At 32.3% G+C, this 115,343-nt stretch carries 105 protein-coding genes and 5 tRNA genes (1 of these 110 cut by a window edge); 50 read left to right on the top strand and 60 right to left on the bottom strand.

The genetic code is table 11. From position 1 onward, the window contains the following. On the bottom strand, nt 1-528 hold the beginning of the coding sequence (locus tag B4A23_RS06745; protein WP_291118324.1) for a lysophospholipid acyltransferase family protein. The gene continues 1,338 nt to the left of window position 1, outside the view; 528 of the gene's 1,866 nt are visible here — the first part of the coding sequence; it begins with the start codon at nt 526-528; the stop codon falls past the left edge of the window. Further along, nucleotides 529-1,770: an aspartate kinase gene (locus B4A23_RS06740; protein ID WP_180905681.1), complete on the bottom strand. Its 1,242-nt coding sequence runs from the start codon at nt 1,768-1,770 to the stop codon at nt 529-531. Between the two features lie 193 nt (nt 1,771-1,963). On the opposite strand from B4A23_RS06740, the gene fbp reads away from it, so the two are divergent. Further along, nucleotides 1,964-2,980 carry a class 1 fructose-bisphosphatase gene (fbp, locus tag B4A23_RS06735; protein WP_125349922.1) on the top strand — a complete coding sequence of 339 codons (1,017 nt, stop codon included), beginning with the start codon at nt 1,964-1,966 and terminating at the stop codon, nt 2,978-2,980. Between the two features lie 71 nt (nt 2,981-3,051). Here fbp and B4A23_RS06730 read toward each other — a convergent pair whose 3' ends face one another. From B4A23_RS06730 to B4A23_RS06710, 5 genes are all read right to left on the bottom strand, one after another. Continuing rightward, on the bottom strand, nt 3,052-4,623 hold the full coding sequence (locus B4A23_RS06730) for a G-D-S-L family lipolytic protein (protein ID WP_291118321.1): 1,572 nt from the start codon (nt 4,621-4,623) through the stop codon (nt 3,052-3,054). A 7-nt stretch (nt 4,624-4,630) separates the two neighbouring features. After that, nucleotides 4,631-5,863, bottom strand: coding sequence for an OmpP1/FadL family transporter (locus B4A23_RS06725; RefSeq protein ID WP_038334921.1), 1,233 nt, complete (start codon nt 5,861-5,863; stop codon nt 4,631-4,633). 138 nt (nt 5,864-6,001) lie between these two features. Then, complete coding sequence (locus B4A23_RS06720; RefSeq protein WP_291118319.1) at nt 6,002-7,213, bottom strand: NAD(P)/FAD-dependent oxidoreductase; 1,212 nt, start codon at nt 7,211-7,213, stop codon at nt 6,002-6,004. 69 nt (nt 7,214-7,282) lie between these two features. Continuing rightward, a complete protein-coding gene (locus B4A23_RS06715; protein WP_291118317.1) occupies nt 7,283-8,119 on the bottom strand; it encodes a universal stress protein in 837 nt (278 codons plus the stop codon). A 105-nt stretch (nt 8,120-8,224) separates the two neighbouring features. After that, nucleotides 8,225-9,052: a universal stress protein gene (locus tag B4A23_RS06710; RefSeq protein ID WP_286501691.1), complete on the bottom strand. Its 828-nt coding sequence runs from the start codon at nt 9,050-9,052 to the stop codon at nt 8,225-8,227. 165 nt (nt 9,053-9,217) lie between these two features. Between B4A23_RS06710 and B4A23_RS06705 the strand changes: the two genes are divergently transcribed. Together B4A23_RS06705 and thiL are read left to right on the top strand one after the other, a co-directional pair. Then, nucleotides 9,218-9,724 carry an acyl-CoA thioesterase gene (locus B4A23_RS06705; protein ID WP_038334897.1) on the top strand — a complete coding sequence of 169 codons (507 nt, stop codon included), beginning with the start codon at nt 9,218-9,220 and terminating at the stop codon, nt 9,722-9,724. Nucleotides 9,725-9,728: 4 nt separating this feature from the next. Beyond that, a complete protein-coding gene (gene thiL / locus B4A23_RS06700) occupies nt 9,729-10,787 on the top strand; it encodes a thiamine-phosphate kinase (protein WP_286473867.1) in 1,059 nt (352 codons plus the stop codon). A 405-nt stretch (nt 10,788-11,192) separates the two neighbouring features. Here thiL and rpmA read toward each other — a convergent pair whose 3' ends face one another. Both rpmA and rplU read right to left on the bottom strand, forming a co-directional pair. Next, nucleotides 11,193-11,450 carry a 50S ribosomal protein L27 gene (gene rpmA, locus B4A23_RS06695; protein ID WP_038334883.1) on the bottom strand — a complete coding sequence of 86 codons (258 nt, stop codon included), beginning with the start codon at nt 11,448-11,450 and terminating at the stop codon, nt 11,193-11,195. A gap of 43 nt (nt 11,451-11,493) precedes the next feature. Continuing rightward, nucleotides 11,494-11,799, bottom strand: coding sequence for a 50S ribosomal protein L21 (rplU, locus tag B4A23_RS06690; protein ID WP_019975660.1), 306 nt, complete (start codon nt 11,797-11,799; stop codon nt 11,494-11,496). Nucleotides 11,800-11,975: 176 nt separating this feature from the next. Here rplU and B4A23_RS06685 point away from each other — a divergent pair, with 176 nt between their 5' ends. The 4 genes from B4A23_RS06685 to meaB all read left to right on the top strand — a co-directional run bounded on the left by B4A23_RS06685 (nt 11,976) and on the right by meaB (nt 16,368). Then, complete coding sequence (locus B4A23_RS06685; RefSeq protein ID WP_038334874.1) at nt 11,976-12,215, top strand: FeoA family protein; 240 nt, start codon at nt 11,976-11,978, stop codon at nt 12,213-12,215. After that, a complete protein-coding gene (feoB, locus tag B4A23_RS06680; RefSeq protein WP_291118311.1) occupies nt 12,215-14,314 on the top strand; it encodes a ferrous iron transport protein B in 2,100 nt (699 codons plus the stop codon). The genes B4A23_RS06685 and feoB overlap by 1 nt, the downstream gene beginning before the upstream one ends. A 301-nt stretch (nt 14,315-14,615) precedes the next feature. Continuing rightward, the gene (locus tag B4A23_RS06675) at nt 14,616-15,230 is read left to right on the top strand and encodes a helix-turn-helix domain-containing protein (RefSeq protein WP_180905670.1); all 615 of its coding nucleotides are present in this window, start codon (nt 14,616-14,618) and stop codon (nt 15,228-15,230) included. A gap of 169 nt (nt 15,231-15,399) precedes the next feature. Further along, entirely contained in the window at nt 15,400-16,368 is a 969-nt protein-coding gene (gene meaB, locus B4A23_RS06670; RefSeq protein WP_180905669.1) for a methylmalonyl Co-A mutase-associated GTPase MeaB, read from the top strand. A gap of 31 nt (nt 16,369-16,399) precedes the next feature. Here meaB and B4A23_RS06665 read toward each other — a convergent pair. From B4A23_RS06665 to B4A23_RS06650, 4 genes are all read right to left on the bottom strand, one after another. Continuing rightward, nucleotides 16,400-16,473 (bottom strand) — tRNA-Asn (locus tag B4A23_RS06665). 136 nt (nt 16,474-16,609) lie between these two features. Further along, on the bottom strand, nt 16,610-17,284 hold the full coding sequence (locus tag B4A23_RS06660) for a TIGR02117 family protein (protein ID WP_291118308.1): 675 nt from the start codon (nt 17,282-17,284) through the stop codon (nt 16,610-16,612). A 57-nt stretch (nt 17,285-17,341) separates the two neighbouring features. Next, the gene (locus B4A23_RS06655) at nt 17,342-18,913 is read right to left on the bottom strand and encodes an Rne/Rng family ribonuclease (RefSeq protein ID WP_038334846.1); all 1,572 of its coding nucleotides are present in this window, start codon (nt 18,911-18,913) and stop codon (nt 17,342-17,344) included. A gap of 213 nt (nt 18,914-19,126) precedes the next feature. Beyond that, a complete protein-coding gene (locus tag B4A23_RS06650) occupies nt 19,127-19,423 on the bottom strand; it encodes an HU family DNA-binding protein (RefSeq protein ID WP_019975652.1) in 297 nt (98 codons plus the stop codon). An 83-nt stretch (nt 19,424-19,506) separates the two neighbouring features. Here B4A23_RS06650 and mutY point away from each other — a divergent pair, with 83 nt between their 5' ends. The 7 genes from mutY (at nt 19,507) to B4A23_RS06615 (ending at nt 23,910) form a co-directional block, all read left to right on the top strand. Further along, nucleotides 19,507-20,547, top strand: coding sequence for an A/G-specific adenine glycosylase (gene mutY / locus B4A23_RS06645; protein WP_291118305.1), 1,041 nt, complete (start codon nt 19,507-19,509; stop codon nt 20,545-20,547). Between the two features lie 38 nt (nt 20,548-20,585). After that, nucleotides 20,586-21,038 (top strand): single-stranded DNA-binding protein, encoded by a 453-nt coding sequence (locus tag B4A23_RS06640; protein ID WP_038334855.1) that lies wholly within the window; start codon nt 20,586-20,588, stop codon nt 21,036-21,038. 15 nt (nt 21,039-21,053) lie between these two features. Continuing rightward, complete coding sequence (locus tag B4A23_RS06635) at nt 21,054-21,662, top strand: gliding motility lipoprotein GldD (RefSeq protein WP_286478316.1); 609 nt, start codon at nt 21,054-21,056, stop codon at nt 21,660-21,662. A gap of 75 nt (nt 21,663-21,737) precedes the next feature. Beyond that, the gene (gene rseP, locus B4A23_RS06630; RefSeq protein ID WP_038334862.1) at nt 21,738-23,048 is read left to right on the top strand and encodes an RIP metalloprotease RseP; all 1,311 of its coding nucleotides are present in this window, start codon (nt 21,738-21,740) and stop codon (nt 23,046-23,048) included. A gap of 65 nt (nt 23,049-23,113) precedes the next feature. Continuing rightward, nucleotides 23,114-23,187: transfer RNA gene (locus B4A23_RS06625), tRNA-Asn, on the top strand. Nucleotides 23,188-23,245: 58 nt separating this feature from the next. Further along, nucleotides 23,246-23,319: transfer RNA gene (locus B4A23_RS06620), tRNA-Asn, on the top strand. A gap of 120 nt (nt 23,320-23,439) precedes the next feature. Further along, complete coding sequence (locus tag B4A23_RS06615; RefSeq protein ID WP_180905666.1) at nt 23,440-23,910, top strand: ecotin family protein; 471 nt, start codon at nt 23,440-23,442, stop codon at nt 23,908-23,910. Between the two features lie 52 nt (nt 23,911-23,962). Here the strand turns inward: B4A23_RS06615 and B4A23_RS06610 are convergent, their stop codons facing one another. From B4A23_RS06610 to era, 3 genes are all read right to left on the bottom strand, one after another. Further along, nucleotides 23,963-25,207 carry a DUF445 domain-containing protein gene (locus B4A23_RS06610; protein ID WP_291118300.1) on the bottom strand — a complete coding sequence of 415 codons (1,245 nt, stop codon included), beginning with the start codon at nt 25,205-25,207 and terminating at the stop codon, nt 23,963-23,965. Nucleotides 25,208-25,291: 84 nt separating this feature from the next. Beyond that, nucleotides 25,292-26,080: a universal stress protein gene (locus B4A23_RS06605; RefSeq protein ID WP_180905665.1), complete on the bottom strand. Its 789-nt coding sequence runs from the start codon at nt 26,078-26,080 to the stop codon at nt 25,292-25,294. Between the two features lie 110 nt (nt 26,081-26,190). Further along, nucleotides 26,191-27,078 (bottom strand): GTPase Era, encoded by an 888-nt coding sequence (gene era / locus B4A23_RS06600; protein WP_038334822.1) that lies wholly within the window; start codon nt 27,076-27,078, stop codon nt 26,191-26,193. Between the two features lie 222 nt (nt 27,079-27,300). Here era and B4A23_RS06595 point away from each other — a divergent pair, with 222 nt between their 5' ends. Continuing rightward, the gene (locus B4A23_RS06595) at nt 27,301-27,570 is read left to right on the top strand and encodes a hypothetical protein (RefSeq protein ID WP_291118297.1); all 270 of its coding nucleotides are present in this window, start codon (nt 27,301-27,303) and stop codon (nt 27,568-27,570) included. Between the two features lie 58 nt (nt 27,571-27,628). Here B4A23_RS06595 and B4A23_RS06590 read toward each other — a convergent pair whose 3' ends face one another. Next, entirely contained in the window at nt 27,629-28,672 is a 1,044-nt protein-coding gene (locus tag B4A23_RS06590; protein ID WP_291118294.1) for a hypothetical protein, read from the bottom strand. 173 nt (nt 28,673-28,845) lie between these two features. Between B4A23_RS06590 and scpA the strand changes: the two genes are divergently transcribed. From scpA to B4A23_RS06575, 3 genes are all read left to right on the top strand, one after another. Next, nucleotides 28,846-30,978, top strand: coding sequence for a methylmalonyl-CoA mutase (gene scpA / locus B4A23_RS06585; protein ID WP_291118291.1), 2,133 nt, complete (start codon nt 28,846-28,848; stop codon nt 30,976-30,978). 76 nt (nt 30,979-31,054) lie between these two features. After that, a complete protein-coding gene (locus B4A23_RS06580; RefSeq protein WP_038334805.1) occupies nt 31,055-31,564 on the top strand; it encodes a hypothetical protein in 510 nt (169 codons plus the stop codon). A gap of 59 nt (nt 31,565-31,623) precedes the next feature. After that, nucleotides 31,624-34,374, top strand: coding sequence for an outer membrane beta-barrel protein (locus tag B4A23_RS06575; protein ID WP_291118288.1), 2,751 nt, complete (start codon nt 31,624-31,626; stop codon nt 34,372-34,374). Nucleotides 34,375-34,421: 47 nt separating this feature from the next. Here the strand turns inward: B4A23_RS06575 and B4A23_RS06570 are convergent, their stop codons facing one another. Then, the gene (locus tag B4A23_RS06570) at nt 34,422-35,144 is read right to left on the bottom strand and encodes a GLPGLI family protein (protein ID WP_291118285.1); all 723 of its coding nucleotides are present in this window, start codon (nt 35,142-35,144) and stop codon (nt 34,422-34,424) included. A gap of 83 nt (nt 35,145-35,227) precedes the next feature. Continuing rightward, nucleotides 35,228-36,070, bottom strand: a complete 843-nt coding sequence (locus tag B4A23_RS06565; RefSeq protein WP_291118282.1) for a siderophore-interacting protein — start codon at nt 36,068-36,070, stop codon at nt 35,228-35,230. A 176-nt stretch (nt 36,071-36,246) separates the two neighbouring features. On the opposite strand from B4A23_RS06565, the gene B4A23_RS06560 reads away from it, so the two are divergent. Continuing rightward, nucleotides 36,247-37,002 (top strand): tyrosine-protein phosphatase, encoded by a 756-nt coding sequence (locus tag B4A23_RS06560; RefSeq protein ID WP_291118278.1) that lies wholly within the window; start codon nt 36,247-36,249, stop codon nt 37,000-37,002. Nucleotides 37,003-37,030: 28 nt separating this feature from the next. On the opposite strand, the gene B4A23_RS06555 is transcribed toward B4A23_RS06560, so the two are convergent. From B4A23_RS06555 to B4A23_RS06540, 4 genes are read right to left on the bottom strand one after another with little or no spacing between them, the layout of a single operon-like run. Further along, the gene (locus B4A23_RS06555; protein WP_291118275.1) at nt 37,031-38,965 is read right to left on the bottom strand and encodes a heavy metal translocating P-type ATPase; all 1,935 of its coding nucleotides are present in this window, start codon (nt 38,963-38,965) and stop codon (nt 37,031-37,033) included. A gap of 58 nt (nt 38,966-39,023) precedes the next feature. Further along, the gene (locus B4A23_RS06550; RefSeq protein ID WP_291118272.1) at nt 39,024-39,440 is read right to left on the bottom strand and encodes a Fur family transcriptional regulator; all 417 of its coding nucleotides are present in this window, start codon (nt 39,438-39,440) and stop codon (nt 39,024-39,026) included. A 49-nt stretch (nt 39,441-39,489) separates the two neighbouring features. Next, nucleotides 39,490-40,083, bottom strand: a complete 594-nt coding sequence (locus tag B4A23_RS06545; protein WP_291118269.1) for a hypothetical protein — start codon at nt 40,081-40,083, stop codon at nt 39,490-39,492. Then, nucleotides 40,083-42,881 carry a GH92 family glycosyl hydrolase gene (locus B4A23_RS06540; protein ID WP_291118266.1) on the bottom strand — a complete coding sequence of 933 codons (2,799 nt, stop codon included), beginning with the start codon at nt 42,879-42,881 and terminating at the stop codon, nt 40,083-40,085. The genes B4A23_RS06545 and B4A23_RS06540 overlap by 1 nt, the downstream gene beginning before the upstream one ends. Nucleotides 42,882-42,970: 89 nt before the next feature. Here B4A23_RS06540 and B4A23_RS06535 point away from each other — a divergent pair, with 89 nt between their 5' ends. The 5 genes from B4A23_RS06535 to serS all read left to right on the top strand — a co-directional run bounded on the left by B4A23_RS06535 (nt 42,971) and on the right by serS (nt 47,697). Continuing rightward, a complete protein-coding gene (locus B4A23_RS06535) occupies nt 42,971-43,972 on the top strand; it encodes an isoaspartyl peptidase/L-asparaginase family protein (RefSeq protein ID WP_291118263.1) in 1,002 nt (333 codons plus the stop codon). After that, nucleotides 43,969-44,646, top strand: coding sequence for a copper homeostasis protein CutC (locus B4A23_RS06530; protein WP_291118259.1), 678 nt, complete (start codon nt 43,969-43,971; stop codon nt 44,644-44,646). The genes B4A23_RS06535 and B4A23_RS06530 overlap by 4 nt, the downstream gene beginning before the upstream one ends. Before the next feature lie 18 nt (nt 44,647-44,664). Beyond that, nucleotides 44,665-45,789 carry an ATP-binding protein gene (locus tag B4A23_RS06525; RefSeq protein WP_286486728.1) on the top strand — a complete coding sequence of 375 codons (1,125 nt, stop codon included), beginning with the start codon at nt 44,665-44,667 and terminating at the stop codon, nt 45,787-45,789. A 21-nt stretch (nt 45,790-45,810) separates the two neighbouring features. Continuing rightward, complete coding sequence (locus B4A23_RS06520) at nt 45,811-46,113, top strand: hypothetical protein (protein ID WP_180905654.1); 303 nt, start codon at nt 45,811-45,813, stop codon at nt 46,111-46,113. A 315-nt stretch (nt 46,114-46,428) separates the two neighbouring features. Then, on the top strand, nt 46,429-47,697 hold the full coding sequence (gene serS / locus B4A23_RS06515) for a serine--tRNA ligase (RefSeq protein ID WP_291118255.1): 1,269 nt from the start codon (nt 46,429-46,431) through the stop codon (nt 47,695-47,697). Between the two features lie 69 nt (nt 47,698-47,766). On the opposite strand, the gene rfbD is transcribed toward serS, so the two are convergent. The 8 genes from rfbD to B4A23_RS06475 all read right to left on the bottom strand — a co-directional run bounded on the left by rfbD (nt 47,767) and on the right by B4A23_RS06475 (nt 55,596). Then, on the bottom strand, nt 47,767-48,621 hold the full coding sequence (gene rfbD, locus B4A23_RS06510) for a dTDP-4-dehydrorhamnose reductase (protein WP_291118252.1): 855 nt from the start codon (nt 48,619-48,621) through the stop codon (nt 47,767-47,769). Between the two features lie 53 nt (nt 48,622-48,674). Next, on the bottom strand, nt 48,675-49,190 hold the full coding sequence (locus B4A23_RS06505) for an OmpH family outer membrane protein (protein ID WP_114998374.1): 516 nt from the start codon (nt 49,188-49,190) through the stop codon (nt 48,675-48,677). Between the two features lie 26 nt (nt 49,191-49,216). Next, a complete protein-coding gene (locus B4A23_RS06500) occupies nt 49,217-49,804 on the bottom strand; it encodes an OmpH family outer membrane protein (RefSeq protein ID WP_286486724.1) in 588 nt (195 codons plus the stop codon). Nucleotides 49,805-49,865: 61 nt separating this feature from the next. Continuing rightward, nucleotides 49,866-52,388: an outer membrane protein assembly factor BamA gene (gene bamA, locus B4A23_RS06495; protein ID WP_286501671.1), complete on the bottom strand. Its 2,523-nt coding sequence runs from the start codon at nt 52,386-52,388 to the stop codon at nt 49,866-49,868. Nucleotides 52,389-52,408: 20 nt separating this feature from the next. Next, nucleotides 52,409-53,152 (bottom strand): isoprenyl transferase, encoded by a 744-nt coding sequence (locus B4A23_RS06490; RefSeq protein WP_291118395.1) that lies wholly within the window; start codon nt 53,150-53,152, stop codon nt 52,409-52,411. Nucleotides 53,153-53,163: 11 nt separating this feature from the next. After that, nucleotides 53,164-53,937 carry a DUF6089 family protein gene (locus B4A23_RS06485; RefSeq protein ID WP_291118246.1) on the bottom strand — a complete coding sequence of 258 codons (774 nt, stop codon included), beginning with the start codon at nt 53,935-53,937 and terminating at the stop codon, nt 53,164-53,166. Nucleotides 53,938-54,055: 118 nt separating this feature from the next. Then, complete coding sequence (locus tag B4A23_RS06480) at nt 54,056-54,940, bottom strand: NAD kinase (RefSeq protein WP_180905648.1); 885 nt, start codon at nt 54,938-54,940, stop codon at nt 54,056-54,058. After that, the gene (locus B4A23_RS06475; RefSeq protein WP_114998381.1) at nt 54,940-55,596 is read right to left on the bottom strand and encodes an HPP family protein; all 657 of its coding nucleotides are present in this window, start codon (nt 55,594-55,596) and stop codon (nt 54,940-54,942) included. The genes B4A23_RS06480 and B4A23_RS06475 overlap by 1 nt, the downstream gene beginning before the upstream one ends. Before the next feature lie 243 nt (nt 55,597-55,839). On the opposite strand from B4A23_RS06475, the gene B4A23_RS06470 reads away from it, so the two are divergent. Genes B4A23_RS06470 through B4A23_RS06460 form a run of 3 tightly spaced genes read left to right on the top strand, consistent with a single transcriptional unit; the run spans nt 55,840 to nt 58,662 of the window. After that, the gene (locus B4A23_RS06470) at nt 55,840-56,757 is read left to right on the top strand and encodes a mevalonate kinase family protein (protein WP_180905646.1); all 918 of its coding nucleotides are present in this window, start codon (nt 55,840-55,842) and stop codon (nt 56,755-56,757) included. A gap of 26 nt (nt 56,758-56,783) precedes the next feature. Next, the gene (locus B4A23_RS06465) at nt 56,784-57,707 is read left to right on the top strand and encodes a UbiA family prenyltransferase (protein ID WP_291118240.1); all 924 of its coding nucleotides are present in this window, start codon (nt 56,784-56,786) and stop codon (nt 57,705-57,707) included. Nucleotides 57,708-57,717: 10 nt separating this feature from the next. Next, on the top strand, nt 57,718-58,662 hold the full coding sequence (locus tag B4A23_RS06460; RefSeq protein WP_291118237.1) for a pseudouridine synthase: 945 nt from the start codon (nt 57,718-57,720) through the stop codon (nt 58,660-58,662). A gap of 57 nt (nt 58,663-58,719) precedes the next feature. On the opposite strand, the gene B4A23_RS06455 is transcribed toward B4A23_RS06460, so the two are convergent. Then, nucleotides 58,720-61,164: an alpha/beta hydrolase family protein gene (locus tag B4A23_RS06455; protein WP_291118233.1), complete on the bottom strand. Its 2,445-nt coding sequence runs from the start codon at nt 61,162-61,164 to the stop codon at nt 58,720-58,722. Nucleotides 61,165-61,279: 115 nt separating this feature from the next. Then, the gene (rluF, locus tag B4A23_RS06450; RefSeq protein ID WP_291118230.1) at nt 61,280-62,194 is read right to left on the bottom strand and encodes a 23S rRNA pseudouridine(2604) synthase RluF; all 915 of its coding nucleotides are present in this window, start codon (nt 62,192-62,194) and stop codon (nt 61,280-61,282) included. Between the two features lie 110 nt (nt 62,195-62,304). On the opposite strand from rluF, the gene B4A23_RS06445 reads away from it, so the two are divergent. Further along, nucleotides 62,305-62,652 (top strand): arsenate reductase family protein, encoded by a 348-nt coding sequence (locus B4A23_RS06445; protein WP_286486715.1) that lies wholly within the window; start codon nt 62,305-62,307, stop codon nt 62,650-62,652. 9 nt (nt 62,653-62,661) lie between these two features. Next, nucleotides 62,662-64,800, top strand: a complete 2,139-nt coding sequence (locus B4A23_RS06440) for a S9 family peptidase (protein ID WP_291118225.1) — start codon at nt 62,662-62,664, stop codon at nt 64,798-64,800. A 91-nt stretch (nt 64,801-64,891) separates the two neighbouring features. On the opposite strand, the gene B4A23_RS06435 is transcribed toward B4A23_RS06440, so the two are convergent. The 9 genes from B4A23_RS06435 to B4A23_RS06395 form a co-directional block, all read right to left on the bottom strand. After that, nucleotides 64,892-67,093 (bottom strand): M1 family metallopeptidase, encoded by a 2,202-nt coding sequence (locus tag B4A23_RS06435; RefSeq protein WP_291118222.1) that lies wholly within the window; start codon nt 67,091-67,093, stop codon nt 64,892-64,894. 69 nt (nt 67,094-67,162) lie between these two features. Next, nucleotides 67,163-69,310 carry an alpha-N-acetylglucosaminidase gene (locus B4A23_RS06430; protein ID WP_291118219.1) on the bottom strand — a complete coding sequence of 716 codons (2,148 nt, stop codon included), beginning with the start codon at nt 69,308-69,310 and terminating at the stop codon, nt 67,163-67,165. Nucleotides 69,311-69,409: 99 nt separating this feature from the next. Then, nucleotides 69,410-70,021, bottom strand: coding sequence for a DUF4254 domain-containing protein (locus tag B4A23_RS06425; protein ID WP_125349200.1), 612 nt, complete (start codon nt 70,019-70,021; stop codon nt 69,410-69,412). A gap of 81 nt (nt 70,022-70,102) precedes the next feature. Next, nucleotides 70,103-70,285, bottom strand: coding sequence for a twin-arginine translocase TatA/TatE family subunit (tatA, locus tag B4A23_RS06420; RefSeq protein WP_038336575.1), 183 nt, complete (start codon nt 70,283-70,285; stop codon nt 70,103-70,105). Nucleotides 70,286-70,322: 37 nt separating this feature from the next. Next, the gene (locus B4A23_RS06415; protein WP_052217921.1) at nt 70,323-71,990 is read right to left on the bottom strand and encodes a murein hydrolase activator EnvC family protein; all 1,668 of its coding nucleotides are present in this window, start codon (nt 71,988-71,990) and stop codon (nt 70,323-70,325) included. Continuing rightward, nucleotides 71,990-72,790, bottom strand: coding sequence for a DUF4292 domain-containing protein (locus B4A23_RS06410; RefSeq protein WP_291118215.1), 801 nt, complete (start codon nt 72,788-72,790; stop codon nt 71,990-71,992). Before B4A23_RS06410 ends, B4A23_RS06415 begins: the two co-directional genes overlap by 1 nt. A gap of 6 nt (nt 72,791-72,796) precedes the next feature. Next, on the bottom strand, nt 72,797-73,819 hold the full coding sequence (locus tag B4A23_RS06405; protein ID WP_286501653.1) for a sugar phosphate nucleotidyltransferase: 1,023 nt from the start codon (nt 73,817-73,819) through the stop codon (nt 72,797-72,799). 96 nt (nt 73,820-73,915) lie between these two features. Beyond that, complete coding sequence (gene dut / locus B4A23_RS06400; protein ID WP_038336568.1) at nt 73,916-74,350, bottom strand: dUTP diphosphatase; 435 nt, start codon at nt 74,348-74,350, stop codon at nt 73,916-73,918. A gap of 2 nt (nt 74,351-74,352) precedes the next feature. Further along, nucleotides 74,353-75,771, bottom strand: a complete 1,419-nt coding sequence (locus tag B4A23_RS06395) for a lipopolysaccharide biosynthesis protein (protein ID WP_280062637.1) — start codon at nt 75,769-75,771, stop codon at nt 74,353-74,355. Nucleotides 75,772-75,867: 96 nt separating this feature from the next. On the opposite strand from B4A23_RS06395, the gene B4A23_RS06390 reads away from it, so the two are divergent. From B4A23_RS06390 to B4A23_RS06365, 6 genes are all read left to right on the top strand, one after another. Next, nucleotides 75,868-76,869 (top strand): NAD(P)H-dependent glycerol-3-phosphate dehydrogenase, encoded by a 1,002-nt coding sequence (locus B4A23_RS06390; RefSeq protein ID WP_286486709.1) that lies wholly within the window; start codon nt 75,868-75,870, stop codon nt 76,867-76,869. Nucleotide 76,870: 1 nt separating this feature from the next. Continuing rightward, complete coding sequence (locus tag B4A23_RS06385; protein WP_291118212.1) at nt 76,871-77,284, top strand: hypothetical protein; 414 nt, start codon at nt 76,871-76,873, stop codon at nt 77,282-77,284. Nucleotides 77,285-77,372: 88 nt separating this feature from the next. Beyond that, complete coding sequence (locus tag B4A23_RS06380; protein ID WP_291118209.1) at nt 77,373-77,864, top strand: hypothetical protein; 492 nt, start codon at nt 77,373-77,375, stop codon at nt 77,862-77,864. A 115-nt stretch (nt 77,865-77,979) separates the two neighbouring features. Next, entirely contained in the window at nt 77,980-78,855 is an 876-nt protein-coding gene (locus tag B4A23_RS06375) for a bifunctional 5,10-methylenetetrahydrofolate dehydrogenase/5,10-methenyltetrahydrofolate cyclohydrolase (protein WP_291071144.1), read from the top strand. 4 nt (nt 78,856-78,859) lie between these two features. Then, nucleotides 78,860-79,507 (top strand): 7-carboxy-7-deazaguanine synthase QueE, encoded by a 648-nt coding sequence (locus B4A23_RS06370; RefSeq protein WP_291118206.1) that lies wholly within the window; start codon nt 78,860-78,862, stop codon nt 79,505-79,507. Between the two features lie 96 nt (nt 79,508-79,603). Continuing rightward, nucleotides 79,604-80,125: a plastocyanin/azurin family copper-binding protein gene (locus B4A23_RS06365; protein ID WP_180905630.1), complete on the top strand. Its 522-nt coding sequence runs from the start codon at nt 79,604-79,606 to the stop codon at nt 80,123-80,125. 53 nt (nt 80,126-80,178) lie between these two features. Here B4A23_RS06365 and B4A23_RS06360 read toward each other — a convergent pair whose 3' ends face one another. The 3 genes from B4A23_RS06360 to B4A23_RS06350 are packed head-to-tail and all read right to left on the bottom strand — an operon-like array spanning nt 80,179 to nt 83,097. Further along, entirely contained in the window at nt 80,179-80,691 is a 513-nt protein-coding gene (locus B4A23_RS06360) for a hypothetical protein (protein WP_291118203.1), read from the bottom strand. A 12-nt stretch (nt 80,692-80,703) separates the two neighbouring features. Beyond that, nucleotides 80,704-82,464 (bottom strand): Ig-like domain-containing protein, encoded by a 1,761-nt coding sequence (locus B4A23_RS06355; protein ID WP_291118200.1) that lies wholly within the window; start codon nt 82,462-82,464, stop codon nt 80,704-80,706. A 48-nt stretch (nt 82,465-82,512) separates the two neighbouring features. Then, a complete protein-coding gene (locus tag B4A23_RS06350; protein WP_291118198.1) occupies nt 82,513-83,097 on the bottom strand; it encodes a hypothetical protein in 585 nt (194 codons plus the stop codon). A 330-nt stretch (nt 83,098-83,427) separates the two neighbouring features. On the opposite strand from B4A23_RS06350, the gene B4A23_RS06345 reads away from it, so the two are divergent. Together B4A23_RS06345 and B4A23_RS06340 are read left to right on the top strand one after the other, a co-directional pair. Continuing rightward, the gene (locus B4A23_RS06345; RefSeq protein ID WP_280035186.1) at nt 83,428-85,161 is read left to right on the top strand and encodes a thiamine pyrophosphate-dependent enzyme; all 1,734 of its coding nucleotides are present in this window, start codon (nt 83,428-83,430) and stop codon (nt 85,159-85,161) included. Beyond that, a complete protein-coding gene (locus B4A23_RS06340) occupies nt 85,161-86,399 on the top strand; it encodes an MFS transporter (protein ID WP_291118193.1) in 1,239 nt (412 codons plus the stop codon). The genes B4A23_RS06345 and B4A23_RS06340 overlap by 1 nt, the downstream gene beginning before the upstream one ends. Before the next feature lie 46 nt (nt 86,400-86,445). On the opposite strand, the gene pgi is transcribed toward B4A23_RS06340, so the two are convergent. Beyond that, the gene (pgi, locus tag B4A23_RS06335; RefSeq protein WP_291118190.1) at nt 86,446-88,098 is read right to left on the bottom strand and encodes a glucose-6-phosphate isomerase; all 1,653 of its coding nucleotides are present in this window, start codon (nt 88,096-88,098) and stop codon (nt 86,446-86,448) included. 443 nt (nt 88,099-88,541) lie between these two features. Between pgi and B4A23_RS06330 the strand changes: the two genes are divergently transcribed. Next, nucleotides 88,542-89,099, top strand: a complete 558-nt coding sequence (locus tag B4A23_RS06330; protein ID WP_291118187.1) for a 5-formyltetrahydrofolate cyclo-ligase — start codon at nt 88,542-88,544, stop codon at nt 89,097-89,099. Here B4A23_RS06330 and B4A23_RS06325 read toward each other — a convergent pair. Together B4A23_RS06325 and B4A23_RS06320 are read right to left on the bottom strand one after the other, a co-directional pair. Next, complete coding sequence (locus B4A23_RS06325) at nt 89,039-89,668, bottom strand: hypothetical protein (RefSeq protein ID WP_291118184.1); 630 nt, start codon at nt 89,666-89,668, stop codon at nt 89,039-89,041. The two genes, B4A23_RS06330 and B4A23_RS06325, sit on opposite strands and share 61 nt — an antisense overlap. After that, nucleotides 89,652-90,734, bottom strand: a complete 1,083-nt coding sequence (locus tag B4A23_RS06320; protein WP_291118181.1) for a hypothetical protein — start codon at nt 90,732-90,734, stop codon at nt 89,652-89,654. Before B4A23_RS06320 ends, B4A23_RS06325 begins: the two co-directional genes overlap by 17 nt. Nucleotides 90,735-91,041: 307 nt before the next feature. On the opposite strand from B4A23_RS06320, the gene B4A23_RS06315 reads away from it, so the two are divergent. Then, on the top strand, nt 91,042-91,299 hold the full coding sequence (locus B4A23_RS06315; protein WP_038336554.1) for a hypothetical protein: 258 nt from the start codon (nt 91,042-91,044) through the stop codon (nt 91,297-91,299). Nucleotides 91,300-91,329: 30 nt separating this feature from the next. Then, nucleotides 91,330-91,551 carry a hypothetical protein gene (locus tag B4A23_RS06310; RefSeq protein ID WP_180905617.1) on the top strand — a complete coding sequence of 74 codons (222 nt, stop codon included), beginning with the start codon at nt 91,330-91,332 and terminating at the stop codon, nt 91,549-91,551. Nucleotides 91,552-91,613: 62 nt separating this feature from the next. Here the strand turns inward: B4A23_RS06310 and B4A23_RS06305 are convergent, their stop codons facing one another. The 3 genes from B4A23_RS06305 to B4A23_RS06295 form a co-directional block, all read right to left on the bottom strand. Beyond that, a complete protein-coding gene (locus B4A23_RS06305; protein WP_291118177.1) occupies nt 91,614-92,663 on the bottom strand; it encodes an NAD(P)-dependent alcohol dehydrogenase in 1,050 nt (349 codons plus the stop codon). A gap of 10 nt (nt 92,664-92,673) precedes the next feature. Further along, nucleotides 92,674-93,594, bottom strand: a complete 921-nt coding sequence (locus B4A23_RS06300) for a hypothetical protein (protein ID WP_291118174.1) — start codon at nt 93,592-93,594, stop codon at nt 92,674-92,676. A gap of 84 nt (nt 93,595-93,678) precedes the next feature. Next, nucleotides 93,679-95,793: a prolyl oligopeptidase family serine peptidase gene (locus B4A23_RS06295; protein ID WP_291118170.1), complete on the bottom strand. Its 2,115-nt coding sequence runs from the start codon at nt 95,791-95,793 to the stop codon at nt 93,679-93,681. 199 nt (nt 95,794-95,992) lie between these two features. Here B4A23_RS06295 and B4A23_RS06290 point away from each other — a divergent pair, with 199 nt between their 5' ends. Beyond that, nucleotides 95,993-97,417, top strand: coding sequence for an MATE family efflux transporter (locus B4A23_RS06290; RefSeq protein WP_291118167.1), 1,425 nt, complete (start codon nt 95,993-95,995; stop codon nt 97,415-97,417). Nucleotides 97,418-97,450: 33 nt separating this feature from the next. On the opposite strand, the gene B4A23_RS06285 is transcribed toward B4A23_RS06290, so the two are convergent. Further along, nucleotides 97,451-98,776 (bottom strand): hydroxymethylglutaryl-CoA synthase family protein, encoded by a 1,326-nt coding sequence (locus B4A23_RS06285; RefSeq protein ID WP_291118164.1) that lies wholly within the window; start codon nt 98,774-98,776, stop codon nt 97,451-97,453. Between the two features lie 174 nt (nt 98,777-98,950). On the opposite strand from B4A23_RS06285, the gene B4A23_RS06280 reads away from it, so the two are divergent. Beyond that, on the top strand, nt 98,951-99,589 hold the full coding sequence (locus B4A23_RS06280; protein ID WP_291118161.1) for an HdeD family acid-resistance protein: 639 nt from the start codon (nt 98,951-98,953) through the stop codon (nt 99,587-99,589). Nucleotides 99,590-99,631: 42 nt separating this feature from the next. Here B4A23_RS06280 and B4A23_RS06275 read toward each other — a convergent pair whose 3' ends face one another. Next, nucleotides 99,632-99,775, bottom strand: coding sequence for a hypothetical protein (locus B4A23_RS06275; RefSeq protein ID WP_286512524.1), 144 nt, complete (start codon nt 99,773-99,775; stop codon nt 99,632-99,634). A 34-nt stretch (nt 99,776-99,809) separates the two neighbouring features. Next, nucleotides 99,810-101,300, bottom strand: coding sequence for a cardiolipin synthase (gene cls / locus B4A23_RS06270; RefSeq protein ID WP_291118157.1), 1,491 nt, complete (start codon nt 101,298-101,300; stop codon nt 99,810-99,812). 132 nt (nt 101,301-101,432) lie between these two features. On the opposite strand from cls, the gene B4A23_RS06265 reads away from it, so the two are divergent. The 4 genes from B4A23_RS06265 to der all read left to right on the top strand — a co-directional run bounded on the left by B4A23_RS06265 (nt 101,433) and on the right by der (nt 103,846). Next, nucleotides 101,433-101,508, top strand: a tRNA-Phe gene (locus tag B4A23_RS06265). 112 nt (nt 101,509-101,620) lie between these two features. Further along, nucleotides 101,621-101,971 (top strand): phosphomannose isomerase type II C-terminal cupin domain, encoded by a 351-nt coding sequence (locus tag B4A23_RS06260; RefSeq protein ID WP_038336510.1) that lies wholly within the window; start codon nt 101,621-101,623, stop codon nt 101,969-101,971. Between the two features lie 35 nt (nt 101,972-102,006). Further along, entirely contained in the window at nt 102,007-102,435 is a 429-nt protein-coding gene (locus tag B4A23_RS06255; protein WP_180905607.1) for an adenylyltransferase/cytidyltransferase family protein, read from the top strand. 103 nt (nt 102,436-102,538) lie between these two features. Further along, entirely contained in the window at nt 102,539-103,846 is a 1,308-nt protein-coding gene (gene der / locus B4A23_RS06250; RefSeq protein WP_291118154.1) for a ribosome biogenesis GTPase Der, read from the top strand. A gap of 108 nt (nt 103,847-103,954) precedes the next feature. On the opposite strand, the gene B4A23_RS06245 is transcribed toward der, so the two are convergent. Beyond that, nucleotides 103,955-104,028, bottom strand: a tRNA-Arg gene (locus tag B4A23_RS06245). A gap of 190 nt (nt 104,029-104,218) precedes the next feature. On the opposite strand from B4A23_RS06245, the gene B4A23_RS06240 reads away from it, so the two are divergent. Together B4A23_RS06240 and B4A23_RS06235 are read left to right on the top strand one after the other, a co-directional pair. Next, nucleotides 104,219-105,286 carry an ABC transporter substrate-binding protein gene (locus tag B4A23_RS06240; RefSeq protein WP_291118151.1) on the top strand — a complete coding sequence of 356 codons (1,068 nt, stop codon included), beginning with the start codon at nt 104,219-104,221 and terminating at the stop codon, nt 105,284-105,286. After that, nucleotides 105,287-105,796 (top strand): MepB family protein, encoded by a 510-nt coding sequence (locus tag B4A23_RS06235; RefSeq protein ID WP_291118148.1) that lies wholly within the window; start codon nt 105,287-105,289, stop codon nt 105,794-105,796. Between the two features lie 22 nt (nt 105,797-105,818). On the opposite strand, the gene B4A23_RS06230 is transcribed toward B4A23_RS06235, so the two are convergent. Next, the gene (locus B4A23_RS06230) at nt 105,819-107,324 is read right to left on the bottom strand and encodes an NAD(P)H-hydrate dehydratase (protein WP_291118145.1); all 1,506 of its coding nucleotides are present in this window, start codon (nt 107,322-107,324) and stop codon (nt 105,819-105,821) included. A gap of 83 nt (nt 107,325-107,407) precedes the next feature. Continuing rightward, complete coding sequence (locus tag B4A23_RS06225; protein ID WP_038336503.1) at nt 107,408-108,427, bottom strand: phenylalanine--tRNA ligase subunit alpha; 1,020 nt, start codon at nt 108,425-108,427, stop codon at nt 107,408-107,410. 96 nt (nt 108,428-108,523) lie between these two features. On the opposite strand from B4A23_RS06225, the gene B4A23_RS06220 reads away from it, so the two are divergent. Next, nucleotides 108,524-109,180 carry an ATP-binding cassette domain-containing protein gene (locus tag B4A23_RS06220; RefSeq protein ID WP_291118142.1) on the top strand — a complete coding sequence of 219 codons (657 nt, stop codon included), beginning with the start codon at nt 108,524-108,526 and terminating at the stop codon, nt 109,178-109,180. Then, a complete protein-coding gene (locus B4A23_RS06215; RefSeq protein WP_291118139.1) occupies nt 109,173-110,165 on the top strand; it encodes a hypothetical protein in 993 nt (330 codons plus the stop codon). The genes B4A23_RS06220 and B4A23_RS06215 overlap by 8 nt, the downstream gene beginning before the upstream one ends. A gap of 176 nt (nt 110,166-110,341) precedes the next feature. Here B4A23_RS06215 and B4A23_RS06210 read toward each other — a convergent pair whose 3' ends face one another. The 3 genes from B4A23_RS06210 to B4A23_RS06200 form a co-directional block, all read right to left on the bottom strand. Next, nucleotides 110,342-111,478, bottom strand: coding sequence for a DegT/DnrJ/EryC1/StrS family aminotransferase (locus tag B4A23_RS06210; RefSeq protein WP_291118136.1), 1,137 nt, complete (start codon nt 111,476-111,478; stop codon nt 110,342-110,344). Nucleotides 111,479-112,033: 555 nt separating this feature from the next. Then, nucleotides 112,034-113,131 (bottom strand): hypothetical protein, encoded by a 1,098-nt coding sequence (locus B4A23_RS06205; protein WP_291118132.1) that lies wholly within the window; start codon nt 113,129-113,131, stop codon nt 112,034-112,036. A gap of 2 nt (nt 113,132-113,133) precedes the next feature. Beyond that, a complete protein-coding gene (locus B4A23_RS06200; RefSeq protein ID WP_291118129.1) occupies nt 113,134-113,916 on the bottom strand; it encodes an RNA polymerase sigma factor in 783 nt (260 codons plus the stop codon). Nucleotides 113,917-115,343: the final 1,427 nt, after the last annotated feature.

Below are 115,343 nucleotides of genomic sequence, written 5' to 3'. Positions count from 1 at the left end.
GATAATTTTACTTTCGTCATCACGATAAGAAACTTCGCCCGCAGGAAAAATTCCTAAACAACCTCCAGCTCTCAACAATTTTAATGCATCGCGCATTCCTGAAAGGCTACTGTATGCATCTTTACGTGTTTCGAAAGGATTAACTGGAATAATCATCGGTTCTAATGGTTTAATTTTTTGCAATAAAAAATTACCCATCACCTTGAAATCAGGACGAATTTTTGACATAAAATGCATCAAAATAATCCCGTCCAAAGCTCCAAGCGGATGATTAGAAATAATAATAAAAGGTCCTTCTTTTGGAATACGTTTCAAATCTTCTTCATGGATTTCGTAATCCATTCCCAAATCATCAATCAAATAATCCAAAAAAGGTTCGCATTGCAAATGCTTTCCACGATTGTACAAATCGTTTAACTGATCTATACTGAAAACTTTTTTCAATGCCCAAGCTACAGGCTTTCCTAAAACACCAATTTTAGAAAGACCCGAAGCTGAATAGATATCTTGTGTCGTGATTAAACTCATTTAAGCTTTAACAACTATTTGTAATGTTTCGCGCACTGTTTGTCGCAATAATTCTTTTTCTTTTGAAACAACTTTGTCAGAATCTGCATCAAAATGGCGAATTGTGTACAATAAAACATTGTTTTCTTCTTGCACTTTATACTCTTCGTTCATATCTGCAACAAACTTTTCTAAGTTGTCATATTTATCCTCCAAACATAAAGATAATGAAATTGCTGAATTTTGCATCAAATTTACTTTGATTTGATAATCATATAGTTTATTGAAAATTCCACTCAATTTATCTTCTGTAATAAAAGAGAAATCTTTACTTGATAAACGAATCAAATGTTGCTCTCTTTTTAGGATAAAACAAGGTACTTTTGGATCTAATGGTTGACCTTTCGCTACCTCTGTTCCTGCTTCTGTAGGATTAATAAATGATTTTACGAAGAAAGGAATTTCTTTTTGTTGAAGCGGCTGTAACGTTTTCGGGTGAATAACAGATGCACCATAATACGCCAACTCTATTGCTTCTTCATATGAAATATGATTTAACAGCTCAGCATTATCAAAATAACGTGGATCAGCATTCAAAACTCCAGGAACATCTTTCCAAATCGTCATGCTATCCGCATTTAAACAATAAGCAAAAATCGCCGCAGAATAATCTGAACCTTCACGCCCTAAAGTTGTTGTGAAAAAGTTTGGATCAGAACCTAAGAAACCTTGGGTAATAAACAAACCTGTGTTTGGTAAACGTTTAATACTTTCTTCTGTTAACGCCCAATTTACTTTTCCTTCACGATATGTATTATCTGTTTTGATATAATCACGAACATCTAACCATTCGTTATTAATTTGTATAGAATTAAGATACATACTGATGATTTTTGTCGAGATTAACTCTCCACAACAAACCACTTGATCATACACATAGCTATAATTTGGTGATTTGTTACGTCTTAAAAACGAAACAATATCATCAAAAAATTGCGAAATTTCGTTCGAAACCTCAGCTGGATTATCAAATAATTCTGTCGCTAAAGCAATGTGTTGTTCTTTAACTTCGTTAATTGTTTTTTCGAAATCTTGTTCTTCAAAATAGCGTTTGACTACCTCTTCCAATGCATTTGTTGTCTTGCCCATAGCAGAAACAATGATACATGTATTTTCGTAACCAACAGATTGCAATAAACTCGCAACATTTCTAACGCCGGCTGCATCTTTCACCGAAGCACCACCGAATTTGAAAACTTTCATTTCTATAAAAACTTTTTTTTGTAAATATTTAACTTGCAAATATAACCAAACTACACTTTATATGTTGACCGAATTTAATTAAAATAAAAAATAAATTTGAATGATGATTTTCACGTATTTAGATTAATTTCAAACGTTTGAAATGATATAAAATTGAGTTATTATTCCGATATTTGACCAGCAAAACATAATTATGAATACTAATTCTCATCAAACTCTTGGAGAGTTTATCATAGAAAATCAAGCAGATTTTATTTACTCATCCGGAGAATTATCTAGATTACTGAGTTCTATTAAATTAGCGACAAAAGTTGTTAATTATAAAGTAAACAAAGCAGGACTTGTAAATATCTTAGGCGAATTCGGAAATGAAAATGTCCAAGGAGAAAAACAACAAAAATTAGATGTTTTCGCAAACGATACGTTTATCGAAACGTTGTCGCAACGCGAAGTTGTTTGTGGTATTGCTTCGGAAGAAAACGAAGATTTTATCGCGATTCAACCTTCAAAAAATTCAAAAAACAGTAAATATGTTGTGTTGATTGATCCACTTGATGGTTCATCAAATATCGACGTAAATGTTTCTGTTGGAACAATTTTCTCTATCTACCACCGTGTTTCTGAACCTGGAACACCTGTTACAAAAGAAGATTTCTTACAACCAGGTAACAAGCAAGTTGCTGCGGGATATGTGATTTACGGTACATCGACAATGTTGGTTTACACAACAGGAAATGGTGTAAATGGATTTACCTTGAACCCAGGAATTGGAACGTTTTATTTATCTCATCCAAATATGTGTATTCCAGAAGATGGACATATTTATTCAGTTAACGAAGGTAATTATGTAAAATTCCCTCAAGGAGTTAAAAATTACATCAAATACTGTCAGGCAGATGAAGAAGATCGTCCTTACACTTCTCGTTACATCGGTTCTTTATGTTCAGATTTTCACCGAAACATGTTGAAAGGAGGAATTTATATTTATCCTTCTGGAACAAATAATCCGAACGGAAAATTACGTTTATTATATGAATGTAATCCAATGGCATTTATCGCTGAACAAGCTGGAGGAAAAGCTTCTGACGGTTTCCAACGCATTATGGATATTGAACCTACAGAATTACACCAGCGCATTCCTTTCTTTTGTGGATCGAAAAATATGGTCGAAAAAGCAGAAGAATTTTTACGAAATGAAGAATTAAAATAATTATTTCTAAAAAAATAATCAAATAAAAAATCCGCTCGATGAGCGGATTTTTTTGTTATCTGTACATTCAATTAAGGAATTGCAATACCTGGATAATTTCCTGGGTAAACATGTCTTAAAGTTGAATGATATTTTTTATTGATTGCATCAGCAAACATATTTGCGACAATTGCATATCCAGTTCCAGTTAAGTGAACTCCATCTAATGAGAACGCTCCACCAGAAACGAAAGTTGTTGTATATGTTTGTCCGTAATACTTAATTCCTGAAGCTGAACTTAATTTTTTCATTTCAGAATATGTATCAACTAAAGCTAAGTTATAAGCAGTTGCTAATTCAGCAATTGCTGCATTGTATTTAACTACAGCTGCTTCTGCTTTTGCTGTTTCTTTTGCTGTTAATACATAATTATCTGTCATTGGATAACTAACACCAACTACTGCTAATTTACCAGCTTTCTCTTGAGTTAATCCCAACTTCATTAATTCTGCAACTCTATTTGTGTCAACTTTTCCAATTACAGAAGAAGAAGTTAAAACCAATAAATCTTTCGCTGTTGCTTGACGCGCTTGTCCGTAAGTCATTCCAAATAAAGTCGCTGTTCCAGCATCATATCCTGCTTTAATTAAAGCAGCAGTAATCGTTGTTGATAAATCCGCTAAATCTTTATCTTTAATAACTACAGCGCTTGCAGCAGTTTTAGAGAAAACAATTTTTCTTTCTGGAACACCTGCCGCATCAAATACTTGATTTAATCCTGCATAAGTTGCATTCAATTCATCAATCATTGGTGCAAAACTTGGGTTTGCAGGTGATAATGGCGCGTATGGAACCGTTGTAAAATATGGAATAGATGTTACAGAAGGAATATTTGCAATAACTCCTTTCGCCCCTACCGCTGTTAATGCTTTTAATCCATCATTAATTGTAGATTTTACCACATTTACATTAGAAATGTCTGAACTTCCATAAGTCCTTGGATCAACATTATTTGTTTCATTATGATCTACTCCAACTCCACCAGATGTTGCATAACCTAAAACATCATTATTCCCAATCCAATAAGAGAAGAATGTTGGTTTTTGAGCAACTGCATCTGCAACTACAGAAGTTGTCGCATTACTTGCAAAACGTACAAAATAAGGGTTCGCTGTTGCTGGATTAGTTTTTAAGCCTGCTGGATTTCCATAACCTGGCGCAACTAAATGATAAGACTTCGCACCTGGAACTCCCATATTTTGAAACTTTCCTTTATCTGCTAAGATATCTAAAGCTCCACCCGCAGCACTTGGAACTGGTGTTAAAGCTCCATTTACAATTTGTAAATTCAATTTACCTGGAAAACCTGGTAAATCAGTAAATCCACCTGTATCATTTGGCATATAAGGAATTTTAAATTCTCCTCCTCCAGCAGCTTTCATCAATCCAGCTAACATGTTTGGGTAAGAATTTTCTTGTCCAGATTTGTACAATGCATTATCTCTATAACCAGAAGTTAACGAGTTACCTAATGCAATATATGTAGAAAAGTTTGCTTCACCTGCTGATACTTTAATATCTTCAATCGGATGTTCGAAATCTTCGCTACAGTTAAACATCGTAGCAGCTAATGCAACTAATACTATTTTATTTAAGTGTTTCATTTTTATCTTATTTTAGGTTGTACGATACGCCTAAACCAAAGTTTATAGCACGCATTTTAACATCTCCAGAGAAGTTTTGTTGAATATTATCAATATGTCTTTCGTCTCCTTTTACATATGATCCAAATAAATCAACATGAAAACCTGACTCAAATCTAAATCCTAATCCAGCTGAAACTGAATTCAAGTTAGAACTTGGTGTTTCTGATGACCAATAAGCTGATGGAACTGGTGATTTATCATGATAATAACCAACACGACCAACAATCATCTCGCTGAAAGTATACTCTGCTCCAAAACGGAATAATGTATTGTCTTTCCAGTTTTTAGTAGAAGATGATGTGTAAAAAGTATTAGAAGCATCATTATATAAATTGATATCTAAACTTTTGTAACGTGTCCAGTTTTGCCAAACTACATCTCCAAAAAGTTCTAATTGTGGTAAAACTTTGTACGACATTCCAAATGTAAACTCAGATGGTAACGGTAAAGTTGTATTCCATTTATCTGTATTGAAAGGTACATTAGATGCAATTCCAGAAGGAACATTAGACCATGTAACATCACCTTTATTTGCAGAAACATCTACATTAGAACGGTACGCAATTCCAACTCCAAATTTATCTGTTGGCTTGAACATTGCTCCAACATTAAATCCTAAACCATGAGCATCTTTATCCTCTAATTTAAGTTTAATATCATTTCCAGCAACTGTTTGCACTTTCTCCAATTTAGCTGTTCCGTGTGTATAAATGAAACCTACCCCCAAACTAAACCAATCAGAAAAACGATACGCAACCGTTGGCTGAATATTGAAAGCTTTTAAGTCAATATGTGTAATATTTGCTTTGTTTTGCCAATCTTCTGGCCACGTAACAGAACTACCAAAAGGCGTCGTAACACTCAATCCAATTGCTAAATCATCTACAGGCTTGTAACTAACTGCCAAATACATTGGTGTTCCTAATTTACTATCTGTTTCTGCTTTTTGCAACGTCATTGGATCTTGCCATTTTACGTCAGTTTTTACACCAAAACCTCCGACAGCAATACTCAATTTACTATCAACAAAAGCTAAACCTGCAGGATTATAAAACGCAACACTCGCATCGTGAGTTTGTGTTGCAGAAGTTCCACCCAAAGCTGCTTGGCGAACCCCTTGTAAAGCAACTCGGTATCCACCTGCAAATGCAGAAGAAGATAAGCCGATTAATGCTAAGGTTAAGAAAATTTTCTTCATATTTTTTGTTCGTTTTTAATAATTCCTTTAAACAAAAATAACATAATTTTATAATAATGTTATGTTAACATAATAAATTTTGAAAAAATCTTTACTATTAAGGCTTTCAGCCAGAATAATATCCGTGTAAAATATACACTATTGATAAATTTCTTTGATTTTTTCAGATATAATATATCCTTCAGACCAACACGCCTGAAAGTTGAATCCACCTGTTATGGCATCAATATTTAGAACCTCACCAGCCATAAACAACTGCGGGATTTTTTTTGCTTGCATCGAATGAAAATCAATCTCTTTCAAATCGACTCCACCAGCCGTTACAAACTCATCTTTGAACGTGCTTTTTCCATTAATTTGGTATTTTCCTTGCGTCAATTCTGTTGCAATTGTTTCGATGTGTTTTTTCGATAAATCTGCATAAACCTTATTTTCATCTACGTTACAATAATTCAGAATACTAAACCAAAAACGTTTCGGAAAATCGAATGGATTATTTTTATGCACATTTTTCTTGGCATCAACTTGTTTTTTATCATTCAAAAATGAAATGATTTCATTTTTAGATTGATTCACAAAATTGATTTCAGTCTCAAATTTATAATTGCTTTCATTCAATTTTAAAGCACCCCAAGCCGATAATCTCAAAATCGCTGGACCACTAAATCCCCAATGCGTAATTAGTAACGGACCTTCTGCCTCTAATTTTTGTTGATTGATTTTGACTTCAGCATTCTCAAAAGAAATCCCCATCAAGCCTTCAATTCGAGGATCTTTGCAATTAAATGTGAATAAAGAAGGAACTGGCTGAACGATTTTCAAACCTAAATTCTTCAAACTTTTCCAAAATTTAGGCGTACTTCCTGTTGTCACAATCACCGTTTCGAAAAAATGTTTTCCTGATTTAGTTATCAATTCATAACCACCATCAACTTTATTGATTTCTTGCACACCGTCTGAGAAATTAAGCTGAACTTTATTTTGATCAACCGCTTTTGTCAAAGCCTCTATAATCGAAAGTGAAGAATCGCTAACTGGAAAAATACGGTTATCGTCTTCTATTTTCAATTCTATTCCGCGCTCATCAAACCAAGCCATTGTATCACCCGGTTGAAACGTATAAAAAACACTTAATAATTCCTTTTTTCCACGCGGATAAAACTCAACCAAATCAAGCGGATCAAAACATGCATGCGTCACGTTACATCTTCCTCCACCCGAAATGCGTACTTTTTGAAGCGGTAGATTTGCTTGTTCAAACAATATAGTTTGTTGTCCTACAGTTTTTCCAAGGTTTGCTGCAACAAAATATCCTGCTGCACCACCTCCTACTATGGCTATTTTTTTCACGGGACAAAGGTAAAGTTTTATTTTTAACAGAATTTTTGACAAAAAAAGGAAATGTTTTCACATCTCCTTTTAAACTTTTTGTTCATGAAAAACGAACAAAGGTGTAATATTTTTATTTGCAATTTTCTTTGTAAATCCAGGTGAAAAAATCTTATCAAAAAATCCTTTATTGCGGCTCACAACCGTCAACAAATCGATTTGTTTTTCCTTGATAAAATCCAACACCGCGTTTACAGGATCTGCATCATTATAAACTTCGAATACAATTGGATCTCCAGCAAACTGATCTTGCCAATCTTTCATCGCTTGTTCATTAAACTTTCCATCTTTCGAAACGTGCATACAATGAATTTTTGCATGATGACGATTTGCAATTTCAATCAAATACTTTAACGCATCTTTATCTTTTTGATCAAAAACTGTGGTAAAACCAATATTCTTAAATCCTTTGAAAGACATTCCATGCGGAATACTAAGAATTGGAACTTTCATCGATGTAATCGCATTTATCGTATTCGAACCGAAAAGCATTTTCTCAATTCCTGTATTTCCGTCCGTTCCCATCACCACAAAATCAACACTTTCTTCACCAATAATTTCGCGTAGAATGTATAAGAAATTTCCCTCTTCTAAGATAAACTTGATTGGAATTTCATTCAAACCATTTTCATCAGCAATTTGTCTTAGTTGCGGAATATTATCTTTGAAGTTGTCAAAACTTCCTAATTCTACCGTTTCATATACATTCTGAATCAATCCAGCACTCAAACTTCCAGTAATCATTGGCAATTCGTAAACATGCAACACATAAACTTGTGCATCGATACTTTTTGCAAGATTTAGTGCATATAAGAAGGCGTTATTGGCAGTTTCTGAGAAATCTGTTGGGAACAATATTTTTTTCATCTTTTCGTGTTTTGTACTCAAAAGTTACGAATAATTTCATTTCAACACGAAAAAAGCTCAATCTATTTCTACAGATTGAGCTTTGTATATTCAGTATAAATTATCTTATTCGTGGAAAACAAACAAAGGCACGTTGTGTTGCGTCAAAATTTTCTTTGTAAAACTTGGCGAAAATAATTTCTCAAAGAAGCCTTTGTTACGGCTAACAACTGTCAACAAATCAATTTTTTCTTCTTTAATAAATTCCAAAACTGCGTCTACAGATTCATCCGCAGTATAAATAGAAAAATCTACAGGCTCATCTTTATAATATTCTTTCCAATGATTAAGCGTCGGAATATCATAATTTCCATCTTTCGAAACGTGTAAACAATGCACTTTTGCTTTGTAACGATAAGCGATTTCTGTTAAATAATCTAAGGCTTTGCGGTCTTTATCTTGGAAAATTGTTGTAAATCCGATGCTATTTATTCCTTTGAATTCATAACCATTTGGCACACTCAATACAGGAATTTTAAGATGTTTAATTGCATTCATCGTATTCGAACCAAAAAGAACTTTGTCAAATCCTGTATTTCCAGTCGTTCCCATTACCACAAAATCTACTTTTTCATCTTCGATAAATGTTGGCAACACAAACGAAAGCATTCCTTCTTTTACAAAAAATTTCAAATCAACATTTGCAAAACCATTGTCCTCAGCCATTTTTCTCAAGAACGGAATATGATCTTTTAAATTCTCGAAATTATTTAATTCAATTGTATTATAAACATCTTGCAAAATACCAGCATCGATTCCTCCGCTTACCATTGGATACTGAAAAGCGTGCAAAACATACAATTCTGCATTTTGATTTTCGGCTAAATTTAACGCATACAAAAACGCATTATTTGCTGTTTCTGAAAAATCTGTTGGAAATAATATTTTTTTCATAATCTGTCTGTTTAATAGCTTTTTAAAGATACAAATTATTAAATATCTATATTTTAATTTGATGTTAAATCTTATTGTTTTTTATTATTTACGATGATTAAAAATATTATCATTTTCGTGTAAATAGTAATCCGTAACTTTGTACCTTAAATAATTTTTCAATTCATGAATAATAAATATTTTCAAAAAACCATTGTTCGATGGTCAGATTTGGATGCTAATCGCCATTTAGCGAACGCTTCGTATATGAATTTTACAAGTTTTGCACGTATTGCTTTTTTGAGAGATTATGGCATTTCGATGAAAAATTTGGCTGAATATGGAATTGGACCAGCTATTTTGCACGAACAATTTTCTTTTTTTAAGGAAGCAATGGAAGGTGAAGAAATTTATATTTCGGTAGAAATTGGTGGAATGTCGGAAGATGGAATGATTTATCAATTTATTCATAATCTATATAATCAAGATGGTGTACATCTTTGTCATTCTGAATTGACAGGTGTTTGGTTTTCGATGTCGAAAAGAAAAATGCAAGCACCACCAACAGAAATGTTAGAAAATATTAAAAAATCATTTGAAGGACAAACCGTGAAAACAATGTCGAAACAAGATATTATCAATTTACCTTTTCGTTCAGAAAATATAGATCCTTCAATCTTTACTCAAAAATAAAATCATGTTAGAAGATAAAAACGTTTCAAAAACAAGTTTAGCCGAAATTGGAGAATTTGGTTTAATTAATCAAATCAAAGAAGGTTTTCCTATCAAATTAGAAAGTTCTATCAAAGGAATTGGTGACGATGCGGCTGTTCTTGATTACAAAAAAGATAAAATTGTGGTTTCTACTGATATGTTGGTAGAAGGTGTAAATTTTAGCTGGTCGTATATGCCTTTGCGTCACTTGGGATACAAAGCGGTTGTAACGGCAATTAGTGATATTTTGGCGATGAATGCTATTCCAAAACAATTGTTGGTTTCGATGGCAATTTCGAATCGTTTTACGATAGAAGCTGTGGACGAAATTTACAACGGAATGAAATACGCTTGCGACAAATACAATATTGATATTGTAGGCGGAGATACAACTTCTTCTGTTAGCGGACTTGTACTAAGTATGACGGCGATTGGTTCTGCTCCAGAAAAAGATTTGGCTTATAGAAATGGTGCAAAAGAAAATGATTTGGTTGTTCTTTCTGGCGATTTAGGAGCTTCTTTTCTTGGTTTGCAAGTGTTAGAACGCGAAGCACAAGTGTCAAAAGTGAATCCGAATAATCAACCAGATTTCGAAAACTATTCATATTTAATTGAACGCCAATTAAAACCAGAGGCTCGATTGGATATTATCAATCTTTTGAAAGAATTGAAAGTTAAACCAACTTCTATGATTGATATTTCGGACGGATTATCTTCTGAAATTATTCATCTCTCAAAAGAAAGTGGTGTTGGAATTAATATTTATGAAGAAAAAATTCCATTAGATTCTATTGTGATTCGCACAGCCGAAGAGTTCAAAATTAATCCAATTACATGTGCATTAAGCGGTGGAGAAGATTATGAATTATTGTTTACAATTGATCAAAAAGATTTTGAAAAAATCAAAGGAAATCCGCATTTAACAGTGATTGGTCATGTAACTGGTAAAAACGAAGAAAACTATTTGATTACACGCGGAAGCGAACAAATGGTTCCATTAACTGCTCAAGGTTGGGGAGTTGAAACAGAAGACGAAGAGTAGTTTTAGACTGAATTTATTTCAGTTTCTCATCAAATATAAAATCAAAAGCATTCAAGAAATTGAGTGCTTTTTTGGTTGAAATAAGTTGTATTTTAGATTATTATTAAAAGTATGTCTAGAAAATTTTCGATAAAAAATACGCTTTCCTTAACAGGAATTGTTTTGGTATCTTTATCATTCATAATGTTTATTTATGCTATCAGTATGTTTACTGCAAGAGGAAATTTCAGTAAGCTCTCTGTGAAAATTTCTGAAATATGTCTCGTCTTTTGGTTTCCAACTTTAATTATTAGTATCATTATTTTTATACTTGTTGCAGTATTAAAAAACTATAAAAACAAAAAAAGCTCGAACCAATAAGTTCGAGCTTTTATATTGTTAGCATTTTCGCTGTCGAATTATCAATTAAGATAATGGTTCAACTGAAACGTAAGATCTATCGTTACGTTTTTTAGTGAAAACTACTTTTCCGTCAATTAAAGCGAATAATGTGTGATCTTTACCGATTCCTACATTATCACCAGGATGATGTTGAGTACCTCTTTGACGAACAATAATGTTACCAGCGATTGCTGCTTGTCCACCAAAAATTTTAACACCTAAACGTTTCGAATGTGATTCACGACCATTTTTCGAACTTCCGACCCCTTTCTTATGTGCCATTTCGTTTTGTTTTTAAGAGTTAATAATTAATCTCAGCTCAATCTTAACCGATTGAAGCTACTTCAATTTTAGTGAATTGTTGACGATGACCGTTAGACTTTTGGTAACCTTTTCTTCTTTTCTTTTTGAAAACGATTACTTTGTCTCCTTTCACGTGTTCAACGATTTTAGCTACTACGGTAACTCCGTCTATAACTGGGGCGCCGACAGTGATTGCTCCGTTATCTGTTAATAAAACACGGTCGAATTTTACTTCGTCACCTGCTTCACCAGCTAAACGGTTTACAAACAATTGTTGGTCTTTTTCAACTTTGTATTGAAGCCCTGCTATCTCTACAATTGCGTACATAAATTAATGTTTATAAATGAAAATTGAGTGCAAAGATAATCAAAATTTTGAATTTAGATACTTGAATTCATTGAAATTTAATTAGAAAGATAAAAAAACTATGACATATCTTCTATTTGGATTAATTAAAAATAAATATCTTTGCATATAGTAAAATCATAGATAGATTGGTAGAAATGGTTGAAAATTATTCTTTAAAAGATTTAAAAATTGGTGAACAAGCAGTTGTAACTGGATTTAGTACAGAAGACATACCTGCTAAGTTTTACGAAATGGGCTTTATTCCAGGAACAAGTTTATTGGTAAAAAATAAGGCTCCGTTTGGTGGTCCTATTTGCATTAGTATCATCTCTAACAAGTCTGTTTTAGCTTTAAGAAGAAACGAAGCCGATAAAATTTTGATAACAAAAAAATAATGAATCATTATAAAATTGCCTTAATTGGTAACCCAAATGTTGGTAAAACTTCGTTATTTAATAAATTAACAAATCTTCGTCAAAAAGTTGGGAATTATCCTGGTGTGACGGTAGAAAAACGCGAAGGTAAAATAGAACGAAATGGAAATAAATTCCAAATTACAGATTTTCCCGGAACGTATACAATTTATCCAAGCTCTTTGGATGAAGAAATTGTTTTCAAAACTTTAGGAGACAAAACCAATAACCATTACCCAAATTTGGTGGTTGTTATTGGTGAACCATCTAATCTAAAACGATCGATTTTGTTGTACCAACAAGTTCGAGATTTAGAAGTTCCTGCGATTTTTGTCATCAATATGAAAGATGAAATCAAAAGCAAGGGATTAAATATTGACTTGAAAAAGTTAGAAGATTTTCTTCAAACAAAAATATACTTAACAAACGCGCGTACAAGCGAAGGAATTAATGAATTGGTAGAAGCTTTTACAAAAGAAGCAACTCCATATAATCGTCATTACGAAATTCCGAAAGAGCATATTTCTATTGTAGAAAAAATCAAAAATGAATTTAATCTTAAATCTGATTATTTAGCTTGGCAATATCTTTCTCAAAAAGAAGTTCCATTCGAATCGAAAGAAAATCTAAGTAAATTAGATACAATTAAGAAAGAGAATTCTATTGTTTCGAAACGATTACAAGTCAAAGAAGCATTAGATCGAAATAAAATTTTAGAGGATAAATTAAACGATATTATTTCGTATAATTTTGATGGAAATGAAACCTTAACCGATAAAATTGATAAAACATTGATTCATCCGATTTTTGGATACATCATCTTTTTAGGAATTTTATTATTAATCTTTCAAGCTGTTTATACGTGGTCTGCACCATTAATGACAATGGTCGAAGATTTATTTGGTTGGATCGACGAAAAAGCAATTAGTTTAATTCCAGAAGGACCTATCAACGAAATTATTGGAGGTGCAATAATTCCAGGTATAGAAGGGATTGCCGTTTTCGTTCCGCAAATTGCCATTTTGTTTTTATTCATTTCAATAATGGAAGAAACGGGCTATATGAGCCGCGTTGTTTATTTAATGGACAGATGGTTAAAACCATTCGGTTTAAGTGGAAAAAGTGTCGTTCCATTAATTTCTGGAGTTGCCTGTGCCGTTCCTGCAATCATGTCTGCGCGTAATATCGAAAATGATAAAGAACGTCTATTAACGATACTCGTAACACCTTTTATGACGTGTTCGGCTCGTTTACCTATTTACATCGTTTTGATTGCTTTGGTTATTCCCGACGAACATATTTTCGGATTAAGTTACCAAGCTTTGGCCTTATTTGTGATGTACATTTTAGGTGTTTTAGGAGCATTAGGAAGTGCTATTTTATTAAATTTAATCATTAAAGCAAAACATAAAAGTTACCTAATTTTAGAAATGCCAACATACAAACTTCCTGATTGGAAAAATGTTGGAATTAATGTTTGGGAAAAAACATTAGGATTTTTAGTTGATGCGGGTAAAATCATATTTGCAATTTCGATTATTCTTTGGGTTTTAGGAACTTTCGGACCTGGAGAACAATTCAAAAATGCAGAAGAAATTGTAACTGCTCATCATCCGAAAATGAATGAAGAAGATTTGGCAAATGAAATCGCCTCTTATAAATTAGAACATTCTTATTTGGGGAGATTAGGATCAGTTATAGAGCCAGTTGTAGAGCCTTTAGGATACGATTGGAAGATGGGAATTGGTTTAATTTCATCATTCGCAGCGCGTGAAGTTTTTGTCGGAACGATGTCAACGGTTTATAGTTTAGGAGAGGTTGATGTTGAGGACAATGGTCAAAAAGATCGTTTACTTCTTCGTATGAAAAATGAGATTAATCAAAACACAGGAGAACCAGCATACAACCTTGCTACAGGAGTTTCGTTGTTGTTATTTTATGCATTCGCAATGCAATGTATGAGTACAATTGCGATCGTAAAACGCGAAACAAATTCTTGGAAATGGACATTGATTCAGACAGGGTTTATGACAGGTTTGGCATATGTAGTTGCATTTATTGCATATCATTTTTTAAAATAATAGTATGGACAATATTTGGATACAATATATTTTTATCGCTTTCCTTTTCGGATTTGCAGTTTGGTATGTTGTAAAATTAATTAGAAGCTCATTTAGCTCAAAAGGAGGCGGATGCTCAAAAGGCTGTGGTTGTTCTCCAAGCAAAGATGAATTTCAAAAAAAGGCTAACTCTTAAAAGTTAGCCTTTTTTATTTCAAAATTTCGGAGTATTTTTACAATAGTATAATCAGTAAAAAAACAAGTATTTTAATGATTATCAATTGGTTTTATTTTATTAATTCGGAATATAAATTTTACAAAAATGGAAACTTGGTTAATCATTTCATTAATAGTTTTAGCTATAATTATCTTAGGATTAATTATTTACTTTGTTTCCAAAAAAACTAAACAATCAACTGAGATTTCTACTGAAGAAATTAATTCTGTAAAAGAAATTAAAGAAATTCCTTCTGAACCAATCAAACAAGAGGTTACAAATAAAATAATTCCTCCAACTCCACCAACAGAGGTTATCATTGAGGAAAAACCAATGAATAATCTTAGCATTTCATCTAAAACCGAAAATGATTTACTTCGAAAATTAGAATTATTTGAGAAGAATAAAGGCTTTACTAAGAAAGATATTAATCTTGCTTCATTATCAAAACAATTTGAAACGAATACAAAATACCTTTCCGAAATCATTAAAACTCATCGTCAAAAACAATTTAATTCTTATTTGAATGAGTTGAGAGTAAATTACATTGTAAATCGACTTCAAAATGAGCCGAAATACATTAATACGAAAGTAAGCTATTTAGCAAGCGATTGCGGATTTGCTTCTCACAGTACTTTTACGACAACTTTTACTCAAATAATGAACGAATCTCCTTCTGCTTTTATAAAAAGAATTAAAGCGGAACAAAAAAATTCATAATCACGAATTAATAAAGTTTATACAACTGAATTTTAAATAGATATTCATTTATATTCATTTTATTTTTTACACCAATTAATACAAGAGCTATATAAAATAATTTCACAAATCTCGATTGTATTTTTTTATTCTTAATTAAGACTTTATCTTTAATCTAAGATTGTGTCTTATGCGAAAAATTGACCCCGAAATACTTGCTCAAAAAATAAAAGAAGGTGATCGTTTTGCCTTATCAAGAGCTATTACACTTGCCGAAAGCAATCGTTTAGACGATTTAAAATTAGCGCAACATATCATTAGTTTATTACCTGTTTCCATAACGTCAAAAAGAATTGCCATTACTGGAATTCCTGGTGTTGGTAAAAGTACTTTTATCGAATCTCTGGGGAAATATATTCTGAGTAAAGATGAAAAAGTAGCAATTTTAGCTATTGACCCTAGTAGTTCACTTTCTAAAGGAAGTATTTTAGGCGACAAAACACGCATGGAGGACTTATCGCGAGAAGAGAATGCTTATATACGTCCAAGCGCTTCTAATGGCTCTTTAGGCGGTGTTACATCTCGCACATATGAAGCAATTTTATTATGCGAAGCAGCAGGATTTGAAAATATTTTGATTGAAACTGTCGGTGTTGGACAATCTGAGACCTTAGTAAATGAAATTTCAGATCTCTTCCTATTTCTTCAACTTCCGGGTTCTGGAGATGATTTACAAGGAATAAAACGCGGAATTATGGAAATGGCTGATTTGATTTTCGTTAATAAATCAGATTCATTTCAAGAAAAATTAGTGAAAGATGCAAAATTAGACATTGTTCGTTCATTACAATTTTTACCAACCAAATCATCTCAATGGAAAAGAAAATCAATTATCGGTTCTGGATTAATCGGAAAAGGAATTCCTGAACTTTGGGAATTGGTCAATGATTATTTCAATTTTATTAATAAAAATAATTATTACGCTTCAAACCGAGAAAAACAACAGCTAAATCAAGCAGAACGCTACACAATTGATTTAGTCAATCAACAATTTTTAAAATTACTTAAGGAGAAACCACTAGAATTGAGCAAAAATTTATCTGCATTCGAAATGGCAAAAGATTGGTTGAATAACCATACTGAAATTGATATAAAATAAAAAAAGACAATCAAATTGATTGTCTTTTTTGCTCCTCCTCTTGGGCTCGAACCAAGGACCCTCTGATTAACAGTCAGATGCTCTAACCAACTGAGCTAAGGAGGAGTATCGTTATCGATATTGTGTTGCAAATATAGAGCAAATTTTATTACTTCCAAATCTTAAAAGTATTTTTTTTCGTTCTACAAGTCGCTTTAATAGACAACTATTTGAAAATGAATCAGAAATAATTCAAAAAAAATTATTCATAATGACGAAAAATTCCTTGTTGTGTTGCCGTCCACAATGGTGCTTCTTTATTTGCTGCTTTTAGAGCGCTTGCTGCCCACGTATTACACGTAAAAAATAAGCTGTAACTTCCTTTTGCTTCGTAAAACGAATCACTATCTCCATAAACAGCATCCGTTTTTATTAATTCGACTTTGTTATTTTTATCTAAATCAAATGATTGCTTGATGTAAACAATCAATTTTTGATATTCCTCTAAGCTTATGTTTACTTTTTTACAATCTTCTCCCAACGTCATTTTATCATAAAAAGTAGTATGCATCGCCGAATCTCCCAACCAAAATGCAGCGTTGAAAGCAGTAGAAAATTTCAAATCTTTCCATTCTGGTGTATCCAAATAGAAACCTTTATCACCCCAACCAAATGCAATATATTCGTATTCTTTTTTCGATTTTGTATCCGAAAAAGGCACAAAAGTCGACCAATCAATCGCTTCAGATTTTACTGGAACCACAATATCTGTATGTACGCCATTTGTCAAAATATACGCTGTAATTTGATCATTAGGCTTTTCTTTTTGCTTATTTACTGGAATTAATGGCAGCAAAACTACTGCAAGTAAATACACCACAATCAGTAAAACTAAAGCACCTAAAGTTTTGAGAAGAATTCGAAAGATTTTTTTCATAGTATTTTGTTGTGTAACGAATATAAAACAAAAAACCTCGCAATTGCGAGGCTTTTCTTAATTTGATTCGTTGTAAAGTGTATTATGATCTTTGTCCAAGAAATTAAATTGTAAGTATTTGTACGCATCTCTTGGTACAATCTTAATCCACTTTTTATGCTTAAAAAACCATTTCATCTGAATGCTTGGCAATCCATGTTGTAAATAAGCAGCTACGAAAGGATGCACGTGCAACGACATTTTTCGTAAATCCTTATCTTTTCTGTCAAGGATATTCAAGAGCACTTGTTCAATTTTATCAATTGTAACGATAGGTGCTTCAACTTCATTCGATTCTTGGTTAGGATTTTCTTCAGTTGTAACGAAATTCACTTCTGGGCGAACACGTTGTCTTGTAATCTGAATCAATCCAAATTTACTTGGTGGCAAAATCTTATGTTTTGCTTTATCTTTCGCCATTTCAGCTCTCAGATGCTCGAACAATTCTTTTTTATGTTCTACATCCGTCATGTCAATAAAATCGACCACAACAATTCCTCCCATATCACGTAATCGCAATTGACGTGCAATTTCTGAAGCAGCAATTTTGTTTACGGCAAAAGCTGAGTCTTCCTGATTTTTAGAATTACGAGAAATATTTCCCGAATTCACATCAATTACGTGTAACGCTTCTGTATGTTCAATCACAAGATATGCACCTTTAGATTGTGGAATAGTTACCGTTTTACCAAAAGCTTGTTTAATTTGTCTTTCGACATTAAACTTTTCAAAAATTGGAACAAATGGATCGTCGTATTCTTTTACCAAATTAATTTTATCTGGTGCAATAACTTCCAAATATTCACGCATTTCGTCTGCTAATTCGTCATCATCAACAGAAATTTTAATAAAATCATCATTAAAATTATCTCTTAAAATAGAAGAAGCTCTGTCCATTTCGCTAAGAATCTTAGCTGGCGCTTTCTTTTTTTGAAGATTTTTGAAGATTTGAGTCCATTTGTTTAACAAATAAGCCAAATCTGCTTGCAATTCTTCTGCGTTCTTCTCTTCGGCAACTGTTCTGATAATAACTCCGAAGCCTTCTGGTGTTAAACCTTCTAAAATTTTGATTAAACGATCGCGTTCTGGTTTTTGTTTGATTTTTTGCGAAATCGAAACACGTTCCGAAAATGGAACTAAAACTAAATATCGACCAGCAATTGAAATTTCAGAAGTAATTCTTGGTCCTTTCGTATGGATTGGTTCTTTTGTAATTTGAACCAAAACGGAATCACCTGGAGCAAAGATTTCTGTAATTTGTCCATCTTTGTCAATCGGCTCTTCCATACGGAAGTTCTTCAATTTTTCGGTTTTGTACGTGCCATTTGCTACAATTTTATTGTACGCATTTGACGAACGTATTTGTGGACCTAAGTCATGATAATGTAAAAATGCATCTTTCGAATAACCAATGTCAACAAAGGTTGCATTTAAACTGGGAGCTAATTTTTTGATTTTACCCAAGTAAATGTCGCCAACTGCAAAGCCATCATTTGCAGTATCTTGATGAAATTCCATCAAGCGACCTTCATCTAAAACTGCGATGCGTACTTGATCAGCTAAGGCTGAAATCACTAATTCTTTACTCATCAAAAAATTATGTTTTTAAAAATGATAAAAGCACTTTCCAAAATTTCCATTGAAAAGTGCTATCTTGTAAAAAGACTAAATTATTAATAGCTTAGCTACTAATTATTTTTTCTTTTTGTGTCTGTTAAGACGACGACGTTTTTTGCGTTTGTGCGTCGCTACCTTATGTCTTTTACGTTTTTTTCCGCTTGGCATGATACAATTATTTTATTGTTATTTGATTACGTTTGCTTCGCTAGTCTTTACATCTTCGATGAAAGTCTTCGCTGGTTTAAATGTAGGAACGTTGTGTGCTGGGATAATGATAGAAGTACCTTTTGTAATGTTTCTACCTGTTTTTTCAGCTCTAGTTTTAATAGTAAAAGAACCAAATCCTCTTAAGTATACATTTTCTCCTTCTACTAATGATTTAATCACCTCCTCCATAAACGATTCTACCACTCTTTGAGTATCGCTCTTTTCAAGTCCTAATTTACCTGAAATGTTATTTACTATTTCTGCCTTTGTCATAATTCCTCTTATTATTCTTAAATTTGAAAGCGGGTGCAAATATAACGATAGTATCCCAACAAAAAAAGATTTTTTCAGTTTTTATGAACTTCAACTATCTGATTTTGTCATATTTTGACAAAAATAAACGAGATTTACCTTGGCGTCATACAAAAGACCCATTTCACATTTGGTTGTCGGAAATTATTCTCCAACAAACAAGGGTTGACCAAGGTATGAAATTTTACAATAATTTCATACAAGAATTTGAGACTATTTTCGATTTGGCAAATGCCGACGAACAAAAAGTCCTAAAACTCTGGCAAGGACTGGGTTATTATTCCCGTGCCAGAAATTTGCACTTCACGGCAAAGACGATTGCTGATGAATTAAATGGACAATTTCCGAATAATTTCAAAGATTTAAAAAAGCTAAAAGGTGTAGGAGATTACACTGCAGCTGCAATTGCATCTATTGTATATGATGAATCTGTGCCTGCTGTAGACGGAAATATGTTTCGAGTTTTTGCGCGATATTTTAATATTACAGATGATATAAGTTCGCCAAAAACAAAGAAGATTTTCTGGGATTTGGGCTTAGAAATCATTGATAAAAAACGTCCAGGTGATTTTAATCAGGCGGTGATGGATTTGGGAGCAACGATTTGTACACCAAAACAACCAAAGTGTGAAATTTGTCCGCTTAATGAATCTTGTGAAGCGCTTCGATTGAATAAAGTTAACGAATTGCCTATAAAATTAAAAAAGACAAAAGTTTCGAATCGTTTTTTACATTTTATTTTCATCGAAAATGAAGATAAAATTGCCTTGTCTAAACGAATTGGAAATGATGTTTGGAAAAATTTATTCACTTTTCCAAAAATCGAAACTGAAACTGATTTATTGGATAAAGGTTGGATTTTAGATCAAAATCTTGAAAATAATTTAATTTTTATAGAAGAAGAGAAACACATTTTGTCGCATCAAAATTTATTTATAAAATATTGGAAATTAAATGTATCTTTAATAGATATAACAAATTTGCAAGCCGAAAATGATTTTGAAATGATTGCTTTAAACGATCTCGAACATTATCCGCTTCCAAAACCAATAGAAAAATTTATAAATAAACATTATTTGGATTAACTTTGTAAGTAACAAGCCACTAAAAACCTATTACAACTATGAATGGAACAACGAATAAAGTACTTTTGATCGGAAATTTGGGTGATGATGTAAAATTGCATCATTTTGACGAACAAAATTGTATTGGACGATTTCCTATTGCAACGACAGAATCTTATATCTCGAGAACGGGAGAGCGAATTACAGAAACAGAATGGCACAATATTGTGACACGCAATAAATTAGCAGAATTGTGTGATCGTTATCTGAAAAAAGGAGATAAAGTTTTTGTTGAAGGACGCATCAAAACGCGCAAATGGGACGATAACGGACAAACGCGTTATACAACAGAAATCGTAGCAAATTCAATCGAGTTTTTGACACCAAAAATTGACAATGAACAACGTCAAGCCATGCAAAATGATCAGAACAAAGTTCAGCAAAGTCAACAAAACACAACAGTTGTCGAGCCACCTTTTATAGATGAAGGAGAAGACGATTTGCCTTTTTAGAAATTAAAAAATTAAATGAATTTTACAAAACTTAACGTTTTACGTTATACAATGAATTTTAAAACTATAATAGCATTATGTAGTAGTGCTATTTTTTTTGTGTCGTGCAATAAAAACGAGGAAGTTGCCAAACCTTTAGGGCAAGTTCGTCTCGAATATCCGCAACAAACTTATCTATCATTCAAAGAAAATGTGCCTTATACTTTTCAGTATTCAAACTTTGGGAAGGTGATTGTGGGCAAAAAACCAAACTCTTTCAATATTGTTTATCCACGAATGAAAGCGACAATTTACCTGACATATTTTCCGGTTCAGTCACCACAAGATTTAATCGTTCAAATAAAAGAAAGTGAAAGTTTTGTTCAAGAACAGACGGTTAAAGCCAGTTTTATCTCGCCACAAGAATTTTCTTTTCCAGAAAAAAAGGTTTTTGGTACTATGTATGAATTAGGAGGAGAATCAGCGATTAATATTCAATTTCATGCGACGGATAGTGTAAAGAATTTTTTGGCTGGTTCAGTTTATTTCAAAACTCAACCAAAACCTGATTCTTTAGCTCCAGCAGTTGATTATATCAAAAAAGATGTAAAAAAATTGTTAGAAACCTTAGAATGGAAAAAATAAACAGCTTTGATAAATAAATTCGATTAATTTTGTAATCGTTTAATAAAATTAGAACATAAATAAATTTAAAACAATATGTTAATACAGATAGCTACATTAATGCTTAGTTTGATGCTTTTAGTAATGTTGCACGAACTAGGACATTATGTAACAGCGCGATGGTTTGGCGTTCGTGTCGAACGTTTCTTTTGTTTTTTCGATGTGAAATTTGCCATTTGGAAAAAGAAAATTGGTGATACTGTTTACGGTATCGGTTGGTTGCCTCTTGGAGGTTACGTAAAACTTTCGGGAATGATTGACGAAAGCATGGATTTGGAACAAATGAAACAAGAGCCAAAACCATGGGAATTCCGTGTAAAACCAGCTTGGCAACGATTAATCATCATGTTAGGAGGTATTATTGTAAATATCATTTTAGCGATGATTATTTATACTATTTTATTCATTTCTCAAGGAAAAAGCTTTGTTGATGTAAACAAAATGCAATATGGAATCGAAGCGAATGCAACGCAAACTAAATTCGGCTTGCAAAAAGGTGATATTCCAGTTGGTGTAAATGGTGTTAAATATCAAGCATTAAATGAAATAGGAAAAGAAGCCTTGTTAGGTGGTGAAACTTTAGATGTAAAACGTCAAGGAAAAGAAGTTTCTTTACCAATTACAGAAGATTTCAGAACTGAAATTTTAAACGCTAAAGGCGCTTTCTTTATTCCTCAAATGCCAACTGTTGTAGATTCTGTTGTTGAGAATAGTGCAGCACAAAAAGCAGGTTTATTAAAAGATGATAAAGTAATTGCTATTGATGGTTTCACAACACCTCTATTTTCAGATTTAACAAATAAATTAAAAGAATACAAAGGAAAAACAGTTTCTTTAAGTGTTGAAAGAAAAGGCGAGCCTGTAGAGTTGATGGTCAATGTAGATAAAGATGGAAGCATTGGATTCCTAAGATCAACAGCATATTTAGATTCATTAATTTCTAAGGAAGATTATACAATTGGTGAAGGAATCGCAAAAGGGATTGTAGAGCCATTTGAGGCGATTGCAACGCAAGTTCGTGGAATTGGAACATTGTTCCAAGTAAAAGACGGTCGTAAGCAAGTTGCTGGACCAATTGGAATGGTAAAACAAATGCCAAAAGAATGGAACTGGTTATTTTTCTGGTCATTCACAGCTATGATTTCTGCTTGGTTAGCATTCATTAACCTATTACCAATCCCAGGTTTGGACGGTGGACATGCCGTTTTTGCCATCTATGAAATGGTGACAGGTAAAAAACCAAGTGAAAAAGTTTTAGAAAAAGCACAAATGGTTGGAGTTGTAATTATCTTAGGATTAATGGTATTCATCTTCGGGAACGATATTGTGAACATGATTTTTAAATAAATTTTAAAATATTTTTTGTGGGTGTAAAAAATACTTCTATATTTGCACCCACAATTAAGCAACATTCCTCCTTAGCTCAGTTGGTTAGAGCATCTGACTGTTAATCAGAGGGTCCTTGGTTCGAGCCCAAGAGGAGGAGCTTTTTTAGTGAAATGTCAAACAAAGACTTAAAAATAAAATTTTAAAATATCGGATTTTCCTCCTTAGCTCAGTTGGTTAGAGCATCTGACTGTTAATCAGAGGGTCCTTGGTTCGAGCCCAAGAGGAGGAGCAAAAAAGACAATCAATTTGATTGTCTTTTTTTATTTCACAAATATTTAACATTTCCTCGCACAACCATTCACCCAACTTTTGCATCTTACTAATAGAAAACAAATAAAATCAAATTAGTATGAAACTTAGAAAAGTATTTAGCGTTTTAGCATTATTAATGGTTATGGTAACATTCGCGCAAAAAAATATGAAAATAGATTATTCAATGTATCCAAAAGCAAAAGATGGATATGAACAAAAAATTATCACGTTGAAAACTTTACCTAACGAAGATAATTATAGTGTAGAAATTTTCGCAGGTAAAAAAACATTGGTTGATTCTTGTAATCATTTTTTCTTAGCAGGAGCCTTCGAACAAAAAACTGTTGATGGTTGGGGTTATGATTATTTCAATTTCGAATCAAATGGTAACGTTGGAGGAACTTTAATGGGATGTTTTGACAATAAATCTGTCGAAAAAATTGTACACGCACAATCTATTCAAACGCGTTACAATAGCAAATTACCAATCGTGGTTTACGTACCAAAAGGCTATACTTTAGAATATAGAATTTGGAAAGCAGATGAAAAACTTAATTTAGTTAAGTAATATTTATAGTTGTTAATTGAAAAAGCTCGAGAATTTCTCGAGCTTTTATATTTTAATGAAATACCAATTGCGTGATCGTGTAAATAACTAAACCAACAAGTCCACCGACCAATGTTCCGTTAATCCGAATAAATTGCAAGTCTTTCCCAACTTCCAATTCTAGCTTTTCGCTCAACTCTTTTCCTTCCCATTTATCAACTGTATTACTAATCAAACTTTCCACTTCTTTGACATTTCGTAAAATCATACGGTAAATAAAATGACGCACCCAACCATTAATCTTATCAATCATTTCTTGGTTATCGTTCAAATTTTCGGTCAATTTTTTTATATTTTTCTTAATGTAAACTTGCATTGCAGAATTTTCATCATCAAAACTTTCGGTCAAATTTTGTTTAATCGCCAACCACAAATCCAAAGCATAATCATTCAATCGTTCTTTTGTGATAAAATCATCTCGAAGCGATTCTAACCTAAATTTCCAATCAGGAGATTCTTTTATATTCTGAATGTTTTCTCGGATAATTCGCTCGATATTATGACGAATTGGATGCTCTTTGTCCGCTTCAACCTCATCCAAAAAACTCACCACACCTTCCACTACTCCTTTCGATATTTTTTTACCAGCAAAAAATGAAATCACAGGATGTTTTTCGTTTAATTTATCTTTAATAATCAAATCACTTTCTAAGATATATTCTTTCGCTTTTGGAATGATTGCTTCCAAAATTTCGTCGTGTTTTTCCTTTTCTAAAATATATTCTAAACTTGACGAAACTAATTCAGGTAAATCAAATTGTTTCAAAATTTCATCACCTTTCAAGGTTATAAAATCAACGACATCTTTATCATCTAAATCTTTGACAATTTTCTTGGAGAAATTAATCAATTCTTCTTGCAACATTTCTTGATTCGTAGGTTTATTCAACCAATCTGCTGCGTATTTTACAACTTCTAATTTCTCAATATATGGACGAATTGTAGAAGGTGTCAAAAAATTCTCAGTTACAAACTGTCCCAAATTATCTCCGATCGCATTTTTACTATTTTCGATCAGATTTGTATGCGGAATTTTAAGTCCAAGCGGATATTTGAACAAAGCCGTAACCGCAAACCAATCGGCAAGTGCACCAACCATTGCTGCTTCGGCAAATGCTTCCACATATCCAATCCATTTCGCAGATGAATGCTGACTTAGATAAACCATCAAAAAGTAAATAAAAGCCATCAAAATGAATAATCCTGTCGCAATAGCTTTATGTTTTTTGAGGTTTTGTATTTTCTGAAGTTCCGTCATAAAAGTGTTTTGAGAAATTTGTTGCAAAAATTTAGCCAATCAAAAAAGCGGAGAATTCTCCGCTCTAAGTTTTATGTTTTTAATTTATTTACTTTCCTGAAAAACCAATAACGCTACATTTGCACTCGACAATAATCGTTGGCTATGATTGATTGTAAATAATCTTTCGAAAGATGATAATTCACGGTGAACAACGCCTAATACATCGATATTGTTTTTTGTACAATAATTGATTAATCCTCCTTCTACATCTTTGCTCGGTTCAATTGTAATTATCGCTTCAGGATATTCTTCTTCCCATTCTTTTTTAACGCTTAACATTTGTGGAGTAATCGATTTATCATCAACATGTACAATGTTTAACAATTTATCGTAACGTTTTGTCACTTCTTCCATTTGCGCCAAAGCTTTTGTCTCTTTTTGATTAAACAATGTAGCATAAGCAAAATTTCTTTCTTCTTTAAATTTTACATTATTTGGAACAACCAACACAGGCGCAGGCGAATTATTAATGACATTTACAGTATTAGAGCCAAAAAACTTTTTGCCTAAACTATTTTGTCCATTCGTTCCCATCACCACATATTGTATATCATCTTTGTTGATAATATCCAAAATCATCAACAACAAATCGCCAACAACCAAAGAACTCTCTATTTTTACATGTTCAAGGTTATTTTCTTTTGCAATATTTTTAAGTTTATTGATATAATTTTCGAAGTTTTCTTCTGTAACTTCAAGATAATTTTTAAGATTTGATTGTACCGAAACTAACTTAATATCTGTTTTAAGAACTTTTGCAAGGTTTAACGCATACAAAAAAGCATTGTTCGCTGTTTCCGAAAAATCGGTTGGAAATAATATTTTAGCCATAATAATTAAATTCTAGAATAGATTTTGTTCTATAAATTTACAACTAAAATTTAGGTAAAGCCACAAAAAAAGTCTTGATTTCTCAAGACTTATCTATTTTTTAACCGTTTTTAATAACCAAAACGACGCAAATCATTCTCTTTGCTTCTCCAATCTTTTCGCACTTTCACGAAAAGTTTCAAGAATACTTTTTTATCAAAGAATTTTTCTAACTCTTCTCTTGCTTCTTTTCCTACTTTCGATAAAGACTCTCCTTTATGTCCAATAATAATTCCTTTCTGAGAATCGCGTTCTACAAAAATTTCAGCTTCGATAGAAATTAAATTCAAATCTTCTTTGAAACGCTCTGTTACTACCTCAACAGAATAAGGAATCTCTTTTTGATAGTTCAATAAAATCTTTTCGCGAATTACTTCGTTTACAATAAAACGCTCCGAACGGTCTGTTAATTGATCTTCTGGATAATATTGTGGCCCTTCAGGAATAATTGCTTTGATCTTATTAATCAACAAATCTACATTCACGTTTTCTTTTGCCGAAATAGGTAAAATCTCTGCTTTTGGCAATAATTCGTGCCAATATTCTACTGCTTCATTCAATCGATCTGGCGTAGCTGTATCAATTTTATTCAACAATAAAATAATTGGTGTAGATGTTTTTTGCAGACGTTCGAAAACTTGTTCATTTTTCAATCGTTTTTCTCCAATTTCTACAACATAAAGAATCACATCAGCATCCACCAACGATTCATTTACTGCATCCATCATTTTTGTTTGCAGTTCATAAGCAGGATCCAAAACACCAGGAGTATCCGAAAATACAATCTGATAATCTTCTCCTGTCAAAATACCTTTGATACGATGACGCGTAGTTTGCGCTTTGTGTGTTGCGATAACCAAACGCTCTTTCATCAACATATTCATCAAAGTAGATTTTCCAACATTTGGATTTCCTATGATGTTTACAAAACCGGATTTAAATTTCTTTTCGTCTGACATTCTGCAAATTTAGTGATTTCTATAATATTATTTCAGATTAATATGTTGAAGAAAAGATTAATATTCTAATGAAATTTTAATTTCATAAAATTGATTTTGGTCTGTATTTTGAATAATTCTAATTAAGTTCAAAAAAATATGACGAAAGTTATGGTTTATTGAAAAATATGATTAATTTCATACATGTGTTATGGAAGATTAAATTAACCAAAATTTAAAAAAATGATGAAAGCAGAACTTATCGAAAAAGAAGAAGTAAGAAACTATAAATTTTTAGACGCGCCAAAAGACGAAGTAACGGTAGAGGCAAAGAAATTGAATGGTGCAGTAAGATTAGGAAACGAATTCAAATCGAAAGCATATATTACATTTCAGACAGATCAAGGTCCTAAGAAAATTGAGACGACTGTTTGGTCTGTTACGGATAAATTTTTACAAATTAAGAATGGAGTTTTGATTCCGTTAAAATCTTTAATTGATATTCAATACTAAAAATTGTTTATTGCTTAAATTAAAAAAGGGATACGATGTCATCGTATCCCTTTTTTAATTAATTATTTTCGTTAGATTCTTTCAACAATCTAATTAATTCTGCTCTAATAGCTGCTTTATCATTACTTTTTGGGAAATCTCCGATAAAAAATGTTTGTTGCGGAACTTCATAAGATTCTAATTCACTTTTTGGAATATCAACATGTTCTGCAAATCGACTTTCTATTACCAAAGAAATTACATCTTCTGTAGCTCCTTTTTTCGGAAAAGCAATTACAATAAAATTATAATCGATATATGGTTTTAATTTCTCTTCGATCAATTCTAAATTCACCACATCTTTCCCATTCAACTTACACTCATTTCCAGAAATCCATCTAAACTTTTTCTGATCATCCGAAACAACAGCCTGTCTATATAAATTTAGTGATTCTTTTTCGTAAGGCGAATTCAAGACTAAATTACCTTTTTCATCTTCCGAAAGTTCTATTTTATCTAAAACAGTATAATCTGTTTCATCTATTTTTTTTACTGCAATCGGAAACCCATTCGCGGTAAAAACTTGATAAAAACTTGTTTTCGTTTGATCATTCAATTTACTTTTCAAATCATCTGACAAATCATCACTTTCGATAGCAATTTTTTCGATTCTTGCCAAATCTTCAAAAGAATTCTCAATCTGTTTCTTTGTCAAATAAGCATAATTTAATGCGTATCCTATTTCGTCTTGACTTTCGTCTGTTAATGGAATCTTCACTTTATCCGAATCTTCATGACAATACAAATCAAAACCTCCTTCTATGGCCTGAACCAATGAAATTTCTCCTTCATTTTCTAAAACCGATGAACTTAAAAGCGTAGAATCACCTTTTTTCAATCCTAAAAAATTATTTAACGAATGAAACGTTTCATTCACAAATCGAGGATCAAAATTCGATATATAAACATTATCTTCTCTCGAATAATGGAAATTAACTTTTTCTTCTTTTGAATCGATCTTTTTCATCAAATCAAAAATATCATTTTGCCATTGAAAGGTATTTTTATCCTGAAATTCACTTAAAATCTCTGGAATGCTTTTATTGTTAAAATCTAACTTCATAATAATTATTTTTGTGCATTTTTAATTTATTGATAATCAAATTCAATCAATAATTTTACCAAAAAACTCGATTAAAATGTTTTTTCAACTTTTGTTGACAAAAAGTTGAAAAAAGCAGTTTCAAAAATTGGTGATTTTATAAAATCTAATGGATAATTATTTATCTTAGCAAGATGAATCACAAAACAGATTTTTCGAATTTAAGATTTAAACGAAATCTAAATTCTAATCCATCACATATAGAGTCATTTGAATTAGATAGTTTACAAGTCAAAAGTGATTACAATTACGATGATGTAAAAGATCTGAAACAGATTAACTTTCTACCCGGAGTTGCACCATATTTGCGCGGTCCTTATACGACTATGTATGTTCGTCAACCTTGGACAATTCGCCAATATGCAGGTTTTTCTACTGCCGAAGAATCGAATGCTTTTTATAAAAGAAATTTAGCTGCTGGTCAGAAAGGACTTTCAGTTGCTTTTGATTTGGCTACTCACCGCGGTTATGACTCAGATCATGAACGTGTTGTAGGAGATGTAGGTAAAGCTGGCGTTGCGATAGATTCTGTAGAAGATATGAAGATTTTGTTCAATGAAATTCCATTAGATAAAATTTCGGTTTCGATGACAATGAACGGAGCTGTTCTTCCTATTTTAGCGTTCTACATTGTAGCTGCAGAAGAACAAGGTGTTTCACAGGAACAACTTTCTGGTACAATTCAGAATGATATTTTGAAAGAGTTCATGGTACGTAATACATACATTTATCCGCCAACTCCTTCGATGAAAATTATTGCAGACATTTTCGAATATACTTCTCAAAAAATACCTCGTTTCAATTCAATTTCTATTTCAGGTTATCACATGCAAGAAGCTGGAGCTACGCCTGTTTTGGAAATGGCTTATACTCTTGCAGATGGTTACGAATATGTAAAAACTGGTTTGGAAGCGGGATTGAAAGTTGATGACTTCGCTCCTCGTTTATCATTTTTCTGGGCGATTGGAATGAATTTCCCTCAAGAAATTGCAAAAATGAGAGCTGCTCGTATGTTATGGGCAAAATTGATGCAAGAATTTGAGCCTCAAAATAAAAAATCATTAATGTTGAGAACACACTGTCAGACTTCTGGTTGGAGTTTAACAGAGCAAGAACCTTATAACAATATTGGTCGTACAGCAATCGAAGCGTTGGCTGCTGCTTTAGGTGGAACACAATCTTTGCATACCAATGCATTGGACGAAGCGATTGCTTTACCAACAGATTTTTCTGCGCGTATTGCACGTAATACACAAATCATTTTACAAGAAGAAACTCAAATTTGTAGAACAGCTGATCCTTTTGGAGGAAGTTTTATGATTGAATCTTTGACAAATGAAATGGCAAATCAAGCGTGGGAATATATTCAAGAAGTTCGTGAATTAGGTGGAATGACGCAAGCCATAGAAGCTGGAATTCCAAAAATGCGTATTGAAGAAGCTGCTGCAAAAAAACAAGCCAAAATTGATTCTGGTGAAGTTGCAATTGTAGGTGTTAATGCTTATCGCTCGAAATTAGAACAACAAGAGTTCGAAATTTTAGAAGTTGACAACACAGCTGTTCGTCAAAAACAAATTGATCGATTAAATCAAATTAAGGCGGAGCGTAATAGCGAAGCTGTTCAAGATATTTTAGCGCAATTAACAAAAGCTGCTGAAACAGGTGAAGGAAATTTATTAGAATTATCTATCGAAGCAGCTCGTCGTCGTGTTACGTTAGGTGAAATTTCTGATGCATTAGAAGCGATTTTTGGTCGTCATAAAGCGATTACAAGAGGAATTCAAGGAGTTTATGCTATGGAAGCAGGTAAAATGAATAAATTTGAGGAAGCTCGTAATTTAGCTGACGAGTTTGCAGAAGAAGACGGACGCCGCCCTCGTATTATGGTGGCAAAAATGGGACAAGATGGTCACGATCGTGGCGCGAAAGTCGTTGCAACCTCTTTTGCGGATATGGGATTTGATGTGGATATTTCTCCATTGTTCCAAACGCCAGCAGAAGTTGCGAAGCAAGCTGTGGAGAATGATGTTCATATTTTAGGAATTTCTTCTTTGGCTGCTGGTCACAAAACATTGGTTCCGGAAGTTGTAAAACAATTGAAAGAATTAGGTAGAGATGATGTTTATATCGTAGTCGGAGGTGTTATTCCGCGTCAAGATTATGATTATCTTTATCAAAATGGTGCAGATGCAATCTTTGGTCCAGGGACAAACTTGGCTGAATGTGCCTGCGAAATTTTAGAGAATTTATTGAAATCTTATAAATAAATCTATTTTAGTATGAGTATTCCTGTCTATTGACAGGAATATTTTTATATTTATACCACACAAACCTTAAAGCGAAATGAATAAAACTCTTCGAAATATTATCTTAATCATCTGTACAATTTTTATTATATGGTTTATTGGATACTTTCTGATTGGAGATTTTATCAGTTTAGAATTCGCAAATCATGACTTTGCAAAACTATTTCCAAAGCTTTTAACTTTTGCTGCAGCAGTTAGTATTTATGTGCTTTTTCTACTTTCAATCAAAAAGAAAGACGGATGGAGTTTTATGAATGTGATGAAATTTATCTTTGGAATTATCTTTGGATTTCTTCCACTTTTAACCTTCGAATATTACAGTATCGGAAGTTGTACAAATTGGAAAATTGATAAAAAAATTCAAAAAACGCTTTATAAATCTAATTCTTCTGATTCAGAAAAAATTGTTTTAATCGAAACATTTTGTCCAGAATCTAACCTAAAAACAACTCAGGTAAAGCGAATTGTAGAGATTACGCCGCTTTTTATCACCACTTCTGAAATTGATCTAAATAAAATTTCGGATAAAAGTTGGAAAAAACTTTAATCAAAATTAAACTTTGCCCAAAATTTGATGTCTAACAGATGAAGTAACCAATTCATCTCATGACAAAATATATTCTATCATTTCTTTTTAGTTTGATTACGGTTTTTTCTTTTGGACAAGAAAAAGTCACAATTACAGGAAAAGTAACGGATGTACTTAATTTTCCTTTAACTGATTCTGAAGTTATTTTAGGAAATAAAGCCGATTCTACTAAAATTTCTACGACATCTACAAATGATGACGGTACGTTCAAGATTGAAATTAATCTTCAAGATAAACCAGTTTATTTAATCATTGATGATCCTTTAGAGGGTGTTTTCAAACAAAGTTTCGAATCCATCAAAAACAATATTGATCTTGGAACAATTATCATTAATCCGATGATTTATGATTTGGATGAAGTTGTGGTGACAAATGTGGAACCTATGGTTGTAAAACAAGATACAATCGAATATAATGCTGATTCCTACAAAGTAAAACCGAATGCAAATTTGGAAGCTTTGTTGAGAGAATTACCAGGTTTTGAGATGGATGACAGCGGAAATATTACGGTAAATGGAAAAGATGTTAATGAGATTTTAATTGATGGTGAACCATTTTTTGGAACAGATGGAAAAGTTGCGTTAGAAAATTTACCTGCGGATATTATCAAAAAAATTCAGGTTTCGGATTATAAAACAAAGAACGAAAAATTCTCTGGAGAACGTTCTAAATCGGATAAATCTTCTATAAATATTACCTTGAAAGAAGATAAAAAGAAAGGTTATATGCTCAAAGCTACGGCGGGTTACGGAACGGATAATCATTATGAAGGCAATTTGATGGCGAACTATTTTAAAGGCAAAAAGAAAATTAGCTTGATTGGTTCTTCGACGGATATTGCGGCTTCTGGAATGACAAACGGTGAAGGTTCTCGTGGTCGTGGCGGAATGGGGAGAAGAGGTTCTGATGGAGTAACAACAAATACATCGATTGGATTGAATTATAGCGATCAATTAAATGATAATTTGAAAATTGGAGCTGATTACCGTTTAAATCATTCGTTTTCAAAAAATGATCAATACAAACATATCGAAAATTTTGCGCCTAAAAATATTTATACTTCTGATGCGAATTCTAAAACAAAAAACGAATCTTACGGACATAATTTTGGAACAAATTTAGAATGGGCGAAAAACAACACTAAAATTTATTTTTATCCATCATTTAGTAATTCATCATCTACAAATTCATCGATTTCGGATAGTAAAACATATTCAGATTTGGGTGATTTGAGAAATCAAATGAATCAAACATCGAATGGAAAATCAAATTCGAATACATTTAATACATTATTATCACTTAATCAGAAATTCAAAAATAAATCATATTTAGATTTTAATTCAAGTATTTCGATTGGTAAAACAGATCGAAATTCGTTCATCAATTCAACAACTTTATATACGAATGATTCAATTGCAGATATTTATCGAAACATCAATGAGAAAAATATTTCCAAGAATAATCAATACAATTTTGATGTAAAATATACGTATCCAATTACAGATTCTTTGAAAATTGCTGTTGGTTCTGCTTATAATTTAACCGATTCTGAAACCAATAATAGAACATGGAATTATAATAATATAACGGGAGAATATGACAATTTGAACAATGATTTGACGCGTTTTTATTCAACTCAATTGAATGAATTTAATCCATATGCTCAATTATTATTGAACAAAAATAAAATTTCAGCAACTGTACGTTTTGGAGCAAATATCTATAATCAACAAAATTTTGGAACGTTTAAAGCAGATGATTACAGCTCAACTCAAAACAAAACTTTGCCAGATATTTCGGGAAATATTCGTTATCAAAGCGGAAACAACTCGCTTTCTTTAATGTATAATTATCAGACAAGTTTGGCTTCGACATCACAAGTTTTACCGATTTTAGATGAAACTGATCCGTTAGATGTTTTCAAAGGTAACCCAGATCTTGATCCAAATAAAGCGCATCAAATCAATTTGATGTTTAGCAATTTTGATCGTAAAACACGTCAAGGGTTTAACGCTAACTTAGGTTATACGTACAATGAATCGAATATTGTGAATTATACAGAAATGGATTATTCGATTTATAAACGAACTACAACGTATGAAAATGTAAAAGGAAATTATCGTCTGAATGGTAACTTTTCCTTTAATAAACAATATCAAAAAGGGATCAATAAATTTAGAGTAAATGTAGGAATGTCGGCGAGTTATGCTTTAACACAAGGTTTTAGAGATGCGGTGAAATATGAGCAATACAATACAACGTTATCACCTACATTGAGATTAAATTGGGATTATGGTGATTATTTAACGATTTCACCTTCTTATCGTTTGAACTTCACAAATTCTAAATATGTCAATTACTCAATTGATAATCAAAATAATATTACGCACAATTTTGGAATTAAAACGATTTCTACTTTTCCTAAAAATTTGACTTGGACAAATGATTTCAGTTACAATTACAACTCGAGAATGGCAGCAGGTTTCAAGCGTGATTTCTTTTTGTGGAATACAAGTTTGATGTATCGTTTCTTCGATGATAAGTTGGAAGCTGGTGTGAAAGTGTACGATTTATTGAATCAAAATAACAGTTATACGCGTACAATTACAGCAGAATCAACAATCGATCAACGCAATAATATTCTGACTCGTTTTGTAATGTTCTCGTTAACATTCAACTTAAATCAGTTTGGTGGTAAATCGACAAAAGGTGGAGACAGAGACCGACCAAGAGAAGGTGGTGGAATGCGAAGAATGGAAATGCAATAGTAAAATAGTGTAACAAAAAAACGGCTCAAAATTGAGCCGTTTTTTTGTTAATCATCTTTATTAACTCCTGTTTTTTTGTTGATATTTTCTTGTATTTTTTGATAATATTCTTCTTCTATTTTATCAAATTCTGATGTCGAAATTACTTTTCCTTTTGCTGGTTTTTGTAGTTTCAGCTTATCGTCAATCAAAATTGATTCTAACTTATAAGTTGTATATTGATTTTCATCTTTCAAAGAAGTTTTCTTCAATTCTAATAATAATCCTGGCAAACCATTGTATTCATCTGGTCCACATTTCGATTTGATCGAAGGAACATACCACGCTTCTATCCTAAAATTAGCATCAATAGCTACTGCTTTACGCACATCATAGCCTTTTATTTTCTTAGATTCTCGTGTAATACCCCATTTATAAGTTGCAATGGAATCTGAGATATTATACAATTTCGAATCCATTTCTCTCATAATTATTTTTGAATTCGTATCGAAATCATAAAAGCTTTCCAAATCTTTAAAACCACCTACAACTTTCATCGAATATTTTGGTCCCTGCGAATTATCTATTCTTTCTATTTCTTGTGAAAGACATTGATTTGCATCGACAGAAAGTGCAATATACTTTGGTTTAGAAAACATTTCTTCTCTTAATCTTTTCGATTCTGGATTCGAATCATCCAAATTAATAAAATTCCGTCTTTCATATTCTACTTTAAATTTTTCTTGACCAAAAACTGAAATTGAGAATAATATCAAAAATATATACTTCATTTTAATACAATTAGAAATTTAAAGATAACAAAAAAAGCTTCACCATTTCTGATGAAGCTTTTTGATTAAATATCCCTCTTGTTTTAGAAAACTCTTACCAACAATTCTTGTTCTATTTTATCGTGACAATTTTCTAATGCATTTCTCTCTGCTTTTCCAGCTTTCCAATGCGATGTACAATAAAATTCGTCTTTTTTCCATTCTAAATCATCTTTAAAAAATGATTTTATTTCCTTTACAGATTTAGATTCTCCCGCAACATAAGCAAAACGTTTTCCGTCTTTTCGTTTCGGAAATTGCTGATTTTTAGTCAAACTATACAAAGCTGTTCCACTTCCTACATTTTGATTCACAATCCATTTAAATTCTAAATTTGCTTTTGTTTCAATTTGGTGAATATCATCTTCTGTTGGCACTTCCACACAAACAATTCCATTTGTTTTTGCAGGAAGCGACTCTATAATTGCCGAGATTACAGGCAATCCTGTTAAATCTGCAGCCAAGAAAATGAAATCTGTTTTTGGAGCCAAGTCTTTCTTTTTCGACTTCATCGAAACCCCAATCATATCTCCAACTTTCGCCTCATTTGCCCAACGCGATCCTGGACCATTCAATCCATGATTTGCAATATCAATCACAATCACATTGTTTTTTGTATCAATATCGCGCAACGTGTAGGTACGAGAAACTGGTTTAAATTTTTCTGATGGCGAAATCCATTTTTGATTCTCTTCATCATACTCAGCGTAGTGAATATCACGGATACCAAGCGGTGGAAAAAGTAATTTACATGTTCCGCCCAACGTTGTATCCTTAAAAAAAGATACATCATCATTTTCCAAATGAACGCGAATAAGATGTGGTGTCACAAATTCTTTCTTTTTTAAGATGAACTTCTCCTTCGCAATTTTCACTTTATCTCCCATCAGATTATTTAGATTTATTCTAATTCTATGCGAATATAAAGTAAATTTAGATTGAATAAGAATAATAAAATGTTAAAGTAAAAAGTTATACTTTTTTTAATACGATTTTAATATGATAACTAAATAATTAACCTTAACTTTTACATATTAAAAATAACCTAAAAAACGAACAGAAAATGGAAAATACTTTATGCGAAATCTCGCTCAAACAAAGAACTCTTCCACTTGAAGGCGGATTTAATTGCAGAGATTTAGGTGGAATAATTAACACAAAAAATGAAATCATTAGAAAAGGATTGTTAATTCGATCTGATGATTTAGCAAATTTGACAGATGATGATTTGGAAATTTTAAACGATTTTCCAATTCGAACAATTATTGATTTACGCACGACTTACGAGCGTTTAAAAAATCAAGATCACATTCCAAATAGTTGTAATCACGAGGTTCATTTGGATATTTCTTCTGGACATTTCGAAAATTTAGTGAAACAATTTAAAGCTGGAATTCCAAATCCGAAAGGATTTATGTGTAAAATCTACGAGGATTTTGTTTTAGATAAGACGTGTCAAACGCAATACAAAAGCTTTTTTGATATTATTCAACACAAAAATAGAACGCCAATTTTATTTCATTGTACAGCTGGAAAAGATCGAACTGGATTTGCAACAGCAATGATTTTATCTGCTTTGAAAGTCGATTTAGATACAATTATGGATGATTATTTGGCTTCTAATATCTTTTTGGAGCAAAAATATGCACACATCTTAAAAATCGATCCAAATTATAAATATCTAATTGATGTTTTACCTGAATATTTAGAAAGTTCTTATGAAGCGATTAACAAGAATTTTGGTTCAGTCGAAAATTATTTAACTGATATTTTGAAAGTTGATTTAGATTTGATGAAAGATTTATACATAAAAAAATAAGCGATCAATTGATCGCTTTATTTTTTATCTAAAATTTCATTCGTTGAATTCGTACCGCATTCAAAATTGCTAATAAAGCAACCCCAACATCAGCAAAAACAGCTTCCCACATATTGGCGATTCCTTCTGCACCAAGGAAAAGCACGATGATTTTAACGCCCATTGCTAAAATGATATTCTGTATCACAATCTTTTTTGTTTCACGACCAATTTTTATTGCCGTCCCAATTTTAGAAGGTTGATCGGTTTGGATTACAACATCTGCAGTTTCTATCGCAGCATCACTACCTAAACCTCCCATCGCAATTCCGACATCAGAAAGTGCTAAAACAGGTGCATCATTGATTCCATCTCCAACAAAAGCCACCACTTGATTTTGATCTTTTTTCAATGCTTCAACTTTCTCTACTTTTCCTTCTGGTAACAATCCACCAAAAGCTTCATCAACACCAACTTCTTTCGCAACTTTTTGCGTAATGGTATTTTTATCTCCACTCAACATAATCGTTTTCGAAACACCTAAAGACTTCATTTTCTGAATCGCTTGTTGCGCATCTTCCTTGATTTTATCAGCAATCGTAATATATCCAGCATATTTGTCATCAACAGCAACCACCACAATGCTCTCTACAATATCATGAATTTCTTGCGGATATTGAATCGAGAAATGATCTAATAATTTAGTATTTCCAGCTAAAACTGTTTTTCCATCAACTTTTCCTTTCAAACCTTTTCCAGAAATTTCTTCCACCTCTATTGCTTTCAATTCTGATGGATGACTTGCCACAATCGCTTTCGCAATTGGATGTGTAGATTGCTTTTCTAAAGCCGAAACAAGATTTAAAAAATCATTTTCAGGAAGATTAGTTTCAATTTTTTGCACTTCGAAAACACCTTCTGTCATTGTTCCAGTTTTATCCATCACAACTGTGTTTACTTTTGCCATTAAATCTAAAAAGTTAGAACCTTTTACTAAAATTCCGTTACGTGAAGCCGCTCCAATTCCACCAAAATAACCCAACGGAACCGAAATAACCAACGCACAAGGACAAGAAACAACCAAGAAAACTAAACCTCTGTACAACCAATCATGAAAATCATAATTGCCAACAAAAAAGTATGGAATAATCACCAAAGCAGCAGCTAAAAAGAAAACAATTGGTGTATATATTTTTGCAAATTTTCGGATAAATAATTCAGTTGGTGCTTTGCGAGAAGCTGCATCTTGAACCATTTGTAAGATTTTTGCAATCGAACTATCTTCAAATTTTTTAGTCGTTTGAATCTCGATTACATTTTCAAGATTTAACATTCCTGCCAAAACAGTTTCTCCAGTTTTATAAGTTGAAGGCTTACTTTCTCCCGTCAAAGCAGCAGTATTAAAGCTTCCTTTATCTGAAATCATAATTCCATCTAACGGAACTTTTTCCCCAACTTTCACCTGAATTGTTTCTCCAATTACCACATCTTGTGGTTTTATTGTTTCGAAATTACCATTTCGTAAAACATGTGCTGTATCTGGACGAACATCTAACAAGGCTTTGATATTTCCTTTTGCCTTATTAACCGCAGCTTCCTGAAACATTTCGCCAATTGTATAAAACAACATTACCGCTACACCTTCTGGATATTCGCCAATAATGAAAGCACCTAAAGTTGCAATTCCCATCAACGAAAATTCATTGAAAAAATCTAGCTTTTTAGCTAATTTAAAGGCTTCTCCCCAAACAGGAAATGCTACTATAATATAAGAAATACCAAACCATATCAAACGAATAGTCTGATTATCAACAAACCAAGTCGGTTTTAAAACATATTGAACAAAAATCCCTGCAAAGAAAATAGCTAAACTGGCACCTAATAAAATTTTACTATTATTGTGTTCGTGGTCATGACCTTCGTGATTGTGATCATGAGTATCTTTATGTTCGTCATTTGACGTACTACAACAAGCTTTAGACATAATTCAAAAATTTATATTTCAAAATTATAAAGTTCTTGCTGCAATCTGGTTGCAAAGTTTAGGATTTACATTGATCACATATTCCTTTCAGAATAAATGAAGATTGTTCGACTTCGAAATTTTTGGGTAGATTGATTTCTGGCAAATGAATATTTCTCAAACAAAACGTCTGATTACAATTGTTACAATGAAAATGAGCATGCGTAAACTCGGGCGTACATTTGCAACTCGATTCGCAAAGCGCATATTTTAAAGAACCCGTTCCGTCCTCGATTGAATGAATTAATTTATTTTCTTCGAAAGTTTTCAATGTTCTATAAATTGTTACTCGATCTGCTTGATCCATCTCAATTTCTAGATCAGCCAAACTCAACGCAACTTCTGCATTCATCAGTTTATCCAAGACCAACAATCTCATCGCAGTCGGATTGATAGAACGATTTTGTAATGTTTTGTTTAAAATTTCTGTTTGCATTTTCTTCAATTTCGAATATAAAGTTACGAAAAAGCTTCACGAAAATTTATTAAAAAAGGTTTTCCTTTTTTATTTCATCTAATTCTTTTTGCATACGTTTCTCCCAATCTTTACCATTTCGTTTTTCAAGATATGGTTTTACGGTTTCTTTATATTTCAATTCAAGTATGTCATGTTTAAGATCTAAAATACCTATATTTTTATAATCTACTCCATATTTTTGATGAATACTATCAATCCCAGCATAAGTTTTAGGGCTATATTCTGGAATCTCAAATCCTCCTGAATAAAGGAAAACAATTTTATCTTTTTTAATGTCGTCAAGAGCTCGTTCTATGTATTCTTTTTCTTCTTTTTTTAGATCAATTAGTTGATTAATTAATGAGCTAAAAAATAATATTATTAAAAGAAAATTTAGACCAAGATTAAATTTAAGTAATTTGTCTATTCTGAATAAACTTATTAAGCTTGAAAAAATAAAAATACCAACAAGAATAAAAATAGTATTCTTATACTCAATTTGATTGAAAATTTCTGAAAATTTAAATTTCAAAGGATAATAAATACAATAAAATTCTAGTATTGGATAAAATAATATTAATCCAATAGCAATTATATTAAACGCTATTAATTTATTTTTCATTATTTAATCATAATCTCATTAACGAAAATATAGGATTTTCCTTGAAAAGGTTCTGCTAAATGACCTTTTGGAAATGCACCATAATTTGTCGCTTTTACTTTGATATAACGTGCTTTTTCTGCTTTGAACTGAACTTTCCATGAATCAGAAAACACGTTGTTATCAAATGCATCAACTTGTTTTTCTAACATTCCAACCAATTTAAAATTCTGATTATCCTTAGATGTATAGACTTCTAATTTTGTAGGTAAGACAATCCAAGAACGAGAATCTTGCAAGAAATTCATGACAACCGAAGAAACTGATTTCGCTTTTTTCATGTCAACAATTGCTTCAAAATTTTGATCATAATATCCTTGCCAATCCCCTTTTTTCCAATTACTATCACCAACAATTCCGTCCAATAAACCTTGTGGTCCACCTGCATGATATTGTGGTGTGTAAGTAGAATTAAGCTGAATTGTATAATCATTTGGTTTCTTAGTAAACGTTCCAGAAATCGTTTTACTTTTCTTTCCATCCACTTCCACAAAAGAAGAAATTGTAGTTGTTTCTTTGATCGAAATTGGCTTTTTATAGATTTCAGCTTTTTTACCATTCACCGAAACATAAATTTTTGCATTAGGTTCAGAAGATTTTACTTCTACATTCATTTTATTTTGAAATGATCTGTCTTCAGCAACCAGAACTGGAACCGTTATAATTTTTTCACTTTCAGAAATAGGTTTAATCTCTCTATCTTTCAAGAATTCAAATCCTAAAAATTGATTTTCTTTATAATTATTTTTCGTGATTACACGCTTCGTTCCATCTTCTAAATTAATCGTGATTTCATCAAAATACGGCTCAACCGTCGTCCACATTCCAGAACCTGGCGTAACGCTATAAATTCCCATCGAAGCTAAAACATACCACGCACTCATCTGTCCGCAATCTTCATTACCAATTAATCCGTCTGGTGAATTTTTATAATGTTCCTCCAAAATTTTATGAACCAATTCTTTCGTTTTTTCAGGTTTATCAATGTAATTGTACAAAAAAGCTACGTGATGACTCGGCTCATTTCCTTGCGCATATTGCCCAATAAGTCCCGTAACATCCACTTGTTCACGACCTGTAGTTTCTGATGGCGCATTAAATAATTCATCTAATTTTGCCTCAAAACCATCTTTTCCTCCATAAATATCAATCATTCCATTGATATCTTGCGGAGCGAAAAATGTGTATTGCCAACCATTTGCTTCTGTGTAATTGTTATTAACTTCACGCGGATCAAAAGGCTTTAGCCAACCTCCATTTTTCTTTGGCTGAATAAATTTTGTCTCATGATTGAATAAATTTTTCCAATATTGAGAACGCTCAATGAAGTAATTATAATCGTCTTGTTTATTTAAAATCAATGCCATTTGTGCAATACACCAATCATCGTACGCATATTCTAAAGTTTTTGAAACTGATTCGTGTTCATCATCAATCGAAATAAATCCATTTTGTTTATAAGCTTTCAATCCCAAATGATCTAACATTGCCGAATGTTTTGCAGCTTCATAAGCTTTCTCATAATCAAAGCCTTTGAAACCTTTGACCATCGCATCTGCAATCACAGACACCGAGTGATAACCAATCATACAATCGGTTTCATTGCTCGCTAATTCCCAAACTGGCAAACGTCCGCCTTGTTCGTAATGCTTGATAAATGTGTTAATAAAATCGATCGTTCTTCTATTCTCAATCAACGTATACAAAGGATGCGCAGCACGAAAAGTATCCCAAAGTGAAAAAACCGAATAATAATCGAAATTATTTGCCAGATGAATTTGATCGTCCATTCCACGATAATTTCCATTCAGATCTTGCGAAATATTTGGTTGCATCATCGTGTGATACATCGCGGTATAAAAAATTGTTAGCTTATTTTTGTCTGAAGATTTTACTTCAATCTTAGATAATTCTTTGTTCCAAGCTTTTTCAGCAGCAGCTTTCGTTTTTGTAAAATCAAATGTTGTTAACTCTTTACTATTAACATCCGTTCCATTATATCCAGTTGTAGACAAGGTAACTTTTACCAAAATCTTCTCACCTTTCTTTACTTTTTTCCCAAAAGCCAAGGCAATTTCATTTCCTTTGAATGTTTTAGATGTAATATTTCCGTCTTTTGAAGAAGTTAATTTCAACGGAACATTAAATTCTATTTTCGCAAAAATCTTTTGATTTTTCGCCCATTCTTCCGAATTTCTGTAGACATAAAGCGTTTTAGCGTCTACAATTTTCACTTCTCCGTCTACTAATTTATCACGATGATTAAGATCTAAAATGATATTTGCATCACCAGCTTTATTAAAAGTATATTCATGCAAACCAACGCGAGTTGTCGTAGTTAATCGAACATTGATATTGTATTTATCTAATAAAACTTGATAATATCCGGCTGTTGCTTTTTCATTTTTATGCGAAAATTTTGAGCCATAATCCGTTTGATTAAATCCTTTTTGATTAAGCGTTGGCATCAACATAATATCGCCATAATCAGAAACTCCTGTCCCGTTAAGATGCGTATGCGAAAAACCATAAATAAAATCATCTGAATAATGATATCCACTACAACCGTCCCAACTTCCATCAACACGCGTATCTGGCGAAAGCTGAACCATTCCATAAGGCAAAGTCGCGCCAGGAAAAGTATGCCCGTGACCGCCGGTTCCAATAAAAGGATTTACATATTGTGTATAATCATTTTTTTGAGCAAATGAAATACTTGAAATCATTATCCAAAAAACAGATAGTAAAATTGTTCTCATAAGTTTTTAGTGTTTTGAGTATCAGATAAACTGTTATACAATTATATGAATTATATTTGTTAGATTCATAATTTGAAATCGATTAACACATGAATAATAGAAGAAATTTTATAAAAAATTTAGGTGCACTAGGCTTGCTTTTAGGTACAACTAAACTTAATCTTAGTGCACAAACTAAATCTACAAAATCAACTACTTCAACAAAAATCAATAAGCCAATTGTTCTTTCTACATGGCGTTTTGGACTTGAAGCTAATGCTGAAGCTTGGAAGGTTTTAGGTAAAAATGGAACTGCTTTAAACGCAGTAGAACAAGGTGTAAAATTAGTAGAAGCAGATCCAAATGAACGAAGTGTTGGTTACGGTGGACGTCCTGATCGTGATGGAAAAGTAACGTTGGATGCCTGTATTATGGACGATCAAGCAAATATCGGTTCTGTTGCAGCTTTAGAATATATCAAACATCCGATTTCTGTTGCGCGAAAAGTGATGGAAGATACACCACATGTCATGTTGGTTGGAGATGGAGCGCTACAATTTGCTCTGGAAAAAGGTTTCAAAAAGGAGAATTTATTGACTGATGTTTCCGAACAAGAATGGAAAGAATGGTTGAAAGACACCAATTATCAAATGCCAATCAATATCGAAAATCATGATACAATTGGAATGATTGCCTTAGATGCGCATGGAAATCTTTCTGGAGCTTGTACGACAAGCGGAATGGCGTACAAAATGCACGGACGTGTTGGCGATTCGCCAATTATCGGCGCAGGTTTGTATGTTGACAACGAAATTGGTGCGGCGACAGCGACTGGACACGGCGAAGAAGTAATTCGTATTGCGGGAAGTCATTTGGTTGTAGAGTTGATGCGTCAAGGTTATTCGCCAGAAAATGCGTGTAAAGAGGCTGTTCATCGAATTATTAAGTTAACAGAATCACGCAAAAAAGATTTATCGGCGATTCAAGTTGGTTTTATTGCAATTAATAAACAAGGTGAATATGGTTCGTATTGTATTCATCCAGGCTTTAACTTTGCGGTTTATGATAAAACTGGAAATCGTTTGATTGACGGAAAATCTATTACAAAATGAAAAAATTAGAAATCGCTTGCTTTAATTTAGAATCAGCTTTGGTTGCAGCAAAATCAAATGCAGATCGAATTGAGTTATGCGCCGATGCTTCAACAGGTGGAATTACACCAGATTTTGAAGATATCAAAACATTGCGAAAAGAAACAGACAAAGATATTATGGTGATGATTCGCCCTCGTGGTGGAGATTTTTATTATTCTGATGAAGAATTTGAACAAATGAAATCTGAAATCATCATGATTAAAAATTTTAGAATTGATGGTTTTGTTTTTGGAATTTTGAATGAAGACAACGAAATTGATTTTGAACGAAATCAAGAATTAGTTGAACTTTCAAAACCTTTTCCATGTACGTTTCATCGTGCTTTTGACAGAACTTCTGATGCCGAAGATTCACTTCAAACAGTGATTGATTTAGGATTCAAAACTATTTTAACTTCTGGCTTAGATAGTAATGTAGATTATGGAAAACGTGAATTAAAAAATCTAGTTAAAAAAGCAGAAAATAAAATCACAATTATGCCTGGAGGTGGTTTGCGCTCAACAAATATTGAAGAAATTGATTCATATACAAATGCAACTTATTTTCATTCTTCTGCTATGATTGACGATTCTGGAATTGCTAATTTAGAAGAAATCAATCGATTAAAAAGTTTGATAAATTCTGAAAAATAAAAATAGTAACTTTGGACTATGCTTTGGGAAAATGTAATTGGACAACAGGAGATTAAAAACAAACTTCAACAATCTATAAAAGATGGTCGTATAAGTCATGCGCAGCTATTTTCTGGTCCAGAAGGTTCGGGAACTTTGGCTTTGGCTATTGCTTATGCACGTGAGGTTTTGTGTGGTTTGAATAACGAACAATGCAATCTAAAAGTTGATAAATTACAACATCCAGATTTACATTTTTCTTTTCCTTATTCAGCAACAGAAAGTGTAAAAAAGCCACTTGCTAAGTATTTATTAAACGATTGGAGATCTTTTGTAGACGAAAATGTCTATGGAAATCTAACTGATTGGATGTCTCATCTCGGAATTGAAAAAAAACAAGGCGTTATCCCTGTTGATGAAGCAGATGAAATTGTTAAAACACTGGCTTTAAACAGTTACGAAGGCGGTTATAAAATCATGATTATTTGGCAAGCAGAGGAAATGACAACTGCTGCAGCCAATAAATTATTGAAAATAATTGAAGAACCACCTCAAAAAACACTTTTTTTATTGGTAACAGAGCGCGAGGATTTAATTTTACAAACCATTACTTCTCGTTGTCAATTAGTCAAAATCCCACGTTTATCGCAATCGGATGTAAAGAACTATTTGGTTGAGAAGAAAAATATTAATCCAAAAAAAGCGCAACATATTGCTTTTCTATCGCAAGGAAATGTACGAGAAGCGCTGCATCAATTGAATGATGACGAGCATTTATTCGATAAATATTTTGTGACTTGGGTTCGAAAAGCATTTATGGCAGCCAAAACTCCAACCGTTTTAAAGGATTTGATTGATTGGTCTAATCAAATTGCAAGTTGGTCGAGAAGTGAACAAAAAGATTTTTTAAATTATTGTTCAGAGATTTTTCGTCAAGCTTTGTTAAAAACGTATCAATCTGATGATTTAGTTTTCTTGCAAATCAATGCAGAAGGCTTTAAATGGCAAGGTTTTGCGCCTTTTATACATGGAGCAAATATCGAGGATATTTTAAATGAAATTAATGAAGCGTCGTATCATATTGAGCGAAATGGTAATTCTAAAATTATACTTTTAGATTTATCAATCAAGTTAACGCGCTATTTACATCGCAAAACAGCATAAAAAAAACCACTTATCTGATAAGTGGTTTCTTTATATGATCTGAATGTTATTTCAAATTATTTTGCTGGAGCTTCAGTAGCTGGAGCTACTTCTTTAGCTGCACCTTCAACTTTAGTTGCTGCTGAATCAACTTTAGCTGCTGCTGAGTCAACTACTGCTGCTGCTGAATCAACTACTGCTGCTGCTGAATCAACTGTTACTGCTGCTGAATCAACGTTAGCTGGTGCTTCTTCTGCTTTTTTCTCACCACAAGATACTGCTCCTAAAGATAAAGCTGCTACTGCAACTACTGCGAAAAATTTTTTCATTGTTTTATTGTTTTAATTATTAATAATTTTCGATTAATTTTCTTTGACAAATGTATTTCGAAATGCAAACAACAGCATGTAAAATCAATGTAATATAGTTGTATTAATAAATTCTTAATAAACAAATCTTAATGCGCTGATTATTAATTAATTATAAAATATTTTACAATTTTTGAATATTATTTGTAAAAAACATTATATCAATTATTTATCTAATAAAGACAGTAAAATCTAAAAATAAGTAGATTTTGATTAATTTTTGATACTAAATCATTTAATCTTTATTCTAAAAAATTAATTATTTATACATTTGTATAAATTTAATAAAAGTATGCTAGTAGTTTCTTACATTCAAGAAAACAAAGATCGTGTAATTGAAGGACTTAAAAAACGTAACTTCAAACAATTAGATCTTGTTGATGAAGTTTTAAATGTGGATGAACTTCGTCGTAAAACACAATTTGAATTAGATAATGTATTAGCTGAATCCAACAAATTAGCAAAAGAAATTGGTAATTTGTTTAAAGATGGAAGATCGGAAGAGGCTAATGAATTAAAAAACAAAACGGTTGATTTAAAAACTCAATCAAAAGAGTTACAAGATTTATTATCGTCTTACGAAACATCCGTTAAAGATATTTTGTATCAAATCCCTAATATTCCGAACGAAATCGTAAAAGCAGGAAAAGATGCTGATGATAACGAAATCGTTTTTGAACACGGTGATGCAACTGCAAAACCAAACAATTTGCCACACTGGGAAGTTGCTAAGAAATTTGATATCATTGATTTCGAATTAGGTGTTAAAATTACTGGTGCTGGTTTCCCTATTTACAAAGGAAAAGGTGCTCGTTTGCAACGTGCTTTAACGCAATTTTTCTTAGATAAAAATTCTGATGCTGGTTATACAGAAATTGTTCCTCCTTTTGTTGTAAATGAGGCTTCTGGTTATGGAACTGGACAGTTACCAGACAAAGAAGGGCAAATGTATTATATTGGAGAAGATGATTTGTACTTGATCCCTACTGCGGAAGTTCCTGTAACAAATATTTACCGTGATACGATTGTAAAAGCAGAAGATTTACCAATTACGCTGACTGCATATTCGCCTTGTTTCCGTCGTGAAGCGGGTTCTTATGGAAAAGATGTAAGAGGTTTGAATCGTTTGCACCAATTTGAGAAAGTTGAGATTGTGCGTATTGAAAAACCAGAAAATTCTTATGCTGCTTTAGACGGAATGATTGAACACGTAAAAGGTATTTTAGAAGATTTAGAATTACCATATCGTATTTTGAGACTTTGTGGTGGTGATACAGGTTTTACATCTGCAATTACTTATGATTTCGAAGTTTTCTCTGAGGCGCAAGAAAAATGGTTAGAAGTTTCTTCTGTTTCTAATTTTGAAACTTTCCAAGCGAATCGTTTGAAATTACGTTACAAAGATGAAAACGGAACGCAATTAGCGCATAGTTTAAATGGTTCTGCTTTGGCTTTACCACGTATTTTAGCGTCAATTCTAGAGAATCACCAACAAGCTGATGGAACAGTAAAAATTCCGAAAGCATTACAACCTTATACTCGTTTTGAGATTTTAGATTAATTAATAATCTTTCAGATAAAAGAAAAGCTCGAGAAATTCTCGAGCTTTTTTATATTATTAAAATTGAAACTAAATCAGATGTTTCAATTCTTCTTTCAAACTATCTTCCCAAGTCGGAATATCAAGTTGATACACTTCGTTTATTTTTGATTTATCCAATAAACTATACGCAGGACGTTTCGCTTTTGTTGGATACGCAGAAGTAGGAACAGGATTAATTTCGATTGTCGAATTAGAAAATTCTTTAATCTTTTGTGCAAATTCAAACCAAGAACATTCTCCTTCATTCGAATAATTAAAAATTCCATACGTTAAATCATCTTTCGAAATAATCGTTAAGATTGCATCAGCTAAATCTATTGCATTTGTTGGTGAACCAATTTGATCTGCTACAACAGAGATAGAATCTTTATCATTAAACAATCTAAGCATCGTTTTAACGAAGTTATTTCCAAATCGAGAATAAACCCAAGCTGTGCGTAAAATAATCGTTTTAGGATTGTTTTCTAATGCTAAATTTTCACCATCTAATTTTGTTTGACCATAGATACCAATCGGATTTGTTTGATCTGTTTCTAAACGAGGAATAGCTTCAGTTCCATCAAACACATAATCGGTCGAAACGTGAATAAAAGGAATTCCTTTTTGATGAGTGATTTTTGCTAAAAATTCTGTAGCTTTTGCGTTCACTAAATAAGCATTCTCTTGATCATCTTCTGCATTATCAACTGCTGTATAAGCTGCACAATTAACAACAAAATCAAATGATTTATCTTCGAAATAATGATTTATTAATTCCTCATTGGTAATGTCTAATTCATTTCGAGTAACAAAAAAACATTCAATTTCCTTATAATTTTTTGATTGCTCTAAAATCGATTGACCTAACTGACCATTCGCTCCGGTAACTAAAATTCTTTTCATATATAAAAAAAGCCACTAAAATAGTGGCTTGAAGATATTAATAATTCTTAAAATTATAATCCTAATTCTTTTTTAACATCGTTTAATAAGTCGTATCCTCCAGCTTTGTAAACTAAAACACCAGCAGGTAAAACATATTTAACTCCTTTTTTTGCAGCAGCAGCATTAATTGCATCCATTACTCTTTTCTCGATTGGATCCATTAAAGCTTTCTCTTTTGCTTGCATTTCATCTTGAGCAGCTTTTGCATAAGTTTCGTATTTCTTTTGCATTTCTTGCTCTTTCTCTTGGTATTTGTTAGCTGCAATTAATTTTTGAGCTTCTTCTTGAGATTTACCAGCTAAATCTTTTTGAGCAGTTTCCATAAAAGTTTTATAGTCTGCTTGTAATTTTGCGATAGCATCTTCGTGTTTTTTACCTAATGCTTGTAAATCAGCCTCTGCTTTTTTGTAAGCTGGCATTGATTCAATTACTGCTTGCGTATCAATATGTGCAATTTCTTGAGCGAAAGATAAAACGCTTCCGAAAACCATCATTGTAAATACTGCTATCAATCTAATTTGTTTCATTTTTAGTCTAATTTGTTTTTTAAAATTTATTTTCTTGTTTTATTGCTATTATTACTTGTTTTATTATTTCCAGAAGTTGATGTTTTTGAATTATTTGTTTTCAACTCTGGTCTTAATGTCTGTAAAACCTCTCTACTTATATCAAATTTTGGATCTGTGTAAATCATGATTAAATCACTTCCTTTATCAAATACGAAACCATAACCTCTTTTATCTGCAACTTCTTTTGTCGCATTATAGATTTGATCTTGCAAAGGCTTTACCATTGATCTTCTCAGATTAACTAAATCACCATTTGGTCCATAACGTTTATCCTGCAAAATTCTTACAGCCGCTACTTCATCAGCTAGTTTTTTCTCTTGTTCTTTCACCTGTTCTGCCGTTAATAAAATCTTTTCGGCTTCGAATTCGGCTTGTAATTTAGCTAAATTTTCTTGTTTTTGCTCAATTTCTTTTTGCCAAGATTCTGTTTGAGATTTTAATTTGCTTTGAGACGATGTATATTCTGGTAAATTTTCTAAAATATACTGACTGTCTACGTAACAAAATCTTTGCGCGAAAGAGAAACTTGCTAATCCAAAAAACAACGCTATAAAGCTAATCCATTTTTTCATATTTGTGATGTGTTAATTCTAAAATTATGCCAAAACGTTCTAAGCAAATTTAATCAATTTATTAGAATTGTTGTCCAATAATAAAGTGAGTTTGCCATCCAGAGCGTTCTGTTTGTCCAAATCCTTTATCAAATCCGTATCCGAAATCAAATCCTAATAAACCAAATGCTGGCATATAAATACGAACACCTGCACCAGCAGAACGTTTTAATTCAAACGGTTTAAATTCACTTGTATTGTTCCAAACGTTACCTCCTTCTGCAAAAGTTAATGCATAAATCTTAGCTGTTTGGCTCATTGTGATTGGATAACGCAATTCTAACGAATATTTATTATAAATTGTTCCACCTCCTTCTGGCGTAATATCTCCTGTTTGTCCACCAGAGTTTGTTGCATCTTCGTAACCTCTTAATGAAATAATCTCACGTCCATCGAAACGGTTTTGTGTAAGACCTGTTCCTCCTAAGTAAAAACGTTCGAAAGGAATTGTTCCAATTTTACGGTTATATGTTCCTAAAACTCCAAATTCTCCACCAGCTTTTAAAACTAATTTACCAGTTAATTCTTTGTAGAAATATGCTTTAGCTTTGAATTTATAATACTCTAACCATTTGAATTTTTCTACATCAGACATATTTGCATAATCTTTTTCTTTGAAAACAGAATATGGAACTGTTGTTGTAAATGATAAACTAATTTCTGATCCTGATTGAGGGAAAATAGGGTCTGGTCCAGCTGAATTACGTGTTAAACCTAATGTATAGTTTAAGTTATTTGATGAACCATTTTCATATTGCATATTACCAACAGACATCGCATAATTATCGAAGTTATACAACTGATAAGAAATTGAGTTTGATAAGCGGAAATAATCATCTGGCCAAGTTAACAACTTAGTTAACCCAACTGAAGCTCCTAAGATATCCAATTTCGCTTTTTCTCCATAATTATCACGGTAATCATATTGCGAATAATAAAAAGACGTTGATAAAGCTGTAGGGCGTTTTCCTCCAATCCAAGGTTCAACAAATGATAAACTATAATTTTTATATCCGTTACCAGCTTGTGCTCTTAATGATAATTGTTGTCCATCTCCCATTGGAATTGGTTTCCAAGCTTTCTTATTGAAAAAATTCTTCAATGAGAAATTCCCGAAAGTTAATCCTAATGTACCAATGAAAGTCCCTGCACCATATCCTCCTTGTAATTCTACTTGAGAAGATGATTTTGGAGCAACTTTCCACTCTACATCAACTGTATTATTATCTTGATTTGGTTGAATGTCTGGAACAATTTGCGTTGGCTCTAAATATCCTAAAGAAGCTAACTCCATCATCGTACGTTTAATGTCCGATTTAGAGAATAAATCTCCTGGTTTAGTTCTTAATTCACGGTATAAAATATGATCATGAGCTTCTGTATTACCGTTGATCGTTACTTTGTTAAGTGTAGCTTGTGTACCTTCGAAAACTTTAATTTCAAGATCGATTGTATCATTTTTCACACTTTTTTCTACAGGAATAGCACGAGCAAACAAATACCCTCTATCCATATATAGGGTAGAAATATCATCGTCTTTTTCTGATCCAGAAATCTTTTTGTTGATACCTACTGCGTCATAACGATCTCCTGTTTTGTAACCAAAAATTCGTTGTAATTGTTCAGAGGTATAAATTGAGTTTCCAGAAAACGTTACATCTCCTAAGAAATATGGTTTCCCCTCGTTAACTTTAATTTTAACTAATAAGTTTTTATCATCAACTTTTTCGATGTTGTATGACTCAACTTTAGCATCTCTAAAACCAACAGATTTGTATTCATCAACCAAAGTTTTTAAATCTTCCTGGAATTTTTCAGGAATCATTTTAGATGACTTGAAGATATTGATAGATTTCTGTTTGGTATTTTTCATCCCTTTTTTACGTAAACGAGCAGCAGTTAAGTTTTCATTTCCTTCGAAAATGATTTTCTTAATCTTCACACGCTCTCCACGATTAACATTCAATGTAATGTTTTCTTCGTCTTCTTTACCAGCTATTGGCTGACGTTCTACATTAATTGTTGTATTAGGATAACCTTTACCAGTATAATAATCTTTGATTTTATTATTTGTCGTATTAATCAAACTTTGTGTAATCTTAACACCTGGATTTAATTTATTTTGTTTGATTAAATCTTCGCGTTGCGATTTTTTCACACCGTTAATCTTAATTTCTCCTAAACTAGGAACTGAAACCAAGGCAAGCTCTAATGTTACTTCGTTACCTTCTATTTTATCTACATACAAGTCGATGTCAGAGAAAATATTAGATCTCCATAATTTTTTTACAGCATTATTTACCTTCGTACCTGGTAATTCTATCTCTTCACCGATAGCAAACCCTGCATAACGGATAATTTGATTCTTAGAATATTTAGAGTCACCTGTTACAACGATATCTTTCAGTTTGAAAGTTCGTGCATTGGTATAATCTAAGACAAAATTATCTTGTTGTGTTGAATCAATGGTTTTCGTAGAATCTACGACTTGCGCTTGTGCCATGTAAGCTCCAAGCATACACATTGTCCAAAAAATTTTCTTCATAATCCTCTATTTCAGTTCGATTAGTTCGTTAGTTGCTCGCTTATCTTACCAAATCTACGTTCTCGATTTTGGTAATTTAAAATTGCTTTATAAAATTCTTCCTCGTTAAAATCAGGCCACAAAACCTCTGTAAAATATAATTCTGCGTAAGCAATTTGCCACAACAAGAAATTACTAATTCTGGTTTCGCCACTTGTTCTAATCATAAGATCTACCATAGGTAAATCGTGTGTATATAAGTTTTGATGAACTAATTCTTCATTAAAATCATTGTCGGATATTTCTCCGTCTTTATATTTTTGTGCAATAGACTTCATCGCTTGTAATAGTTCTTCTTTCGAACCATAACTTAATGCTAATGTCAAAACACAATCTGTGTTGTCTTTTGTTTTATCCATTGCTTGAGTCAAATCTTTGAATGCTTTTTTTGGTAATTTTGATAAATCTCCAATCACATTCAAGCGAACTCCATTTTTGTGTAATTCATTTATTTCGTCCTTAATTGCAGAACTTAATAACGTCATTAAAACATTGACTTCTAACTTTGGACGGTTCCAATTTTCAGTAGAAAATGCGTAAAGTGTAAGATGTTTTATACCTAATCTTTGACAAGTTTTTATTGAAGATCTTACAGCTCCCAAAGCACTTTTGTGACCAAAAGTTCTTTCTTTACCATTCTTCTTGGCCCATCTCCCGTTACCATCCATAATGATTGCAACATGATTAGGTATATTGTTTTTATCTATTTGGTCTACTAAACTAATTTCCATTCTTTTTAATCACAATAACATGCAGGTCGACCAAAACTATACGTTAAGGATACTCCTGTCAAAACATACCAATCTTTGTTTGATGTGTTTCCGTATATACGTTTATCATATTCAGATTGAGGCAAAGTACCTGTTTCTACAGCATCTACAAAATTTTGTGTAAATTTTCCTTTGTTGTAATCTATATAATCAACACTTGTATAACGAATACCTGTCTCAAAAGATAAAATCCAATTGTAATTGAATCTTACTTTATATCCAACTCCAAAAGGAATCGTTAAATCGGTATTATATTTTGTTTTTTCGATAATTACGTTGTTTGTTCCATCGTAATCATATTCTTTTCCTTTTGCAGAAAAAGCTCCAATTCCTACAAAAATATAAGGCGATTGCGCTTTTTCTTGATCATCATTGATATTAAAGAAATTATACTCAAACATCAATGATCCTTCTACAATATTATTTCGAAAATTTTTATTTCTTTCTAATTTGTAATATTCTTTCGAACGATGGTCACTTGCTCCAACTTTTGAATAAGAGATATTTGCTCTAAAACCCATTTGTGGATTTATATTAAAACGATACAATCCCCCTATTGAAATTGGTAAATAAATTTTACCATCTGGTTCAGTTTTAGTAGGAAATGGATTGATATAACTAGCTTTACCAATATCTCCAATCACATTTGCTCCACCAGCAAAAATTCCGAGTTCATGTCTTTGCGCAAAAATTAATTGCGAAAAACATAGTATAAAAACAAACAAAAATAATCTCCTCATAAGTTGTGTTATTTTTTCGGCTTTTGCTTTTTATCTTCTTTTAAATTCGAACAAATATAAACAAAAGTCAATTCAACGTAACTGATTTAACAAAAATTAAGAAGTTTTATTGTAAATTTTAATTCCTTTTATCTGAACCCCAAAGCATTTTTTCTCTCAAAGTTGTGAAATAAGTCGCGTCAATAGCTTCAACGATTAAGATTTTGAAGTCAGCTTTTTGTATCGTCAATTCGACGTCAGTTGTTAAAGGAAAGTTACGAGAATCTAACGAAAGGAAGTATTCATTAGCTCTACTACGTATTTTTAAGTCAATTTTTTCGTTTTCTGATACAATTAATGGACGCACATTAAGATTATGTGGCGCAACAGGTGTAATAACAAAATTTTGATTGGAAGGATGAACAATTGGTCCACCACAACTCAACGAATATCCTGTAGAGCCTGTTGGCGTAGAAATAATCAATCCATCAGACCAAAAAGAATTTAGAAATTCATTGTTCAAATAAGCATCAACCGTAATCATACTCGTTGTTTCGCGGCGAACTACAGTTACTTCGTTAATTGCAAAATTATTTTCAATTTCTACACCATCACTTCTTTTCACTGTTAATAAAGTTCGTGGAATAATGTTGTAATCATCATTGAAAAAACTATCCATTTGCTCCAACAATACACTTTTATTGATTGTTGCTAAAAAGCCTAAACGTCCAGTATTTACGCCAATAATTGGAATATTAGAATCCCTAACAATTGTAGTTGCTGATAAGATTGTTCCGTCTCCACCAAAACTGAATAAAAACTTGACCGATTTGTCTAAATCATCATGAGAAGTATAGGTTTCTACATTATCAGTATCAAAATCAGTTGTTTCTTTTAAGATTTGAAGAAAATTTTGCTCAACACAAAAAGCAATTTCGTTCTGAACTAAATAATTAATAAATGGTGGAATAATATCCGTTAAAGACGTACTTGTTTTTTGTCCAAAAAGTGCAACTTTTATCATTAGGTATTCATGTATTTTAACAATTGTGCATAACGACTTTGCAGAAGTTCTTGTTTTTCGTCGTTATAAAATTTTTGAATCACTTGATATCCATAACGCTCAAATGTTTCACCAATTGTCAACAAGTTCGATGAACTAAATTTCAGCAAAACATAAACGCTATCCTCCTTATTCCCAACAATCATCATTCCCAAAATTTTTCCGTTATTCACTTCAATAATATTAGAAATCGCCGTCATCGACAAATCTTTTTCCGCAATCGAAACTAGCATCGAAACGCCTTGCGCAGCAACAAAAGGAAAATTTGCAAACGTGTTGATAATATCCGTTTCCGTAATAAAACCAACATAGCGCGATTGTTCGTTAATAATTGGTAAGATATTCGCCTGATTCGTGTACATCATCTGAATTGCATCTAAAAGCGTACTCGATTCAGAAAGATAAAAACTCTCCAAATACGAAGTATAATCTACTTTTTCATCATCAATTGATAATTCAATCAAATCTTCTTCCGAAATATTTCCAACAAAATCCAACCCTTTAAACAAAGGTAAATGCGTCAATTTATTCTCTTGCACAACTTCTAAAAGCTGACTTGGAGAAGAATTAACTTTCCCTGGTTTTATCTCATTCGATAGATATTCGGTGATATACATGGCACAAATTTATATATTTTAATACATTAATTCTCTATTTTTAATGCTAATTCGGTTAAAATCATTGATTATTAATTGAAATTTAACCAATTTATTCTAAATTATTTAGTCAAAATATATTCCAAAATCTACTAATAATCAAAAAATAATGTGATTTACAATTTTTTAAAGCAAAACTCTTCCTCAAATTCAAAAAAGAGTGGCTTAAATTTTGTAGATTTGCAGTACCAATTTTAGCATTGAATGAAGAACCCATTATTTTATGCCAAAATCTTACTTTTTGGCGAATATGGAATTATTGAGAACTCGAAAGGATTAACAATTCCTTATAATTTTTACCAAGGTGCATTAAAATTTGAGCCTTCTGAAATCGCAGAATCATCAAATGCTCACTTGAAAAATTATGCAAAATTTTTAGAAGAAAATTTTGCTGATACTTTTGATACAAAATCTTTTTCGGAAGATGTTGCAAACGGAATGTACTTCGATTCTAACATTCCTCAAGGATATGGTGTAGGTAGTTCTGGCGCTTTGGTAGCCGCTATTTATGACAAATATGCGTTGAATAAAATTGATATCAATCAAAATCTAAACAAAGAAAAAATCAGCGAATTAAAAGCGCTTTTCGGTAATTTAGAATCTCATTTTCATGGGAAAAGTTCTGGAATTGATCCTTTGATTTGTTATATGAATATTCCTTTGTTAATTCAATCAAAAGATGATATCTCGACAATTGGTTTACCTTCTGCAAATACTGACGGAAAAGGAGCTGTTTTCTTAATCAATTCTGGTACACCAGGAGAAACGGCGCCAATGATTCATATTTTCTTCGAAAAAATGAAAAAAGAAGGTTTCCGTAAAACATTGAAAGAAGAGTTTATTAAATACAACAATGCATGTATAGAAAACTTTGTTAAAGGTGAATACAATCCACTTTTTGCAAATCTTCAAAAATTGTCAGCTTGGGGTTATGAGCATTTCAGACCTATGATTCCTCAAAAATTGGTGAATGCATGGAAAACTGGAATTGATACAGATACGTATTACCTAAAACTTTGTGGTTCTGGCGGAGGCGGTTATGTTCTTGGTTTTACACAAGATTATGACAAGGCGAAAAGCTACCTAAAAGACTTTCAGACCGAAGTTATTTACAAATTCTAAAAAAATAATTTATAAAAATATAATCAATGAACGTTCAGAAAATAATCTTAAAGGTTTTTGCATTATTTTCTGTTGTTCGTGGCTATAATTTAATTGTGCTTATTTTGGCACAATATCTTGCTGCGCTTTTTATTTTTGCGCCAGAAGTTGGTCATCGTCAATTGTTGACAAATCCAAAGTTAGACGGGCTTATCCTTTGTTCGATACTTTGTGTGGCCGCAGGATATATCATCAATAATTTTTACGATTTAGAAAAAGACGAACTCAAACGTCCTTTACAAGTTTATCTTCAAAAACAAGTTTCGCAAGGTTTCAAACTAACCGTTTACATTGTTCTAAATGCTATAGCATTAATTATTGCAGCTTTAATTTCGTGGAAGGTTTTCATTTTCTTTTTGGTTTATCAATTTTTGGTTTGGTTTTATAGTCACAAAATCAATCGATTTGCATTGATCAAAAACTTTTACTTGGTTGTTATTCGTGTGATGCCATTTTTCGCCTTATTGGTTTATTTTGATCATTTCACCTTCAATTTGGCGTTGCATGCTACTTTCTTGACCATTTTATTATTGATTACTGATATTGTAAAAGATTTGAGTTCTCAAAAAGCAGATTTGATTTATAATTATGATTCAATTCCAATTAAATATGGAATCGATTTTACAAAAGTTTTGATTTCATGTTTAATTATTACAGAATTAATTATTGGAATTATTATCATTATGAAAAATGATGTTGGCGCAATGAAATACTTTTTTATTGCTGCGAATATCACTTTCACAGTGATTTTATTTATAATTTGGAGAATAAAATCGACACAAGCATATAAGATTTTACACTATTTTTTTAAGGGAATGATTGTTGCGGGTGTATTTAGTATCGTATTAATCGAAATAAATCCCTTAACTTTGCAAACTATTGCGCAAAATTTTAATCAGCGCATAAATTAATCAAATTCAGATGAATAACAGACGAAATCAATCCAACGACAGAAATTCCCAAGGCGGGAACAATCGTGGAAAAGGTGGGGTAAGAGGAAATTCTTCTTCTAAACCATCTTCAGGGAAAGGAAAACCAACTTTTGGTGGAAAACCATCGGAAGAAGGAAAGAAAAGTTTTGGACCAAAGAAACCGTTTAACAAACCAGGTGAAAAACCATTTGTTAAAAGACTGAAAAAAGCACCAGTTGATGACGGGACTATTCGTTTAAATAAATATGTAGCGAATGCAGGGATTGCATCCAGAAGAGAGGCCGACGAGTTGATCAAAACTGGGATCGTTACAGTGAATGGTCAAGTGATTACTGAAATGGGTTATAAAGTACAACCCGATGATGAAGTGCGTTTCGATGGTCGTAAAATCTCTTCAGAGAAAAATGTATATTTTGTGTTGAACAAACCAAAAGGTTTTATTTCAACATCAAATGATGAAAAAGGACGTAAAACTGTAATGGACCTAATGTCTACAGCAACTACAGCGAGAATTTTCCCAGTAGGTCGCTTGGACAGACAGACAACAGGAGTTTTATTGTTTACAAATGATGGTTATTTAACTAAGAAATTAACGCATCCAAGTCATGATATCAAAAAAATATATCATGTAACTTTAGATAAAAAATTAACAGCAAATGATTTGGCTGACATCAAAAAAGGTGTTCGTTTAATTCCTGAAGGAATTGCAGTTGTTGACGAAATTTCTTTTATTGAAGGTAGACCGAAAAATGAAGTTGGTGTAGAATTACACATTGGTTGGAACCGCGTTGTACGTCGTATTTTCGAAACAAAAGGATACGAAGTAGAAGCGTTAGACCGCGTTTCTTTTGCAGGACTTACAAAGAAAACTTTACAAAGAGGTGATTTTAGAAGATTAACAGAATTAGAAGTTAACTTCTTGAAAATGTTATAATACCTCAGCTATAAAACAAAAAAACCACTTCTTTCGAAGTGGTTTTTTTGTTTGAAATTATTTCTTTTCAGAATTTTTTCCTTTGTTTTTCACATATTTCTCTAACCATTGATCTTGTTCCCACAACATGTGTAGAATATTTTCTCTAGCCGCATATCCGTGAGATTCTTGTGGTAATAAAACCAAACGAGTTGTCGCTCCCAAACCTTTCAACGCGTTGAAATAACGCTCAGATTGCATCGGGAAAGTTCCTGTATTATTATCAGCTTCACCATGAATTAACAACAATGGTGTTTTCATTTTATCTGCATTTTGGAAAGGAGCCATTGTGTTGTAAACATCTGGAGCTTCCCAATAATTACGTTGTTCTGACTGGAATCCAAACGGCGTTAACGTACGGTTATAAGCCCCTGAACGCGCAATACCCGCCGCAAATAAATTAGAATGCGTTAATAAATTCGCTGTCATAAACGCACCATAAGAATGTCCACCAACCGCAACTCTTTCACGATCGATATAACCTAATTTATCCACCGCATCAATCGCTGCTTTTGCATTGGCTACCAATTGAGGAACGAACGTATCATTTGGCTCTTCTTTTCCTTCTCCAATAATTGGGAAAGCCGCGTCATCTAAGACCGCATATCCTCTCAATGCCCAATAAATAGGACCTCCGTAAGAAGGAGAAGTAAATTTATTTTCAGAAGTTGTTACCTGACCAGCCGTAGATGCATCTTTGAACTCGCGAGGATAAGCCCACATTAACATTGGTAACTTTTCCTTTTTCGTTTTATCATAATTTGGTGGTAAATATAACGTTCCTGATAATTCAACGCCATCAGCACGTTTGTACGTAATTAACTCTTTCGAAACTTTGTTCATTGCCTCAAAAGGATTTTTTGTAAAGGTTACTTGTTTTGGCTTTCCTCCTTTCTGAAAAATATTACGAACATATAAATTTGGATAATCTGTTTTCGATTGAATTTGTTCTAAAATGATTCCTTTCTTCGGATCAATAACACGAGCAATTGCTTCTAATTTATCTGATTTTTGCGCTCTCCATAAACGAGTAGTTTTCTGTGTTTTGATATCAAAATCATCAACAAAAGGTAAAATTCCTTCCGCAGAAACTCCTTCCCCAACTAACATCAATTTTCCTTTGTTAATCGCTAAAACATTGTAACCATAATCATTCATTTCAGTTACGAAATTTCCAGGATTATTGTAAGCATCTTGCGAATTTCTACTGAAAAAACGGATTGATTCTTGAGCTGGATTTGACGGATTGAACAAATAACTACTTTCGTTACGTGTGTTGTACCAAGCATCTCTCACAATCGCAACCTCATCATTTCCCCAAGTCACTCCTCTATAGCGATCTTTTACTTTTACCAACAACTCTTTGTTCGCTGTAAAAGGCGCCGCAACTTGATAAAGCGCATCGCGATATTCCGCAGGTTTGTTTGCATCACCACCATCTAAAGCCTCAACCCAATACAATGTATTTGGTTTATCTGCTCTCCAATTCAAACCTCTTTTCCCCGTAATTGTCGAAGAAAATCCTTTCGGAACAACTTCTTGTAACTCTTTATGATCAACTTCTTTTATTAATTTTCCGTTGATATCATACACAATATCAGTTGATGGGAAACTATTGTAGGTTACTAAATATGAAAAAGGTTTTTTGATTTCGTTCACCAAAACATATTGTCCATCTGGAGAAGTCGAAATATCCGTGTACATCGCAGCATCTTTCCATTTCGATTTTGCTCCTGTTTCGATATTAACTTTTACTAATTCAGAAATTGCTAATTGCTCGAAGTTAAACTCATCATTTTTATTTTGCAATAAATCTTGATAAGTTCTGTTTTGTGCTTCTTTTCCGTCAGCAACAGAAACTGTAGGTCCAGTCGCAATAGCATCTTTCGTATCAATCAATGCTTTTTTAGAAGCCGGAATTACATTCACAATTAATTCTGTATCTGAAATCCAATTGAAAGGACGACCTAAGTTTGCGTTTAATTTATCTTCATAAACTTTTGTTGCAGCTTGTGTTTTTACATCAATAATCCACAATTCTACACCTTTATTTGTTGTATTTGTAACGGCAAATTTTGATTGAGAAGTATTCCAAGATTGATTAGAAAAACGTCCTTTCGCAGGTAAACCAGCTATCGTTTTTTCTTTTGAAGTTTTCAGATCAAAATAAGTAATTTTCTCACTGAATGTTTCACGTGAATTGATATTTGTAACTGGATTAATTCGTAATCCTGCTAAACGTAATTCTTTTTCTGACAATTCATTAATCGTTTTATAACGACTTCTATAAGACAAAAATGCATTTTCTGCCTTGCGATCTGTACTAATTGAGGGTGGCATATCCGCGTCTGCCAATTGTAAAATTTCTTGCGGAGGCAATTGATAAGTAACATTTTCTTGCGCTTTTACCGACGCACCAAAAGTCATCGCTATAAAAAGCAACGAGTAAACAATTTTCTTCATGTGTTTTTAAGATTTTACTTTATAAAGATATTGAATCTTTGGTAAAATGATATGATAGAAGTTAGTTTTGACCAAAATGTATAAAAAAAGACGAAAAATATTCGTCTTTTCAATTTTATCTTCTTTTACCAAATTTCCCTCCTTTGGTATTTGTTGGTGGTTTACTTTTTCCTACTCTTGCTTGAGTTGTTGATTTTTTTATAGGCTTTTTGATTGATTTTCCTTTCGAATCTTTAAAATCTGGAGAAATTTCTTTTGTTTTTTTCGCTGATGATTTTTTTGATTTTGAAGCTGGTTTCTTTTCTTCATGTTTTTCAGAATCTTTCGTCAAGCGATTGATTTCCGCTAATTCTTCTGCTGTTAAATCTCGGTGTTGACCAATTCCTACGTTCAACGTTAAGTTCATAATTCGAACACGTTCTAATTTTTTTACACCATATCCAAAATATTCACACATACGACGAATCTGTCTATTCAAACCTTGGATTAATGTAATTTTGAAAACATTTGTACTTATTTTTTCGATTTTACATTTCTTCGTAACTTGATTCAAAATCGGAACACCTTTCGACATTCGTTCGCAAAATTCATCCGTAATTGGTTTATCAACGGTTACGATATATTCTTTCTCGTGATTATTTCCAGCACGTAAAATCTTATTCACAATATCGCCGTCGCTTGTCAATAAAATCAATCCTTGCGAATCTTTATCTAAACGACCAATCGGAAAAATTCGTTCTCCAAACGAAAGAAAATCGACAATATTATCTGGATCTGTAGGATCTGTTGTACACGTAACGCCCACAGGTTTATTAAGCATAATATAAACCGCATGCTCCTTTTCGCGCGGTTCTATTTCGACACCTTTTACAGTCACCACGTCATTTGGTCCTACAAATTGCCCAATTTTAGCAACTCGTCCATTAATTTGTACCAAACGATTTTCGATGTATTGATCTGCTTCGCGACGCGAACAAAAACCACTATCGCTAATATATTTGTTTAAACGCAAAAAATTAGTTTCTTCCATACTTGCAAAGATAGTTTTTTATCGATTTGAAATATATTTTGACAAAATTCTTTATCATTCTGCAAAACGATGAAACTTATTTATCTTTACAAAACCAAAGATTTTGAGAAATGAAAAAAGTATTTTTTTTGAAAACTTGCGATACGTGCAAACGTATTATGAAAGAGTTTGATTTTACAGGTTTTGATTTGCATGAAATAAAATCGACTGCGATAACAGCAGAAGAATTAGAAGAAATGAAGAATTTAGCTGGGAGTTACGAAGCTTTATTTTCGAGACGTGCACAGAATTACAAAAAATTAGGATTGAAAGATCAACAGCTTTCTGAAGATGATATCAAAAATTATATTTTATCAGATTATACTTTCCTAAAACGTCCTGTGGTTGTAGACGGAGACAAAATTTTTATTGGAAACGAAAAGAAAAACTTAGAAGCCCTTGGGCAATATTTGAAATAGAAATCACACATGAAAAAAACAATTTTATTGAGTACACTTTTGATGAGCGCGAGTTTATTGGCTCAGAAAAAGAATGTCACAATGGAAGACGCTGTACTTGGATTATCGACGAATTTACGTATCGAAAATCTAAATCAAGTACAATGGATTCCGAATCAAAATGCGTATACGCAAAATGTAAAAACATCTTATGGAGAAGCTTTAATCAAGAAAGAAGTTCCTTCTCTTAAAACGGATACAATTTTCAGAAGTTCTCAATTTGAGAATAAAAGAATTCCTTCTTTGAATTGGATTAATGATAAGCAAGCCTATTATTCGACAAAAACGGGTTACAAAACAATTACAACTGCTGGTCAACAAAATGATTGGTTGAAATTACCTGATAATGCAGAAAATGTAGAATTTGATGCAACAAATAATCAAGTTGGATATGTGGTTGATAATAATTTATTTTTTGTTGATAAAGCTGGAAAAACACATCAAATTACCAAAGACGGAAAATATGAAATTGTGAATGGAAAATCGGTTCATCAAAATGAATTCGGTATTCACAAAGGAATTTTCATTTCGCCAAAAGGGAATTTAGTTGCGTTTTATAGAATGGATCAAACAGCGGTTACAGATTATCCAATTATCGATTGGTCTGTGCAACCTGCGGTGAACAAAAACATCAAATATCCATTTGCTGGAACAAAAAATCATACCGTAACATTAGGAGTTTATAATCCAACCACTCAAAAAACGATTTTCTTAGAAACTCATCCAGAGGTTGATCATTATTTAACTTCGGTTACGTGGTCACCAGATGAAAAACATATTTATATCGCGTTACTTTCTCGTAATCAAAAACACATGGAATTGAATCAATATGATGCAACTTCAGGGAAATTGATTAAAACATTATTCAAAGAAGATGATGCAAAATATGTAGAACCTCAAAATGAATTACATTTTATTCCAGGAAAAAATAACGAGTTTGTTTGGTGGTCGCAACGTGATGGTTTTATGCATTTATATCGTTTCAATACAGACGGAAAATTATTAAACCAAATCACAAAAGGAGATTGGATTGTAACAGATCTTGTTGGGGAAAATGCGAAGAAAAAAGAATTCTTAATCATGACAACAAAAGATTCTCCGAAAGATCGTCATTTATATGCGGTGAATTGGGAGAATGGAAAATTGCGTAAAATAACAACAGATGCAGGAACGCACAATGTTTCGGTTTCAACGAACGGAGAATATGCAATTGATAATTGGAGCAATGACAACACACCGCGTAAGATTGATGTGTTGGATGCGAATGGAAAATTCAAACAAAATATCTTAACTGCTCAAAATCCTTTAGCAAATTACAACACAGCGAAAGTTGAAAATGTAACATTAAAAGCAGATGATGGAACAGATTTGTATGGAAAATTAATCTATCCAACAAACTTTGATTCTTCGAAAAAATATCCAGTTATCGTTTATTTATACAATGGTCCTCATGCGCAATTAATCACGAATCGTTTTCCTGCAACAGGAAATCTTTGGTACGATCATTTAGCAGAAAAAGGTTATGTTGTCTTTACAATGGACGGACGCGGATCGGCGAATAGAGGTCTTAAATTTGAACAAGCGATTCACGGAAATGTAGCAACTACAGAAATGAATGACCAAATGAAAGGTGTTGATTTCTTGAAAACTTTACCTTTCGTAGATGCGGAACGTATGGGAATTCACGGTTGGTCTTATGGTGGATTTATGACAACATCATTCATGTTGCGTAAACCTGACGTTTTCAAAGTTGGAGTTGCTGGTGGACCAGTTTTAGATTGGACGCAGTACGAAATTATGTACACAGAACGTTACATGGAATCGCCACAAGATAATCCTGAAGGTTTCAAAAACACGAATTTAATAAATCGTGTAAAAGACTTAAAAGGTAAATTATTAATGATTCACGGAGCGCAAGATAATGTGGTAGTTTGGCAACATTCAATTGATTTTATTCGCGAAGCAGTGAAGAATGGTGTGCAAATGGATTACTTTGTTTACCCTGGACATGAGCATAATGTTCGTGGAAAAGATCGCGTTCATTTGATGCAAAAAATTACAGATTACTTCGATTTATATCTTAAACCAGAAGGTACATCTCGAAAATAATAATCAACAAAAAACCACTTCTTGCGAGGTGGTTTTTTGATTTTTCTGATGTGATGCTGAAACGAGTTCAGCATGACAACTTAAAACAAATTTACTTCTTTGTAAATTCATATTTTTGTCCAGCTTCTTCTACAGAAAATGTCTTTTTATCTTTTGCAAAAGTCAATTCCAAACCGCCTTGTTCATTCACAAATTTACCATCACCTTGATAATCTAACGGAATAGTTTGTCCACCAAAAACTAAATTCAATTTATCGTTTTCAGCTTTCAACACAAATTCAGCATTGATTTGTTTATTCGTAAATGTACCTTCATATTCTTTTGGATTAATCTTTTCAACAGGTTTTGCATCACCCATATTATATGTATTATTCTTCAAATCAATATCTGGCAAAGCTCCATTTGGATCCAATTTAATCGTCGAAACTTCTTTTGTTGAAGGCACTTTGAAAGTCCATTCTGTATTACGTTTCCAAACTTCAATCGGCAATTTAACTTCTTGCGAAGTTCCATCTTTAAAATTCACTTGAACAGTTGTTGGCATTGGTAATTGTCCAAAGTTCTCCACTTTCAAAATCAAGCCTTTTTTATAATCGCCATCTACATATTTTGCACTATTAATTCCTTGATCAATTGTCCATTTATTCAAGAACCAACCTCTCCAAAACCACGATAATTCCTCACCCGAAACATTTTCCATTGTACGGAAAAAATCTTCTGGCGTTGGGTGTTTATATGCCCAATATTTGATGTATTGACGCAATGCTTTATCAAATTTTTCTTCACCCAAAATTGTTTCACGTAAAACTTTCATTCCCGCTCCCGGCTTATAATACAACAATGCACCGATATTTCTTTCGCGCATATTATCCGGTTGAGTCGTTACAGGTTCAAGATTATCGCTGAATAAATAACCCGCCATTCGTTGTGCAGATTGCTTTTTGTAATATTCGCCATTGTTGAAATTCTTCGTCGAAATATCATTGATAAATGTATTAAAACCTTCGTCCATCCAACCATGAACACGCTCATTAGAACCAACAATCATCGGGAACCAAATATGTCCAAATTCGTGATCTGTAACGCCCCAAAGACTTTCTCCTTTCGAAGTCATATGACAAAAAACAATACCCGGATATTCCATTCCACCCTCATTTCCTGCTACATTTGTCGCCGCTGGATAAGGGTATTCTAACCATTGTTTCGAGTAATGTTCAATAGAAGCTTTTGTATATTCTGTCGATCTTCCCCAAGCATCATTTCCATCGCTTTCTACTGGATAAGCCGAAATTGCCAATGATTTTTGACCACTTGGAAGATTAATTTTTGCTGCATCTAAGATAAATGAAGATGATGAAGCCCAAGCAAAATCACGCGTATTTTGAATTTTAAATTTCCACGTTTTTGTTCCTTTTGCAACTTTTGTCGCTTTGTTTACCTCATCAGCAGAGCGAATAATTACCGTTTTATCACTCGATTTTGCTTTGTTCCATCGGTTTACTTCTTCTTTTGAGTAGACCTCATTTTCATTCAATAATTCTCCCGAACCAACCACATAATGCGTTGACGGAACCGTAATACTGGCTGTTACATCTCCATATTCCAGATAAAATTCTCCTGGACCTAGATAAGGCAAAGTATTCCACCCCATGATGTCATCATAAACCGCCATGCGAGGAAACCATTGCGCCATCGTAAAAATCTTTCCATTTTTAGTTGGCTCAACTCCCATTCTATCTGCTCCATAATTTGGCGAAACAAACGAATATTCAATCTTGATTTTTGTTTTTCCTCCACGCGCTTTCAAATGATTAATCAAATCAATTTGCATACGCGTATCTGAAACAGTGTATTTCGCTTCTTTTCCGTCAATTTGAACAGATTTAATTTTATAACCTCCTTCAAATTCAGAAGTTGAATCGCCATAACGGCTTCCAGAAATTGGTAATAAAGCACTTCCACGAGATTCTTTTTTGAATAAATTTTGATCCAATTGTAACCACAAAAAGTCTAAATCATCAAAACTATTGTTGGTATATGTAATTTCAGATGTTCCCGAAATTTCATTTTTTTCTTCATTCAAACTAACATTCAAGTTATAATCCGCACGATTTTGCCAATAATTATGACCTGGTTTTCCACTCGCCGAACGAGTTTCTGTTGCATTATTCTGATAAAAAAATGGTTTGAAAGCTTCTTGATAATCGTATTTTGGTTTTTCTTGTTGACCAAAAACCGAAATCGAAAATAAACTTATTCCTAAAAGTAAGGGTTTGAAATAATTTTTCTTCATGTGTGAAATTTTACAGTAATTATAAAAATACCTCATATTTTTCAATACGAGGTAATTTCAACTTTATAATTATTCTAAAATTTTAGCTTGAATCTTCTTAAATTCTTCAGGTGTTGATTTTGTTGGTAGATACAAATCTTGCTTCTTCGACCACTCAACTTCCATTTTATAAAAATCTTCTGGATTTGAGATTTTACCATTTATAGAATTCTCCACAAAGACTTTCCAACGCTCCAAATAAAGCGAACCAAGTAATCCGTTCCATTCTTTGTGCGCGTAATCTCTCAGCGTCGTACGCGGCAACGTATCTGGTCCCCAAAACGTAATTTGTCCTTTTGCATTGTACATCACGTTTTGAGCATCAGGCAAATTCTTTCCAAAATCTTTAACTTCTTCTACCCAACGATTCAGCGTAAAATATTTACTATTTCCTAATAATTCGTTTTGCAATTTTACCATTTCGATGAAATTATTTCCAGCTTTTTGGATACGTTCTTTATCTTGATAATTTATCGCAGCAACCATTCGCGCATAAGCATCATCACCTTTATCTGCCCAAACTTGACGAAGAAAATCGATTTTATCGGTTTGATACGTTTCTACATTTTTGAATTCTTCATCTGCTTTCACAAATAATTTTACAGCTTCCTTATATTGTTTAATATCGTAATTTCTCTTACGTGTTCCCCAAGATGAAACTGGATTGACATTCAACGAAGGACGTGCGCAATAAATACTTTCTGAAGGTCCTTCTTGGTAAACATCTGGACTTGAATAAACCGTTTGTGCAAAACCTTTCCAAGCATTTATGATATCTTGATTTTCTTTTCCGTATCGATAAATTGTATAATTTTTCAGCCATTCGTCAAGATTTGGTTTTTCATCTTGCCAAGCCAAATCCAACATCAAATCGTAAGCAACAGGATTGTTGATAATTCCTTCTGGAATAATTCCGACACCTTTCAAATATTGTCCATATTCAGAGTTTTTGGCGCGATAAACTTCATCAATAAAACGTTGTAATTTTCCGTACAAACCATTCTTTTCTCCGAAATTACTCACATTTGACCAAATAAAACTTGTACCGTTATATCCTTTTCTTTTGTACCAATTATCTGTATTTTCTCCAAACAATTCAATAATTAAAGTATTCTCTTTTTTCAATCCTTTTAAAATATCATCCGAAGGATTGTTTTGCCAACCTTGTAAAACCCAAGTAGAATTTGGATAATTTTTTTGCATCGTTTGTTGTACGTGTTGCGCTACTTCTGGCACATTAACTCCTTTTGTTTTTCCTCCTTCGTGAAAAGGTTCTCCTCCAAAATATTTGATTTCATTTCCATACAATTTCTTCATCTCATCGTAGTAAATGTTAGCAACATTCTCGAAATGAGAAATGGTAGGAACTAAAATAGCTGGACGCGTAAATTCTGTGAACACCCAATTTCCTTGATCGATAACTGGTGCATCTTCGTATCCTTTTTTCGTTTTCAAATCGTGCGGAACCATTCCATAAAAACCTTGTAAAATAGGCTCGATTCCTAACTCTTTCATTCGTTTCAGAATCTTTTTTTGCAACTCTGCTTGTTGATCTATTAATTGATTGCTCACAGGACCGCCCCAGCTTTCAAGATTTCCCATTAGCCACCAAGCTGTAAACGCAGGACCTGGAATAAAAGCTTTGGCTTCTTCATCCGAATAACCCATTTTAATCAATGTGTTGTACCAAACTTTTTCAGTCCCAACTGGCGCTAACATAATATTGACACCATTCAGCGCCATCCAATCCAATTCTTTCTCCCATTCTTCCCATGTATAAAAGCTAAATGAATAGTTGATCGTACAATAATTTAACGCATAACGATATGGAACAAATGATTTCTTTTTGATTGGTTGATGAACTTGTGGAAGTTTGGCAAGCTGCAATTTGTTATCGCCCATATGCGAAATGCTTTGGTGTGCCACATGTTTCGCATACCAATCTAACCCACGCGAAGCCGCACTTGTAGACGATGCTGAAATATATAGTTTATCTTTTTTCGTTTCGATGACAAAGACATCTTCATCATTCTCTTTTAGAATTTCTTTGAGTACAACTTTATTCTTCAACCACGGAAATTGCCTCGTAGCTAAATCTTTTACTGCAGCATACTGCGCATACAGTTGTGTACCAAAAATAAATAAGGTAAAGCAAGTAATAAATTTCAGTTTTTTCATTCTAATGTTTTGATTAGATGAAATTAACACATTTGTACGCAATAAAAAAACTCATCCAAAAAAGATGAGTTTTCTATATTTTATTAATTTTTATGAAAATTATTTCTTGTTTGCATAAAGAACTGGATTCAAATCCTCGTCATTATACATTTTCATTTGTTTATACACTTTCATGTATTTTTTACCCGCTTCAAAATCAGCTAATAATTCTTCAATCGCAGTTGATAAATCTTGATGTTGTTGATTCAAAACATCTAATTTCACTTGACAAGCTGCTTTATGTTCTGGTGTTGCGTCTTCACGTTCCACCTCTTGTTTCATGTGATAAACCTTAAGCGATAAAATAGAAAAACGGTCTACAGCCCACGCAGGAGATTCTGTATTGTATGTTGCATCTTCTTTTACGTCAACGTTCGCATATTGTTGTAAAAACCAGCTATCCACATATTCTACCATATCTGTACGTTCTTGGTTTGATTTATCAATCCAACGTTTTAAACTAAGTGCTTCAACAGGATCAATTTGTGGATCACGAATAATATCTTCTAAATGCCACTGAACTGTATCAATCCAATTTTTTTTGTACAATAAATGAGCGATTAAATCTTCTTCGCTATATGGATTTTCTATTTGACGATTTACATCATCATATTTGTGATAATCATTGATACTTTGATTAAAAATAGACCAAGCTTTATCTGTGAATTTCATGTTTTGTTTTAGTTTATAAAATAAAAGCATTGTAATTGTATACGCAACTACAATGCTTTATTATTTAATTAAAAATATATTTTAATTTTCTTTTTTGTCAGAAGTACTTTCTGTAGCTTCTGATTTGTTATCATCTTTTGTTGCTTTCTTGAATTCGTTTAATCCAGAACCTAATCCTTTCATTAATTCAGGAATTTTCTTTCCTCCGAATAATAATAACACAACAAGTACGATTACGATCCATTCTTTACCTCCTAATCCCATACTGAATTGATTTTAATGCAAATATATAATTTATTTATTACATTCCCGCTACCCAAGAAGCAGGATTTTGTTTTGTTGTTCCACTCCAAATTTGGAAATTCATGACTGTTTCACCATCTCCACTTGTATAAATAATTCCTAAAGATTGACCACGTTTTACATCATCACCTTTCGAAACACTTACACTTGACAAGTTTGTATAAACTGAATAATATGAACCATGTCTTACCAATACAGATTTACCATTTCCAGATACACTCATCACAGCTTGAACAGTTCCTTCGTAAACGGCACGTGCATGTGCACCACGATAAGTTGAAATATCAACACCACTATTTTGTGTTGTAATATTAGATAAAACGGGGTGAGAATTAGAACCAAATCTGCTTACAACCGTTCCTTTATCAACAGGCCAAGGTAAACGACCTCTGTTTGATGAGAACTCTCCCGAAATACCTTCAGAATCTGGACGTTCTGCAAAAGTCTCAGCTGGTTTTACCGCATCTACTTTTACAACACGTTCTTTTTCTGGCACTTTTACAACAACTTTTTGTTCTGCTTCTATCTTCGCTTTACGCTCAGCTTCAGCTTTTGCTGCTGCAATTTTACGTGCATCCTCTTCTTTTTGAGCTTTAAGACGCGCATCTTCTTCCGCTTTACGTTGCGCAATAATGCGTTGACGTTCAGCTTCTGCTTCACGTTCTAATTGCTCAAATTTAGAAATTTCTGTTTTCGCTGTAGAAACGAAACTTCCGGTTGGATGATGAGTTAAATAAGATTGATACGCTTGTTTTGTATGCGCCGAACGTGCAATATTCCATGCTTTAGCATCATTCTCAATTCTTAAAATAGCTGTACGAGCTGATTTCGCGTAATCTCCTTTTGGATTATCACGTAAATATTCGTTATAAGATGCAATAGAGTTTCCTCTTTTTGCTTCGTTCCAATCTTTTAAATCTTTTTCTGCACGAATCTTAGCTTGACGAATTTCTTCTTCAATAATTGCTTTAATCTGCGCATCAATTTGGCGTTGTTGTGCCTCTTTTGCATTGATTTCTGCAGCAATAACACCTTCATTTTTACGGAATTCTTCGACAGCTTTCTCTTTTGTTAATCTTTCTTTTTCAAGATTTTGACTAAACAATGTTTGCTGAGAAAGTACTTTTTCTTTTTCGTCTTTCGCTTTTTCTTTTTTCGCTTTTTTCGTTTGAATATCAGTTTGTTTACCAATAATTTCATTCGCTTGTCCTAATTGGAAAGCCGAATATTTTTCTAAATATTTGATACGACGATAAGCCTCTCCCAAACTTTTAGAAGAAAGCACAAAAAGTAATTTATTTTCAACAGATTTGTTCTTATATGCACGAACCAAAACCTGTTTGTAGTCTTTTTTTAGCTCAACCAACTCGCGCGAAAGTTTATTAATCTCTAATTGAGTTAAATAAATTTCGTCCTCGATAAAGCGTTTTTCTTTCGATAAGTTGTTAACTAATTTTGTTTGAACCTGAATTTTTTTCGTCAAATTCTGCACAAAATCAACATTTAACTTCGAATTTTGCTTATTAACCTCGAGTTGTTTGTTTAAGTTTATAATCTCTTTTTTAAGCTGAGCATTCTGTTTTTGTAAGTTCGCTTTATTGTACGGAACCTGCGCAAACACTGATAATGACAACGTTAAAAGTACAGTTGATAAAACAAACTTCATTATTTTATTTCTTTTTTCTTATACCCATCTGGAATTGAGAACGGTGTGTTCGTTTCCTGAAACGTAAAACTATTATATTCCAAGTCTATTTGACGCGTTTTTTTCTCTTTTATAATAATTTTAACATTTTTCGGAAATTCCTCTGCTCCAGCTTTTACCCAATTGTCATAAGCCAAATCAACTTCCATTTTTCGTTTTGGATCTTTCAGATGTGCTTCTTTCAATCGGAAACCATTGTCAAAAACATATGTTTGTATGTATTCGCCTTCTTTTGGAGAAGTAGAAATTGCTTGATTTTTATTATATGTAATCGTATATTGATTATTTGTAAAAGTAGCTGTATAATCTGTTGGATTAAGATCAACGAAAACTTTTCCTAGCATCAAATTTTGTAATTTTTGATAATCGATAAAATCAACTTTCAATAATTTATTTGCAATAGAAAAATCTCCTTCATAATATGTTCCACCGATTTTTTCGAAAGCAGAAAAACCATCAGGCGTAATCAATGCGCGCGCACCTGTAAATCCAAATTTTGTTGCATTAACCCATATCTTTTGTCCATTTTTCACAGCAATTGTAGCATTTACATCTCCAGAAATCTCTTCTAAATCTGCCGTTACTTTTGCCTTAATCGTTAAATCTTTGAATGATGATTTTTTTGATAAGGTTTGCTGAATAATTTTTGAAGAAGCCGAAACAACTTCTGTATTATCTTTATCTACTTTTGCTACTTTCTGAGTGTTACAAGCTGTTGCAAGAACTCCTAAACAAAAGATATACGTTAATTTTTTGATCATAATTTTTTATGCTTCGTGAGATTTAAAATCCAATTCTGAGTAATCTCCTAAACTGATACTACGCGAAACACCAAAATATTTGGCATTGTTTCCGATCATTGTATCTGTAAGATTTGCATTACTGATGATTGAATTTTCTTGAATCAAACTGTTATCAATATTCGAGTTTTCAACAACCGTTCCATTTCCTAATGAAACAAAAGGTCCAATTTTCGAATTTTTAATCACGACATTTTCTCCAATAAAACATGGCTCGATGATTAATGAATTGTCAATTTTTGCAGAAGACGAAATAGTTTTGAAATCTTCTTTATCTAAATTCAACACACGTGTATTAGTATCAACTGTAACGGCTTTGTTACCACAATCCATCCATTCGTCCACTTTTCCAAGCGTAAATTTATCACCCGCAGCACGCATATTTTCTAATGCATCCGTCAATTGATATTCACCACCTTTTTGAATATCATTTTCCAATAAATATTCGATTTCTTTATATAACTTTTGTCCATCACGGAAAAAGTAAATCCCGATAATTGCTAAATCCGAAACAAATTCTTTTGGTTTTTCAACGAAATCAGTGATAACGCTGTTATCATCCAATTTCACTACACCAAAAGCCGAAGGATTATCAACTTGCTTTACCCAAACAACACCATCTGATTCCATATCTAATTTGAAATCAGCACGGAATAATGTGTCTGCATACGCAACAACAGTTGGTCCATCCAAAGCTTCTTTTGCCATCCAAATAGAATGTGCTGTTCCAAGCGGCTCCAATTGATGACAAATTGTTCCTTTTGCTCCTAATTTTTCTGCAATTGCAATTAAATCAGCTTCAACCTCAGCTCCAAAATCACCAATTACAAAAGCTATTTCGTCAATTTTTTCTGAACAAACTTTTGCAATATCCTCTACCAAACGATGTACGATTGGTTTTCCTGCGATAGGAATTAATGGTTTTGGTGTTGTTAATGTATGAGGGCGTAAACGTGAACCACGTCCTGCCATTGGGATAATAATTTTCATTTTATTTCTAAAAATATTTTTTGTTAGATTGATATTTTATGATTGGATTAATTCTTTTTTAGATTCTTCGACAAGCTCAGAATGACAAAAAAATATTTATTGTTTTCCTGTACTTCCGAAACCTCCAGCTCCTCGTTCAGTTTCATTTAAAGCATTAGATTCTTCCCATTCAACCGTTTCGTGTTTTGCAATCACTAATTGTGCAATACGTTCACCATCGTTGATTGTAACTGCTTCGTTTGAAACATTCGCTAAAATAACACCGATTTCTCCACGATAATCGGCGTCGATTGTTCCAGGAGAATTCAAACAAGTTAAACCATATTTTAACGCCATTCCACTACGAGGACGAACTTGCGCTTCGTAACCTGCTGGTAACTCGATACTCAAACCTGTTGGAATTAATCTTCTTTCCAAAGGTTTTAATTCGATTGGTGCATCTATGTTAGCCGTTAAATCCATTCCAGCAGATAAAGCTGTTTTATATTCTGGTAAAGCGTGTTTCGAGATGTTGATAACTTTTACTTTCATCTTTATTTTCTTAGTTTTTTAAGTGTGTTTTTTTCCGCAAACGCAATAAACGCAATGTACACGATTAGAATCAGATTACCAATAATCAAATTAGAATCGAGCATATAGTAGTTTGTACATGCTAGAGCAATTGCAATTCCCATGTAAAGTAGAATTTTATTCACCTTATATGGAATTGGATAAACTTTCTGCCCCCAAATGTACGAAATCACCATCATTACACCATACGCTAATAAAGTTGTCCAAGCAGAAACCATAAAACCATATTTTGGCAATAAAAAAACATTTAAAATAATAGTGATTGCACCACCAACCAATGAAATTATAGTTCCGATACTTGTTCTATCTGTAACTTTGTACCAAGTTGAAAGGTTGTAATAAATTCCGAAAAATAAATTCGCAATTAAAATAATTGGAACAATATCTAAAGCATTCCAATACGTTGAATTTGGAACAAATATTTTCTTAATCCAATCTATATTTGCTAAAATTCCAAGAATCACAATATTACAAATGATACTGAAAAAGAACAGAATATTCGCATACGTCTGTTTTGCATCTCCTTTTTTGGCAACTTTAAAGAAAAATGGTTCTATACCCATTCGATAAGCTGTTACGAAAAGCGTCATCAATGTTGCTAATTTGTAACAAGCGCCATAAGAACCCGCTGCTGCTGGATCTATTAATTGTCGTTGAACTAATTTATCGAAATTTTCATTCAAAATATAACCCAAACCAGCAATCATAATCGGATAACCGTACAAAAACATTTGCTTGAAAAGAGGTTGATCAAATTTGAATTGAACATGGCGTACAACGCCTATTAATAATACAAAACCTAAAATACTCGCTAATAAATTTGCAATAAACGGATACGAAATCGCATTATCAAAACCAAGGCTTAGCATAAAATCTTTCGAAACATAATACAACAAACCAATTGTCAAAACTGCTTGAAAAACATTCTGAATTACGCGAATTGCTGTATATAATATTGGTCGATTTTTAAAACGAAGAACCGCAAAAGGAATCACACAAATTGCATCAAAAAACGCAATCCACGCAAACCACAACAAGTATTCGGGATGATCGCTATAATTTGCAAAATCAGCCAAAGGTTGTAAAAAAAGAAAAACCAAAACGAGCATCGCAGTGGAACTCATCACCATAAACCAAAAAGCTGTATTCAACACTTTTTGATACATTCCTTCTTCGGTTGCGTAGCGGAAAAAGGCTGTTTCGAAACCAAATGTTAAAATGACATTCAGGAAAGAAACCGCAGAATATAATTGAGAAAACATTGCAAAATCTGAATTATCAACTTGCTTGATAATAAAAAAATTCAATGCTAAAATAATTACCCTCGGCAATATAGAGCCAATACCGTAGATAATGGTCTCACTAAAAAGCTTTTTATACAAAGTCGTTAAAATTTTTACAAAATTGAGTTTCTTTTCGTAAAATTCAAAATACCTAAGCTACAAATTAATTAACTTTGTCTGTTCAATACATATATTATGATAGAGTTATCTAATCGTAAAGTTGGATTAATAGGGAATGGAAGCTGGGCAACTGCGATTGCAAAAATGCTGAATAAAAACCTCGAAACTTTCAACTGGTGGGTAAAAGATGAATACGTAAAAGGATATTTGGAGCGAAATAGACACAATCCAAATTATTTAACTGATGTCGAATTTAAGTCAGAAAAGCTTAAAATTTCAACGGATATCAACGAAGTTGTCATGAATTCGGATATCATCTTTTTGGTTGTACCATCTATTTACGTTGCCGATTGTTTGAGTAAATTAACTGTTCCATTGACAGATAAATTTGTCGTGACATCAATTAAAGGAATTATTCCAGATTATTATCAATTGGTTGGGCAATATTTGTTCGATAAATTCGATGTAAAAGAAGAGCAATTAGGAATTGTAAGCGGTCCTTGTCACGCTGAGGAAGTTGCTTTGGAGCGACTTTCATATTTGACAATTGCGGCACAAGACGAATCTAAAGCACAAATCGTTGCCGATTGTTTAGCATGTGATTTTATCAAAACGAAACTTTCAAACGATATTTACGGAACTGAATTTGGCGCAGTATTGAAAAATATTTATGCGATTGCAGCAGGTATTGCACATGGTTTGGGTTATGGAGATAATTTCCAAGCAGTTTTGATGAGTAACGCAATTCGAGAAATGAATCATATCTTGAAAACAGCAAGTCCAATGAAGCGTAAAATTAACGATTCGGCTTATTTAGGCGATTTGTTGGTGACAGGATATTCATTCTTTTCACGAAATCGTATGTTCGGAAATATGATAGGAAAAGGTTATACTGTAAAATCTGCTATTTTGGAGATGAATATGGTTGCCGAAGGTTACTATGCGACAAAAGGTGTGGCGATCATGAATGAGCAATATCAAATAAAAGCGCCAATTATCAACGCTGTTCATAAGATTTTATACGAAGATAAAAATCCAAAGAAAACTTTCGAAAAGTTGTCTAAAAAATTAGATTAAAATGATTAAACAAGATTTTATTTCAAAATATATTCAAGAATTAAACAAAACATTGGCTCGAATTATTTCGTTAGAAATTGGAAATGCTGATGAAGGTTTTTTGATTATTTTCAATCAAATGTTACAATCGTATTACAAAATTGATGACAATAATTTGTCAACTTTATTGGAAGCAAACGAAGAACGCGATCAGTTTTTGTTGGCAGATGAATTGAAAAAGAAAAATATTTTGACGTTTATGAAAGCGATTCGTATTTATCTAAATCGAGAAGATTTTGCAAAAGCAAAAGCATCTTACGAAGTCTTGAAACGCATTGAAAGCATCAATTCTGGAATTTTTCAATTTCCGACAGAAGAAGATAATTTGATTGCGCAAGAACGAAAATTTGTGGAAGAAAAAATGAGTAATTTGTAATAAAATCAAACTTTATAAAATTTCAAAAAAGCTGTTAGTTTTCTAACAGCTTTTTTTTGTATCTTAACACAACCTAAATCAATCTACTATGGATAATATTATCTCATTACTATCATCATTACTTTGTTGTATTTTGCCTTTTTTGTTAATTTTTGGAATTGCTTTTTGGGCAAGTAAATCACGCGAAAAGAAACAAAATGCTTTGTTAGCACAAGTTCCTACAAATGCTGAGTTCAAAGCAGTTTTACGTTATAACTTTGGAAATCAACAATCAAAAATTTTGAAAATGAAAGCATTTCAAGGAAGTGGTGTTTTATATGTTTTGGACGACAAAATACATTATATCACTACAAATAATCCAAATGATAATTTTATTTTCGACCTCGAAACTTCACAAATAAATTGGATTGGTGTTAATCTTACAAATGGTTTATTGGAATGGTTTCAATTGAAAAATGGAGAAAAAGATTATTATTTCAATGTCGAAACTGGAATGTTTATTTTTAATACAAATTCCAAAAAAATGAAAACAACACAAGTTTTTAATTACTTAAAAGAAGCGCAGAAAAAATATCAGTAATGCTAAAACCACTTCACAACGAAGTGGTTTTTCTATTTAATCAAAAATCATCAACTCAAAACTTAATGATTTATTTTCCAATTTGTCCGTATCTTTGCGCAAACACAACAAAACAATGCAAATTTTAGACGGTATTAAACTGGCAAAAGAGATCAAACAAGAGATCAAGGAGCTGGTGCAGAATTACAAGAACCAAGGAGTTCGTGTACCACATTTGGGTGCAATTTTAGTAGGAAGTAATGGTGCTTCTCAAACGTATGTTGACAATAAAATCAAGGATTGTCATTTTGTAGGTTTTGAGTCATCAGAATTACGTTTGCCTGATACAATTTCTCAAGAAGATTTGATTGCAGAAATTGAAAAATGGAACAATGATGATACATTGGACGGGTTTATCGTACAATTACCATTACCAAAACACATTGATCAAGAAGCGGTTATCAATGCAATTGATCCTAAGAAAGATGTAGATGGTTTTCATCCGATGAATTTTGGTAAAATGGCATTAGAAATGGAAACATTTTTACCTGCTACACCTTACGGAATTATGGAAATGTTAGAGCGTTACAACATTGATACAACTGGTAAACATACAGTTGTGATTGGTCGTTCTCGCATCGTTGGTCGCCCAATGAGTATTTTGATGAGTAAAAACGGAAATCCTGGAAACAGTACAGTTACATTAACTCATTCGAAAACTCAAAATTTAGAACAATTTACAAAAGAAGCTGATATTGTGATCACTGCTTTAGGTGTTCCAGGTTTCTTAAAAGCAGATATGGTAAAAGATGGAGCGGTTATCGTTGACGTAGGAATTACACGCGTTGATGACGAAACTAATCCACGAGGATTTAGATTAGCTGGTGATGTAGATTTTGATAATGTAAAAGAAAAAGCATCGTGGATAACGCCAGTTCCAGGAGGAGTTGGACCTATGACACGCGCTATGTTATTAAAAAATACATTGTTGGCATACAACAACAAAAAATAAAATTATGATACACATTGCATCAACAACTGCAGAAGAACAACAATTGATACAAGAAGGGAAATTATTGCCTGTAATGGAGCATTTTTACACAATTCAAGGTGAAGGAATGTATACAGGTGTGGCTTCTTATTTTATTCGATTAGGAGGTTGCGATGTTGGTTGCCATTGGTGTGATGTAAAAGACAGTTGGGATGCTGAAAAGCATCCCTTAACTAATGTTGATGAATTGGTAGACTTGGCAACTTCTCAGGCCAAAACAATCATCATTACAGGAGGAGAACCTTTGATGTGGGATTTGACTTATTTGACAAAAAAACTACACGAAAAAGGTGCAAGAATCCATATCGAAACTTCGGGTGCTTATCCATTGAGTGGAGAAATTGATTGGGTTTGTCTTTCTCCGAAGAAATTAATGTTGCCGTTAGACGAAGTTTGCGAAGCTGCAAATGAATTGAAATGTATTGTGTTCAATAATCACGATTTTCAATTTGCTGAAGAACAAGCCGCTCGTGTTGGAAAAGATTGTATGCTTTTCTTACAAACAGAATGGAGCAAACGCGACAAAAATCTTCCATTGATTGTGGAATATGTAAAAGAAAATCCGAAATGGCGTTATTCTTTACAAACACACAAATATTTGGATATTCCTTAGATATTTATCTGTTTAAAATCAGTTCTATTTAGACTGAGTAAACTTTTTTAAGTTACTGAATTTCATTATTTTTATATCAAACAAAAAATTGAAATAATGAAAAAAATAGCTTTGATGAGTTTCGCGGCAATTTTGATGATGAGCTGCGGAGGTTCTAAGAAAGATGAATCAACTCAACCAGAAATAGATTATAGTACAGCTCCATCAGAAGATGCTGAAACTTCTACAGCTACGCCTGCTACAAACAATCATATTGTTTTGAAAGCGAGTGATGATATGCGCTACGATAAAACTGAATTTACAGTAAAAGCTGGCGAAGAAGTAACTTTAATCTTGATGAATGCAGGTGAAATGTCAAAAGAAGCAATGGGACATAATTTTATTTTATTAAAACCAGGTTCTGATGCTTCTGCTTTTGCAAATACAGCGGCTTCTGCTAAAGCGACAGATTATATTCCGACCGAATTACAATCAGAAATTATTGCGCATACAAAATTGTTGGGTGGTAAAGAAAATGATCAAATCAAATTTACTTTAGAAGAAGGTACATACGATTTCTTATGTTCTTTCCCTGGTCATTTTGCAACAATGAATGGAAAAATTAAAGCAGTTAAATAATAATAAAAAATGCGAGAAGTTTTCTCGCATTTTTTTATGAATAGATTGAATGATTATTTCCAATAATTCCATACTTTCCCATCAAAAATGGCAACAGTTTTACTTGCTGTATCGTAGCAAATCATTCCAGGATATGGACTTTTTACATTAATTTCAGGCTTTTCTACTTTAGGTAAAATCATCGCATCTTCATCCGATTCTAAAACTAAAATTCCTGTTGCAGCAGATGTTTCTGCTCCAATAATTACACCTTCACCTATTTCGTTAGAAGAGTTTGTTAATAAAGCTGTTTTCTCTCCAACATCACTTAACTCAACCCAAATACCATTCTCATACATTTTCACTTTAGAATCTGTTAAGTCAAAAGCAAAGGTTCCACCATTATTCGTTGCATCCAAACCTGTAGGTACAGTAGTAACAGCTGGTAAAATAATTCCGTTTGTTGTTGACTCTTCGAAATCTAAAATTGTGTTATCTCCATCCACAGCATTTTTTCCAATTGATACTTGACCAAAAGAAATTGATGCAAAACTGCATAAAATAGCAGCGTATATTATATTTTTCATTTTTAATAATCTTTATTCGTTACAACTTTTTTCGATACAATTCCAAATAGTTCCGTTGTATAATTTGACACACTTCTCTGTTGTATCATACACAATCATTCCTTCTTTTGCATCTACAATTTTAGCCACATCAGCAGTTCTTGTGATTACAAAACCTTTTGTTGAAGATTCTAATGCTAAAAATCCATTTGGAATTGCAGTTGGCCAATTCTCTAATTTTGTTGACATTGCAGAAACTCCAACATTGGTAAAAGAAGTTGCTGTTGTTGTATTTGGTGTTTTCGTACAAGGTGTTCCGGGGTTCGGTGTTGTACCTCCTCCTGTTGCAGTAATTGTGACAGTTGCTTTATTAGAATTATTTCCACTTGTATCTGTAAAATAATATTGAATTGGTGTCGGAGCATCTGTAAAACCAGCCTCTGGTGTAAATGTTAGTTTCTTTGTTGATGAATCTACCGTCCAAGTTCCTTCACCTATAACGACTAAAGAATTTGTACCCATTGCTAAAGGATTAAAAGGATCAATTAATAAAATTGTATTTACATCACTTTTCGTAATAATTGCACCAGCAAGATCAGTATCGTTTTCTAAAACATCAAATGATGTTGTTGTTCCTGCAGTCATTGTATAATTATCAGAAATGGCTGTAGGATTTCCTTTATATGTTATAATAACTTTAGCTCTATTGGTTTCCGCTGTCGCAGAACCTGGTTGATAATCATAATCACCTGGAACTACTTCTGGATAAGTTTTATCTAAAATAGAATATGTAATTGGTGTAGGATTTCCTTTGAAAGTTCCAATTGGTGTAAAAGTTAAGATACTAGAAGAATAGCTCCATTTACCTTCTCCTGCAACTGTATATTCTGTTAGCCCCTTAATCCCGAAAAGTCTAAAATCAACAGATGCGGCTGTAGCTTTTGTTCCATCATACAACAAGTCATTATCAAGAACAGAAATACTCACTGTAGAGCCTACCACATTATTCAGTTTAGAATCATCAATTGCTTTTGGTTCTGATGTTGGTTCATCATTTAAGTCTACAATTGTTCCTCCTGGATTAGTTGTTCCTAAATCTTCTAACTGAATATTATCAACTGCAAAATCATTTCCACTAGCTGTAGCATTTCCATTTACAAAAGAAATATAATATTTTAAATTTGTTGAACTTCCTGTACTAGGCACATAATAAATAATAGAAACTTCTTCCCAATTAGATGAGGCATTTCCAAAATTTTTAGTATTTTGACCTAATAAGGTATTACCAGAAGTACTTATAATTTGATTTATAATACTTACTTGTGAATTAGCTACATAAATAGAGTAACTTAATTTATAATAATGTCCTTTTTCTAAAGATTGATCCAATTGTCTTTTATAGAAAGTAGACAAAACCCCTCCTGCATTCACAACAATAGCTGCCCCTGTATTATCACTATCTTTTCCTAATGCTATTAAATTACCCCAAGACCAATCCTGATAACCTCCAAAATCATCTTTAATATTAATTGGATTGATAACTGCATAATATCCATTTTCTATTACACGTGCCATTAGATTTTCATCTGATTGATAAGGAGCTCCTGTTGTTAGTGGATTATCAACAGTATTGGGATCAGCAAATATAAAATACCCTACACCCGAAGGTGTATATGGTGAACGTACTCTCGTTGTATGATTCCCAAAATCTTCTTTGAAGATAACAGTTTGTGCGCTCAAACTCCATGTTATCATCACTACAATTGCGCTTATTATTTTTCTTAAATTGTTCATTAACTACATTATTAAAACTAATACAGTAGATTTAGTTGATGGTTTATTTTAAGTGAACAAAAAAGGAGGCGGACGAGTTAAAATGTTATCGATTACATTTATTCGAATATGAATAAAAGAATTATTAATCGTAAGTAATTTATTAGCAATATCAGACAGATTTATTTTAAAAATCGAATTTGTCCTTGCTACTTTTTGATGATATTTATAAAAATTTTCTTTTAAAACTATTTTCCCTGAGTTCTCAGGAAGATTACAACCAGATAAAAATTTTATTTTAGATGAGAAAATAGCTGTTTTTGGTTTGTAGACTTGTTCTTTTTGTTGCTTATTCTCTTTTTTTACGACTAAAACCTTTTTGGTTTTTTTAGGTTTAGTAATCGTCTTTTTTTCGACAGTGGTTTTGTTTATGGTTTTATCTACTGTTATTTTTTCTAATAAATTCGTTTCCGTATTTTTTGATATAAAAATAAGTATTTGACCACTTTCGACTATTGTATCTTTTTGGTAACCAAAAAGAATAGAAGAAAAAAGCAAAAGAAATAAACTTCCTAAATTTCTATATCTGAGAAAATAATTCATTAAATTATAAAAATAACTAAAGACGGTAGGAAGAGAAGTGTGTAAAGCCAAAAGGCATACGAAAGTAAAGTATTTATAAATATTAATTCTGCTAAAAACTCTTACTTACACTATTTTTAATCATTAAAAATAAGAAATGGTAAACATAGATTAAACATTTATTTTATATGTCAAATATAGTTTTGGCACAAATATTGAAATATATTAACCGTATAAGATTTAGTAGAGTAAATTTTGTCCTCATGTGTTAATTTTAAGCCTGTTTCTCAACAGGCTTTTTTATTTTACAACAATATATTATTCAAATATTTAACACTTATTTCAAATATTTTTATCCTATAATTTCATAACTTGATAGTCACAATCAAAAAATACTTTATTATGGGAAAGAATGTAGCACATCAAATTGTAGAATTACTAGAAAAAGCGAATATAAAACGTGTTTATGCAGTAACTGGTGATAGTCTCAATTTTTTTAATATCGCAGTTAAACAAAGTGACAAAATTGATTGGGTTCATGTAAGACATGAAGAAGCTGGAGCAATAGCTGCTACTGCCGAATCAGAATTGAATGGTATTGGATGTTGCGCTGGAAGCTCTGGTCCTGGTCATGTACATTTGATCAACGGAGTTTATGAAGCGCATAAATCAAGAACCCCTTTAGTTGTAATTGCCTCTACTCTGCCTACAATAGAATTTGGTACAGATTATTTTCAGGAAACGAATACTATTAAACTTTTTGATGATTGTAGTTGTTATAATCAAATTATTACTCGAGCAGAACAAGTTCCTAGAATGGTACAAACAGCCATACAACATGCTATTTCAAAAAAAGATGTTGCAATTATTGGACTTCCGGGAGATATTGCAGAAATGGAAGCCGTTGAAAGTAATTATACCTCGAATTTCTATTTCAATCAACCTATTATTACTCCAAATAAAACTGAATTAAGAGAAGCTGCTTCTATTATAAATGATGCTAATAATATTACCTTATTCTGTGGAATTGGCGCATCTCAAGCAAATGAAGAAGTTATAAAACTTTCTCGTCATTTGCATGCTCCAGTTGGATATTCATTCAAAGGAAAAATGAGTATTCAACCCAATAATCCAAATGAAATAGGAATGACAGGATTACTTGGTCAACCATCTGCTTATCATGCTATGCACAAAGCTGATTTAATTATTTTGATTGGTACCGATTTTCCTTATAAAGATTTTATTCCAACAGATAAAAAAATCATTCAAATTGATTCAGATGGCTCTAAACTTGGACGAAGAGCTAAAATTGATTTAGGATTAGTCGGAAATGCAAAAGAAACAATTAACGAATTAATTGAGTTATTAGAACCTAAGCAAGACAAAGATTTTTTGGATAGTCAATTAGAAATGTACAAGAAAGTTCTTGAAAGCAAAATGACATTTGTTCATGAAAAAGGAAAAGAAAATGCCATTCAACCCGAATATGCAGCTTATTTGTTAGATGAGTTAGCTACAAAAGATGCCATTTTTACAGTTGATACAGGAATGTGTTGTGTTTGGGGAGCACGTTATATAACGGGTACGGGGGAGCGCAAAATGTTAGGATCTTTCAATCATGGTTCTATGGCAAATGCAATGCCTCAAGCGATTGGTGCACAAATGGCATATCCTGACAGACAAATTATTGCTATGTGTGGTGATGGTGGAATTTCGATGTTATTAGGAGATTTAGCAACCATCAAACAATATAATCTACCTGTTAAACTTATTATTTTTAATAATAGAACATTAGGAATGGTTAAATTGGAAATGGAAGTTGCTGGTTTACCTGACAATGAAACAGATATGGAAAATCCAGACTTTACTTTGATTGGAAAAGCAATGGGAATAGAAAGCGAATCGGTTAAAAATCCTGATGATTTACCTGATGCAATCGGAAGAGCTTTTGCGCATAATGGACCGTATTTATTAAATGTATTTACAAATCCAAACGCTTTAGCAATGCCTCCAAAAGTAGATCTTGATCAAATGATTGGAATGACAAAATCTATGGCAAAACTAATGTTAGGTGGAAAAATGGATGAGGTAATGGAAACGATTAAATCCAATTATAAACATTTAAAAGATTTATAATGAATCAATCATCATCTATCTCACAATCAAGTAAAAAACTTTTCATCATTGCATGGGTTTTAGGCTTAATCTTCTATTTCATTGATTACGCAACTCGTTCTGCGCCTTCATTAATGATCACAGATTTGGCTCAGAATTACAACATTTCTAAAGAAAATTTAGTTTCTCTCATTGGAACATATTATTACACCTATTCTATTTTTGCTTTAATTGCTGGAATATGTTTAGACAAATTTGGCGCAAGATATTCGATGTTTGCAGGATGTTTTATACTCGGAATAGGATGTATTTTATTTATCGCTTCCTCCCAATTCGCTGGAACAACAGGCAGATTATTACAAGGAGCGGGTAGCGCATTTGCTTTTCCTGGTTGTGTCTATTTAGCAACCAAAGGATTCTCATCAAAATCTTTAGCAACAGCAATAGGCTTCTCTCAATGTATAGGAATGCTTGGTGGAGCGGCAGGACAATTTGTGGTTGCGCCATTATTAGAAAATGGTTTTGGATATAAAACATTTTGGATAATTGCTGGAGTTTTATGTATAATTCCAGCTGTAGCAATGCTGTTCATAACTCCAAAATCGTCTGAAGAAGAGATCGAAAAAAGTAAACAAACCTCTTTTATTGAACCTTTCAAAATTATTTTCAGCAATCCAAATTCGTGGTTAACTGGTATTATTTCTGGATTATTATTTATACCGACAACAATTTTTGCCATGACTTGGGCTGTTCCTTTTTTCAAATTAGACTTAGGTTTTGATGCTCACACTGCTGCTATGACTGCTGCTATGGCGTCACTAGGCTGGGTAGTTGGATGTCCATTGATGGGCTATATAACGGATAAAATAGGAAAAAGAAAACCTGTTATTCTTTTTGGTTGTATCGGAATGATCTTGATGTTTTTACAACTCATTTATCTTCCAGATTTAATTCCAATAAAAGTTACATTTTTCATTTTTGGGCTTTTCTCTGGAGTCGCAATGATCCCATATTCGGTTATCAAAGAAGCTAATCCAGATTATGTAAAAGGTTCTGCTACTGGAGTTCAAAACTTTTTGACGTTTGGTGTAACTTCTCTAGTTAATCCTGTTTTTGCTAAATTATATGGAAACGAAATTGTAAATGTTACAGATAAAACTGGACATTATCATCAAGCAATTTGGTTTTGGATCATCGGAATATTTATTGCCATTATTCTAACCTTATTTTTAAAAGAAACTGGTCACAAAAATTCATAAAAAAATCCGCTCATTGAGCGGATTTTTTAGTAATTATATTGATTAATTATTTTCTCCAATATTTATAAGCATTGATTAATCCATTTGTAGAAGCATCATGAGAAGTAACTTGATCATCATTTTCTAACTCTGGTAAAATCACATTTGCTAATTGTTTTCCTAACTCTACTCCCCATTGATCAAAAGAGAAAATATTCCAAATAACTCCTTGCACAAAAATTTTGTGTTCGTACATCGCAATTAAATTTCCTAAAACTTTTGGAGTCAACACTTCATATAAAATTGAGTTTGTAGGACGATTTCCTTCAAAAATTTTGAAAGCAGTTAAGAAATCAATTTCTTCCTTCGATTTCCCTGCTTTTTCTAATTCAGCAATAACCGTTTCTTCATCTTTTCCAAATGCTAAAGCTTCTGTTTGAGCAAAAAAGTTTGATAATAATTTTGCATGATGGTCGCCTAAAACATTCAACGAATTAGCTCCTGCAATAAAATCGGCTGGAATTAATTTTGTTCCTTGATGGATTAATTGATAAAAAGCATGCTGACCATTTGTTCCTGGTTCTCCCCAAATAATTGGTCCCGTTTCATAATCCACTTTTTTCCCATCTCGACCAACATATTTACCATTCGATTCCATATCACCTTGCTGAAAATATGCTGCAAATCGCGATAAATATTGTTCATAAGGTAACAAAGCAACCGAATCTGCACCAAAGAAGTTGTTGTACCAAATTCCTAAAAGCGCCAAAACTACTGGTATATTTTGATCTAAAGTTTCTGTTTTGAAATGCACATCCATTTCATGTGCTCCCTCTAACAATTCTTCGAAATTTTCGAAACCTACTGCCAAAGCAATGCTCAAACCAATCGCACTCCACAATGAATAACGACCACCAACCCAATCCCAAAATTGAAACATGTTTGCCGTATCAATTCCGAAATTAGCAACACCTTCTGCATTTGTCGATAATGCCACAAAATGTTTCGCAACATCAGCTTCATTTGCGTTAGAATTCAAAAACCATTCTTTCGCAGAAAAAGCATTTGTCATCGTTTCTTGCGTTGTAAATGTTTTTGAAGCAACAATAAATAAGGTTGTTTCAGGATTTATTTCTTTAAAAGTTTCTGCTAAATGCGTTCCATCAATATTCGAAACAAAATGAATATTTAAACGAGTTTTATAATATTTCAACGCTTCTGTCACCATCACAGGTCCAAGATCCGAACCACCAATTCCGATGTTGACAACATCTGTAATTTCTTTCCCTGAAAAACCTTTCCATTCACCCGAAATTACTTTTTCCGAAAAAGATTTCATCTGATCTAACACCTCATTAATTTGAGGCATTACATCTTTTCCATCAACCAAAACCTCTTCATTAGAGCGATTGCGCAAAGCTGTATGCAGAACAGCTCTTTTTTCTGTCACGTTGATTACATCTCCTTCAAACATTTGCTGAATTGCAGTATCAACATCCATTTCTTTCGCTAAATCAACCAAAAGTTGAATCGTTTCTGCATTAATTCTATTTTTCGAATAATCGACTAATAATGAGGGATATTGAATCGAAAATTCTTCAAAACGATTTGCATTTTGAGCAAATAGTTCTTTGATTGATGTATGCTGAATCGTTTGAAAATGTTTCTCTAACGCATTCCAAGCCTTTGTAGTTGTTGGATTGATTGTATTTAAAGCCATAATATTTTTAGTATTCTTTCCTTAACAAATTTAATCATTTCAAATTCATCTCAAAATCAATATTATCACGATAACGTTGTAGTAATTTCTTTTATTACAAATATTACGCCTAAAAAAATTATTAAATTTTAATATTATATCTAACTAATTCATAATTGGATATAATATTTTTACGGTTTTCCTTTTTTTTATAAGCAACCTTTTATACATATTTGCATCTATATAGAAACAAATAAACTATAAAATGTCTAAACCGAAAAGAATTCACAAAACTTACAAAAAGTCTTTATTCAGTAAAATGAAAGTAAAACCAGTAAACTTATTACTATTTATGGCAATTGCTTGTTTTATTTTTGTTTTAGTTTTTCTAAATTAATTGAAACGTATTACTCTCTACTTTTTTACTTTAATAATTTCTTAACTTCGTATCAAACTACGAAGAAATGACAAAATCTGAAGCTAGAAAATATTACCGAACGTTGAGAAAATCATTCACTAAAGAAGAAGTGAATGACTTGAGTGATCAAATTTTTGAACACATCAAACACTTAGATTTTTCTACAGATCAGACTTTTCATATTTTCTTACCTATCGAAAAAAATAACGAAATCAATACTTATCCAATCATAAATTGGCTATTTCAACAGCAAAAAGAGGTGGTTTTGCCTTTGGTTGTTGGCGATGATATGATTAATTGTAAAGTAGAAAAAGGTTTCGAAACGGTTTTAAATTCACTTCAAATTCCAGAACCGACTCAGTATTCAGAAATTGATTCTAAAGCGATTGATGTTATTTTTATTCCAATGTTTGTTGCCGATAAAAAAGGAAATCGTGTAGGTTACGGCGGGGGATATTATGATAAATTTTTGGCAAGATGTAGACCTGATTCAAAAAAAATAGGTCTAACTTATTTTAGACCTATTGAATATATTGAAGACGCCTATTTCGGCGATTTTCCTCTTGATTTTTGTATTACTCCAGATGGGATTAAATCTTTCTGAATCGAGTCTTTTTTATCATTTAATGTTCTAAAATAGAATTTAAACTCTCGTTGAAATTTGATCGGCTCTTGTTTTAACACAAATACACCAACATGATTATTGGTTTCGATTAACTTTTTATCCGAATTGAAATAATTAATTGTATACGCAATTCGCTTGATAGAGTCTGGTGTAATCGAATCTTTTGGTAAAATTGCAAATTTAGAAACGGAAGTAAATGTTACTTTTTTCGAACGAAGCTCTCTCAATAACGAAAATATTTCGGTCGTATCTTTTTTAGGAAAATAAGACAACAATTGATCTCTCAACAAGCTATCAACAACCGTATCATTGGTATTAGATGCCAACGCCGAAAGCTCAAAAAACTCACGCAATTTCTGCTTTGCAATAAAATTTACAGCTTCTACCGAATCCATTTTACTACTTACTGTCGATGCCTCGTTTTTGTAACCTTTTATCGCTTCTGGGTTGTAATCTCCTTTATATTTATCGTCTTTGCACGAAAATATCATCCAAACACTCATCAGCAATATCATGCTAAACTGAACTATTTTACTTATCGTTCTCATCTTGCTGGATTTTAAATTTTAATTTCACAATTTTTCCATTTTTCCTTTCCGATTCGATCAAAGAAAAATTCTTTAATGACGTCGTAGGCATTGTAACTAAATTGATATATTGTTGTTTCGAAAGAATCTCTACACCAAAAAAATCATTGTCATACACTTGATAAATCAACGCATCATCTGCAATCATTTGATTTAGCTTAGAAATTCGTTGTTTCAAATCTTTTGCTGAATTCGAATAATAATACAGCATAATCTTATAATCATCTGGCTCTAACAAAAGCTTTTCTGGCTGATTATATTGATGTAAATTAACCTTAAACGTATCTTGTTTATAGTAAGGCGAACTCACAAACATCTTGATTGTATCTTTTTGCGATTCAAATTTGATACAACCAGTTTTGGTCGATAAATAAAGTGGTGTAAAACCATCTCTAATAATTGTAACCTCAACAGAATTGGTAATTGCAGCTTGTCTATCCGAGTCTACAAAACAAAATTCGTATTCGCGCTGACCAAAAATTGAATAATAAATAGTTGCGCCAATTCCGCTCAACAAAACAACTGCAGCTGCTATTATCGAGATCAATTTTAGCTTAGGTTTTGTTTTAACAACTTCCTCTTTTGCAGGAGTTCTTTCTTTTTCTGTTGATGGTTTAACTTCTACTGGAATCTCTACTTCAGATTCTTTTGGAGTTATATGCTCTGATGAAAAATTTTCGGTTTCTGTTGCTTCAATCGTCGATTCTTCAGCTTTATTTGGACCAAAATGTTCTATTTTTTGAACATTAAGAAAGTGTGCCCAATTTTTATATCCACAATATTGCGCCAAAAGATTGAGCATATCAATACGCGGAAGCTTCTTAAAATCTGACTTAAAATACGTATAAAACCACTTTTCGCTAACGGTAGATCTGGTTTTATTGAATAAATCGTCTTGGAAAGATGTAATTTCTTGCCCCTTCCAATCGGAGATATTTTCGGATTGAGCAGAATTTTCTTCTAAAAATCGATTTGAAATCGTTTTTTTCAGAATTTCGAAAATTTCTATATCTGTAAATTTGCTCAAAAAATAAAATTTATAAAGTTGGTTTTCAGTATTTTGTAAAATAATTTCGATTTTACAAATTGTCTTTTAATACAACTACAAATAAAATAATTTTTTTGATATGTTGAGTTGTATTTCTTTATTAATGCGTTGTTAAATGATTTATTTTGTTGTAAAACATTTGTTGAACATTCGATGATTGGATTACAATCATCTTACAACTATTTTGCTTCGAAAAACTTTGATGTCAGCTTAACTTTGGTTCAATAAAATGATTGAAAAATCAACAAAAACAAAAAATCAATTAAACATTTAAAAAATTAAAGTTATGAAAAAATTAGCATTAAACGTAATCGTATTAGGAGTAATCGGAACTGCATTTGGTTTAACATCTTGTAATTTATTTGGATCGAAAGAAACAAAAACTGAAACAGAAGTAAAAAATGACACAATTACAACAATCGAAGATTCAGTAAAAATTGATTCTGTAGGAAAAGATTCTGTTGTGATCAAAGATTCGGCAGTTGTAAAAGAAACTCCTGTAAAAGTTGAAACAACTACGACTACAACAACAGAGAAAAAATAATTTGTAGAATAGATTAAACAAAAAAATCAAATGAAAAAATTAGCGTTATTCGCTTTTGCAGCGATTTCTTTCACGGCAATTTCTTGTAAACAAGAAGCAAAAAGTATTGGAGAGCCAACAACAGTTGCTGAGGATTCTGTAAGTGTTGAAAAAGCAGAAATTCCTGCGGCAGATTCTGTAGAAGGAGTTACGGTAGATTCTTCGAAAACTGTAAATCCAGCAGAAACAACAAAAGATTCTGTTGCGAAATAGAACTTGAAAACTCAATAAAAAAATCCGCTTAATCAGCGGATTTTTTTATTTCTATATCTAAATTAAGATTCTTTCAATGATTTAATATCAATCACAAAACGATATTTGACATCCGATTTCATCATTCGATCGTATGCTGTATTAATGTTTTGAATATCGATCATTTCTACATCAGACACAATATTGTGTTCTCCACAAAAATCTAACATCTCTTGTGTTTCCTTGATTCCTCCAATTAAAGATCCTGCCAAATTACGACGTTTCATAATCAATAAACCTCCGTGAACAGCATCTAAAGGCTCGATAGCGCCCACCATACACATTGTTTTATCTAATTTTAATAATTGTAAATATGGATTAACATCGTGTTTAACAGGAATTGTATTCAATAAAAAATCGAATGAATTTGCATGAGCTTTCATTTGAGCAACATCTTTCGAAATCAAAACCTCATCAGCTCCAAGTTTCTTTGCGTCTTCACCTTTCGACTCAGAAGTTGTAATCATTACCACATGTGCACCCATTGCTTTTGCAAATTTAACGCCCATATGTCCCAAACCTCCAAGACCGATTACACCAACTTTATCGTCCGCTTTTACATTCCAATGACGCAAAGGAGACCAAGTTGTAATTCCCGCACACAACAATGGCGCAGCAGCTTTTACATCGATATTTTCAGGTACGTGAAGCACAAAATCTTCTTCTACCACAATATTTTCTGAATAACCACCGTAAGTGATTCCACCATGTTTCGAATTTTTAGAATTATATGTTCCTGTAAAACCATTTTCACAATACTGCTCCAAACCTTCGTCGCAAGAATGACAATGTTGACAAGACTCGACCATACAACCTACTCCAACCAAATCTCCAACTTTGAATTTCGTCACTTCAGAACCTACTTCTTTTACTCGACCAATGATTTCGTGTCCAGGAACAACTGGATAATTTGGTTTTCCCCAATCTCCTTTCGCAGTGTGAATATCGCTGTGACAAACCCCACAATACTCGATATCGATAAAAATATCTTTCGCATGTAAATGTCTACGTTCTATCGTGTGTGGCGCTAATGGATCAGTTTCATTGAACGCTGCATATGTTTTTGTACTCATTTTATATTTATTAAAGGTTATTTAATATTTCTCTTTGTTTATCTATAGAATAATCTGCCTTACAATCTAAATTAAACTCTGAATTATATTTCGTCACATAACTATTTAAATCAGAACATTTCGATAGTATTTCAAATTCTTTATTTTTTGTATCAAAAATAATTCCTTTATAATCATTTGTATTAAAAGTTATAATTCCTTCTTTCACAAGATTGATATAATTTTCTGAATAACCTTCTGGAACATCCTTCGTATCTAAAACAGTCGAAGCAATTGCTCCAGCAATTCCAAACATCATTAAATAGCCATTATTTTGTTGTGATTTTGGCAGTTCCATGTACAAATGATGATCTGATCCTGCTTTTACTCTAACATAAGCAAAGTTTGGAATCTCTTTCGCTAACAAGATTTTTTTATCTTTTGCAATCTTTTTTATCTCTTTTACATTAAAATAAACATCTCCATTTCGTACAATTGCAAAATAATCTCGTTGTTGAAATTCAGGAAACTTTCCTTTTGTATCATAAAAATTAACCAAATCTGCCGATTGTTCAAACAAATCCGCATAAAGATTTGGTTTCATTTCAAATGCTTTACTTTCTACATTCTTGGAAACAAAATCGTCTTTAGTCACATAAACTCCATCAGGATAACTAAAAGATTCTTTGCTAAACACGCCTTTTATTTCGGGAATATTTTTAGACAAATTTTCAAAATTATAAACTAAATCGAAATCTTTTACTCTAACTACCGCGAAAGTATTTTTTGATAAATCTGTTTTGAATTGTAATCCTTTTCCATCATTAATGTATTTTACATCGCTTATTTCAAAAGAATTATTTGTGCTTTTAGAAGTTATTTTCGCTTTCGATATATATTGTCCAAAAGCAAAAGTAGAACATAAGGCAAGTAGAGTAAATAATTTTTTCATTCGATTATATTTTGGATAAAATTAAAAAATCCACCTGAATAATCAGATGGATTTTGAGTTTATTGATTGAATTGAATTAATCTTTTATTTCAATTTTTTGATTCCCATGTTCCACAAAGTGAACGCATATTTATCAGCTGTTTCATTGATCACAACTTCTGTCGAACGACCTGCTCCGTGACCAGCTTTTGTTTCAATTCTGATTAAAACTGGATTATCACACGCTTGTTTCGCTTGTAAATTAGCCGCAAACTTGTACGAATGCGCAGGAACTACACGATCATCATGATCTCCTGTTGTGACTAATGTAGCAGGATAACACGTTCCTTCTTTTACATTGTGAACTGGTGAATATCCTTTCAAATACTCGAACATTTCTTTACTATCATCAGCTGTTCCATAATCATAGCCCCAACCTGCACCAGCAGTAAACGTATGATAACGTAACATATCTAAAACACCAACCGCAGGCAATGCTACTTTTGCTATTTTTGGATTAATTGTTTCTGTTGCTCCAACTAATAAACCTCCGTTAGATCCTCCTGATAATGCAGTAAAATCTGGTGAAGTGTAATTGTTTTTCTGTAAATATTCTGCAGCAGCAATGAAATCATTAAAAACATTCAATTTATTGAATTGACGCCCTCCATCGTGCCATTTTTTACCATATTCTCCACCTCCACGTAGGTTTGGAACAGCGTAAACTCCACCATTTTCAATCCAAGCAGCAGTTGCTGGGCTAAATCCTGGCGTTAAACTAATATTGAATCCTCCGTATCCGTAAACGATTGTAGGATTTTTACCATTTTTCTTCAATCCTTTTTTATACGTAATAATCATCGGAACTTTTGTTCCATCTTTTGACGTATAAAAAACTTGTTCAGAAATGTAATCATCTGAATTAAATTTCACATTTGGTTTAATGTAAACATCCGAAGAACCCGTTTCTACATTGTATTTGTAGCTTGTAGATGGTGTGATATAATTTGAGAATCCGAAATAAATTTCTTTCTCTGATTTTTTCCCTCCAAATCCTGATGCAGAACCAACTCCAGGCAATGTAATTTGACGAACTTTTGATCCATCATATTTGTATTGCTCCACAACCGAAATTGCATCTTTTAAGTATTTAGCAAATAAATAACCTCCTCCTGTAGAAACAGATAATACATTTTCAGTTTCTGGAATAACCGTTTTCCAAGCAGCTTCGCTCAAATCAGAAATAGTTGCTTTAACTACTTTATTGTTTGGAGCTTTGTTATTTGTAAAAATGTAGAAAGTCTCTCCATCATTATCAATCACAGAAGTATTTGTATCAAAGTTATTCACAATCGTTTTGATTGGACTGTTTACTTGAGACAAATCTTGATAATACAACTCATTTCCTGTTGTTGTATTGGCTGCAGATATAATTAAGAAACGCTCATCATCTGTCAAATAAGCACCAACATAGCGACGAGGTGTTTCTGCTCCTCCAAAAATCAATTGATCTTTTTTCTGAGCTGTTCCTAATTTGTGGTAATATAATTTGTGTTGATCTGTTTTTTCTGATAATTCAGATCCTTTTGGTTTATCATAAGAAGAATAATAGAAACCATCGTTTCCTTTCCAAGCTGTTCCAGAGAATTTAACATCAATCAATGTTTCTCCAACTTGTGTTTTATCTTTTGCGTTAAGAACAATTACTTTTCTCCAATCTGATCCACCTTCTGAAATAGAATATGCAACTAAGCTTCCGTCTTTAGAAAAACTAACATCTGCTAAAGAAACAGAACCATCTTTTGAGAATTTATTTGGATCTAAAAAAACTTCTTCTGTTCCGTTTTCACCTAATTTACGGTACAAAACTGAGTGTTGTTGTAAACCATCATTTTTGTAGTAATACGTATAATCTCCTTCTTTAAAAGGCGTCGAAATTTTCTCGTAATTCCAGATATCCGTCAACGATTTTTTCAATTGTGTACGTAACGGAATTTCATTCAAATAAGCATAAGTTGCTTTATTTTGTTCGATCACCCATTTCTTAGTATCCTCAGACAAATCGTCTTCCAACCAACGATATGGATCTTGTACATTCTCTCCAAAATACGTATCAACATGATCAATTTTTTTTGTATCTGGATACTTTTTCTTATAACTCTGTGCATTCACTCCTACCATAAGGGCAACATTAAATAAAATAAAAGCAGTTTTTTTCATTTCTTCTTAGTATAGCTGTTTTGGTAAAGATAATAAAATCAAAAAGATAAATTGGTATTGAAAAAAATGATTTATTTTTGCGCAAAATCCTCTCAGATTTTAATTGAAATGAATATTTAAAACTTCGCGGCAACTTAACGTTAAATTCATTTTGATTTAAAAATTTATCAAGTATTTTTAATTTTTTAAAACCAAAAAAATGACTGTAGAAAAGTCTTTAACAGCCAAAATTGGGTCTATTTTTTCATTAATAAAACAATCTTTTTCAAGCGAAAACTTAGATTTAACCGCGTTACCAATCAAAAAATCAGTATTTCTATTAGCAATTCCGATGATGTTCGAAATGGTGATGGAATCTGTCTTTGCATTGGTCGATTTATATTTTGTAGGACATTTAAAAGAAAGCGCTTTCGCCATACAAACCGTTGGTCTTACAGAATCTTTATTAACAATTGTTTATTCAATTTCAATCGGAATAAGTATGGCTGCAACTGCCATTATTGCACGAAGAATTGGTGAAAAGAAACCCGAAAAAGCTTCGGAAAGTGCTTCGCAAGCAATTTTATTATCGATTATCATTACAATTCTGTTGAGTATTTTCGGGTTTATATTCGCCAAAGATTTATTGATTTGGATGGGCTCAACCGAACAAGCCGCAGAATATGGGAAGAATTTCACTAAAATAATGATGGCAAGTTGTTTATCAATTGTATTATTATTCTTGATTAATGGAATTTTTCGTGGAGCTGGAAATGCAGCAATTGCGATGAAAAGTTTATGGTTAGCCAACGGAATCAATATTATTCTATGTCCAATTCTTGTTCGCGGATGGTTCTTTTTTCCTGAAATGGGGTTAGAAGGAGCAGCCTTAGCTACTGCGATTGGTAGAAGTGGTGGTGTGGTTTATCAATTGTATTGTTTAACGAAAAAAGATTCATTAATTCAAATTAAATGGAGCTATTTCCTTCCAAAATCTAAACTCATTATCAATATTGTAAAAATTGCAGTTCCTGCTATTGTACAATACATTATTGCAAGTTGTAGTTGGATTATTCTCGCTCGAATTGTTGCTCAATCTGGTGGAGAAATTGCATCGTCTGGTTATCAAACTGCTTTACGATTGATGATGTTTTTTATGTTACCTGCTTGGGGATTGAGTAATGCTGCGGCAACTTTAGTTGGTCAAAACTTAGGAAATAAAGATCCCGAAAAAGCAGAAAAATCAGTCCTTATGACCATGAAATTTAACATCATTTACATGTTGATTGTAAGTGTTATTTTCTATGGATTAAGCAATTATTTAGTCTCAATTTTTACAACAGAAGAACATATCAAAATCGTTGCAAAAGAGGGAATGTACATTCTTGCAACTGGTTTTTTATTATACGGAATTGGAATGGTAATGATGAATGCTTTTAACGGCGCTGGAGATACGATGACGCCAACGATTATCAATTTTGTTGGATTTTGGTTATTCCAAATTCCATTAGCGTATGTATTAACGTATCATTTCAACCTAAAAGAAGAAGGCGTTTTTATAGCAATTCCTGTTTCGGAAACGTTTATTGCAATTTTAGCATTTATTCTCTTTAAACGAGGGAAATGGAAGCAGAAAATAGTATAAAAAAATCGCTCAAATGAGCGATTTTTTTATATTTTATCCTTTAAAAGTATAATATCTTGCACCTTTCAAATCTGGAATTTCAGTTTCAATGCGATCTAAGGCAAATCCTTTCAAATCATTAATAGATGTTTTCAGATTTTTATTGTGTAGATCTTGGTATTGTTCAAAAGAAATAGCTTCTCTTTGATTCAAATAATTGAACAAATCCATTTTATTCATCACATTTTTCCAACCTTTACCAATTTGTCCTTGAAAAACTTTCGATTTAGATCCAGAACCATAGGCAATAAATCCAACAGTTTGTCCATTCAACTCTTCATCATTATCAGCACTCACTTGTAAAGCCGATAAAAATGCCGTGAAAACAGAAGCTGTGTACATATTTCCGATCTCCGAAGAAGCACGTTGAGTTGGTTCTACTTTTTCTTTGATTAAAGCTTTATATTCATCCGATTTTGAAACAACTTTCAAATTATCATTCGAATTATCTTGACCATTTTCTAATGCAAAAACATCCGAAAACATTCTTTTTCCTTGAAAGGCATAAGGCAAGTGAAAAGCAATATATCGCCAATTTTCGTACAATTTACCTTCAACAGCAGCTTTTTCTTTAAAATCAAAATAAGCTTCTCTTACTCTATTCTTATAACATTCGTTAGAATATTGACCTTCGAAAACTGGTTCATCAGAAAAGATTTCGATTTCAGATTTTGTTGTTCCTAAAGCATTTAAAATCGTTGCATCAGAAGTTGATTGACGAGGCTTGAAGAAATCAAAAACAGATTCCATTCCAATTCCCCAATTGTTATCAAACGCAATCAAATCTGGTTGATTCGAAATTAACATCGCTACTGCACCAGCACCTTGTGTATATTCTCCCGTCGATTCTAATCCATATTTTGCATAATCTGCCGCAATTACAATCGCCTTTTTAGTTGGATTTACACGAACATAATCAATAGAATTGTGCATTGCATCTACTCCACCCACGCACGCAAACGTCATATCCACAACATCTGTGTGTTTGAAAGGACGTTCTCCAAATTGATTTGCCAAAACAGATTCCACCAACTGAACCGCATAAGTTGCCGTTGGTTTTGCTCCATCCAAAGCACTTTCTGTTCCTAAATAAATTCGTCCGATTTTATTTGGATTAATATTAAAATCAGTAATCAATTTCAACAAAGCATTCGCAGCAATCGTTGCTGTATCTTCGTGAACATCCAAAACAGCCATTTTCTTTAAACCCAAACCAATTTCAAGTTTATCAGGATCAATATTGCGCTGAATTGCTAAATCTTTTATTGGCAAATATATATGCGGAACGTAGATAGAAGCCGCCTCAATTCCATACTTCATTTTCGTTATTTTTTAAGCGAACTTCAAAGTTAAGCGTATTTTAATTTTTAACTGGCATGAAATAAATCCTGAATTTTAAGAAATCAATAATCATTATAAAAAAACAAAAAAATAGAGGTTTAATTAGAATATTTCTTAATTTTAAGTCTATAATTTTAAATATTTTTTTTCAAAATGGCTCGTACTTTTTACAAATCAATCAAAAATTCTGTCAAATATTGGTGGATTTTATTAATCATAGGATTATTATTCGTTGGACTTGGAATTTATACATTCGCTTTTCCAACTGCATCGTATGTTGCACTTTCAGTATTTTTTGCTGTATCTTTTTTATTTTCTGGAATTTCGGAAATCATTTTTTCGATTTCGAACAAAGATGAAATTGATAGTTGGGGCTGGACATTAACTTACGGAATTATCACTGCAATTGTCGGATTTATGTTAGTTGTTAATCCTATTTTAAGCTTAGAAGTTTTTGCTTATTATGTTGGATTTTTAGTATTATTCCGTTCAATTTCTGGAATTAGTTATGCTTTCGACCTAAAAAATTATGGTGTAAGAGATTGGGGTGTTTCGTTATTTTTAGCAATTGTAGGATTAGTTATTTCGCTTATTTTATTATCAAAACCACAATTAGCAGGTTTAACAGCTGTTGCATGGCTAGGATTAGCGGTTATTTCTACCGGATTATTTGCGATTTTTATTTCATTACAGTTGAAGAAAATTAAAGATATCCCGAATAATATTTCAGACGATTTGAGAAATCGATATGAAGAAATTAGAAAAGAAATCGAAGATTTTAAAAATCAATAAAAAACAAAAACCTCCACTTTAATTGAAGTGGAGGTTTTTATTTTATTTTCCTAAGATTCCTTCTAAAAATCCAGTTTTAAAAGATTCAATCATAACATCTGGTTGATCTATAAAATTTAGGAAACCATATGCAAAAACTGCACCTATAGCAATTTTTCCAATTGATAACAAAGATGGCTTTTTCATATTACCTTGATTTAAAATTAAATATAATAAATATTTACAATATCGGTGCTAATAATCTACAAATCGATGCAAACGCGCGGTTATACCAAGGTTTATTTTCCCATTTTTCAATAGTTAATAATTCTGAATCCTCTTTATCTCTATCAAATTGAACACTCATTTGTTGTAATAACGTTACATTTTCAATCACCGAAGTAATCTCGAAATTAATCATGAAACTACGATAATCTAAATTCACTGTTCCAATAAAAGCCAATTTGTCATCGACCGTAATTGTTTTGGCGTGAATAAATCCTTTTTCATACAAATACACTTTTATACCACGTTTCATCAAAGGCTTTAGAAACGATAATGACGCTTGTTGTACTACAATAGAATCGCCTTTTTTAGGAATAATCAACTCCACTTCTACTCCGCTCGAGACGGCAATCATCATCGCTGTCTTAAATTCGTCACTTGGTATAAAATATGGCGTGCACAATTGCACTTTCTTTTTCGCCAAAGTAATTGCCAAAACCATCGCTTCCATAGCCGAATGTAAATCACTTCCTGGTGAAGAGAGTCCAAAACTAACTGTTGATAAATCGTTATTTTCTTGAGATGAATAAAAATATTTTGGATCAGAAATATTATACTTTTTGCCTTCCGTCATCATCCAATTTAAGTAAAAATGCAATTGCAAACTATTGATAGAATCTCCTTCAATCATCACAGAAGTATCACGCCAATAAACCTTATTATTTGGGCTTATTACACCATTTTGATTAATGTATTTATCACTAATGTTAATTCCGCCTACAAATGCTTTTTTGCCATCAACAATCAAAATTTTGCGGTGATTACGGTAATTAGAATTCGCCAAAGACGAAAATCGAACAGGCAAAAATGTTTGAAATTCCACACCTGTTCCATCGAATCTTGATTGATGTTTATTCAGTTTTGGCGAACCAAAATCATCCGCAGTTACGCGAACTTCTACTCCATTTTTAGCTTTTTCAATCAGAATATCAATGATTTCATTTCCGATATGATCTTCATCAAAAATATAATATTCGAGATGAATATGATCTTTCGCTTCTCGTAAAGCTTCCAAAAAAAGAGGAAATTTTTCTTCTCCATTTGTCAACAACTTTACTTTATTATTTGTTGCAGGATAAGCAACTCTTGCATTATTTAAATAACGATAAACCTGCGACAACGAACCAATTCTTGCATTTACTTTCTCTAAATCATCTTGAACAAATTGATCCATTTCAGCCCATTTTTCATTGATGATTTTTTGATGATTCTTATCTATTCGTTTAAAAAATTCATCTTTTTTAAATTTCTGTCCAAAGAAAAAATATAAGATTATTCCAATAAACGGTAGAAAAACAATCACTAGTATCCATGCTATTGTTTTGGTTGGGTTTCGATTTTCGATCAAAATAGTAGCAATCACCATTATATAAAGGATTGTAAGCGGAACCCAATACCATTCTTTGATAAAATTCCATATGTGCAAAAGTGTGATTGACCATTCCATTTGTTACCGATTCGTAATTTTTTATAAAAATAAATGAATAAAAATCAACTGCTTAAAAAATTAACAGAAAATATTTAAAAATAATTTTGGAAATGATAAATAAACCTTCTTATATTTGCAATCCAAAATGACGGTGCCTTAGCTCAGTTGGTAGAGCAAAGGACTGAAAATCCTTGTGTCCCTGGTTCGATTCCTGGAGGCACCACCACATTTATAAAACCTCAAGCATGTGTTTGAGGTTTTTTTTTTGAATGAACATAACAATTTATTCATCGAGTATTTTAGAGTTGTATCTAAATATTCCGTAAATTGCATAAAACATGGAAATAGGAAATAGACCTTGGGGTTCTTACTATGTATTAGAAGACACCGATATATATAAATTAAAAAGAATAGAAGTGAATGTTGGAGGACGTTTGTCTTACCAATACCACAATCATCGTGCGGAAGTTTGGACAATTGTTCAAGGAACTGCAATGGTGACACTTGATGATAAAGAATATGAATACAAGGCGGGAGAAGTCGTTATTATTCCATTAAAAGCAAAACATCGTATTCAGAACATAGGTAATGAGACATTAATTTTTATCGAAGTTCAACATGGTACGTATTTTGGGGAGGAAGACATCATTCGCATTGAAGATGATTACAACCGATCATCTGAAGATTAACAAAAACTAACTATAAAATACTAAACTAATTGACTATGAAAATCGGAATTACATTTAGTGCTTTTGATTTGCTCCATGCTGGGCATATCAAAATGCTGGAAGACGCAAAACAACATTGCGATTATTTGATTGTAGGTTTACAAACAGATCCAACATTAGATCGACCTGAAAAAAATAAACCAACACAAACTGTTGTAGAACGCTACATTCAGTTAAAAGGCTGCAAATTTGTTGACGAAATTGTACCTTATGCAACTGAAGAAGATTTGGAAGATGTTTTGAGATCTTTCAAAATTGATGTTCGTATTTTGGGCATTGAATACCAAGACAAAAACTTCACAGGACGTAAATATTGTGAAGAAAAAGGAATCGAATTGTATTACAATTCAAGAGATCACCGTTTCTCAAGTTCTGGCCTTAGAAAAGTGGTTGCTGAAAAAGAACTTCTTAAAGTTGTAAAATAAAAATTGAGTAAGGTTAGAGTTTATCTAACCTTTTTTATTTACAATACTTTCTCAATCAAAAAATTAATGTAAAAAATAATTCTAAAAATTATACCTTTGCAAAATGTCAAATATAGTTGCAATTGTAGGAAGACCAAACGTTGGTAAATCTACGTTCTTCAACAGAATGATCCAAAAAAGACAAGCTATCGTTGATGACACTTCTGGTGTTACACGTGATCGTCATTATGGAAAATCTGATTGGAATGGAAAAGAGTTTACCGTAATCGATACCGGAGGGTATGTCGTTGGTTCAGATGATACCTTTGAAGAAGAGATCCGCAAGCAAGTTGAATTAGCTATTGATGAAGCAAATGTAATTTTGTTCATGGTAGACAATCAAATTGGTTTAACGGATATGGATAAGGAAGTTGGCAACCTTTTAAGACGCACTAAGAAGCCTACATTCTTAGTTGTGAATAAGGTCGATACCAACAAAAATTTAGACGATTCTTATGAGTTTTATAACTTAGGATTCGAAAAAATGTACACAATCGCTGCAATGAGCGGAAGTGGAACAGGTGAATTATTGGATGATGTGGTAGATTGTTTTACAGAAGAAGAACACATTGATCCATTCGAAGGTTTACCTAAAATTACGATCGTAGGTCGTCCAAATGCTGGAAAATCTACATTAATCAATGCATTATTAGGTGAAGAACGTAATATTGTAACAGATATCGCAGGAACAACACGTGATTCTATCGAAACGTTGTACAATAAATTTGGACACGAATTTGTTTTGGTAGACACTGCTGGAATGCGTAAAAAAGGGAAAGTTAGCGAAGATTTAGAATTTTATTCTGTGATGCGTTCGGTTCGTGCAATCGAAGAATGTGACGTTTGTGTCTTGGTAATTGATGCAGAACGTGGAATTGAAGCACAGGATTTGAACATTCTTTATTTAGCAGAACGTAACCGAAAAGGTGTTGTCATCTTAATCAACAAATGGGATTTATTGGAAAAAGAAACCAATACAATGAAAGAATACAAAGATGCTATTCTAAAACGTATTGCGCCTTTTACAGACGTTCCTGTGTTGTTTATCTCGGCTCTTACAAAACAACGTGTCTTGAAAGCTGTTGATACATTTATCGAAGTTTACGAGAATCGTAGTCGTCGTATCAAAACAAGTAAGTTAAACGAAACTTTGTTACCGATTATCGAGATTACACCTCCACCTGCAGTAAAAGGAAAATACATCAAAATCAAATATGTAACGCAGTTACCTACAAAAACGCCTCAATTTGCGTTTTTCTGTAACTTGCCGCAATATATTAGAGATCCTTACAAACGATTTATTGAAAATCAATTGAGAAAGGAATTTAATTTTGAAGGAGTTCCAGTTGAAGTTTACTTCAGAAAGAAATAATAAAAATCCAAAAAGTCCATTTACAATTTGTAGATGGACTTTTTTATTGATAACAATAGAATTTAACATTCATAAAAAAAGCTCAACGATTGACGCTGAGCATTTTTGTGACCGAGACAGGATTCAAACCTGTAACCTCTTGAGCCGTAATCAAGTGCGCTATTCAGTTGCGCCACTCGGCCGTTTGAAATAATTGAAAGTATTTTCCCTTATTTCGAATGCAAATATACAGCACTTTTATCGTAAAAACCTAAGCTTTTCGAGAAAAATTTTTAACAATAATTTAATTTACAACGTATCAATCGCTTACAAAAATATTTTTTTATGATTTTGGCAGAATTCTTAACTTGCTTCCGATAAATTCAATCCAAAATGATTAAAAAATTAATTCTAAGTTCATTCATTCTTCTTGCCGTTAGTAGTTGTAAACAGTCGAAAGAAGCTGTTAAAACCGAACAAGAAAATACAACTTTTCAGTTTGCGAAAAATATTTCTATCGAAGAAAACAACGAAACAATCACGATAAAATCTTCTGGAAATACGATTTCATTTGATAAAAAAGACTTGCCAATCAAAACTGTGATGGTAGAAACTTCGTCTGCTGTGACGTTTTTAGATCAATTAGGAAGTCTTGATTTAATCAAAGGAGTTTGTGATGCTGATTTTATTTACAATCCTAAAATTGCTGAAGGAATCGCGAATAAATCAATCTTAAAAGTTGGAAATTCGAACGAATTATTCACAGAAATCATCTTAAAAAATAAACCTCAATTGATTATTGCAAATTCAAATCCTGTTTTGGCAAAATATCATCAACAATTGGAACAAAATGGGATAAAAGTATTGTATTTGGATGAATACAAAGAGCAAAATCCAATGGGACAAGTTGAGTATTTGAAGGTTTTCGGAAAATTATTCGGAAAAGATACAGAAGCTGAAAAACGCGTAGAAACGGTTAAAAATAATTACGATTCAATCAAAAATATCATTCAAACCAAAGCACAAGGTAATGTTTCTACAATTGTTAATACAATGTATGGCGATATTTGGTACGTTCCGACAAATGATTTGTTGCAAGCAAAATTGATTGACGACGCGAAAGGAAATTATATTTTCAAGAATAAAACAGGTGAAAATAGTTTGAGCTTAACATTTGAAGAAGTTTATACAGCTGGAAAATCTGCAAATTATTGGATCAATGTAACAAACGTGAATTCTTTGGCAGAAATGAAAGCTTCTTATCCAAATTATGCGTGGTTTGATGCGTTTAAGAAAGGAAATGTATACGCTTACAACAAACGTATGAATGCAAAAGGTTCGAATGATTATTTTGAACAAGGAATTCTTCGCCCAGATATTATTTTGAATGATTTAGGAAAAATTTTCTATCCAAATTTATTTCCAACTTATGATTTATACTTTTATCAACAATTGAAATAAATGACTGAAATTATTCAAAAATTCGAATATTTTGTTCTAAAACCAATGAATTTATCCATTTCAACTCTTCAAAAAGATGCAGAATGTGACGAATATATAGGTTATAATTTCGAAGTGAAAGAATTATCATTCAAATTTAGAAAAGCGAAAATTACGCCTAAAAAAGTTGGTCAATTTGTAACGTTATGGAAACGAAATACAGCTAAACAAACCGAACCTTTCGACGAAAATGATGTATTTGATTATTACATTATTGCTACAGAAGAAGACTCAAAACTAGGTTTTTATATTTTTCCGAAATCAATTTTAATTGAAAAGAATATTTTGACCTCAATTAAAAAAGAAGGAAAAAGAGGTTTTAGAGTTTATCCGAATTGGGTAAAACCTGAAAATAAACAAGCGGAGAAAACTCAAAATTGGCAACAAGATTATTTCGTAGAAGTCAATAATCAACAAATTGACAAAACCAAGTTAGAAAAGATATTCAACAAAAAACGGAATTCAAATTGAGTTCCGTTTTTTTGTTATTTTTTCAAAAATTCGAATCCAAATAAAAATAAGCTTCACTAATAAAATCACTAATATTTGACGCAATTAAACTATGTGGATGAATTTTATTTACAGCCAAATCTCCAGACAATCCATGTAAATAAACACCTAAAATTGAAGCTTCTGATGAATTATAACCTTGTCCAATTAACGACGCAATAATTCCACTCAACGTATCTCCAGATCCAGCAGTTGCCATTCCCCAATTACCTGTCGAATTGAAATAAGTTTTACCATCGGATGTAATAACTGCAGTATAAAAACCTTTTATAATAAAGGTCAATTGATGAAAAAGAGCAAGTTTTTTAACTTTTTCTAATTTCTCAAAATCATTTTCCCATTCTCCAATTAAACGTTGTAACTCTTTTGGATGCGGTGTTAAAACTGAATTTTGAGGAATCAACGTAAAACAATCTTTCTGTTTAGCTAAACAATTTAATGCATCAGCATCAATCACCAAAGGTTGTTGTTGATTCTTAATCCAATTGATAAAATTTACTTCTGTAGTTGGGTGTTGTCCCATTCCCATTCCAACAGCAACTCCTTGATAAATTTTTATCTCAGGAAAATGTTCAATTTGTTTTTCTGAATCATCAACCAAACTCATTGATTCTATCAAATTTGTTTGCAAAATATTTAATCCACATTGAGGAGTATAAGTCGTTACCAAACCACTACCCGTCTTCAAGGCTGCTTTTGTGCTTAAAACAATTGAACCTATTTTTCCTAAACTTCCCCCAATTATCAACGTATGACCAAATGTACCTTTGTGCGAAAACTTACTTGGTTTCTTTAAAAGTTTCTGAACATCATTTTTCTGTATAAAATAATAATCTGTCTCAAATTCATTACTCACATTTTGTTCTAATCCAATATCTAACGAAATAAATTCATCGGTGTAAATTTTATTTTCAGGAAATAATAAACCTAATTTAGGAACCTGAAAAGTATATGTTTTATTTGATTTACAACACGGAAAATATTTTTGCATAGGAAAATCAGCAATAAAACCAGAAGGCAAATCTATCGAGATAATTTGCGTCGGATTTGACTTTTCTATTTGATTGAAGATTGAATTCCAATCATCATGCAAAGGTTGATTAATTCCAATTCCGAAAATAGCATCGATAATAACTGAATTTTCAGGAAGTTGTAATTCTTCATTCAAATTAAAAAAATGTAAATCATTAGAACTCAAAAGTTGTTGATTCTTTAAATTATCTTCGCTATAATTCTCTGATTTCAAAATATAAATCAACGTTTTATAGCCTAATTTTTTCAATTCTCTTGCAACTCCTAATCCATCTCCTCCATTATTTCCTTTTCCACAAAAAATAATTATTGGTGATTCTTTAGATGGAATATCATTCACTATATTTTCAGTCAATTTCAATACAGCTCGCTCCATCAAATCCCAAGAGGATATATTTTGATGTTTGATCGTTAATTGATCCCATTCTTTTATCTGTTTTGAATTGAGTATTTTCATGAATAACATTTGTTTACATAAAGGTAGTAAATAAAAAAAGGAACTCAAATTGAGTTCCTTTTAGTCTTTATATTTAATTAATCTTAAAACAATTCTGATTGGAATTGCTCTAAGAAACGTTTATCATTTTCTGTGTACAAACGGATATCCCCAATTTGATACAACAACAACGCAATACGCTCAATTCCCATACCGAATGCATAACCCGAATATTTTTCAGGATCGATATCTACATTGCGCAAAACGTTAGGATCTACCATTCCACATCCCATAATTTCTAACCAACCTGTACCCTTTGTCATACGATAATCGGTTTCAGTTTCTAATCCCCAATACACGTCAACCTCAGCAGAAGGCTCTGTAAATGGGAAATATGAAGGACGTAAACGAATTTCAGATTTTCCAAATAACTCAGTTGTAAAATAACTTAAAGTTTGTTTCAAATCTGCAAACGAAACACCTTCGTCGATATACAAACCTTCGATTTGGTGGAACATCATATGCGAACGAGACGAAATAGCTTCGTTACGGTAAACACGACCTGGCGCTAAGAAACGCATTGGAGGTTGATTTTTCTCCATATGACGAATCTGCGTAGACGATGTATGCGTACGCAACACAATATCAGGATCAGTTTCGATGAAAAATGTATCTTGCATGTCTCTCGCAGGGTGATGCGCTGGCAAATTTAACGCGGTAAAATTGTGCCAATCATCTTCGATTTCTGGACCTTCAGAAACGCTAAATCCAATACGATTAAAAATCTCGATAATACGATTTTTTGTAATGTTAATTGGATGACGAGATCCCAATGTAAAAGGCTCTCCAGGACGCGTTAAATCTAAAGAAGAATCAGTTTTTCCTTCGTTTGAGATTTCATTTTTAAGAACAGTTGATTTTTCTGTTGCCAATGTTTTTAATTCATTCACAACTTGACCAAATTCCTTTTTTTGTTCATTCGGAACAGATTTGAACTGTGTAAACAAGTCCGTTAAAATTCCTTTTTTTCCTAAAAATTTAATTCTGAATTCTTCAATTTCAGCAGCATTTGTTGAATGGAAGTTTTTTACTTCTTCAATATATTGTTTGATTTGGTCAATCATAATTTCTGATCAATTTGATTACAAATTTAACCGATAATCAACTTATAACAAATTATTCGAGTACTTTTATCTTTATTCCACTAAAACTCTGTAAAAATGGCTCAACCAATTTTAGAAATTAATCTTGAAAAAATCAGTTATGATTTAGATAAAGTTATTTTGAAAGCGATCGATCTCAAAATAGATTCGAATGGTTTGTATGGCGTTTTTGGGAGAAATGGACAAGGAAAAAGTACTTTTCTAAAAACCTTGTGCGGTTTGAAATCCTATGAAGGAACAATTAGATTAAACAATGAAATTCTACAACCTTCTGATGTTGCATTTTTAGCAACCGAACCAATGATTTATGAATATTTGACTGCGGATGAATTTTATAAATTTTATCAAAAAGTATCAGGTAGAAAGAATTCAAGTTCTACTCGAATCTTTGATATTAACGAAAAAGTTTTACTTAAAACGATGTCAACAGGAACGCTGAAAAAGGCATATGTCAATACTATTTTACAATTTGATGATTATAAAATTTATATTTTCGATGAACCTTTTAATGGTTTAGATATCGAAAGTAATTATGTTTTACTCCATAAAATTAGAGAATTAGCAAAGGAAAATATTGTGTTTGTTTCTTCGCATATTATCGAAATTGTTTCGCCTTATTTGACTAAAACTTTTTATGTAAATGAGCAACAAATTACGGAAGTTGAGAATGAAAATATTATGAACTTGTTTATGCAATCAATCGATCATGGATAAAATTCAATATACGCTAAAAATCATTTATATCAACCGTTTTCGCCAATTAACCTATAACGATTCGTCTAAATTTTGGATACCTTTTATCCTTTATTTTGTCATTATTTTCAAAATATTGAATGGTAGTTTTCCGAGTTTCCCTGCTTTCGATTATAAAGAATATCTTGTTCTATTTTTTAGTTTTATGGCAAGTCAGCAAGTAAATATCAGAAAAGATTTTGGACTTTTAAAAGGTTTATTCAATCCCCGAAAAACCTATCTCATTTATCTTATAGATCTCATTCTTGTTAATGTTTTCAACATTATTGTGGCTATTCATTTTGGTTGGATGATTAGTTTAGCGGTTATTTTTGCTTTCATTCTATTTTTCACTTTTTATAATGGAAAAATTGGTAAACCAATGGTGAAAAATAGACTTCGAATTTTAGATGTTTTGACGATTGTTCAGCTTAGACGATTCAAAATTAATTATCTCATTTTTATTGGCGCCTATTACATTTCGTATCAAGGATTGATTGAAAATAACCTGAATTTGTTCCTCGTTTCTATTGTAGGAATTCTTTTTCTCCTTCTCGGAAATATTCAAAAAACAGAAAAATTAGCTTACTTTATAAGTTCAAAATTATCCAACAAACAATATATACTAAAGAATGAAATTGATTTTAGCCTAAACAGTTTGCTCTTTATTTTACCTTGTTTGATAATGGCTTTATTTCTAAATCCAACCTATTTTGGTTACGGAATAAGTTGTTTAGGAGCAATTATTATTACTTTTCCAATCAAATATATTTTTATCAATCATCAATTTCCAATTGGTTTACTTTCGATGCTTATTGTCTGTTTTTTTCTAACGATTATTTTAAATGAAAAAGTAGATTGGTTGCTTTATCTGAGTATTTTTCCGATGAGTTTTATTCTACATCTCATTGCTTTCCGTAAATTCACGAAGGAAAGGATTACTGGGGATTCTGGGTTTTATTTGTAGATAATTACATTATTTTTTAACGAGAGAGATTTAACTTTGTTTATCGTCTAAGTCTTCGATACAACGTTTTGCAAACGCCACTCTGACTGACGATAAGATGAAGATAAATGCTTTAATAAACAAAAAATCCTCCTAAGAAAACTTAAGAGGATTTGATTGATATTATATTTTGAAAATTATTTTCCAAATACTTCTTTTACTTTAGCTGTAATTCGTTCGTGTTCTACATCAGTTAAATTAGAACCAGAAGGAAGACATAATCCATTTTCGAATAATTCTTCTGCTACCGTTCCTCCATAATAAGGTGCATCTGCAAAGACAGGTTGCATGTGCATAGGTTTCCATAACGGACGAGATTCGATATCATCTTCCAAGAAAGCTAAACGTAAATCTTCGCGCGTTTTCCCTGCTACTTTTGGATCAATTAAAATCGCTGATAACCAATGATTAGAAAAATAATCAGAACTTGGTTCTACAAAAACAGTTACGCCATCAATATCCGCAAACAACTCTTGGTAGAATTTATTCATTGCACGACGAGCTGCTACTCTATCCGCTAAAACTTCCATTTGTCCACGACCAATACCTGCTGTAATATTACTCATACGGTAATTGTACCCAATATGCGAATGTTGATAATGTGGTGCATTATCACGAGCCTGAGTTGCTAAAAATACCGCTTTATCTTTATCTTCTTGTGTATGAGAAACCAAAGCTCCACCACCAGAAGTTGTAATAATTTTATTCCCGTTAAACGATAATGCTCCGAAACGACCTAACGTTCCACAAGCTTTACCTTTGAAAGTAGAACCTAAGGCTTCTGCAGCATCTTCTATCACAGGAATGTTATATTTTTCTGCAATAGCATGTATTTCGTCAACCTTGTAAGGCATTCCATACAAATGAACCGCTAAAATTGCCTTTGGTGTTTTTCCTTTTGCAATACGATCTTTAATCGCTTCTTCTAATGCAATTGGACAAAGATTCCATGTATCTTTTTCTGAATCGATGAATACAGGTGTTGCGCCACAATAAACAATAGGGTTTGTAGAACCACAAAAAGTCAATGTTTGTGTAATAACTTCGTCATTCTGTTTTACTCCAAGCATAATAAGTGCTAAATGTAAAACTGATGTACAACTATTTAATGCAACAATTGGATTTGATGTATTCAACGCTTTTTGAATATCAGACTCAAATCCATCAATATTATCACCAATGGATGTGATCCAATTTTTATCAAAAGCATCTTGAATGTATTTCATTTCATTTCCTGAAAGATGCGGAGATGAAAGCCAGATTTTAGTTTGCATTTGGTTAGTTGTTTTAATAGAGCAAATTTAACATAAAACTATAATTTTAATATCATTAGTTAATCATAAAAACTTCGTAAAATAAAAAATCTTATTAATACTCTCTCAAACATTTTCTTAACGTGAGAGTTTTAATGCCTTTTTTATAATTCATTATTCATCGTCTAAGTCTTCGATACAGCATTTTTCAAACGCCATTTAGACTGACGATAATGTGCTGCTGGATCGTCGGATTTTTAATTTCCTTTTAAACATTCAAATTTATTGTCATTCTGGACTCGTTTCAGAACCTCATCCTTAATCTCATCCTCAAACACATCGTATTTAATACATTTTCAATTCTAAAATCGTAAATCCCACATCGTAAATCAAAAATCTTTTACATACATTCTACTGCCACTATGTTGCCTTTATCCTGCCTTTATGTTGGGAGTATCTAGCAAGTTTCAATAAAATCTAAAAAATCCCCCCGTTTTGTATATGTTATTCACATTTGATGAGCGTTAACAATTACCTCACCCTATGGGTGTACAAATCACCCTCCGAAATTATGGTTTAAGCTGTTATAAGCTCAATACCTGCTTTATCAGCTTTATATTTTATTTTATTAATGAGTTCATAATAACTCCAGTTTCTTAGGACAAATCTTTCTTCTTTGGCAATTTCTATTTTTTCTTCTTGATCTAGAATAACTATCGTTCCTGCTTTTTTTTCAACGCAAAAATCAATTAACATTCTACTGTAAACATGTAGCCGATGATGAACATATTTACTCTCTGTATTTTTTAATTTTTTTGCTATTTTTAATTTTCTTGCTTTTCCTTTCCCTCCTTTGCAATAAGGCACTCCTTCTAGTATTCTTTTACGAGAAGCTTGTATCGCTAATCTTCTGTACAAAAATTCTTCTTTGCTACCAATGGTAAGTTGAGATCTACCTATTTTTACAACCAACGGATATTCCAACGACAAAGAAACTTCTGCAATAATATCGGGTTGTAATTGATTTTTTTCTTTTTCAATTTCTACAGTGAATACCCAAAATATTTTATTTTTTTCTAATTTAATATGCGATCTACAAATTCTAATTTCTTTATTTACTATTTGCTCCAATAGCTTATAATTATCAATATAATCTCTTCCAAGATACGTTTTAAAAGGTATTTTATAAAGTTTAAAATAAATGTATTTTTTATCTGTATCATACGAGAATTTACTTATCCTCGCTATATTAAAAGGAATTGCTATATCTCGTTTAAAAATTTTTAATGAAAGTTCACCTTTCCAATACCTGACACAATCCTTCTTGAAGGATAGGTATAACGTATTCATCAAACTAGACAATATATACATTGGAACTTCGTCCTTAAAACGTTTTGAGAGTACACGATAAATGGTAGTCGACCGTGAACATTTGAGTATACCATCTTCATCTTTGTTTTCGTCTACTAATTTATATTTGATTCCGTCAGAGAAATAAAAAAAATCTTTCACCATTTCTTGCACATACAAATGAGAAACAATCAAATTAGCCGCTATAAAACATCTATTTTGCCATTTATAAAGCGTACTCACAACTTCTTTTCGTTCTTCTTTAGTCGGTAAATCAGCAATTAGCTGTATTTTACGTGTTAAAAAAACTGTAGAATTTTCCATATTTAGTTACTTAGGGGTTTAAACTTGTTTTGTTGTGTCAATTTATAAGCGACTACAAACTCATTGTGCACTTCTTTCTGAGAAAGTTCTAATGTCTTGGCAATAGTTGTAAACGATTGTTTCTTCTCGAATCGAAGCTTTAAAATCAACGATTGTTTTTCGGTCATTTGATTTTGTTCCTTTTCCTTAGAAACTATTTTCTTTTTAGACACTAATACATCATGACTATTTATAAGGTTCTTAAGATCCTCTATTGCACTTTTAATCTCCTTACTCGTTTCTGAAACTCTTTTTCCCATTGCATTGGCAATCGCTTTGTATCTGAATCCATATTTCAAGCAGAGTTCAATCAAATGTTTTCTTTCAGCACTTAATAAGGGTAATATTTTTCTAATTTCTTCATAATGTTGGTCATGTATTACTTTATCCCTTATGTTTTCTGCAACCTCTAAAGGATCGTATCCAGTCAAATAACTATCATAATTCTCGTAACTATCTAATGAATGCACCGACCTAAAAAATTTATTTTTAGACCTTCTATAATGCGAATAAAAACTTTGTTTCAAAACAAGTCGCGTGAAATAAAAGATATGTTCAGGTCTTTCTATGTTATCTCGATATTCCCATAATCTAAGGAAAGCATCTTGTACCAAACATTCTACAACAAATTCATCATCAATTATTTGTTTACCAATCCAAAAAAGTAGTCTTTTATGTCGTGAATAGATTTGCTCCAAAGCTTTGGGATCGCCTTTTTTCAATAATTCATATTCTTTTTGTAGCATAATAAAGGTGGTTTATTTATGTTTAACGTGATGCGTATTACGTTCTACGTTTTTACATGTTTTTTTAATTCAACATTAGTTTTAAAAACAGATTTTGTCACTCTGAACTTGTTTCAGAATCCTATCTAATGTGTCATCTCGAGGTATCGAGAAATATTTTGTCACTTTTTTTATTCATTGAACATCTATTTTAATTATTGGTATTCACATGCCCTTCGGGGAACAGTCAAAAAAACTAACGAAAAAAGACTTGTCTTTGATTTTCGACGTTCAAAATAAGTTTCAGCCATTGAATGTTTTAAATCATTTGCTACGCAAATAGTAAAACATTTTAACCATGGCTTCAACTTTTTGACACTCGCCTCCAAATCATATGACATTTTTATAATCCTTTTTCAATATTCGAATTCGTTGTTATTCTTAGTTCGTCACAGAACCTCATCCTCAAACACATAAGACATCTTACAATTTTAACATCTCGATTCTTATATCTAACATCTAATCTGTACTTTTTACTTAATACATACTACATCTTAACAATCCCTTCCGATACACGAACCTCGAACTAACCATACGGAATGCATATACAATGGATACAGAATGGATATAGCGCGGATACACAACCGATACAGAAAAGTGTCATTTTCGATATACAACGATACAGGATTTTAACTCTTTTTAACATTTAATTTATCTAACCACAATAGAAACATAGGTTTTTATTAAGTTTTACGTGTTTTTTCTAATTAAAATTCTAATTCGATTTTGACAACGAATTTTGTCATTATGAAACCAGGCATAAACCCACAAATTCCCCTTAGACAGTTTTAAAAATTACATTAATAAATGAAATAAAAATTAACACTACTTTTATGAAGATCATTCACTCTCTTATAAGTTGTCTTCGGGGAATTAAATGTGAGTCTTTATTGTTAATAATTTTGTTCACTATTTCTCCTTCCTACTAGTAGTATATCCATCACTAAGATTCAAATTTTTTTTACCATGTCAGTCATGGTTTTTATTTGCGCATATAAAGGTATAGCACAAAACAATCTCAGTAGCTCAGCATACAATTGCCTACTGAATTTGAAGTAAAATTTTCTCATAATTTTACATAGTTTTTAAATTCAACATTAGTTTTAAAAGCCATCCTTTCCAGTACATCGCGCCAACTTTGTTTTGGGGAAAGGGGTTTTTATTAAGTTTTACGTTCTGTGTTATTTTTTAACCACAATAGAAACATAGGTTTTTATTTTTTTATTTTAGAGATTGTATAGTTCAGTAAGCTGAAACATAGCGATCTCCTTACTATGTTTAAAAGATTTATCTTCTCTATTGATCTTTATTTTCTCCGTCCAGTTCTATGTACCTATGTGGTGAATATTCTTTTCTATCATTCTAAGCTTATCGAAGAATCTTTCTAT

Origin of the sequence: Empedobacter sp. UBA7248 (genome assembly GCF_002472945.1) — a bacterium.
GTDB classification, from domain to species: domain Bacteria; phylum Bacteroidota; class Bacteroidia; order Flavobacteriales; family Weeksellaceae; genus Empedobacter; species Empedobacter falsenii_C.
The sequence above is the reverse complement of the archived record's forward strand: the minus strand, read 5'-3'. Positions and strand labels throughout refer to the sequence as shown.

Excerpts from the sequence above, each read along its gene's own strand:
- B4A23_RS06475 (WP_114998381.1), bottom strand. The coding sequence starts at position 55,596 with ATGTATATCACCGAATATCTATCGAATGAGATAAAACCAGGGAAAGTT.
- B4A23_RS06360 (WP_291118203.1), bottom strand. The coding sequence starts at position 80,691 with ATGAAAAATATAATATACGCTGCTATTTTATGCAGTTTTGCATCAATT.
- B4A23_RS06660 (WP_291118308.1), bottom strand. The coding sequence starts at position 17,284 with ATGAAAAAAATCTTTCGAATTCTTCTCAAAACTTTAGGTGCTTTAGTT.
- B4A23_RS06310 (WP_180905617.1), top strand. The coding sequence starts at position 91,330 with ATGAAAAAATTAGCGTTATTCGCTTTTGCAGCGATTTCTTTCACGGCA.
- B4A23_RS06455 (WP_291118233.1), bottom strand. The coding sequence starts at position 61,164 with ATGAAGAAAATTGTTTACTCGTTGCTTTTTATAGCGATGACTTTTGGT.
- B4A23_RS06655 (WP_038334846.1), bottom strand. The coding sequence starts at position 18,913 with ATGAGTAAAGAATTAGTGATTTCAGCCTTAGCTGATCAAGTACGCATC.
- B4A23_RS06545 (WP_291118269.1), bottom strand. The coding sequence starts at position 40,083 with ATGAAAAATAAATTAATAGCGTTTAATATAATTGCTATTGGATTAATA.
- B4A23_RS06385 (WP_291118212.1), top strand. The coding sequence starts at position 76,871 with ATGATTAAACAAGATTTTATTTCAAAATATATTCAAGAATTAAACAAA.
- B4A23_RS06380 (WP_291118209.1), top strand. The coding sequence starts at position 77,373 with ATGGATAATATTATCTCATTACTATCATCATTACTTTGTTGTATTTTG.
- B4A23_RS06480 (WP_180905648.1), bottom strand. The coding sequence starts at position 54,940 with ATGATAAAAGTTGCACTTTTTGGACAAAAAACAAGTACGTCTTTAACG.
- B4A23_RS06370 (WP_291118206.1), top strand. The coding sequence starts at position 78,860 with ATGATACACATTGCATCAACAACTGCAGAAGAACAACAATTGATACAA.
- B4A23_RS06560 (WP_291118278.1), top strand. The coding sequence starts at position 36,247 with ATGGAAAATACTTTATGCGAAATCTCGCTCAAACAAAGAACTCTTCCA.
- B4A23_RS06615 (WP_180905666.1), top strand. The coding sequence starts at position 23,440 with ATGAAACTTAGAAAAGTATTTAGCGTTTTAGCATTATTAATGGTTATG.
- B4A23_RS06460 (WP_291118237.1), top strand. The coding sequence starts at position 57,718 with ATGAATAACAGACGAAATCAATCCAACGACAGAAATTCCCAAGGCGGG.
- bamA (WP_286501671.1), bottom strand. The coding sequence starts at position 52,388 with ATGAAGAAAATTTTTTGGACAATGTGTATGCTTGGAGCTTACATGGCA.
- B4A23_RS06550 (WP_291118272.1), bottom strand. The coding sequence starts at position 39,440 with ATGCAAACAGAAATTTTAAACAAAACATTACAAAATCGTTCTATCAAT.
- B4A23_RS06705 (WP_038334897.1), top strand. The coding sequence starts at position 9,218 with ATGAATAATAAATATTTTCAAAAAACCATTGTTCGATGGTCAGATTTG.
- B4A23_RS06740 (WP_180905681.1), bottom strand. The coding sequence starts at position 1,770 with ATGAAAGTTTTCAAATTCGGTGGTGCTTCGGTGAAAGATGCAGCCGGC.
- B4A23_RS06675 (WP_180905670.1), top strand. The coding sequence starts at position 14,616 with ATGGAAACTTGGTTAATCATTTCATTAATAGTTTTAGCTATAATTATC.
- rplU (WP_019975660.1), bottom strand. The coding sequence starts at position 11,799 with ATGTACGCAATTGTAGAGATAGCAGGGCTTCAATACAAAGTTGAAAAA.
- era (WP_038334822.1), bottom strand. The coding sequence starts at position 27,078 with ATGTCAGACGAAAAGAAATTTAAATCCGGTTTTGTAAACATCATAGGA.
- B4A23_RS06355 (WP_291118200.1), bottom strand. The coding sequence starts at position 82,464 with ATGAACAATTTAAGAAAAATAATAAGCGCAATTGTAGTGATGATAACA.
- mutY (WP_291118305.1), top strand. The coding sequence starts at position 19,507 with ATGAACTTCAACTATCTGATTTTGTCATATTTTGACAAAAATAAACGA.
- B4A23_RS06240 (WP_291118151.1), top strand. The coding sequence starts at position 104,219 with ATGATTAAAAAATTAATTCTAAGTTCATTCATTCTTCTTGCCGTTAGT.
- B4A23_RS06280 (WP_291118161.1), top strand. The coding sequence starts at position 98,951 with ATGGCTCGTACTTTTTACAAATCAATCAAAAATTCTGTCAAATATTGG.
- B4A23_RS06225 (WP_038336503.1), bottom strand. The coding sequence starts at position 108,427 with ATGATTGACCAAATCAAACAATATATTGAAGAAGTAAAAAACTTCCAT.
- B4A23_RS06540 (WP_291118266.1), bottom strand. The coding sequence starts at position 42,881 with ATGAGAACAATTTTACTATCTGTTTTTTGGATAATGATTTCAAGTATT.
- B4A23_RS06430 (WP_291118219.1), bottom strand. The coding sequence starts at position 69,310 with ATGAAAAAACTGAAATTTATTACTTGCTTTACCTTATTTATTTTTGGT.
- fbp (WP_125349922.1), top strand. The coding sequence starts at position 1,964 with ATGAATACTAATTCTCATCAAACTCTTGGAGAGTTTATCATAGAAAAT.
- B4A23_RS06425 (WP_125349200.1), bottom strand. The coding sequence starts at position 70,021 with ATGAAATTCACAGATAAAGCTTGGTCTATTTTTAATCAAAGTATCAAT.
- B4A23_RS06715 (WP_291118317.1), bottom strand. The coding sequence starts at position 8,119 with ATGAAAAAAATATTGTTCCCAACAGATTTCTCAGAAACTGCCAATAAC.
- B4A23_RS06485 (WP_291118246.1), bottom strand. The coding sequence starts at position 53,937 with ATGAGGAGATTATTTTTGTTTGTTTTTATACTATGTTTTTCGCAATTA.
- B4A23_RS06435 (WP_291118222.1), bottom strand. The coding sequence starts at position 67,093 with ATGAAGAAAAATTATTTCAAACCCTTACTTTTAGGAATAAGTTTATTT.
- B4A23_RS06610 (WP_291118300.1), bottom strand. The coding sequence starts at position 25,207 with ATGACGGAACTTCAGAAAATACAAAACCTCAAAAAACATAAAGCTATT.
- B4A23_RS06580 (WP_038334805.1), top strand. The coding sequence starts at position 31,055 with ATGAATAAAACTCTTCGAAATATTATCTTAATCATCTGTACAATTTTT.
- B4A23_RS06500 (WP_286486724.1), bottom strand. The coding sequence starts at position 49,804 with ATGAAAAAATGGATTAGCTTTATAGCGTTGTTTTTTGGATTAGCAAGT.
- B4A23_RS06640 (WP_038334855.1), top strand. The coding sequence starts at position 20,586 with ATGAATGGAACAACGAATAAAGTACTTTTGATCGGAAATTTGGGTGAT.
- B4A23_RS06405 (WP_286501653.1), bottom strand. The coding sequence starts at position 73,819 with ATGAAAATTATTATCCCAATGGCAGGACGTGGTTCACGTTTACGCCCT.
- B4A23_RS06235 (WP_291118148.1), top strand. The coding sequence starts at position 105,287 with ATGACTGAAATTATTCAAAAATTCGAATATTTTGTTCTAAAACCAATG.
- B4A23_RS06445 (WP_286486715.1), top strand. The coding sequence starts at position 62,305 with ATGAAAAAAGTATTTTTTTTGAAAACTTGCGATACGTGCAAACGTATT.
- tatA (WP_038336575.1), bottom strand. The coding sequence starts at position 70,285 with ATGGGATTAGGAGGTAAAGAATGGATCGTAATCGTACTTGTTGTGTTA.
- B4A23_RS06730 (WP_291118321.1), bottom strand. The coding sequence starts at position 4,623 with ATGAAACACTTAAATAAAATAGTATTAGTTGCATTAGCTGCTACGATG.
- B4A23_RS06570 (WP_291118285.1), bottom strand. The coding sequence starts at position 35,144 with ATGAAGTATATATTTTTGATATTATTCTCAATTTCAGTTTTTGGTCAA.
- B4A23_RS06300 (WP_291118174.1), bottom strand. The coding sequence starts at position 93,594 with ATGAAAAAATTATTTACTCTACTTGCCTTATGTTCTACTTTTGCTTTT.
- serS (WP_291118255.1), top strand. The coding sequence starts at position 46,429 with ATGCTAGTAGTTTCTTACATTCAAGAAAACAAAGATCGTGTAATTGAA.
- scpA (WP_291118291.1), top strand. The coding sequence starts at position 28,846 with ATGAATCACAAAACAGATTTTTCGAATTTAAGATTTAAACGAAATCTA.
- B4A23_RS06590 (WP_291118294.1), bottom strand. The coding sequence starts at position 28,672 with ATGAAGTTAGATTTTAACAATAAAAGCATTCCAGAGATTTTAAGTGAA.
- B4A23_RS06725 (WP_038334921.1), bottom strand. The coding sequence starts at position 5,863 with ATGAAGAAAATTTTCTTAACCTTAGCATTAATCGGCTTATCTTCTTCT.
- B4A23_RS06345 (WP_280035186.1), top strand. The coding sequence starts at position 83,428 with ATGGGAAAGAATGTAGCACATCAAATTGTAGAATTACTAGAAAAAGCG.
- B4A23_RS06535 (WP_291118263.1), top strand. The coding sequence starts at position 42,971 with ATGAATAATAGAAGAAATTTTATAAAAAATTTAGGTGCACTAGGCTTG.
- der (WP_291118154.1), top strand. The coding sequence starts at position 102,539 with ATGTCAAATATAGTTGCAATTGTAGGAAGACCAAACGTTGGTAAATCT.
- B4A23_RS06260 (WP_038336510.1), top strand. The coding sequence starts at position 101,621 with ATGGAAATAGGAAATAGACCTTGGGGTTCTTACTATGTATTAGAAGAC.
- B4A23_RS06565 (WP_291118282.1), bottom strand. The coding sequence starts at position 36,070 with ATGGGAGATAAAGTGAAAATTGCGAAGGAGAAGTTCATCTTAAAAAAG.
- B4A23_RS06215 (WP_291118139.1), top strand. The coding sequence starts at position 109,173 with ATGGATAAAATTCAATATACGCTAAAAATCATTTATATCAACCGTTTT.
- B4A23_RS06340 (WP_291118193.1), top strand. The coding sequence starts at position 85,161 with ATGAATCAATCATCATCTATCTCACAATCAAGTAAAAAACTTTTCATC.
- B4A23_RS06440 (WP_291118225.1), top strand. The coding sequence starts at position 62,662 with ATGAAAAAAACAATTTTATTGAGTACACTTTTGATGAGCGCGAGTTTA.
- B4A23_RS06330 (WP_291118187.1), top strand. The coding sequence starts at position 88,542 with ATGACAAAATCTGAAGCTAGAAAATATTACCGAACGTTGAGAAAATCA.
- cls (WP_291118157.1), bottom strand. The coding sequence starts at position 101,300 with ATGGAATGGTCAATCACACTTTTGCACATATGGAATTTTATCAAAGAA.
- B4A23_RS06255 (WP_180905607.1), top strand. The coding sequence starts at position 102,007 with ATGAAAATCGGAATTACATTTAGTGCTTTTGATTTGCTCCATGCTGGG.
- B4A23_RS06205 (WP_291118132.1), bottom strand. The coding sequence starts at position 113,131 with ATGGAAAATTCTACAGTTTTTTTAACACGTAAAATACAGCTAATTGCT.
- B4A23_RS06275 (WP_286512524.1), bottom strand. The coding sequence starts at position 99,775 with ATGAAAAAGCCATCTTTGTTATCAATTGGAAAAATTGCTATAGGTGCA.
- B4A23_RS06575 (WP_291118288.1), top strand. The coding sequence starts at position 31,624 with ATGACAAAATATATTCTATCATTTCTTTTTAGTTTGATTACGGTTTTT.
- B4A23_RS06220 (WP_291118142.1), top strand. The coding sequence starts at position 108,524 with ATGGCTCAACCAATTTTAGAAATTAATCTTGAAAAAATCAGTTATGAT.
- B4A23_RS06295 (WP_291118170.1), bottom strand. The coding sequence starts at position 95,793 with ATGAAAAAAACTGCTTTTATTTTATTTAATGTTGCCCTTATGGTAGGA.
- B4A23_RS06465 (WP_291118240.1), top strand. The coding sequence starts at position 56,784 with ATGAACGTTCAGAAAATAATCTTAAAGGTTTTTGCATTATTTTCTGTT.
- B4A23_RS06230 (WP_291118145.1), bottom strand. The coding sequence starts at position 107,324 with ATGAAAATACTCAATTCAAAACAGATAAAAGAATGGGATCAATTAACG.
- B4A23_RS06290 (WP_291118167.1), top strand. The coding sequence starts at position 95,993 with ATGACTGTAGAAAAGTCTTTAACAGCCAAAATTGGGTCTATTTTTTCA.
- B4A23_RS06555 (WP_291118275.1), bottom strand. The coding sequence starts at position 38,965 with ATGTCTAAAGCTTGTTGTAGTACGTCAAATGACGAACATAAAGATACT.
- rfbD (WP_291118252.1), bottom strand. The coding sequence starts at position 48,621 with ATGAAAAGAATTTTAGTTACCGGAGCGAATGGTCAGTTAGGTCAATCG.
- rseP (WP_038334862.1), top strand. The coding sequence starts at position 21,738 with ATGTTAATACAGATAGCTACATTAATGCTTAGTTTGATGCTTTTAGTA.
- B4A23_RS06200 (WP_291118129.1), bottom strand. The coding sequence starts at position 113,916 with ATGCTACAAAAAGAATATGAATTATTGAAAAAAGGCGATCCCAAAGCT.
- B4A23_RS06315 (WP_038336554.1), top strand. The coding sequence starts at position 91,042 with ATGAAAAAATTAGCATTAAACGTAATCGTATTAGGAGTAATCGGAACT.
- rpmA (WP_038334883.1), bottom strand. The coding sequence starts at position 11,450 with ATGGCACATAAGAAAGGGGTCGGAAGTTCGAAAAATGGTCGTGAATCA.
- B4A23_RS06305 (WP_291118177.1), bottom strand. The coding sequence starts at position 92,663 with ATGAGTACAAAAACATATGCAGCGTTCAATGAAACTGATCCATTAGCG.
- thiL (WP_286473867.1), top strand. The coding sequence starts at position 9,729 with ATGTTAGAAGATAAAAACGTTTCAAAAACAAGTTTAGCCGAAATTGGA.
- B4A23_RS06390 (WP_286486709.1), top strand. The coding sequence starts at position 75,868 with ATGATAGAGTTATCTAATCGTAAAGTTGGATTAATAGGGAATGGAAGC.
- B4A23_RS06530 (WP_291118259.1), top strand. The coding sequence starts at position 43,969 with ATGAAAAAATTAGAAATCGCTTGCTTTAATTTAGAATCAGCTTTGGTT.
- B4A23_RS06505 (WP_114998374.1), bottom strand. The coding sequence starts at position 49,190 with ATGAAACAAATTAGATTGATAGCAGTATTTACAATGATGGTTTTCGGA.
- B4A23_RS06415 (WP_052217921.1), bottom strand. The coding sequence starts at position 71,990 with ATGAAGTTTGTTTTATCAACTGTACTTTTAACGTTGTCATTATCAGTG.
- meaB (WP_180905669.1), top strand. The coding sequence starts at position 15,400 with ATGCGAAAAATTGACCCCGAAATACTTGCTCAAAAAATAAAAGAAGGT.
- B4A23_RS06525 (WP_286486728.1), top strand. The coding sequence starts at position 44,665 with ATGCTTTGGGAAAATGTAATTGGACAACAGGAGATTAAAAACAAACTT.
- B4A23_RS06635 (WP_286478316.1), top strand. The coding sequence starts at position 21,054 with ATGAATTTTACAAAACTTAACGTTTTACGTTATACAATGAATTTTAAA.
- dut (WP_038336568.1), bottom strand. The coding sequence starts at position 74,350 with ATGAAAGTAAAAGTTATCAACATCTCGAAACACGCTTTACCAGAATAT.
- rluF (WP_291118230.1), bottom strand. The coding sequence starts at position 62,194 with ATGGAAGAAACTAATTTTTTGCGTTTAAACAAATATATTAGCGATAGT.
- B4A23_RS06375 (WP_291071144.1), top strand. The coding sequence starts at position 77,980 with ATGCAAATTTTAGACGGTATTAAACTGGCAAAAGAGATCAAACAAGAG.
- B4A23_RS06650 (WP_019975652.1), bottom strand. The coding sequence starts at position 19,423 with ATGACAAAGGCAGAAATAGTAAATAACATTTCAGGTAAATTAGGACTT.
- feoB (WP_291118311.1), top strand. The coding sequence starts at position 12,215 with ATGAATCATTATAAAATTGCCTTAATTGGTAACCCAAATGTTGGTAAA.
- B4A23_RS06285 (WP_291118164.1), bottom strand. The coding sequence starts at position 98,776 with ATGAAGTATGGAATTGAGGCGGCTTCTATCTACGTTCCGCATATATAT.
- B4A23_RS06365 (WP_180905630.1), top strand. The coding sequence starts at position 79,604 with ATGAAAAAAATAGCTTTGATGAGTTTCGCGGCAATTTTGATGATGAGC.
- pgi (WP_291118190.1), bottom strand. The coding sequence starts at position 88,098 with ATGGCTTTAAATACAATCAATCCAACAACTACAAAGGCTTGGAATGCG.
- B4A23_RS06595 (WP_291118297.1), top strand. The coding sequence starts at position 27,301 with ATGATGAAAGCAGAACTTATCGAAAAAGAAGAAGTAAGAAACTATAAA.
- B4A23_RS06605 (WP_180905665.1), bottom strand. The coding sequence starts at position 26,080 with ATGGCTAAAATATTATTTCCAACCGATTTTTCGGAAACAGCGAACAAT.
- B4A23_RS06410 (WP_291118215.1), bottom strand. The coding sequence starts at position 72,790 with ATGATCAAAAAATTAACGTATATCTTTTGTTTAGGAGTTCTTGCAACA.
- B4A23_RS06470 (WP_180905646.1), top strand. The coding sequence starts at position 55,840 with ATGAAGAACCCATTATTTTATGCCAAAATCTTACTTTTTGGCGAATAT.
- B4A23_RS06685 (WP_038334874.1), top strand. The coding sequence starts at position 11,976 with ATGGTTGAAAATTATTCTTTAAAAGATTTAAAAATTGGTGAACAAGCA.
- B4A23_RS06325 (WP_291118184.1), bottom strand. The coding sequence starts at position 89,668 with ATGAGAACGATAAGTAAAATAGTTCAGTTTAGCATGATATTGCTGATG.
- B4A23_RS06210 (WP_291118136.1), bottom strand. The coding sequence starts at position 111,478 with ATGCAAACTAAAATCTGGCTTTCATCTCCGCATCTTTCAGGAAATGAA.
- B4A23_RS06710 (WP_286501691.1), bottom strand. The coding sequence starts at position 9,052 with ATGAAAAAAATATTATTTCCAACAGATTTTTCAGAAACAGCAAATAAT.